Source organism: Exiguobacterium sp. E17S (genome assembly GCF_057772545.1).
Map to the genome: position 1 here is coordinate 800,327 of NZ_JBYLRU010000001.1, position 115,343 is coordinate 915,669.

Genomic DNA, 115,343 nt, shown 5'->3' on the forward strand with positions numbered 1-115,343 from the left:
CGCACTGGCTGGAATCGGTATTTACACGATGATTAAATTCAGACGAACAGGAGGGATGGATAAATGAAAAAGCAGGCAAAAAAGCATACGAATGACGTCATCTTAGAGTCCGCGACTTCCTTTATCACGTTCATCATCTTCCTGTTTGCTGTCTACTTGTTCTTTGCTGGACACTACACGCCAGGTGGCGGATTCATTGGTGGTCTCGTGACGGCTTCTGCTCTTGTTTTGATCCTACTTGCTTACGATATCAAGACATTGCGCCGGATTTTGCCATTCGACTACAAATGGATCACGGCTCTCGGTATGTTGATTGCCGTACTGACGGCGTCAGGAGCGCTTCTGTTCAACGTACCGTTCTTCACACATGCACATGATTATTTCAACCTGCCGTTGTTCGGCAAGACATCGCTTCACACCGCGATGCTGTTTGATCTTGGAGTGTATCTTGTCGTCGTCGGTGTGACGATGACGATTATTCAAACGATTGGGGAGAGTGATTAATATGGAAATCATCATGCGATCGCCGCAGGCATCCTGACGATGTGTGCCATTTATCTCATTCTTTCGAAAAGTATTCTTCGCATTATCATCGGAACAGGGTTGCTCAGCCACGCTGCCCATCTGCTTGTCATGACAATGGGTGGACTAAAACGAGGCGCGGCTCCGGTTTTAAAGGACGGCGTGACTTCCTATACGGATCCACTACCGCAAGCACTCGTCTTGACCGCCATCGTCATCAGCTTTGGTGTCACTGCCTTCTTCTTGGTACTCGCTTATCGTGCCTATCAAGAACTCGGAACCGATAATATCGAAGAAATGAAAGGAACCGATTCGAATGATTAACTTACCGTTATTACCAATCATCATCCCGTTGTTGACGGGTGTCATCTTGATGTTTTTCCCGCGACACCTCAAAGGACAACGAATCGTTTCCCTCTTTTCGACGATTTTGACTGTCTGTGCCTCCATCTATCTTGTGCTGACTGTCCGGTCGAACGGTATCTTAACAGTCACACTCGGTAGTTGGCCAGCACCTTTTGGTATCACGCTTGTCTCTGACATGCTATCCGCTTTACTCGTCACGACGACGAGCATTCTTGTTCTTTGTATCATCTGGTATGCCATTGTCTACTTGAGCGTTTCCTATCAACGGTACTACTATTTCATTGCCGTTCAATTCCTGCTCGTTGGTGTCAATGGTGCCTTTACGACAGGTGATATCTTTAACATGTTCGTCTTCTTCGAAGTTTTCCTGATTTCGTCTTATGTCTTGATCGTTCTCGGCGGGAAACCGGCACAGTTACGAGAATCGCTGAAGTATCTTTTGATTAACGTCATCTCGTCCGCATTATTCGTCATGACGGTTGCCTTCTTGTACGGTATCATCGGATCGCTCAGCATGGCGGATATCAGTCAAAAGATTTCAGAAGTCGGACAACCGGCAATCCTAAACGTCATCGCCTTGTTATTCTTGATCGTCTTCGGATTAAAAGGTGCAATCTTCCCGCTTTACTTCTGGTTACCTGGTTCTTATCAAGTACCACCGACGCCTATTCTTGCTCTGTTCGGTGCCTTGCTGACGAAGGTCGGAGTCTACGGGATTTTACGGACGTATAGTTTGTTCTTCTCAAATGAGATTGGAACGATTCATCAAATCTTAAGTATCCTTGCGCTCAGTACGATCGTCATCGGGGTGATCGGTGCGCTCGCGACACGAGATGCGAAGCAAATCATCATCTACAACATCATCGTCGCAGTCGGAGTCATCTTGTACGGGGTTTCCCTCATGACACCGCAAGCGCTAGAAGGTGCGATTTTCTATCTTCTTCATGATATGTTGATTAAAGCCGCTTTATTCCTACTCGTAGGAATCATGGTCGGAATTGCCGGCTCGAGTAAGCTGAAAGATATGGGCGGGATGATCAAAGCCTATCCTGTATTAGGTTGGACGTTCTTCATCGCGGCGTTATCACTTGCCGGGATTCCACCGCTCAGCGGATTCATTGGGAAATTCCTGATTGTTCGTGGTGGTATTGAAGCCGGTGAGTTGATTGGACCAATCATCGTTCTACTATCCAGTCTACTCGTCTTGTATTCGGTCTTTCAATTGTTCATGCGTGCCTTTTGGGGAACACCGAAGACCTATTCTGGTGATAAACAAGCGCTTGTTCCAAAGCTGCTCGTTCCTACGATTGCCTTAGTTGCGCTCAGCGTTCTCTATGGAGTAGGTGCTGAGGCGATGCGTCCACTGATTCAACAAGCCGTCGAACCGTTGACGAATCCAACGCTCTATATCGATGCCGTACTAAAAGGAGGTCGTTAATTCATGGCATTTCAAGTCTTGCTCAACTTATTTCTTGCATTCTTGTGGATGTTTCTCTCAAACAATTTCTCGGCCTCCGGTTTCGTCATCGGTTACGCGCTAGGGCTGATTGCGATGTTCGCTTTCCGTCGCGGCTTCAAAGGTCGCTTTTATCTCGGACCTGTCGTCGCACTCGTCCTATTGTTTTTCCGCTTTCTCTACGAGCTTGTCGTCGCGAACATCGATGTCTTGAAAATCATTTTAAAGCCGAAGTTAGATATTCAACCTGGTATTTTCGCCTATGAGACCGAACTCGATCAACCGTGGCAAATCACGTTGCTGTCAATGCTGATCACGCTGACACCGGGAACGCTTGTCGTTGATATCTCGGATGATAATAAGACACTCTACATTCATGCACTCCACATGCCAGAGGTCGATGAAGCGGTCGCTTCGATACGTGATAGTTTTGAGAAAGCCATTCTGGAGGTGAGTCGGTGATGTTCGATATTTTAATCTATATCGCACTCGGGGGTGTCTTTCTCTCGATGCTTGGTCTGTTTTACCGGGTCATCAAAGGACCAAGTGTTGCGGATCGTGTCATCGCGCTTGATTCAATTGGTATCAGCTTGATTTCAATCGTTGGACTTGTCTCGATCATCTTACGGACGAGCGACTACCTCGAAGTCATCCTGTTGATTGGTATACTCGCCTTCATCGGTACAGTTGCCTTTTCAAAATATATCGAGAAAGGAGAGATCATCGAACGTGATCGCAACCAATGAATTGATCGTCGCGGTCTTCGCCTTGCTCGGTATGGGATTTAGTCTCGTCACCGCGCTTGGTCTGATCCGCTTACCGGATGTCTATACGCGTGCTCACGCTGCATCTAAAAGCGCGACATTAGGTGTCATGTCGATTTTAATCGGCGTCATCATCTATTTCGTCACTGAAGATGGATTCTTCTCCTCTCGTGTCGTTCTCGGCATCCTGTTCGTGCTCATCACAGCACCGATTGGAGGACATCTGATCGCTCGTGCTGCATATTACAGCAATGTTCCGTTGTGGAAATCGTCTGTTCGTGACGACTTGTCCCAGAATAAAGAACATGTGGAACCAAAGAAACGCCAAGATGACGTATAAGTATCGATATGACAAAACCCTCGCTTCCATTCACGGAAACGAGGGTTTTTTGATTAGGAACGCTGTAAAGATGAGGCAGCAAACAAGAGCGCCAACTCATCACGATTATTTAACAATTCTTCTAATGTATGCTGTTCCAGTTCCCGGATAAAAGCTCGAAGCGCTCGTCCGAGCACACCTTTTAGACGGCATCCTGGTTCGATGACACAATGACCGTTGCTTCCAAAACACTCGACGATATCCATCGGTTCCATTTCCCGAACGACTTTCCCGATGTTGATGTCTTTTGGATCACGAATCAAACGGAGTCCGCCTGACCGACCTCTTGTTGATTCGACATAGCCAAGTTTCGCTAATTGTTGTGTCACCTTCATTAAATGGTTGGATGAGATGCCATAATGATTTGCAATCTGCGGCATTGGTGTGATGACATCCCGGTGCACCCCGAGGTACATCAACACACGTAATCCATAATCCGTATACTGTGTAATTCTCACGATCCTCACTCCATTCCTTCCCAAAACTGCACTGTTATCGTACCATGAAATACGAAACTGACTACATTGTTTTGTCTCATGGTTCGAAATTCTGATAAACCTCTATAGGGTTTACGTATGGAATGAAATATTGGATTTAAAATACGAGTTTTAAAAACAAAAAAACTATTTCTTCTTTCCTGTTCAGAAGAGAAATAGTGCTATTTCCTTTTTACCTTATTTTTTGTACAGTCCTTTCACGACATCATGAAAACGGTCGGCATAGTTCGTAAAGACTCCCGTGACACCATAGTCAAGCATACGAACCATATCCGCTTTTTCATTCACTGTGTACGGGTGAAGTAACAAATCATGCGCCCGAATGGCTGCGACGTTCTCACGTGTCAATGCTTTGAAGGAAGGACCGACACCGACCGCATACTGGCGGATTGCTGTTAATCGATCATCCGTCAATGCCTTGACTTCATTTGCTTCCATCAACTGAACCAAGGGAACGTTCGGGTCGATGGCTCTGACTTTTTGAAGACTCGCTTCACTAAACGACTGAATCAAGACTTGTCCTGATTTGACCTTGTTACTCGACAATCCGTTCTGCTTTAGTACGTCGAGCAATTTCTGTTCCATTCCCGGGTACACTTCCGGTGATTTCGTCTCGATGTAGTAATTCGCATGCTTCCCATACTTACTCAAGACTTCTTGAAGCGTCGGAACTTTCAAACCGACATACGATTTTTTCGCAAGGGTCGGGTTCGCTTCATTGAACCAGCTACCGGCATCAAGTTTCTTGATTTCAGCAAGCGTTTTATCTTTGACGGCACCCGTTCCGTTCGTCGTCCGATCAACCGTTTCATCGTGCATCGCAATCAATTGACCGTCTTTCGTCATCTGTAAATCAATTTCGATGTAATCTGCTTTGAATGTCTTATGTCCCATTTCATAAGCTGGCATCGTATGCTCTGGCGCGTATCCTGAAGCTCCGCGGTGGGCAACATTGATGATTCGATTTGGATCGAGTAACGATTTTCCTTTTGAATGTGCGCTGACATCTTCTGTCGGAAAACCTGTGCTTAATACGGCTCCTGCTACCATCGTCAACCCAATTTGTTTCAACATAATCAATTCCCCCTTGAAATATTCTTACAACACTTATCCTAAATCGTATGTATGAAGCTGATATAGAGATGATGTAAATGTCGTTTCGTGATTTGATGACAAAATGATATCAACAAAAAAAAAGACCCGCATCTAAAACGGGTCTTTTTATGATTACGCTTCGAAAATCAATGACTCTGGATCTTCAAGGAGATCTTTAATGTGCTTCAAGAACGTAACGGCTTCTTTTCCATCAACGATTCGGTGATCATAAGAGAGTGCGACATACATCATCGGACGGTTTTCCATGCGCTCAGCATCAATCGCTACAGGACGCAAGTTGATTGCGTGCATTCCGAGAATCGCGACTTGTGGACCGTTTAAGATCGGTGTCGACATGAGTGAACCGAACGTACCACCATTCGTGATCGTGAACGTACCACCCGTCAAATCAGATAGACCGAGTTTATTATCACGCGCCTTAACCGCTAGTTGAATGATGTCTTTTTCAATCTCAGCGAAGTTCTTCTTATCCGCATCACGAACGACCGGAACGACGAGACCGTCTGGTGCTGAAACGGCAATACCGATATCATAGAATTTTTTGAGGACGATTTCATCGCCTTGAATCTCAGCATTCAAATATGGCATCTTTTTAAGTGCTGCGACTGCTGCTTTCGTAAAGAATGACATGAAGCCGAGCTTGACTTCGTTTTCCTTCACGAATTTCTCTTGGCGACGTTTACGCAGTGCCATGACCGCTGACATATCGATCTCATTGAATGTCGTCAACATTGCTGCTGTTTGTTGAACTTCAACGAGTCGGTTCGCGATTGTCTTACGACGGCGTGACATCTTGATTCGCTCTTCCGGTTTCCCAGGAGCGGCTGCTGGTGCTGGTGCCGGTGTAGCAGGTTTCGTAGGAGCCGGTTTTGCTTGCTCACGTGGTGCTACTTCAAACGTCGCGACGTCTTGCACGCGAATCCGACCGAGCGGATCTTGCGTTGCCACTTGTGCTAAATCAATTCCTTTTTCACGAGCCAGTTTACGGGCAGCAGGTGAAGCAATCGGACGATCCGCAACAGATGTACTTTCAGTCGCTGCTGCAGCCACCGGTTGTTCCGCTTTTTCTTCTGCTTTAGGTGTCTCTTTTGGAGTTTCTTGTACTGGTTCTGCCGCAGCCGGTTTTGGAGCCTCGCCACCAGCAGAGATGACAGCAATCGTTTCCCCGACGCGGACTGTATCTCCTTCAGCAACCATCACCTCCGTCAACGTACCAGCTTCATCTGACGGTACTTCGATGTTGACCTTATCTGTCTCGAGCTCAACGATGGCTTCCCCTTTTTCCACGTGATCACCTGGTTGTTTTAACCAAGACGCCACCGTTCCTTCTGTAATTGATTCGGCAAGTTCTGGTACTTTGATTTCCATCGTATTCTCCCCCTATGACTCGATTCTATCTTAAGTTATGATGTGTGATTTGATACGTGTGATGGTGCTGTTGGAGTAGAAGCAGTCGCTGTGAGTGCATCATTGATGATACGTGCCTGCTCTACTTTATGACCTGACGGGTCACCTTCTGCTGTACTGGAACGACGACGACGACCGATGTAACGGACGGTTTGGATACCATTCGGTGCGACTGTCTCAAGTCGAGGTTCCATGAAGGACCACGCCCCCATGTTTTTCGGTTCTTCTTGCACCCAGAACATCTCTTCGACGGATTCATAGCGCGCGATGACTTCTTTTAAGGCTTTTGCCGGGAATGGATACAACTCCTCGACCCGGACGATTTGTAGCCAATCGAGATTCTCATCTGATTTCGAAACGGCTTCAGCTAGGTCGATTGCCATCTTACCAGAACAGAACACAAGACGTTTGACACGATCTGGCGCTTCTCCGAGCCCTGACTGTTCGATGACACGTTGGAAACTACCTTCCGTCAACTCAGAGACATCCGATGTTGCAAGCGGATGACGCAAGAGACTCTTCGGCGTCATGACGACGAGCGGTCGGACTTCCTCTTTTCCGAGAATCGCTGCTTGTCGGCGCAATAAATGGAAGTACTGGGCAGCACTCGATACGTTCGCGACCGTCCAGTTTTTCTCACCCGATAACGTCAAGAAGCGTTCTAAACGACCACTCGAGTGTTCTGGTCCTTGCCCTTCATAACCATGCGGAAGCAACATGACGAGACCTGATGTTTGTCCCCATTTCGCTCGGCTAGCTGAGATGAACTGGTCGAAGATGACTTGACCTGAGTTCGCAAAGTCCCCATATTGCGCTTCCCATAATACGAGCGTTTCCGGAGCGAAGACGTTATAACCGTATTCAAAACCAAGTACACCTGCTTCAGACAACGGACTGTTGTAGACCGAGAATGATGCAGTTGCCGTTGATAAGGCATGGAGTGGCGAGAAGCCTTCTCCTGTTTTCACATCATGAAGATTAATGTTCCGTTGTGCGAACGTTCCTCGTTCAGAATCTTGACCGCTCAAGCGGATTGGTGTTCCATCTGAGAGAATCGAAGCAAACGCCAATGTTTCGGCATGTCCCCAGTCAATTCCGTTCTTTGTCGAGAACGCATCCGTCCGGCGCTTCAGGACCTTCTCAAGTTTATGGAACACTTGGAAGCCATCCGGCCACTGTAACAATTCTTCGTTGTACGCCGTCAATGTTTCAATCGAGACCCCTGTCTCAATCGTCGGAACGCCTTTAAAGACGACGTCCGGCATGACCCCACCATACTCTTTCTCCGCGTTCGGTACTTTTTCACGAGCCGCTTTCATTTGATCATTGATCGACGTTTCAATCGATTGAATTTCGTCAGCTGTCGCATCCCCGTTCGCGACAAGCGTTTTCCCGTACAAGACACGAATTGGATCATGTTTATGAATCAAATCGTATAAGACCGGGTTCGTATTCATCGGTTCATCCATTTCGTTATGACCAAAACGACGATATCCGATTAAATCAATCATGACATCCTTCTTAAACGTTGCCCGGTACTCGCTCGCGAGCAACGCGACTGCGAGACAGCTTTCCGGCTCATCCGCGTTGACGTGGAAGACTGGGATCTCGTAACCCTTAGCCAGATCACTTGAGTAGCGCGTCGAACGGGAGTCCGTCGGCTCCGTCGTGAAGCCGATCGTGTTGTTCGCGATGATGTGAATCGTTCCGCCTGTGTTATATCCTTTGAGATTCGCTAAATTCAATGTTTCAGCCACGATTCCTTGACCTGGGAACGCAGCATCACCGTGTATCAGGATTGCAGCAGCAGCCGCTTGCTCTTGGCGTGGTGCACCTTTTTGTGAGCGATCATCTTGTGCCGCACGTGTGAAGCCTTCGACGACTGGGTCAACGAACTCAAGATGCGACGGATTGTTCGCAAGCGTCATCCGCACGTTACGTGTCTCTTGCTCGAGTTTTCGGTTTAAACCGAGGTGATACTTCACGTCGCCCGTCCAACCGTACGTGATCCCGATCGATCCTTCAGATGGTACGAGGTCGTGGTTCGGTGCATGCTGGAACTCAGCAAAGATCATTTCATATGGCTTCCCAAGTACGTGCGCCAAAACGTTCAACCGTCCACGGTGTGCCATTCCGATATTGATCGTCTCCGACCCATTCGAGATGAGGTGTCCGACGATCGTGTCGAGCAATGGCACCATCGCGTCAAGTCCTTCAATCGAGAAGCGTTTTTGACCAACATATGTTTTGTGCAAGTATTTTTCGAAGAGGTCCGTTTCAGCTAAGCGTTTGAACAACTGTTTCTTTTGTTCAGCGTCTAGCGTCGCCGTCAAAGCACCTTGCTCGATTTTCTGTCGGAGCCATTTCTTTTCATCGAGATCGTCGACATGCTGGAACTCAACTGCGGCTGCTCCCGTGTACTGCGCTTTTAAATGTTCGATGCCTTCAAACGCGTCCTGTACACCAGTTGGTGGTTCAGGACAGACGAGTGAGACTGGCATTTTTCGAAGATCTGCCTCTGTCAATCCGTACTGACTCAATTCGAATAATCCTGTTTCTCGCGGATGGTCCTTCAGCGGATAGATATCCGCCGCAAGATGTCCTTTTGCACGAATTTGTTCCGCTAAACGATTCGCCGCAAGATATTTTTCGAAATCTCCTGTCTCGACTTGCATCGGTACGACTGGTTCCGTCACGGGTGCACCATGCTCTTCGAAATAAGCACGTGTCTCCTCATCAACGGATGTCTTGTCTTCTAAAAAACGCTCGTACAATTCAATGATGTAGCCAAGGTTTGGTCCATAGAATGCTTGTTGATCTTGCTCGTGGCCTGCCATGTACGGTTCCCCCCGTTTCTATATTTCTCCCCACACATCCAGTGGATACTCGATGTGTTTCCAGCCCTCTACCTGTTAGCGCTTTCAAAAGGAATTGCATGAATAAAACGCTGAACGTCATGAGAAGGAATGATCGTGTCATTCTTCCATGAAAGTGCCTTCGTTACTATATTACTACTCTTTTCCTGTGTGTGCATTTCGAATTCCCAAATTCTCACGCTTAAATGTATAAGTTTTTCTTATGAGCGCTTAGCCAGTTATTTATGATTCGTCAAAAAACCGGCGTATCCGCATTTAGATACGCCGGTTCCATCATAAGACTTTACTAAGGAACGATTGCGTCCGTTCGTGTTGTGGAGAATCAAACAATGCTTGTGGTACGTTCTCTTCGACGATATAGCCACCATCCATGAATAAGACGCGATCTCCGACCTCACGAGCAAATCCCATCTCATGGGTCACGACGACCATCGTCATGCCTTCAAGGGCAAGTTGTTTCATGACGGCAAGCACGTCACCGACCATTTCCGGGTCGAGCGCTGACGTCGGCTCATCGAATAACATGATTTTCGGATTCATTGCAAGCGCGCGGGCAATCGCGACCCGCTGTTTTTGCCCCCCAGATAATTCGCCTGGATAATTATCGGCTTTTTCCCGTAATCCGACTTTATCGAGGAGTTCAAGTGCCCGCTGTTTCGCCTGTTCTTTATCCACTTTGCGTACTTTGATCGGTGCAAGCGTGACGTTTTCTAGCACGGTCTTGTGCGGGAAGAGATTAAAATGTTGAAAGACCATCCCGACTTCTTCCCGGACCTTGTTGATATCGACTTTTGGACTCGTGATGTCGAAATCATCGACGATGACGGTACCACCTGTAATCTCTTCCAATCGATTCAAACAGCGTAGAAACGTACTTTTCCCAGATCCCGACGGACCGATGACACAAACGACTTCTTTTTCGGCAATCGAGACGTTGATGTCTTTTAAGACTTCATTCGAACCAAATGATTTCTTTAGATTCTTTACTTCAATGATACTCATCGTAATGTAAACCTCCGTTCCAAGAACTTCGCCACTAAGGACAAGAGATAAATGATGACGAAGTACATCAATCCGACGACGGACCAGACGATGAATGGTTCAAACGTCGTTGACTGCTGCACTTGACCTTGTTGCGTCAAGTCAGCGATGCCGATAATCGACAACAACGAGGTATCTTTTAAGCTGATGATCGATTGGTTCGTAATCGTTGGTAACATCCGACGAAATGCTTGCGGTAGGATGATCTGTACCATCGTTTGACGCCCTGTCATCCCGAGTGAACGTGCAGCTTCTGTTTGTCCTTTATCAATCGACTGGATACCAGCTCGAATGATTTCCGCAAAATAAGCACCGGCATTGATTGCGACCGTCAGTATCCCTGCATACATCCGGTCCATCGATAACCATTCGAGCGAATTGAGTCCAAAGTAGATGAAGAATAACTGAACGATGAACGGCGTTCCGCGAATGACATCGATGTAGACGATCGCGATCCCGTTTAAGATTTTTAATGGTGATAATCGCATCAATGCGACGACTAAGCCAATCAGAAAGCCGACGATGACCGCGATGATGAAAATATACAATGTGACTTGAAGCCCTTCCAAGAAAAATGGAAATGCGGTTTTGACCACTTCCATTGGCTATCCCACTCCCTTATCGCCTTGCGACTTATTTCAGATACGTGTCAACGATTTTATCGTATTCACCGTTTTCTTTCAGATTCGCAAGTCCTTTGTTGATTTTCTTCATCAGATCCTCGTTCTCACCTTTTAAGACAGCGATTCCGTAGTTGTCCCCGTTGAGACGATCTCCGACAAGTTTTAATCCAAGGTTTTGTTGTTTGTTTGCATATGAGATGACAGGATAATCTTCGATCAAGGCTGCTGCGTTACCGTTCTTCACTTCTTGGAACATCGCTGGGCTGTCATTGAACTGTGTGACCGTGAAGCCAAGCTTATCTGCGTTGTCCGTTGCATATTTCGCACCCGTCGTTCCCTTTTTGACGGCTACTTTTTTCCCCTTTAAATCGTTGACGGATTTAATACCATTCTCATCTTCTTTGACGACTAGAATAAGACCAGCTTTGAAGTATGGATCCGAGAATGTGACGACTTTCTTCCGTTCTGGCGTAATACTCATACCGGCAATGGCAACGTCCAATTGGTTTGCTTGAAGTGCCGGAATGATACCGCTAAAGTCCATAGCTTCAAATTGAATCTTGAAGTTCTGATCCTTCGCGATTGCTTTCATGAGATCGATGTCGATTCCTTTGTACGTATCCCCGTCTTTATATTCGAATGGTGGATACGTGACGTCAATGCCGACCTTGTACGTCTTTCCTTCTGACGACTCTTCATCTTTCGAACCGATACTACATGCACCAAGCACGAGAACACAGCTCATCAAGAGCGCTAACAAGATACTCCCTTTTTTCATGTTTGTTTCCCCTCTCCTATGTGTTAAAGATTGTCTACTTCACTTAGTACTTTCCCTGAAGAGTACCCTCTTTAAAACGTATTTTACCAGAAAAATTCTAAAAAGATAAACATTTCTGAATTTTTATTCGTTGAAATCGTTTTCTATTCAGCAACAAAAAAGGAGGCAATCCCTTACTGGGATTGCCTCCTTCAATCATTTATGCCGCCGAGAGGACTTGAACCTCCACGGTGTTGCCACCACTAGATTCTGAGTCTAGCGCGTCTACCAGTTCCGCCACGACGACGTTGATTTATGATATTAATATAGCGGGTAACGAACTGAGTTGTCAATCATTTCGCAAGATGTTACGTACGAACTTCTCGACGACATCATCATACAATGCTGGATCCTCAAAATAGGCCATCGCGTGAGCGGCATTTGGAATGACGACGAGCTCTTTTTCCGTCGGACAAGCTTCATATAGCTCATACACCATGTCTGTCGGTACGAATGTATCCTCCCCACCATGGATGAACAAAATCGGTACTTGTGCCTTTTTGACCTGTTTCAGCGCAGATGCTTCACGGAACGTATAACCTGCCTTTAGCTTCGTCAATACACTCGTCATCCCTAAGAACGGGAAGTGTGGTAGTCGGTACATCCGCTTCATCTGGTACGCAAGGACAGCATTGACGGACGTATAGGCACAATCAGAAATGATTCCTTTGATTTGTGGTGGGAGTTGTTCGCCACTCGTCATCAATACGGTCGCCCCTCCCATCGATACGCCATGCAGGAATAGTTTCGCCTCCTGTCCGATCCGTTCAATCAGATAGTTCGACCAACTGAGACAATCTTCCCGGTCATGCCATCCGAATCCGATATAGTGACCGTCACTCATCCCGTGACCACGATTATCGGGCATCATGACATGGAAACCGGCCTGATGGTACAGATAGGCGAATCCGGCTAAATCCGTTCCGACGCCTCCGTACCCGTGCACGAGAATGACGATCCGATCTGACGGAACAGGTGACGGAAGGAAATGCCCGCGTAACGTTAAGCCGTCTTTCGCTTCAATCTCGATCCGCTCAAGCGGTTGCTCCTTGATCCACGTCTGACCAGGTTGCATCAATCGGACCATCTCGTCACTCAAATCTCGATTATTCGATAAGAATGGCTTTGGATTCGTAGCGATTGCCATCTCATAAAAATAATAACTCGCTGCTACTAATCCGGATCCAATGACTCCGATTCCAATTTTTGTTCTGCGCCGCATCTGCCCCACTCCTTCTTTCCGTTATAGCTCGATCTTCAGTTGAGCAGCATGGTCATCCTCTTCATCCTGCAAGACTTGTTGACGTAATCGTTGTTCTTGTTGCTGACGCCGGTAGGCAAACTCTTGAATGAGCTCTGTACCCGTGAATCCATCTTCTACGAGTTCGCTCAATAAATCCGTTTCTGTCTCGACGACCTCCCCCGGACGTCGCATGACGAGAACATCTCCGACTTGTGCAATCAGCAATTCATCTTCTAGACGAAGTGCATCGTAAAATGGTTCCGGTAACGTCATCCGACGGGTCTCCGGGTTGATATGGACGCGTTTATAAACGCCTAATGCTTGAAACTTACGACGTGCCATTGCGTGCTCTCCTTTTTAGTTGAACGTCAGATCGATTCGTGAATCTTTTCCTTGAATACGAACCGTACCCGTCGCTCCATTGATTAACGTCAACTGTGGCGGCTGATGACCGATGTCAAGATCGTATAAGACTGGTAAGCCCGTCTCATCCGCTAGATATTGATACACGTCTAGCCATGTCAGGTCTTCTGTAATCCTTGCAGACGTGCGCCCGAATAAAAAGCCAGCCGCATGGTCGAACCACCCAGCATACGCCATTTGTCGTAACGTCCGGTGCACCTCTGCAGAATTCGCTTCAGACACCTCGAAGTACCAGAGGATCGGTTCTCCGTTGATCTCTTCACGCTGGAAACGCTGCACATCTCCATACGGTGTGCCAATCAGATGGCGAATCGTCTCCAGACACCCACCAAGTAACCGTCCAGTCACTTCTGTTCGCTCATCAAGTGCTTTCCATTCCGTCGCTTCCGTTAGCTGAAATAACGAACCCGTTGGACGTTCTTCATCAGTCCACTCGGATTGATAACGATCGGAAGCCCATTGTGTGACGGTTCCTCCAGTTGGCGTCGCGAGCACCCGTCGCCAGGCACTTGTCGTCTCGTCCCATTCTTCACTCCGAAGCTCAACGAAAGTCGGACCATGTGCTGTCGCGATTCCCGTCTGAAGCGTCAGACTGAGCAATAACGTACTGATATCGGAATAGCCAAGCAACCATTTTGTTTGGTAAGTAGCTAGCGTCAACTCGGGTAAAAGATCAATGGCGCGTTCCCCGCCAAATGGCGGGATGACGGCATCAATCGTCTCATCCGTCATCATGTGATTCAATTCTTCGGCGCGTTGTTTGACCGGTGCACTCTCAGCAAGTTGATGCGACCAAATCGTTTCGCCTAAACGGACGTTCATTTGCCGTGCTTGTACCTGTTCAACTGCTTGTTCGACCCATTCCTGTTGCTGTTCACGTAATCCGGAGGAGGGCGCCGTCACTCCGATCGTTTGACCTGTCCAACCTAAAAATGGATATTTCATGGTGACCCCCTATAATGTCATAGTGTGAAACTATCTTCTCGTCAAAATATGAGTTCATTATACCGTTCTTATGCCGCATTACCAACTTTTATCCTGTTCGAACGTTGTGATACGAACAAAAAACACGATTCCGTACAAGCGACCTGAATGAACAAGTCGCATCGACGAAACCGTGTTTGATTCCTTTATTAGCTTGATGCTGATAGTTCAGCGTATTCCTCTTGCGTGAACGCACGGGAGCGTGTCAAAAAACGTTTCCCTTCGACACCTTCAAGAGAGAACATTCCGCCTCGACCATCCACGACATCAATGATGAGTTGCGTATGTTTCCAGTACTCATATTGATCTTCATGAATATAAAACGGACAACCACCGATCTCTCCCAGTTTTTTATCCTGATCTCCAAGGAATAGATCACCCTGCGCAAAACACATCGGGGAACTGCCATCGCAACAACCACCAGATTGATGAAACATCAACGGACCGTGTTTTTCTCTCAACTGGTCGATTAACTCTAGACAAGCTGCTGTCGCCTGAACACGTTCCACCATTTGCATCCACGTCCTTTCCGACTTAGAAGAAACCGAGTTTATTCGGGTTGTAGCTAACGAGTAGGTTTTTCGTCCGTTGGTAATGGTTGAGCATCATCTTATGGTTTTCACGTCCGATACCTGACATTTTGTAACCACCAAACGCCGCATGAGCTGGGTATTGGTGGTAACAGTTCGTCCAAACGCGCCCTGCTTCGATCGCCCGACCAAACCGGTAAGCACGATTCATATCGCGCGTCCAGACGCCGGCTCCAAGACCGTACAACGTATCATTCGCAATTTCGAGAGCTTCTTCTTCCGTCTTGAATGTCGTGACCGACAAGACCGGTCCGAAAATTTCTTCTTGGAAGATTCGCATCTTATTGTGTCCCTTAAAGATCGTCGGTTGGATGTAATACCCTTCTGCGAGATCGCCTTCGAGCATGTTGCGCTCTCCACCGATGAGACATTCTGCGCCTTCTGACTTACCGATTTCAAGATATGAAAGAATTTTCTCCATCTGCTCGTTCGAAGCTTGAGCACCCATCATGACGTCCGAATCAAGGGGATTTCCGATCTTGATGGCTTTGACGCGCTCAAGAACACGTTCCATGAACGGTTCGTAAATCGATTCTTGAATCAAGGCACGCGACGGACACGTACAGACTTCCCCTTGATTCAACGCGAACATCAGTAATCCTTCGATTGCTTTATCGAAGAAAGCATCGTCTGCCTGCATGATATCCTCAAAGAAGATATTCGGTGATTTCCCACCGAGTTCGAGTGTGACTGGAATCAAATTTTGTGATGCGTACTGCATGATCAAACGTCCTGTCGTCGTCTCACCCGTAAAGGCGATTTTGGCTATCCGTTTGCTCGACGCGAGCGGTTTCCCTGCTTCAAGACCAAAACCGTTGACGATGTTAAGAACACCCGGTGGGAGTAAATCCTCAATGAGCTCAACGAGTACCATGATGCTCGCTGGTGTTTGTTCTGCTGGTTTTAAGACGACGCAGTTCCCTGCCGCGAGTGCTGGCGCTAGTTTCCAGACAGCCATCAGGAGTGGGAAGTTCCATGGAATGATTTGACCAACGACGCCAAGTGGCTCATGGAAGTGATACGCGACCGTATCTTGATCGAGTTCGCCGACCGAACCTTCTTGGGCACGGATGACGCCGGCGAAATAACGGAAGTGATCGATTGCGAGCGGTAGATCGGCGTTGAGTGTCTCACGGACCGCTTTCCCGTTCTCAAGTGTCTCTGCATAAGCGAGCATCTCAAGGTTTTCTTCCATCCGATTCGCGATTTTATTTAAAATGTTTGAGCGTTCCGTTACAGACGTTTTCCCCCATGCTTCTTTTGCCGCGTGTGCTGCGTCAAGAGCCAGTTCGATATCTTCCTTACCGGAACGAGCGACTTGGCACAATACTTTACCAGTGACAGGTGTGACATTATCAAAATATTCTCCCCCGACAGGTGCCGTCCACTTTCCGTTGATGTAATTTTCATACCGTTCCTTGTACTGTACTTTTGACCCTTGCTTGTTCGGAATGTCATAAATCATGCATTATTTCCTCCCTCAACTAAAATGGTCAAGCAGTGAGACGGATGCTTGTATGCGCTTACATTTTAATATAGGCTAAAACAGCCCCCTCGATACCATCGTACCAAAATTATATGAAAAGTCAAAAAATTCCGGTAACTATTTATGATTTTTTTCGAGAAAAAACATCTCCATTTTCGGGAGATGTTTTGCCGGTCAAGACCGTGTCGGGTCAATTCCGTCTTCTTGGTCAGACGGTGTATCGGAACTACCGAAATCACTTACTTTCGAGAATCCATCCGTATCACCGTCGATGTCTTTCCCGCGGGCTGTGACAGATGGATCCAGTACGTCTTCTTCGCTTGGTCGCGAATTCGGGTCGTTCTCGTTTTGTTCTGCTTCTTCTTTTGCATGCTCGATGCATAATAACGTTTCCGGAATGATATCAAGACGTTCAATCTCAATCTCTTTTCCACAGACCTTACAAATGCCATACGTTCCGTCCTCGATCGCTTTTAGGGCACGGTCCACATCCGAGAGCATATCCTCTTGCATGTCCGTGATTGCTTGATCGCGTTCCCGCAAGAACAATTCATCGCCGGAATCGGCAGGATGATTATCGTAACTCGACAATTCACCTTCATCGTAGTCGGTATCGCGTTGTTCGATGTTTGATGTCGTCTTTTCTTTTTCCTTTAATAACCGTTGCTTGAATTCTTCCGTCTGTTGTTTAGATAACATGATTGTTCGACTCCCCTTCGTTAGAACCTCTGTTAAGAATGTAGCCTATTCGAAGAAGAGTTAAACCATCACGAACACTTATAAGACCGAATTGATCCATGAAGATCACAGATGACCGTCATGCATTCATTCCCATCGTTAAAACAAATCTGATGTGATCGTCCGTTCTTGGATGTCGTGATGTCATCAATCCACAGTTGCGAAGCATCTGCCGAAGACAGCATCGCAATTTTGTCACGAATCAAGAATAAATCAAACGGTAACAGATTCAAGGATTGAATCGTCAAACCATGTTTACGGAAGAGTGGATCAAGCTGATATTGCGAAAGACTATACAAACACTTCTCGGCCCCACCAATCAACAACTGAATCGAATGGGAGGGCTCATGACTATCGATGCGCTCCTTGTGCAGGATGATTCGTCCTCGAACACCAGACTCATTGAAAATTCGTTGCGTATCCTCTTGTGAAAGGCGTGGTCCACCTTCCTTCACCTTTAAGACGATGTGGGCGAATTCAGCAAAATCAGGTTTCCCGATTTCAAGAGCCGGGATATGACGGACTTCTTCGCGTTCAATGATTTCAATCAAGTCACGCTCAACTTGGACACTGACCGTATCTGTCGAAAAGACACGGACGTCGATCACGAATTGATCAAGTACCGCATTTACTTCGATCGTGTACGTCAAATCAAGGTTTTTTTCTTGTTCAACCAATAGTCGATTCAAGATGAGTTGATGCAATAAATGGACTGGCGTACGCGAAGAAAATTGACTCGAATAAATCAAATGTTTTGGTCCGGTTCCTTTTGTAGTTTTTGGTCGTGCTCCGTTTAATCTATATACGTTCACTTTATAATTCAACATATGATCACCTTCTCTTACCTGAAAAATCGGAATAGAGATGTTCCGTTCATATAGCGTACAATGTATTTTAATCGCTAAATATTCGTTTTCGAATATTCCAAATTTAATATACAAATTGTAATCAAATTGTGATAGAAGAATTTCAAAAACTGATCATTTCGATGACGACACGTCGCATTTAATTCGATATACAAAAACACCTTTCACATCCCGTGAAAGGTGTTGAGAACACTTATTCTTAAGCAATCGAATTGACTTGGTGTTGCATCGCTTCATAATGTTCGATGATTCGAGATCCAAGTGGATCCGTTGCCGATAATTGTAAATACGCGTTTAGCGCATCTTCGATTCCATGTTTCGTAATATATGCATTTAATTCCGAAGATTCTGAATCATTTGGATCGAAATAGGTTAGAGCTGCTGCGATCCCACGCGCTAATCCATCTGCTTCGATGCCACGCTCCATCAATTCCTTTGCTGGTTTGACGAGTCGGTCACTTGGACTCAGTTTACGAATCGGTGAACGAGCGACACGTATGATTTCATCATGAATCCGCGGGTTTTCAAAGCGTTTCATATTCTTTTGGATATACGCACTATGATCGACCGGATTAAAGCCGTACTTTTCAAGTAATAGCCATCCTGTTTCGTAAAGTGCTGTCTGGACACCACGACGGATGCGTGGATCCGTTAGACTTTCAGCGATCGTCTCTTTATGGAATAGTGCTCCGAGATAAGAAGCGATCGCATGTCCCGTGTTGACGGTGAACAGCTTCCGCTCGATGAACGGTTCGATGTTCTCGACATAGGTGACACCTTCGATCCGTGGATAGGCTTCCGGTAGTCCAGTCGTCTCAATCACCCATTCAAAGAATTCTTCCACTTCGACGTACAACGGGTCTTCGTGATGTTGAAGCGGTACGATCCGGTCAACCGCTGCATTCGGGAAATACCAGTTTTCCGCTACGGGGTGATGTTTCGCTACCTCTGCTTGCAAGTGTTTTGACCCACCAATCATGTTCTCACACGCAATGACGTAGACAGGTGTCTTTTGATCACGTTGACGTAACCCTTCCGCGATCAAAGGAGCGACTTTCGACAACAAGCTCGGTCCGACAGCTGTTGTAATCACATCTGCATCGCGAATCGCTGCAATGACCTGATCCGGTTCAGACAAGCTGTTGAGCGCTGTCACGCCGTCGACCCGTTCACGTCCTCCTTGTTCAGAGGCATAACCGACTTCATAGGTATGACGTGCTTTTAATGCATCGACGACCGTCGTATTGACATCGACGAAACAGACTTCGTAACCCGTCTTGACGAGTTGTAAGCCGATGAACCCACGTCCGATGTTACCGGCACCAAAATGAATGGCTTTCATGCTTACACCTCCGCTGTCAATAAGGCGATGATTTCTTCTTTTGATGTCGCTGCCACGATACGCTCGACGTTCTCCTCATCGGAGCAAATGACCGCGATATTCGAGAGCAACTCGAGATGTTCGTCCCCGACGCCAGCGATACCGATGACGAGTCGTGCTTGTTCCGTTCCGAACGTTACGCCTTGCGGTACTTGTAGAATCGATAGTCCTGTTTTCTTGACTTGTGATTTAGCCGACTCTGTTCCGTGGGGAATTGCGACATGATTACCGATATAGACCGTTGATAAAGCGTGACGCTCTTGCATTGAATCGATATAACCCGCTTCGACATATCCATGATCGACGAGGAGTTGACCGGCAGCCGTAATGGCTGCCGTCTCGTCTGCGAATTGTTGGTCCAGTAATACAAGTTCCGGTGAAAGGTTCATTGTCGTTGTCATGTTTATTCCTCCTTGAATATCTCTATCTTTATTTTTAAGAAATCTTATTTCTTGCTGTTTCGATCTCATGAACGAGTTGATCATAATATCCGGCATTTAAGAAATTATCGACTGATCGGTGTTCTGCCGTTGGTACCTGTTCCTTCGCCCGCTCCGTCAAATCACGATGCGTGATGATCAGTTCGGCGTTTGGCGGCAATTGACTGATCGACGTATTCGTTACCTTGATCGGTAAGCCCGCTTTATTGATCTTATTGCGAAGGACGGATGCTCCCATCGCACTCGATCCCATACCAGCGTCACAAGCGAAGATGATATGTTCGACTTCCGCAAGTGGTTTGGCATCAGCTGAAACGAGTGTCGAGGCAATCGATTGTTTTCCTTTCATCGCACTGACGTTCGCGCTTGCTTCTTCAAGGGATGTCTCTTTTGCTTTGCTTGTCTTCAGCAGAACAGTTGAGACAACGAAGGTCACAGATGCTGAAACAAGAACACCGGCGATCAATCCGACGTAAGAACCGCGGGATGCCATTGCAAGAACCGCAATGATACTACCTGGTGAAGCAGGTGCAACTAAACCGACATCAAATAGGACGAATGTGAGGATCCCACTCATACCACCTGCGATCATCGCAAGCAATAAGACCGGCTTCATCAAGACATAAGGGAAGTAAATTTCGTGAATCCCACCGATGAACTGAATGAACGCAGCACCCGGTGCTGTTTTCTTTGCTGCGCCAGAACCGAAGAACGAGTAAGCGAGTAACAATCCGAGACCCGGACCGGGGTTAGCTTCGAGTAAGAACAGAACTGATTTGCCCGCCTCGTTTACTTGATCGAGACCAAGTGGACTTAAGATGCCGTGGTTGATGGCGTTGTTCAAGAATAAAATTTTCGCTGGTTCAATGAACAAACTCGCTAATGGTAGCAAGTGTGCACTGACGATCGCACCAACTGCTGCAGCCATGATGTCGTCAAGACCTGTCATGAGTGGTCCGAATACTTTGAATCCACCGAGCATCAACAACCCACCGATGATTCCGACCGAGAAATTGTTGACGAGCATTTCGAGACCTGGTTTGATTTTTCCTTCGATTAACTGATCGAACTTTTTGATGACGTATCCGCCAAGTGGTCCCATGATCATGGCACCGAGGAACATCGGAATCTCTGTTCCGACGATGACCCCCATCGTCGCGAGCGTCCCGACGACGCCTCCTCTGACGTCATGCATTAATTTCCCGCCTGTGTATCCGATCAGCAACGGTAAGAGATAGGTGATTGTCGGACCGACGAGTTCACCGAGTTCCTTATTTGGTGCCCATCCAGTTGGGATGAACAGTGCCGTGATGATCCCCCAGGCGATGAATGCACCGATGTTCGGCATGACCATACCGCTTAAAAAGCTTCCGAACCGTTGAACTTGTACACGGATGCCCCGTGCTCCATTTTGAGCTGTCGCCATTGCGTTAGCCTCCATTTCGTGTATGAGTTGATAAGATGATTGCTTTGCTATGACCTTATTGTAAGAGTACTGCAAGCGCTTACTCAATCTTTCCTAGTTCAGTCTTTGTCCAAGAAGTTGGACAGACTGAAAAGAAGCCTGCTTGACGTGAAAAAATCCCTGTCACTTCAGGAATGGAGTGACAGGGATTTTTCAAGTGTGACCTAAGAATTGATCAATGACCGTTCGAAACGTTCGATTCAAAAGCAGACGAATCGTCTGTTCCTCCCCGAACTCGAATTGATCCATTTGTTCGGGACTCTCGATGATCGCAGCACTGATCGAACTGAGTAATTCAAGCAGTTCGTTCGAGGTCTCTTCCGGTGCGACCAAGACGAGGAGCCGTTCGACGGATTGTAACTGTTGATCCATTCCGAGCAAGTCGATCGGTTTAGGCAATTCAAAGATGAGGAATCCCCCTCGTTGAATCGTCGCATCGCGTCCGTGAAACAGCGCAAGCCGCGTTCCCGGAATACCAAGACCTGACATCTCATGACGACGTAGCAATTGTCCAGAGAGCGAAACAGCTGACTTCGCTAATCCTTGCTCGACCATGCGTGTACTGATTTCAAACAAGAGCGATTCAATCCCATCGTCTACACGCTCTAACCGTTCCATTCGGAATCCGTCCGATACTTGAATGGACGATGCAACGAGCCGATGCAATTGTTCAAGATCGAGCCATTCCGTTTTCGTCTTTCGCGGTGCCGGTTGAAAGGATTTAGGCAAGGCGAGAATTAATTTCCGGATCCGTTCGACCTCATCCTGAGGAAGCAACGGGTTGACGAGAAGATGTGGTGGGCGAATATCAGGCAACGGCACAGTCGACAAAACGAAGTCGTACGAGTCGATTGGTAACCGTTCGATGCCAAACAGGGACGAGTTATCGATGTGCTCGAGTTCAGCGAATTCTTGTCGTAACCGGTTCATCAATAACTTCGAAGAACCGAGTCCAGCAGAGCAAACGACGAGAACACGATATGGTAGTTTAGGTGTCGGTTTACTCAGGACAGCTCCGAAATGCATGACCCAAAATGCTAAATCTACGTCTTCAAATGTCGCATCGGTGAAGATAGACAGCGCTGCTTGTTTGACCGCATCGAACAAGCGCGGATATTCCCGTTCGATTTGTTTGATGACATAGGACGGATTGACGCTATTTTGACGGGTGTACGATTGAATATGCGAGACGAGTCCGCGTTCTAGTGCATGATCCTTCGTAAAGTTCGTTCCATATAGTAAGGAGACATGCTCAATCAATCGTTTTACACGAAGGCGCGTGACGAGTTCTTCCGTATCTCCTGCGTCCGATTGAAAGAAAGCACGCAATTCTTCTGATAACCATTGGCGTTCGGCAATCGACAACGTGTCAGGTAATCGCTCTTCGACGCGTTCCACCCATTTGAGGATTTCGACCGGATACGCTTTTAACTCGTAACGCATCGGAAACTGATCTTTGCGTAACGCTTGTAAAGCTAAGCTGAGTGTCGCACGCATGATTTGTCGGTCATTGAGACGCCCTTCTTTCGTCAATGGCGCTATGACCGCGTACGCTTGATTGATCATCTCAAGCCAGGATGTTCGACTCATGCGTAACAGATGAGGTAATTGCCCGGCGTCGCCTTGTAACAAGCGATAGAAAGCAAGAACATCCCATTGCGTAAAGATCAATGAAATCAGTAAACGGCGTTTGTTGATTTCTTCGCCGATGACTTCGGCACCAATCCCTTTTTTGCGCTTGATTTCAAGGTCATATTGTAGAAACCACTCATCAATCCGCTCTAAATCCTGGCTAACCGTGCTCGGAGCCACATACATCGCATGGGCAATTGCCTGTAATTTGACCATCCCTTCTTCTTGTAGTAGCCGATACGCTAACTCGACTTGGCGATCTTCAGCGTTCGGTAATTGTTTATGTGACAACAAGAGTTGGTCCCGTAATGCATGTTTGGCTTCGTCCGTTCCCTCAATTAAGAGACCTCTGCCGCGAACATATGTCAAACGCAAATCATGATCTTCTAAAGACTGGGCAAGACGATCGCGTTCACGTTGAATCGTTCGTTCCGATGTCTCGAGCGTTTCCGCAATCTCTTGTATTTGAACAGGTTCCTCGCGTGATAAGAGGAAAAATAAGATATCATGTTCCCGTGGTGTAAATTCAGTCATGCAGCCTCACTCTTTTCTGCCAAGATTCGAGGATGACGTCATATGCAGTCGGATCAAGAATCCGCTCGACGGCATGAACAGTACAATGCGCTTTCCATACGTGTCGATGGACGAGTTGTGCCTCTCCAACGATAAAAGATGCCTGATTAGGAAGGTCTACGATTCGACATGTCTTGACGTCCGTCGAAATCCCGCACTCAAGTAAGCGCTTTCTTAAAATCGTAGCTCCCATGACACTACTTGCCATTCCACTCTCGCATACGAAATAGATGATTTCTGAATTCATCTGTCATACCTCCTCTTCATTTTATAAGAATAGCAGAAATATTTTCGGTGTTTCACCTTGAAACAAAATCAATAGTTATTTTTGAACTGGCAGCTTTCTTTGCCAAACACAAAAAAGCCTGGATTTCTGATGATGCCAGAAATCCAGGCTATGTGATTTAGCCTGTTTGTTGCATTGCTTTTAAATATTGTCCGACGGCTTCCGCTACTTCACGACCTTCGCGAATCGCCCAGACGATCAATGATTGACCCCGTCTTGCGTCACCTGCGGCAAATACGCCTGGCCGGTTCGTCGCGTAACGCGTCGTCTTGATTTTCCCTCGTTCCGAGGCGACCGCTAAATGTTCGAGTACATTCTCTTCGACACCACTGAATCCGATGGCGATCCAGACTTGATCGACCGGGAAGTAACGATCGCTCCCTTCGATCTCCTCAAAGATCACTGCTCCCGATTCATTTTTTGTTTTCGTTGTCTGAATCGTCCAGACACCCGTGACTTGACCCGATTCACTTGTTGTGAATCGCTTGATCGCGATCAAGTATTCACGAGGATCCCGACCGAATTGTTGAAACGCTTCTGCGTACCCATAATCGATGGAGTAGAGTGACGGTGTATCCGGCCACATGTTTCCTGTTGCACGCGTCGTACCCGGTTGTTCATGTTTACCGAATTGGACGACGGAGCGACAACGTTGACGGAGTGCTGTTGCCACACAGTCCGCTCCGGTGTCGCCTCCACCGATGACGAGAATATCTTTATCTTTTGCGTCATGATCAGCAGACAACGGTTCTTGCGAGAGCACGTGACGTGTCACCCCTGTCAAATAATCCATCGCATAACCGACTCCACGCGTTGGCGCGTCCATCAATTTGCGTGGTTCCGTCGCGCCGACACATAAGATGACGGCGTCATACTCCGCTTCAAGTGTCTCGAGAGTGATATCTGCGCCGATTGTGACGTTCGTCCGGAAGTGGATTCCTTCCGCTTCAAGCAAATCAACACGGCGCTGTACGACCTCTTTATCGAGTTTCATGGCTGGTATACCGTACGTGAGTAATCCGCCAATCCGATCTTCCCGCTCGTAGACCGTCACTTGGTGACCGGCTTGATTCAGCTGATCGGCAGCCGCAAGACCGGCAGGACCAGATCCAACGATGGCAATCGAACGTGTCGATCGTATTGCTGGAATTCGGGGCACGACCCATCCATTTTCAAAGCCGATGTCGATGATCGTCCGTTCGATATCTTTGATTGCGACCGCAGGTTCATGAATCGACAACGTACACGACCCTTCACATGGCGCCGGGCAGACGCGACCCGTGAATTCCGGGAAATTGTTCGTCTCAAGAAGGCGATCGAGTGCCTCTTGAAAACGTCCTTCTTCTACGAGCAAGTTCCATTCTGGAATCAAGTTATAGACTGGACAACCAATCTTCACTTGATCAAACACTTCCCCTACATGGCAAAACGGGGTGCCACAATCCATACATCGACTGGCTTGTTGACTCGCTTCTGCTTCCGTCAAAGCCGTCTTATATTCCTTAAAATCACCCACTCGTTCGCTTGGATGTCGTTCCGTTCCACCCGAACGAGCAACTGTCATGAATTGATCGCGTCGTTTCATCGTACCCCTCCTGTTCTGCGCCCTAGATGTGTCTCAAATGCGAGCAACATCGCTTCTTCGGTGTTGTGTCCTTGTTTTGCGAAATCAGCCATCAACGTCGTCACTTTCTCATACGTCGAAGGAATGACGCGGATGAACGAATGAATGACATGATCCCAGTTCGCTAGAATCGCATCTCCCTGCTCACTTCCGGTCCGTGCGACGTGACGTTCGATGAACGTCTTCAGTCGCGCAATCTCTTCAACATGCGTGACGGGTCCCGTCGAAACGAGTTCGCGGTTGACACGTTGTAAAAATTGTTCAGGATGACGCGGCAAGACATATGCGACACCACCTGACATACCGGCAGCAAAGTTTTTTCCGACATCGCCAAGGATGACGACGGATCCACCGGTCATATACTCGAGTCCATGGTTGCCGATTCCTTCGACGACGGCGACGGCTCCACTGTTTCGAACCGCAAATCGCTCACCTGCCTGACCGTTGACATAAAGCTCTCCACTGGTCGCCCCGTAAAGTGCGACATTACCGATGATCGACTGATCGGACGAGACGAACGAAATCGAACGTGGAGGATGAACGGCGATGATTCCTCCAGACAATCCTTTCCCGACGTAATCATTCGCTTCTCCCGTGACATCAAGCGTTACGCCGCGTGGTAAATACGCACCTAAACTTTGTCCGGCAGATCCATTCAGTTCGAGTTTCAATCGATCCGTTGGCAGACCGAGAGCCCCAAACCGTCTTGTCAGCATGGCACCGGTCTGTGTTCCGATCGCACGGTCTGTATTTTGAATCGTTAAACGTAGTGTCTGAGGCTGACTGAAGTCTGCCGCCTCCAAATACGGCGAGATTTCACGCGCGTCAAAGGAACGCTCGACATGATGCTGTTGTTGTTCAGCCGGACCGTGTGTCACATGGACGAGAAGACGCGAAAAATCAAGACTCTTCGCTTTCCAATGTGTCCGTTGTCGTTCTGACGGTTCGAGTAGGTCTGTCCGCCCTACGAGATCTTGTAGTCGGCTTACACCGAGCTTCGCTAAATGTTCTCGTACTTCCTCAGCGATGAACGTCATGAAATGGACGACGTCATCGGCAGATCCCGTGAATTTCTTACGGAGCTCTGGATCTTGCGTCGCGACACCAACAGGACACGTATCGAGATGACACGCACGCATCATGATACATCCGACGGCGATGAGCGGAGCTGTCGCAAACCCATACTCATTCGCTCCGAGCATTGCGGCGAGGATGACGTCGCGACCAGTCAATAGCTTTCCGTCGGTTTCAAGGACGACACGCTCGCGCAACCCGTTTAATGTCAACGTTTGGTGCGTCTCAGCAAGACCAAGTTCCCATGGCAGTCCGGCATGTTGAATACTCGTCTTCGGCGAGGCACCCGTGCCGCCGTCATGACCACTGATGACAATGACGTCCGCAAGCCCCTTCGCAACTCCAGCCGCGATCGTTCCAACGCCACCTTTTGCGACAAGTTTGACGCTAATCCGGGCTTGATCGTTGGCACGTTTTAAGTCATGAATTAACTGGGCCAAATCTTCAATCGAATAGATATCGTGATGTGGTGGTGGGGAAATCAATCCAACACCCGGTGTCGATGCACGCACCCGTGCGATCCACGGATAGACTTTTTCACCAGGCAATTGACCACCTTCTCCGGGCTTCGCACCTTGTGCCACCTTGATTTGTAATTCGTCCGCGTGAACGAGGTAATGACTTGTCACCCCAAAACGACCAGAGGCGATCTGCTTGATTCGGCTCATCCGGAAGTCACCATTTTCATCCCGTTCGTATCGTTCCTCCTCTTCACCGCCTTCACCACTGTTACTCTTTCCGCCTAAGCGGTTCATCGCGATCGCAAGCGTCTCGTGCGCTTCTTTTGATAACGAGCCGTATGACATCGCACCCGTCTTGAAGTATTTGACGATTTCGCTGACAGGCTCAACTTCTTCAATTGGGATCGCCGTCGTCTCCTTGAACGTCAACAGATGTCGTAGCACCGTTGCCGGTTCCTCCTGAATGCGTTGAGCGTACTTTTGATAAAGCCGGTAATCATTCGTACGGCATGCGTGTTGCAACAAATGAATCGTTGCTGGGTTAAAGGCATGATGTTCTCCCGCTTGACGGTACCGAAAGACACTGCCGGATTCTAAATAAATCCGTTCATCTGCAACCTGTTGTGCTCGTCGGACTTCTTCTTCCATCAGTTCAAGCGTCATCCCGCTCAATTGAGAGACCGTACCAGTGAAATGCTGGTCAATGACGGAGCGATCGATTCCGACTGCTTCAAAGATTTGCGCACCACGGTAGCTGAAGACCGTCGAAATGCCCATCTTCGACATGACTTTGACGACGCCTTCCGTGACTGCTTTTTGGTAACGTTTGTCGACATCCGTAAACCGATCTCCTACTGCTTCTTCAAGCGTCGCATATGCCAGGTACGGATAAATCGCATCCGCACCGTATCCGAGCAACGTCGCGACATGGTGGACTTCACGAATCTCTCCCCCTTCAACGATCAAGCTGAGATTTGTACGTAATCCCTTACGGATCAGCGCATGATGAATCGCACTCGTCACTAAGAGGATGGGCATCGGCAATGTGCCGGGGCGTACGAGACGATCCGATAATGTCAATAATTCATATCCGTTTCGTGCAGCGGTCACAGCCTCATCAACGATCATGTCGAGCGCTTCTGCAAGCGAGTCGGTGAACGTCGTCGATATCGTTTTTTGCTTGAGCCCACTTTGTTTAAGCGCATGGGCTTCGTCTGGTCGCAGAATCGGTGTCTCTAAGCGAACACGACGACAGTTCGCGCGGTTCGGCGTCAGCAGCTCCCCTTGTCGACCAAGCCAAGTCAGCGTCGAGGTGACGATCTCTTCGCGTAACGCGTCAATTGGTGGATTCGTGACTTGTGCGAACAGCTGTTTAAAATAACGGAACAAGGATTGAGGGCGTTCACTTAAGACCGCTAGCGGTATATCCGTCCCCATCGCGCCTAACGGATCCTTTTGTTCTTCGACGAGCGGGATCAAGTATTGATCGATATCTTCACGCGTGTATCCAAAATGCCGTTGTTTCGTTCCCAGTTCAACGAGTGTTTCCTTGAAGTCGTTACTTGAGAGGGAAACGACTTCTTGAGCGAGCCACTCCGCGTAGGGGTGCCGTGTCGCGAGTTCCCGTTTGATCTCTTCGTCTGCAATCAACTGACCGGACGCAAAGTCGAGTAAAAGCAGCTCACCCGGTGCTAATCGTTTTTTGTACAGAATGTCTTGTTCACGAAGAGGGAGTACACCTGCTTCTGACGACAACATGAAGTGACCGTCGCGCAACAATACATATCGCGCTGGGCGTAAACCGTTTCGGTCAAGCGTCGCACCAATCTGCTTCCCGTTCGTAAAGACGATTGCAGACGGACCATCCCATGGTTCCATCATGCTACTGTGGTACTCATAATACGCGCGCTTCGCTGGTCTGATCTCAGCATGTTCGAATGGTTCCGGTACGAGCATCAGTGCTGTCTCAGCGAGTGAGAGTCCGGACAGATGAAGAAACTCAAACGCATTATCAAGCATCGACGAGTCGCTACCTGTCTCATCTAGAATCGGTAACACTTCCTCTGCCCGATTACCATATGTCGTCTCAGCAAGTCGACGTTCTCGACCGCGCATCGCCCGAATATTTCCTTGCAACGTATTGATTTCGCCATTATGAATCAAATAACGGTTCGGATGGGCACGTTTCCAACTCGGAAACGTATTCGTACTAAAACGCGAATGCACGATACCAAATCCTGATTGATAACGCTCGTCTCGTAAGTCATCGAAGTACGCGCGCAATTGATCCGTCGTCACGAGTCCTTTGTAAACGATTGTTTCACTCGAGCTACTCAGGACGTATTGTTCAAGACCGAGTTGCTCCGATTCACGTTCAAATGCGCGACGAATCAAAAAGAGTGTTCGTTCAAATGTCAATCCTTCCATCGCCTGTGCACCAATGAAACATTGACGAATGACTGGCTCCGTGCGGCGGGCACCCGACCCAAGCACTTCGGACTGAACAGGTACGGTACGCCATCCTAAGACGTCTTGTCCTTCCGTCAAGATGATTGATTCTAGCGTTCGTTCGAGTCGCATCCGTTCCCGTTCCTCACGTGGTAAGAACATCATGAAAACGCCATAATCCCCTTTTTTAGGGAAGGAAATATGACGAACCGTTTCACGAAACAAACGATCTGGTAATTGCGTTAAAATACCCGCCCCGTCTCCCGTCTTCGCATCGCTTCCTTGTCCACCACGATGTTCCATTTGACAAAGCATGGCCAATGCATGTTCAACGATTTCATGACTCGCTCGTCCTGTTTGATGTGCGTAAACCCCGATCCCGCACGCATCATGTTCCATACGAGGGTCGTATAATCCCTGCTGTTCAGGGTATTGATGAAATGTCATAGTAGCACTCTCCTTGCCTTCTTAATTTTCTGTATATTCAGTTAAATTATACTTTACACTCTTTTATGTTTATTCGCTACTATGCATAATCACCATTTTGTCTAACCTTTGAAGTTAGAATTACCATATATCAACATTGATAACGCTTACATAAACTTGGATATTCATTCAATATTTTTTTGGTTGAATTCTACACTTTGTGCGCGTATTACTTTGCCCGAACATATGATTCCGTGGTATTTTTAACTATGAAAAGAGTTATTGATCTTTGAAATAAAGAGAGGAATAATACGATGAAAAAAACAATGCAATTTACGGGTCTCTTGATCGCAGGAAGCTCGATCTTATTAAGCGCATGTGGTCAGCAAGAGGAGAAGGCAACCGCATATGACAAGATTCAAAAAGAAGGAACGATCGTCGTCGCGACGGCTGGTACACTTTTTCCGACATCTTATCATGAAGAGAAAAACAATAAGTTGACTGGATTTGATGTCGAAGTCGTCAAAGAAGTAGCAAAACGTCTTGATTTGAAAGTGAAATTCAAAGAGATGTCATTCGACGGTATGTTGACAAGCGTCAATACGGGTCAAGTTGATCTTGCCGCTAACGACATTACGATCACCGATGATCGTAAAGAAAAATTCGCGTTCTCAAAACCATATAAATATACGTATGGTACGGCAATCGTCCGTAAAAGTGATTTGTCAGGCATCAAGTCTCTTGAAGACTTGAAAGGGAAAAAAGCTGCCGGAGAAGCTACAACGACGTATATGCAAATTGCTAAAAAATATGGTGCAAAAGAAGTCACGTACGATAACGCGACGAACGATCAATATCTTCGAGATGTCTCAAATGGTCGCACAGACGTCATCTTGAATGATTATTACTTGCAAACACTTGCTGTCGATTTCTTCAAGGACTTCGATATTACGATTCATCCTGATATCGCTTATAATCCAAGTCAAGTTGGTTTAATCATGGATTTAGATAACAAGGAACTTCAATCCAACATTAACGAACAACTCGATAAAATGAAGGAAGACGGCACGTTAAAGGAAATTTCGAAGCAATTCTATGCCGGAAAAGATGTTTCCCAAATGCCTGACGTCAAAACGACGATCGTCGATGTGAATTAACGATGTCTTCGATTGATTGGCGGTCCGTCTTCAATCCAGAATTGGCGGTCGAATCGTTTCCTTATATTTTGAGTGGACTGGGGCAGACGCTATGGATTTCCTTGCTCAGTATGGCCATTGGTCTCGGAATCGGGTTAATCCTTGCCCTTTGCCGTCTGTCTCACCTTCGACTTTTACGCATCGGAGCTAGCGCTTATATCTCGTTTATGCGTGGTGTTCCGATTCTCGTGTTGCTGTTCATGTTGTATTTCGGACTGCCGGTCATCAATATTCAACTTGACGCGTTAACAGCAGCAATCACCGGTTTTAGTTTGAATAGTGCTGCGTACATGGCAGAGATCATTCGTTCTTCCTTATTATCGATTGATCGTGGGCAAGAAGAGGCGGCAGCGTCACTCGGTTTATCCAGGTATCGGACGTTTGTTGGAATCATTTTGCCACAAGCGATCCGGATTGCCATCCCACCACTCTCAAACGTCTTGCTTGATCTGGTCAAAGCTTCATCGCTTGCTGCCATGATTACAGTTCCTGAGATTTTTCAAAAAGCAAAAATCGTCGGTGGGCGCGAATTCGATTATATGACCGTTTATTTTGTTGTTGCGTTCATCTACTGGGGAATCTGTTCTTGTATCGCAGTCATTCAAGAGGTTCTCGAACGTCGTTTTGCGCGGTATCTGTGATTCATTTATATACAGTTATACAAACAGGCGATGGACATGGTCCATCGCCTGTTTACTTTCTTTTTTTGATATACCATGTCGTCAGCCTTCTCGATACATCGTTAAAAAGTGTTCTAATTGTCTTGGTTGTAACGGGCGATGGAAGAGATATCCTTGCAACGTATGACATCCCAATCGCTCGAGCAATGCCGCCTCTTCTTCTAATTCAATCCCTTCAGCTACGATTGTCATATCTAATCGCTTCCCTAACTGAATGATCGTCTCGATCATCGCTCGTTTCTTCTCTGAATGAATGGCTTCTTGAACGATTTCTTTTGGAATCTTCAATTGATCGAACGGTAACTCCACTAATGATTGCATCGATGAAAAGCCCGTTCCGAAGTCATCGAGTGCAATCCGGATCCCGTATAAATGAAGTGCGTTTAATGTCTCGATGATTTGCTCTGTTCCTTCAATGAAGATGTGTTCTGTCATCTCGATTTCGAGTAATGACGGAGGGAAGCCAGACTGTTTTAAAATCCCCAATACGCGATCCATAAAATCGGGTTGACGTAATTCCCACGGTGAGACATTCACGGAAATCGTTAACGGCTCCTTCCCCTCTTCCAACCATGCTTTTCCTTGGAAACAAGCTTGACGCATGACCCAAACGCCTAATGTCTCAATGAAACGTGTCCGCTCCGCAAGTGGAATGAACTCATTTGGCGGAACGAAACCATATTCCGGATGATTCCAACGAATCAATGCTTCGACTCCTGTAATTTGACGCGTTTTTGCATTGACCTGAGGTTGAAATAAAATAAAAAAGTCGCGATCCAGCTCTGCATCGTATAAGTCGCGTGTTAATTGAAGCGCCCGTTTTCGTTCATTTTGTGTCGCTAAATCTGTAATGGCATACGTATTTTTCCGATTGGATTTAGCTGTGAATAAGGCAATCTCCGCATCATTAATGACATGGTCCGTCGTTTCGTCATTTACATAGGAAACACCGATACTTGCAGTGACGTTAATCTGTTTAAAGTCAATTTGAACGCGCTCTGATACACTCGATAAAATATCGTCACAAAGAGTTCGTGCATCATAATGGTTTGGAGCATGCAGTAAAAAGGCACTTCCACTCGCTTTTGCAATCGTACAATCTGGAAAGCGATTCATTAACCGACGACCAATGATGTGCAAAGTGCGGTCACCTGTCCGGTAACCAAAAGCATCATTGACGGTTTTAAAATCATCCAGATCAACAAGACAAATCATGTCGCCTTCTCGCTTTTTCTTATCCACTTCAATGACAAAAGAAGAACGGTTCGACAACCCTGTCACGGGATCCGTAAATGCTTGTTCTTGTAAACGTGCTAAGTAGTCAATATTACGTTCAAGACGGGTGACGTATTGATTATGGATCAATAAACTGATGATCGTCGCAATTAAGATAAGTCCAATTCGTGCGATATGATCAGATGCAAACATCGTAACGTTTTCTATTGAAGGGGTTTGATACCAGATATAGAGTAAGGAGATCGTCGTGATGCTCGTTGCGTATAACAACATCGTCCGGTTAATAACAACGAGAGACGCTAAAATAAAAAGTAGTGCGCATGCCCAAACGGACTGAACACCTCGATCAATGAATGGATAATAAATATAAGGAATCAATAAAAAAATACTCGACATCATATGTGGCTTCAATCGATCCGACAATGTACTTTTACCGATGAAATATTGCACGATTCCAGCACTTGCAATGACGATTGCTCGTACCCAATCGTCTCCATCTAAACCGGAGCGACTGAATATATTCGCCACGATGTATAAAACGGCACCACAACTCGTCAACACAAAAATGATCATCCCGAACAACTGATAATTTGCTCGAATTTCTCGATGATATTGCAGACTATTGGAAGAACGTCGCTGTGTATTCACCGCCATCCCCTCTTTCTAGTTCCTGTCGTTTATTTTCCTTATCAGAACCAAAATAAAACCTGAATTTTCTAAAAATAATAAAATATTGGGAAGTCATGATTTTAAGTAGAATGGGAATAGAGAGGTATAGAAAGGAGTAATGATTATGTCACATTTACTATTCATCGAAGCGAACGATAGCACACATCAAAAAAAAGGCATTAGCTCTGAATTGAACGATGCCTTTTTGAACGCGTATCGTGAAACACATCCGGATGATACAGTTACGGTTTTAAATTTATTTGAAGAACGTCTTCCCTTCTTCGATTTGAAACTGGCGAGCGCGGCAGGTCGCCTCTTTAAAGGCGAGGAATTAACTGGAGAGGATGCGACACATGCACAGCGACTTCAGGAGTATTTAAACGGTTTCTTAGATGCCGATAAGGTCGTCTTCTCATTTCCGATGTGGAACTTGACGGTTCCGGCACCGCTGCACAATTATATGGATTATCTTGCTCAAGCTGGTCAAACATTTCGTTATACGGCCGAAGGTTCGATTGGACTTGTTGAAGACAAACAAGTCCTGTTGATTCATTCACGTGGTGGTGATTATTCGACGAAAGAGAAAGCATCGAGTGAGCACGCTGTTCGCTACATGCTCGATTTATTAGCATTCTTTGGCATTGAAGATGTATCGACTGTCATTCTCGAAGGACATCAGCAATACCCGGAACGTGCCTCTGAATTAATCGAACAAGCACTGCAAGAGTGCCGACAATTCGGTCGTAAGTTTTAAATGGTGAAGAGAACGTACTCTGCATGTTCTTCCAGAAGTATTTTTTCGTGAAGTGGCATATCAAATGCTCGAAAGACAGAATAGGCCATCGTAAAATCACGTTGGATAGCTGAAAGATCGCCATTTAGTTGTTGAGTGAAATATCCTCGCTGATAATAAAAGTGACCTAAGAAATGACCATCTTCTATTTGAAGACTCTCTTGAATACCTTGTTCGGTGATTTTTAGACCGGCAAGGTATTTTTTTTGCATTAATAGTTGTTGTCCATAATTATATAAAATCTTGATTCGAACCTTTTTCAATTCGATGGATGGATAATTCGATTGAATCAATGTCTGGAAGATCCCCTCCGCTAAATCGAAGTTCCCGTGTTTAACATACAAATTTGCTATCGCCATCTGAATTCTTACATACAGAGTAGCTGATTCAAACCAAAGGTGTTCTTTTTTGAGTAATCGTCCGAGCGATTGAATGGCTTTTAGATAGTGAAGTTGACCACTTTTTTCCTGAACGATGACTTGATAATATGCTACTAAATCACGAACTTCCTCAAAATCAACCGTTGAAAGAACATGTTCAATCATCTTTAAAGCATCAACGTATTGATTAGTCCGCAATAGTTCTGCTAATTGCTCGTCATACGTTTGAAAAACATCACTTCGTAAATGATCTTGAAACAACATCGACAATGGTACCTTTAATCGTTTTGCGACTTGTTGTAGCAAATCGATGGTGGGTGAATTTTTACCATTTTCGATTTTACTGATTTCAGCTTGGCTACAAATGCCCTCACACAATTCTGCTTGTGTAATCTTTTTTTCTTTTCGAAGCCGCTTGATTTCATAACCAATCGAGACGGGTAAGTGATCCATTATATCATCCTTTCTTTCACTTCCATCCTCACATTTGAAAGTGGAGAAATTGTTTTTTACCTTTTAAGACTAACGCGGCATGATTCTCATTGCCGAAGGCAGTAAAAAGTGAATAGGCATGAGTAAACGCATCATGGATATCACACTTTGGATAATTCAATTCTTCATAGAAACATCCTCTTTGATAAAAGAAATGTCCTAACATCGCTGTATCTTTTCGTTCGACGGATAAACAAATTCCTTGTTCAGTAACCTGTAATCCTGTTTTAAAGTCATTTTGAAAATACAACTGTTGCGCATGATTATACATGATTTTACACTGTAATTTTTTAAGTGCATATGTCGAATAATCATACGATAATAATCCTTCATAGATTTTTCGCGCATATGGATATTGACCGTTCAAGTAATAATAGTTCGCAACCGACATTCGAATACGTAAATAAAGAACAGGATACTCTATTTCCATTTGGTGTTCATCCGATAAGCGAAGCAATTGGGAGATACATGTCCGGTAATCAATATCTTTTTTATCTTCGCGAGCGACCCATTCAAAATAATGAATCAATAATTGAACGGAAGGAGGAAGACTAGGTGGTAAACGTTTCATAAATTCTAGCATTTCATCATAACGACGTTGCCTAGAAAAGTCCGACAGTTGTACGTCATAGTCATGAAATAGCTTTACTTCATTTGAATCGATGAAGATTTGTTCCATTGAAATATGTAGCTTTTGAGACAAACGTTGAACAAGATCGATTGTTGGCATTATTTTTCCATTTTCAATCTTACTTAACTCCGCTTGACTACATACATCCTTTGCCAATTCTTTTTGTGTTAAATTTGTCTCGATTCGTAGTTGTTTTATCTGTTTACCAAATGACTCGATACGCAACCTTTCCTCCTCCTTTCTTGTATTTTTTAGTCATGATCTTAGTCCAGTACATATTGTAAATAAGAACCTTTCGTTTTTAGAACAATAGTAGCGTAATGTTTCATCTGAAAAGCAGAGAATAATTCATACGCCATCGTATAATCATATTTCATCTGTATGACGTCCGTATCCATCCGTTCATGAAACTCACCACGTTGATAATACAAGTGTGCTAAGTAGGAAATCTGTTTCAATTGTCGACTGAGCAGTATGCCTTCCTCGATGATACGAAGACCCTTTTGAGGCTGATCCATTTTATATAATAATTTTGCATAGTTATAAAGAATCTTTAGTCGTTCACTCTTTAGACCGCTGATTTCTGTAGTAATGCGTAATACTTCATCATATATTTTTTCTGCTTGTTGGTACTGTCCGCATTCCGCATATAAAATGGATAATGCCATCTTGATTCGAAAGTAAAGCACCGGATCTTTCACCCATAAATCCTCTTGGTCCATCCATCGCGTAAATAAAACGGAGGTCGTTCGATAATCAACTTGTTTTTTTCGATATGCAATCACAATTTCATAGTAGGTCATTAATCGTCTTATTTCATCAGAAGATTCACTTACTGAGATTTTTTTCATTTCATGAAAACATTCATCGAAAGCATTCTCGCGTAGTAAGGTACTGAGTTTTTGATCAAGGATATTTACCTGCTCCAATTGATGTTCAGAATTGCTCTTTAATAATTCTGATATAGGAACACGAAGTACTGTTGCGAGTTGTTGTAATAATTCCACAGTCGGCATCGTCTTCCCGTTCTCGATCTTACTAATTTCAGCTTGACTACAAATCCCTGCACTCAGTTCTTTTTGCGATAACCCCTTCAATTGTCGAAAAAATTTGAGTTTCTTATCAATAGAATGTTCGTCCTTCATCTAATCACCTCTTTGAAATAAACGAGTTGCACTTTTCATGAAAAACCTCCTTGTTTACCAAGAAGGTCACGTATCCTTTTTATTAATTCTCAAAAGTGAACAACATATACGACTCCTTCATGCGAAGAATCATTTTCTTTCGAACGTCGTGCTCAAATGCATGAAATAGTGCATAGGCGACTGAATATTGTTTTTGGAGTGACTTCTCATCCTCACCTAAGTATTCATCATAGTGAGCGAGTTGATAATAAAAATGACCGAATAGAAATGTATGATTATGCATCAAGCATAACTCATATCCTTTTTTTGCGATGACGATACTTTCCTCAGACTTCCCTTGGTACTCAAGGATCTGACAATGATTGAAGTAAATTTTCAATAGCGCATTCAGATGGGTATTGGACTGAAGAACTTCGATTTCATTTTCTAATTCCTGATACACGGATTCCGTTAAATGAAATAAATCCTGCTCTGAATACATATTCGCAATTGCCATTTTGATTCGAATGTACAATTGAATGGACTGAGACCAGACTTCTTTTTCGATCAACAAGTTGCTGAGTAGGCTTGCTGCTGCCCGAAAATCGATTCGATTTTGCTTTAATTCAATGATCGTCTTGATGTAGCTTTTTAAAATGTCGATTTCGACGATGCTATCCTTTTCTTGCTGGTGAATTCGCTCTAACGCCTCTTTGTATTTCTCTTCTCGAAGCAAATCGGATAAGAATCGATCTAGTTGAAAGAACTTTTCCTCATCGGTATGTTCTTGAAACAACAAAGAGATGGGAACTTGCAACCTTACAGCAAGTTGTTGTAATAAATCAACAGTCGGAGAATTTAACCCGTTTTCAATTTTACTAATTTCAGCTTGACTACATAAATCAACACATAGTTCTTTTTGAGTCATTTGCTTTTCGATACGAAATTGTTTGATTTTTGTACCAATCGATGAAGTTAAAGTATTCATCTCCATCGTTTATTCACTCACTTTCATTAATCGGAAATAAGAGGTGTTCAGAAAAATAGGTTTCAAGGATTTTTAGATAAGAGTGACTCTGAGTAGCAATGAAAAAAGAATAAGCGGTCGTATACGCTTCCTTTGTTTCTGATTCAGATCCTTTTAACGCCTCTAATAAAATTCCTTTTTGAAAATAAAACTGTCCAAGATACGTTAAATCCTGCAATTGTTTTGTCTCTTCGATGACCTTTTCAACTTCCTGCAGCCCTTCTTCGAATCGTTCAAACTCTACTAAATTACGTATGAAATTATACATGATCTTCATTCGAATTTTTTTATATTCTCTTGTTTGATAAGGTAAGTCTAATAGTTCCTTATAAATTTGATGGGCACGACTATATTCTTCGTGGTTCGTATACAGAACAGCAATCACCATCTGAATTCGTGTATAAAGAAGAAAGGATTTGTCTTTGACCTGTTCCTGTCTGACAACTTGTAATAAAGAGGCGATACATGTCCGAAAATCAATATTTCCTCTTTCATAGTCTAGTAATTCTTGGTGGTAGCGAATTAAAATTTGAGTTTCAACCGCATTATTGACGTTCTCATATTTTGCTAAGTCTTTTGCCATATCTGAATACGTTTTTTCACGCAAATGCCGAATCATTCGTTGGTCTATCTCATTTAACTTTTGTGAGACGATCTCATCTTCAAAAAACAATGAAATCGGGATGCGTAGTCTTCGACAAATCTGCTGTAACAAATCAATCGTTGGAGAATTTCGACCATTTTCGATTTTACTGATTTCAGCCTGACTACAAATTCCTTCACAAAGTGCTTTTTGTGTCATTCCTTGTTTTTTTCGTTCTTGTTTGATTTTATCACCAACAGAATGAATGACTGGATGCATAGAGGTCACTCCTCAAATCAAAAATATCGAACTCATGAAAAAAGTCTTCCGTTTCAAGTATATATCACTTGAGACGGAAGACGTGTCTATGCTTCCGGCGAGAATCGAACTCGCACTGCAGCATTACCATTGCTGAGGTCTGCCATTAACCTACGGAAGCTTGCAAAACCTGATTCTAGTATAACTTATAAAAAAAGACAAAACAAGAAGTCGATGCTTTTCAGATCAACTTCTTGTCACTAATTTACAATGTAGTTTTCGTTAGCGAGTTATCATAGACGACTAAAACTGAATAATGTTCATCCGCTTTAGACGCAACGAATGTTGAAAATTTTAATGTAATGATGGCGTTCGATCCGACCCCATTATTTTCAAAAAATTCATTTAGTCTCTGCTCTAACTCCTCAGGCGATCGCCCGACGACTACTTTAGAATGCAACATGATCATCACTCCGTTTCGTTATGGTAGGTTCGAGTTTAGTAATTACCTGATCGTATAAATGTTAAACCTTTATTTTTTTCGACTTGCCCCACACTCTCTCTATCCGCTATGGTGAAATGGAGTCATTCAACTATTGAAGAACAGGAGTGAAGTCTGATGGAACAAATCAATTTTGATGAAACGATCGAGAAACGAAATACAGGATCCGTCAAGTGGGACGGGCTCCCTTCGCTATATGGATCAGATGAGCTAATTCCGATGTGGGTCGCCGACATGGACGTTCGTCCACCACACCATTTGACAGAACGATTGACTAGACGTGCTGCTACAGGTCATTTCGGTTACTCGATGTTTGAAGACGAAGCAAAACGAGCGATTCAACAATGGTTTCAAAAGCGATATGACGTCACAATCACTACTGATTCCATTCTCTACTCGAGCGGTGTCGTTCCAGGACTTGCGCATACCGTCCTCGCATTGACTGAACCGAGTGATGAAATCATCATCCAGACACCGGTCTATCCTCCATTTCATCAAATCATTCAGTCTAATCAACGACAACTCATTGAAAATCCGCTTCTTTTAGACGGTGAGACGTATCAGACAGACTTTCCACTTCTCGAACGGCAAATGCGAACAGCACGTATGATGATTCTCTGTAGCCCGCATAATCCAAGTGGTAAGGTCTATCCGAGAGAAGAATTACAACAAATCGTCGAACTCGCGAAGCAACATGATGTTTATCTTGTATCCGATGAGATTCATGCGGACCTCGTCTATACAGGTTCCGTTCACACCCCTATTCTCGGTTTGGATTATGAAAAACTCATTTTAGTGAGTGCACCATCCAAAACGTTCAATATTCCGGGGCTATATGCGTCTTATTTGATCGTACCTGACATCTCGATTCGTCAACAGATCGAGCGTATCCAGCAACGTCATTTCGTTCACCCGAATGCATTAGCTTCGACTGCGATTACAACAGCATATGGTGATGTTGCGAGTGAGCAATGGCTGTCACAATTACTTATGTATTTAGAAGGCAATCGTGACCACGCCATCCGTCGGATTCGCCAAGAGATGCCAAAATTAGACGTCGTCATTCCAGAAGCAACTTTCCTGTTGTGGATCGACTTCAAAGCACTAGAACTAGATAGTAAAACACGATCAGATTGGCTCGTCAAGGAGGCAAAAATCGCTCTAACGCATGGTTCTTCGTTCGGATCTGGTGGCGAAACGTTTGAACGTTTAAACATCGGTTGTCCTCGTGCACAATTAGATCAGGCACTAGACCGTTTAAGCGCCGCATACCAACAGTTTTGGACCAATTAACGTGACATAAATGATCCTAATTTATTAGGGTCATTTATGTTTTATTTCATTATTCTGAATATTTGGATTAGTAGAACTTCAACAGGGACTAAAACCGTCCCAACCCCTTAAGGCACTAGGCGTGGCGGCACTTTTTATGAAAATGAAGTGACTTGCAAAGTCGTTTTATCCCCTGTAAGGTGGGGAACATATCATTTGGCGAACAAGTCAATACATGCTTGATCGCTGAAAAAACTATTGCATTTGGAGGATTTAACTTTATGACGCAAGAATGGATTTCGATCATCCTGTATCTTGTTCTCATGTTGGCAATCGGTTATTTTGCCTACAAGCGAACGACGAATACAGAAGATTACATGTTAGGCGGACGCGATCTCGGTCCAGGTGTCACAGCACTCTCTGCTGGTGCATCGGATATGAGTGGATGGATGCTCATGGGACTTCCCGGCGCCATGTATGCAACAGGTGTATCAGCCCTTTGGCTCGCACTCGGTTTATTGATTGGATGTTACGTAAACTACATCGTACTCGCACCACGTTTCCGTCTCTATACAGAAATGGCAAACGAATCAATTACGATCCCTGATTTCTTAGAGAATCGTTTTGAAGACAAATCACGCGTGCTTCGTACCGTATCAGCACTCGTTATCATCATCTTCTTTACGTTCTACACATCAGCCGGAATCGTATCTGGCGGAAAATTGTTCGTCAGCTCATTTGGATTTGATTACCACTATGGTATGCTCTTGACGATTGCGGTCGTAATCGCCTACACACTTTTCGGCGGTTTTCTCGCAGTTAGTTGGACCGATTTCGTCCAGGGCTGTATCATGTTCATCGCACTCGTTCTTGTACCGATCGTCGCATTGACAGACGTCGGCGGAGTCGATGGTGCATACAACTACGCTGAAAAATTAGACCCTTCGTTGTTTGATCCACTTAAAGGAACAACAGTTCTTGGAATCATCGGATTCCTTGCTTGGGGACTTGGTTACTTCGGTCAACCCCATATCATCGTCCGCTTTATGGCGATTCGTTCTGTTAAAGATTTAAAAAGTGCCCGTCGTATCGGGATCGGCTGGATGTTCGTCTCAATCATCGGTGCCATGATGACAGGACTTGTCGGAATTGCTTATTTTGAAGGACAAGGCAATGGACTCGGTGACCCGGAAACAGTCTTCATCCGTTTCTCGGATGTACTATTCCACCCGTATATCACAGGATTCCTAATGGCTGCGATTCTTGCAGCAATCATGTCGACGATTTCATCACAATTGCTCGTTACTTCGAGTGCGTTGACAGAAGACTTTTATAAAACGTTCTTGAAAAAAGACGCATCGGATAAAGAACTCGTCCTGACAGGTCGAATCGCCGTTCTTGTCGTTGCCGTCATCGCAAGTATTCTCGCGTGGAACCCATCAGCGACGATTCTTGCACTTGTCGGTTATGCATGGGCTGGATTCGGTTCTGCCTTTGGTCCGATCATCTTGCTTTCTCTCTACTGGAAACGGATGACGAAACAAGGCGCACTAGCTGGTATTATCTCAGGTGCCTTGACTGTCATCATCTGGGTTCAACTTGGACTTAGTACGACGCTTTATGAAATGGTACCTGGATTCTTCACAAGCTTGATCTTTACGGTCGTTGTCAGCTTGATGACGAAACAACCGGTCAATGCCGTTCAGGAAACGTTTGAAGAGATGGAAGACGAATTAAAAGACGCAGTTCAATAATCAGCGAATAGCAAGTAAGACCTCTGCCGTATGATTGGCAGAGGTCTTTTTTTGATCTACAGTTCAATCACGCCATAATGCAACTTCGACGTCTTCCGCTTTGTTCGTTCGAACCCAAACCGTCCAAACAAGGGACTCTCATAATGTGCTTTTAACACGATGCGCTGACGTGCCACACGCTTCGCCTCCACCATCGCTTCCTCGGATAAGGCTTCATAGTTCGCAAGCGTTCGTAAAGCATCGAGATGTGTCGATTCTTCGACAGTCTGTTCGAACATGGGATCAAAGTAGATGACATCAAAGGAATTATCCGGACATTCTTTCAAATAAGCGAGATGGTGTTTGACTTTCACTTCAATTCGTCGCATCGCTTGATTGATCGGTTCGTAGGATTCTTCCCACCGTTTTAATCCGTTCTTGACGACAAACGCTGTCTCAACGCGGCTTTCTAAGCCGGTGATCCGCCCCCGCTCTCCGATGGCATGACTCATGACGATGGCATCTGCTCCAAGACCAAGTGTGCAGTCAAGCACACGCATCCCTTCCGATAAGCGTCCGATCGCAACGAGAGGATCGCCTCCTCCTGCATCAATTTGTTTGATGCGAAACACCGCACTCGAAGGATGGAAAAAGAACGATATCGCCTCGCCTAGTGGATATAAATCAAGCCGTTGTTTATCGACGACAAGCACCGGTAATCCTGTCTCCTGTTGCAAGTGTTCTATGCTTTTTTTCTGACGCACGACGTAGATAAAATGTATCGTTTCATCCGCTAACAACTGTTTCACACGATGATGCACATCGTCAGTCGGACGAAGACATGTCGTCAGTCCAATGGTTGGTTTCATAATGTGTTCCTCCATAAAAAAATAAGCTAGCCGGAGCTAGCTCATTTCTTTTTCTTCAATAATCCTTCGATATCTTCAATCAATGCTTTTTTCGAAATCAGGTCTTCTTGCTTTTCCTGTTCGACTTTTGCATCGACCGTCGTCCGCTTCATGAGTGCCTGAAGCGTCTCATCGATGCTTGACTTCAAATGATCGCGGTCTTCTTTATTAAGGGAAAGATCATGTTGAACTTCATCCCCTTGTTCATCTAATTGGCGTAAGCGTTCCGTCAATTGTTTCGCTTCACGATTCAAGTCCGAATACAATCGTTCGATTTGCTCTAGACGCAATTTGATTCCGTCACGTTCTGTGAACACGTTTTCCAGCCCCTTCCAGTATGCAGTTGTCTACATCATTACTTTACCATATTCCGAGGTAATTAAAACAATCACAAGATGATTACAGAATGACTTTTTTTAGATTTCTTCCTGCGAATCGATTCCAGTTAATTTTTGCAATTGCACGGAGGGTATCGCTATAATGTAAACGAAGCATCAATTGGGATGAGGGAGGATTTTGTGATGGAATTGAGACGTCGAACATTACGTCATGTCGATCAAGCTGAGTACGATCATTTCTTGAAGTATGGCGAGCAAGCATATGGACTGACTCCGCAAGAAATCAAAGGGTATGACCATGAGCTTGGAGAAGAGCGGGCTTTTGATTCCGTCGAGCACAGTTATCCTGAAGATTATTACTTTGATATCGTTGAAGCGGATACGATCGTGGGGCGGGTTCTGCTCTTAAAAATGGGTCACTACTTCCAACTCGACTTCATGGTGTTTGATCCCTATACGCGTCGGGGTCTAGCTACTCAAGCAGTTGCTGAAGCATTGACGTATTCTGGGGTACTAGATCGTCACGAAGTACGTGCGCGTGTCCTTGAACAATCACCGCACGCTTCGTTTGCAAAACGCATTTTAGAAGCGAATGATTTTACATCGACAGAGAACTATTACGTCAAAGGAAGACGTCGTCGGTACTCTCTGCAACGAATGGGCTAAAGAACGTCCGAAAGACCATGGAACTCATGGTCTTTTTTTATGCCCTTATCGCTTCATCACCTTTGACAGTTGATCGATTTCAGCGTACAATTTTCATCTGTATGAACAGAAAGGAGTACATCTCATGAACGAATGGTTATGGATCCCTTCCATTTTCTTAACGATGGGATTATTGATTTTCAGTTATTATTTATTTGGTAAGACAGGATTGTTGATGTGGATTGCCATCGCAACAATCATTGCAAACATCCAAGTTACACAAACCGTTGATATTTTCGGTTTCGTCTTTACGTTAGGGAACGTCGTATATGGCAGTTGTTATCTAGCGACAGATATCCTTAATGAAAAATACGGAAAACAGGTCGCTCGTAAAGGCGTCTATATGGGGTTCTTCTCCCTCATCACGACGACCGTTCTCATGCAGTTCAGTCTCTTATATACACCACTTGCTGATAAGGCTGCACTCGAAACATCCGATTCCTTGCATTTATTGTTCGGACTCTTACCATGGATTGCTGTCGGTAGTCTTGCCGCTTATCTTGTCTCGCAACTATTCGATGTCTTTATCTATTCAAAGATCCGTCAGAAGACAGGCGAACGGAAGCTTTGGTTACGGACGACAGGGTCAACTGTATTAAGTCAATTGCTTGATACATTGACGTTTTGTGCGATCGCCTTCCACGATATGCCCTTCTCCATCTGGTGGCAAATCTTCATTACGACGTATCTCGCAAAATTCGTTGTCGCTTGGTTCGCGACACCATTCATGTATTTAGCAAAACGTATCCATCCGACGAAACAATCGACAGACGCTGCCGCATGACCTAAAAAAAACTAGAAGACTTGACGAAATTGTCGGATAATGGGATTGGAGGTGCCTACATGAAAATCAAACGCAATGAACCGTTTCGATATACGCTGAAGACTCCTATAATTGGTGAATTTTACTTGCTCAAAGATGAACAGCGTACACCGAAAGGGTTGATGAAGATTCATAATATCTCACCGAACGGACTAGCAATCAGCACAGAACTAAAACTTCCACTCCTCAAATCAATGAAAATCGTCGTTGAATTCTCATTGATTGAAGGACAAGTGCCACTATGCATCGAAGGGTTTTTATTGCATGAGAAGCCTTCCGGTCCTGGGCGGTTGTACGGTATCCATCTCAATTCGACAACAACTGATCGTGAAAAAATCATTTCACAAGTGAAACAGATCGCGAAATCAGAACGATCCCTTCTTAATGATTAAAATGGCATTGCCCCTACATATGTAAGGGCAATGCCATTTTTTATCGAAACAATTTATGCGTCAAACGTACGGAAGACGACGGCTTCATAAGGTCGAAGCGTGAGTTCATCGGTAACAACGGACCCATCATAGTTTCCTATGACCCGGTCTGACGTATCATGCGTAGACGGAATATTCACATCATGATCCGCAAACGAACAGTAGACATACCAGGTCTCCCCTTCAAGCGTTCGTGAGTAGGCGTATACTTTTGGATGATCTTCGAGTAAGAGTTCATAGCGACCATAGACGACGAGCTCATGGTCATGTCGTAGACGAATCAACTGTTGATAGTAATAAAAGATGGATTGCTCATCTGCAAGCGCCTGTTCGACGTTGATTTCTGGATAGTTCGGATTGACCTTCAACCATGGTGTTCCCGTTGAGAAACCAGCGTTCTCCGACGCATTCCACTGCATCGGTGTCCGCGCATTGTCACGTCCTTTGACATGGATGGAACGTAGTAGTTCAGCCGGTGATGCCCCTTGTTCCGTACGTTCTTTCCACATGTTCCGAATTTCGATATCTTCATAGTCCGCGATGTCTTCAAAAGCGACGTTCGTCATCCCGATTTCCTCGCCTTGATAGATATATGGTGTCCCTTTTAACAAATGCAATAATGTAGCAAGCATTTTAGCTGACTCGACGCGGTACGTCGTGTCATTTCCGAATCGACTAACGACGCGTGGTTGATCGTGGTTATTCCAATAGAGCGAGTTCCAACCCGTCTCATGTAAGGCCGTCTGCCATTTGGTGAAGTTTTGCTTGAGTTTGAGTAAATCGAACGGAATGACGTCCCATTTCCCATTCGGACCTGAATCGAGATCCATATGTTCGAACGTAAAGACCATGTTGACCTCTTTACGTGCCGGATCCGTGTAAAGAATGGCATCATCCGTCGTCGCTCCTGGCATCTCACCGACTGTCAGGACATCGTATTTACCGAAGGAAGCTTCGTTCATCTCGTGTAGAAACTCATGGACACGTGGTCCATTGATATAATGTTCTCCACCATCTCCATACAGTGCTCCTGGATGGACCGTCGCATCTGGTAAGCCGGGTGTCTTCGAAATCAAGTTGATGACGTCCATTCGGAAACCATCAATCCCTCGATCCAACCAACGACGAATCATCCCGTACACATCGTGACGCATCTGCTCATTTTCCCAGTTCAAGTCAGGTTGCTTCTTCGAGAATAAGTGTAAGTAATACTCATTCGTTGTTTCATCATATTCCCAGGCAGGTCCAGAGAAAATCGATCCCCAGTTGTTTGGTAGCGAACCGTCTGGATTTGCTGGGCGCCACATATAATAATCCCGATATGGATTGTCCTTGCTTTGACGCGATTCCGCGAACCACTGATGTTCATCTGACGAATGATTGATGACGAGATCCATGACGATTTTGATATCTCGTGCATGTGCCTCATCTAGAAGACGATCAAAATCTTCCATCGTTCCAAATTCCTTCATGATGGCTTCATAATCACGGATGTCATAGCCATTATCGTCGTTTGGTGAATCATAGACAGGACTCAGCCAGATGACGTCGATACCAAGCGTCTTCAAATAATCCAACTTCTCGATGATTCCGTTCAAATCACCGATTCCATCCCCATTCGAATCATTATAACTACGTGGGTAAATTTGATAAACGACACTATCATGCCACCATTTACGTTCCATCCTCAACACTCTCCTCTTTTATGTACGTACCGTGCTACATATTGAGCAAACGATTGCACCAATTTGTAAAAGCGCTTTCAATTCTCACAACGTCATCTTAACATGTCCATGAGAGGGGCTCAAGCAAGAACCTTAACATATTTGATATCATGAAATATGAAATACAGGTGTTTACTACATCCAAGATGATGGGAAAGAAAGGTATGAGAAAGGAGTGTGGACAAATGTATCGTCGATATTTGCTCTTCCTTGTCTGGGCGATTGCTATTGTCTTCATCTTATTATTTGGAAATAATCGTGTCTTTCCAGAAGGTTTCTTGATTTCGTTTTTACGTTTCGACCAAAGTCAATTTGATACATCCGCGTTAAGTTTATTTGCCTTACTCGGTATTTATCCGTTCGCATTCTTTTTACTATTTCTAGATGAGAAACGATTCATGCGACCCGGACCGCTCGTCGCAAGTATTGGATCGTTCTTCTTAGGCGCCTTCGTGTTGATGCCTTATGTCGCCCTCGCTATTCCAAGGAAAACGTTTCTTCCTTTTCGTCGTCGCGGGTGGATTCCGACCGTCGTCGCCTTACTTAGCGTCGTGACGACATTATTGCTTTGGATTGCTCTTGCTCGATCTGACTGGAGTATATTCCGCATCTACTTTGAGACCAATCAATTCGTTCGAACGATGACTGTCGATTTGTTATTATTCTACATTCTGCAAGTCTATTTGCTCCGGCGCATTCGTCTTCGGAATGCACAGACATTAGAGTGGCAAGACGTGATTCCTCTCTTTGGTTTATTCCGTTATCTATTCGCAAGACATTTACCTTCATCCTCAAAATCTTAATTTATGGTACAATGAAATTTGGATTTTTTGAAAAGGAGCTGTCATCCGATGGAACAATATCATGCACTTTGCGAACACATTTTGGAACACGGAACAAAAAAGGAAGACCGGACGGGAACGGGAACACTCAGCGTGTTTGGTCACCAAATGCGCTTCTCCCTTCAAGATGGTTTTCCTCTCATTACGACGAAAAAGTTACATATGAAGTCGATCATCCATGAGTTGATTTGGTTCATCTCGGGTGATACGAATATTCGTTATCTACAGGAAAATGGTGTGCGGATTTGGAACGAATGGGCCGATGAGAACGGAGATCTAGGTCCTGTTTACGGGGCACAATGGCGCTCTTTTCCACGTCCAGATGGCACGACGGTCGATCAGCTGGCACAAGTCATTGAACAGATCAAAACGAATCCGGATTCTCGTCGTTTGATCGTCAGTGCTTGGAATCCTGGACAAGTCGATGAGATGGCTTTACCGCCCTGTCATCTCTTGTTCCAATTTTATGTCGCTGACGGAAAACTATCATGCCAATTGTATCAACGTTCAGCTGATGTTTTCTTAGGCGTACCATTCAATATTGCATCTTATGCGTTACTGACACATATGATTGCTCATGTGTGTGGACTTGAAGTCGGAGACTTCGTTCATACGCTCGGTGACGCTCATATCTATTCAAATCATATTGAACAAGTCAATCTTCAGTTGACGCGTACTCCGAAAAAATTACCGACGCTGCGCTTCGCTCGAACAGTCGATCGTATCGAAGACTTCCGCTTCGAAGACATCATTATTGAAGGCTATGATCCTGATCCGCACATTAAAGGTGTGGTAGCCGTATGATCACACATATCGTAGCGTATACGAAAAATCATGTCATTGGTCGTGACAATGCGATGCCTTGGCATCTTCCAGCTGATTTGGCTCACTTCAAGCGTACGACGATTGGCAAACCGATCATCATGGGACGAAAGACGTTCGAATCCATCGGACGACCGTTGCCCGGTCGAGAGAACATCGTCATTACGCGCGATCAGACGTTTGCAGCCGAAGGTGTAACGGTATGGCATGATCTATCTGCTTTACAACCATACGTCGATTCAGAAGAAGAAGTCTTTTTGATTGGTGGTGGAGAGTTGTTTGCTCAAACGCTTCCTCTTGCTCGCCGCCTGTATGTCACTGAAATTGATACGGTTCTTTCTGGAGATGTACATTATCCCGAAATCCCATCTTCATTTCAGATTACTTCCGAAACACATTATGATGCGGTCGAGGGAAACGATTATCCGTTTATCATTCGTCGATATGATCAGTAACTAAAAAACAGCCACATTGCTCCGTATGACGGACAAATGTGGCTGTTTTTTTTAAGGAATTTGCATGATCCATTCAGCAATCCATTCCTCCATATCAGAATCGAACTGTGAGGTCATGATATAGTCTGTCGCACCGCATGATAGCGCATTGGCTAAACGATCGTCTTCTTGATTTGTCACGATCAAAGCATCAATGATCGATTCCCGTTGTTGTCTCCACTCCTCTAATCGTACAAAGTTCTCGCTTGCTAACTGATCGAGTGAAAGAATCGCCAATTGTATTGGCGACGTCCGTTGATCGTCTAGCGAAATCACCTCAATATGGTATTTCGGATGATCCGGCATATCAAGCGTATGTACCTGTTTAAGGAATCCTTGCTCGACACGGATATAGACCGGTATTTTTTCGATCGATATCGCTGTTGAATAGGACACCACTTGATTACGGCCGTTACGTTTCGCTTGATACAGTGCTTCATCTGCCTCTGCTGTTGCTTGCGCCAGGGATGTGTGGAGATCAAAAGCAAAAGACAGACCAATCGAAACTGTTACTTTTAATCCATTCGCAAAAATATGGCGCTCGACACGCTCGCGAATTTTATTCATACTCGCAACTGCTTGCGGTACTGTTTCTGCAGAAAACAATAAGATGAATTCCTCACCACCGAAACGAATGAATTCATCATCGAGACGAGCGGCTTGTTGAACGACGGTAGCTAGTTCGGAGAGGACCAAATCCCCCGTTGGATGTCCATGTAAATCATTGATCCGCTTAAAATGATCGATATCAAAAATCGCTAACCCAAATGTCCGCTGTTCACGTTCGAGACGTGCTACGCGACGATCATAGGCACTTTGGAGGTATTTCCGGTTATAAGCTCCCGTCAGTTCATCGACTAAGATCGTCGAAGATACGACCCTTAATTTTCGTAATAGTCTCGCTAGACGAACATGTCGTTCTTCATTCGTCACTGTCTCATCCCAGTAGTCATCAGCTCCCATCTCATAGCTGACTTGACGAATGTCAGACCGGTTCGGACCTACGATGATGACGGGAACGAATGCTGACTCCATTTGTTTGATCAGTTTTTGAGTCAATTCTAAGGATTCCGCGATAGATGCATGGTCGATGATGACAGCATCCATAGCAATATCATGTGATATCGACAACGTGTCTTCCACCGAACTGAAGAATCGTGACATATAGCGCTCCTGTTCGAGCGATTTCTTCCATTTGATATTCTCAAGAAAACGTCTTGTCACAGTGACGACCAATTCTTTTCGAATCCGATTGGCGCGTGAGCGTTCAGACAACTGATCGACGATTGGCCGCAGTAATTCTTTAACGATCGGCTGAGTGATGACCGCATTCATTTGTTCCCACGTCGCTTTTTCCCGACTCACTTGATCGGCAAGTCCTTTAAACAGTTCCTCTCTCCCGAGCCCTTCAAGCCAGCTTGCTAATGCGAGTAATTCTGTCCGTGGCACGGTCGGCATCCGAAGTAACGTCTCCACCATGATGATCGTCTGTTGCAGTTGTTTTTCTATCCGTTTTCGACTCCGTTCCATCCAATCCCCTCTCTTTCCATACATCCGAAGAACCGTCCTCGGATAAAGAGAAAGCGAGGGAATTCCCCCGCTTTTTCATCTCACGCTTTTAAGTTCGGACGGACCATATCTGCTGGTACGATCCATTGATCATATTGTTCTTCTGTTAGTAGACCAGTCGCAAGTGCTGCTTCTTTTAAGGTTGACCCGGATTGATGCGCTGCCTTTGCAATTTTCGCCGCATTCTCATATCCAATGTGCGGGTTGAGTGCAGTGACAAGCATCAACGAACGTTCGACGTTCTCAGCGATGACGGATTGTTCTGGTTCGATTCCGATCGCACAGTGGTCATTGAACGAATGCAAGGCGTCTGTCAGTAAGCGAACGGATTGTATGAAGTTATACATGATGACCGGCTTGAAGACGTTTAGTTCGAAGTTTCCTTGACTTGCAGCAAAACCAATCGTCGCATCGTTTCCAAGGACTTGTGCAGCGACCATCGTCAACGCTTCACTTTGAGTCGGATTGACTTTCCCAGGCATGATTGAGCTTCCCGGCTCATTTTCTGGAATCGTGATTTCGCCGATCCCTGCTCGTGGACCTGATGCGAGCCAGCGAACGTCGTTTGCGATCTTCATCGCGTCCATCGCTAACGCTTTGACCGCACCATGCGTAAAGACGAGTTGATCGTGGCTTGTTAGGGCGTGGAATTTGTTTTCCGCACTCGTGAATTCATATCCCGTTTCTTCACTCATCTTTTGCGCAGCCAAATCACCGAAGTCCGGATGTGCGTTGATGCCCGTTCCAACAGCCGTACCGCCGATTGCTAATTCCGTTAACGGATCAAGCGTCCGTTCGATCATTTGCTTCGAAAGTGCAAGCATCCGGACCCAACCGCTGATTTCTTGACCGAGTGTGATGGGTGTAGCATCTTGCAAGTGTGTCCGTCCGATCTTGACGATATCCGCAAACGCGTTAGCTTTTTCGTCAAGTGTCGCATGCAAAGCATCGATTGCTGGGAATAGTGATTCCAACAAGACTGTCTTCGCCGCTAAATGCATCGCTGTTGGATATGTATCATTTGAACTTTGTGATTTGTTGACGTCATCATTCGGATGAATCGTCGTCTCACTGCCTTGTTCTTTCAACTTGCGTGTCGCGACCCGAGCGACCACTTCGTTGACGTTCATATTTGACTGTGTACCTGAACCCGTTTGCCAAACGACAAGCGGAAACTCATCATCGAATTTCCCCGCGATGATCTCGTCACATACTTCAGCGATGACACCCGCTTTTTCTGCCTCAAGCACGCCTAAGTCGCGGTTCGCAAGCGCCGCTCCTTTTTTCAGGACTGCAAAGGCACGAATGACTTCAATCGGCATTTTTTCCGTTCCGATCTTAAAGTTTTCTAGACTACGTTGTGTTTGTGCGCCCCATTCCTGCGCTTCTGGTACACGAATTTCCCCCATCGTGTCACGTTCTACACGGTATTCCATAAACAAATTCCCCCTTTTGATTATTTCTCTTTTAGTTTAACGCAAAAGTAGACAGAATGGGAATGAGAGAGACAGTTTTGGGGAATAGTTTATTATCGAAAAAGGAGTGAAGATTTCATGTGGTTGATTAACTTAACGATTGTACTGCTTTTGATTCTAGCAAACGGTATTTTTGCGATGACTGAACTCGCTTTGCTTTCCTCAAAACGGTCGAAATTAGAGAAAGCAGCGAATGATGGCAAAAAGTCAGCCCATGTTGCGTTAGAGTTACTCGATCGACCAACCGATCTGTTATCGACTGTTCAAGTTGGCATCACGTTAATCGGCATCGTCAACGGTGCTTTTGGAGGCGCCGCTCTCTCAGGACCGGTCATCAAGTGGCTTGCTCAATTCGCATGGCTCGCTCCTTATGCCAGTACGATCGGCTATATTCTCGTCGTAACGATCATCACCTATATTTCACTCGTCATCGGTGAACTCGTTCCTAAGCGTGTCGCCCTTGTCAGTCCAGAACGGGTCACGATGTGGCTTGCCCCACCGATGCGCTTTTTCTCAATCATTCTTCGACCATTCATTTGGGTTCTAAGTAAGTCGACGAGTTCCATCTTCCGTTTGATTGGTCTGGATCGCCTGCAAACAGAAGATGAGACGGAAGACGAAGTTCGGCAATTACTGATTCGTGGTACGCAAGAAGGAACCTTTAATCGGTCTGAAGCGGAGCAAGTCTCTCGTGTGTTTGATTTTCATGATTTGTACGCGTACGAACTGATGGAGCCGCGTACCGTTACCGAATGGATTGACTTAGCGGATGACTCCGATACGATCTTACAAGAGCTCCGGCAAGCGCGACATCGAAACTTACCGGTTGGTCATGGTGACTTGGATCACTTCGTCGGTTTCATCGATGCGAAAGAGGTGCTATCAACGGAACGACCTGTTCAAGAACTTGAACGGCTGATTCAATCACCGCTGATCGTTCCCCGTCAATTAAAAGCAACCGTCTTGCTTGAACGGATGCGCAAAGAGACGGTATCAATCGCATTTGTTCTCGATGAATACGGTGGTTTCCTCGGCATGATCACCTTATTCGACATCCTCGAAGCATTCGTTGGCGAAATTTCAAGCGTTGAGGAAGAACCGGAACTCGTCATGCGAAAGGATGGCTCCTTCCTAGCGGATGGTCTATTGCACATCGATGATTTAAAGCGGACGCTCGGTTATACAGAAGACTTACCCGGTGAACAGTTGAACGCCTATCATACGGTTGCTGGTTTGATTCTATATACGTTAGGTGATGTCCCCTCTCGTGGGAGTACTGTCGAAATTGGACCGTACCGGTTTGAAGTCGTTGATTTAGACGGACGACGCGTCGACCAAATTCTGATTGAGCGAATCGAACATGAACAAACACCCCTACCGTGAGGATAGGGGTGTTTGTCGTCAATCATGCTTCGTATAATCGTAACGCCTCTCGTGCGACACGATCTGCTTTGTTCTCCGACCGTGGAATCCACTTCACGAAAGCGAGTGGTAAGAGTTGATAACGCGCAAAGGCAGGATCAAAAATCGTCTGCGTTCGTTTGTTCTTGACGAATTCGCGTTCGACTGCGAGTGCAACGGCTTCTGAATCCGTCCGAAACGAAATGACGCTCTCGCCTTGTGCAATCAGTTCGTGCGCCCACTCGACGGCTGTCGCAAAAGCAATAAATTCTGCTTCATGATTATTGATCGCTTGAATTTGATACATTTTTTCCGTGACTTCGCCCTCGGAATTTTTACTAAACAGCCCAACCGCCGCTTCATCATTTGAAGGACGGACCGTACCGTCAAAATAAAGTTCAACCATGTTCAATTGCCGCCTCGATTCCTTTTCGTATCGCTTGTTCATCCAGCCCTTTCCCAATGAAGACGAGCGTCGTCTTTGGTTGTTCGCTAAATGGTTCTCTGATTGCTGTGCCATAAATCATGCCAGTACCTTGTAAAATAACCTTTCGATCCGTATCTGCAAAATGAATGATTCCTTTATAGCGATAGAGATCTTCCGCATACGCTTCTAACACCTCACGTAGGACCATTCCAAATCGATTTCGGTTCAAGGGTCGTTCCTCGACAATCGTCAATGCCGTGAAATCCTCAACCGATTGATGAATCTGATCCGTTTGTTGACTGAGTCGTACTTGCTCTTCTTTTGGAAAATGGAACGTTTCAAACAGTCGGTCCGATTCAAGTTGAGCCTGTTCCGTTTCAATGATAGCTGCAGAAGGATTTCGTTCGCGAAGTAAAGCGGACAACGTTTCGCGCTTTGACTCGTCAATCAAATCCATTTTATTCAAAATCAGGACGTCAGCAAAGCCGATTTGTTTCACATTTTCTTGGAACGTCAGTTGACGTTCCAAGTGATACGCATCGATGACCGTAACGACACTTGAAATCTGATAGGACTGTTCAACAGCCGGCTCAAAGTAGAATGTCTGTAGAATCGGTCCTGGATCAGCAACGCCTGTCGTCTCAATCAATAATCGATCAAACGATAACTCCCCATCTCGACGGCGTTTTGCGATCCGTAGCAACGCATCCCGTAAATCACCGCGAATCGAACAACAAATGCAACCATTCGTCAATTCGATCATCTCTTCGTCACTTCGTTCAATCAATGCTTCATCAATATGAACAGAACCTACTTCATTGACGAGCAAGGCAAACTTTTCTGTCGGTTGAGAAACGAGATGATTGAGTAGCGTAGTTTTACCGGCACCTAAAAAACCAGTAATGACGGTCGTACGTATTTTGTCTTGCATGATTTCACTCCTTAGCGTCCTTGTTGCTGACGCCATTTTTCTTTTCGTGCATCGAGTAGATCAATCGCATGAAGATACCAAGCATCTGTCGTTTGCGGCGTAACACTTGATCCCCACTCGCGTTTACCATGGTGTGATAATACCATATGCATGAGACGGTGATAAACAGCACGAGGTAATCGGATATCTTCTTCTCGAAGTGTTTGTTCGAGAACAAAACAACCATACGGCATATGACCCATCAATACACCGTCCGGATCAAGCGCAATACCCGCCAGTTCTTCCTCTTCTTCTGTTACGTGCAACAGTCTTGAAAAACGATCTGTCGATGCACCCGCATGCGTATACTCCCATAGCTTTCCGATGTCGTGCAATAAAATACCGAGCAACAACTCATTCGGATTCGGTCGTTGATCTAACAGAGCAATCCCTTTTGCCGCTTGATAGAGGGCATCAAAACTGTCATCCCAAGAAAATTGACGTATCTCTCGTTCAGCTGCTTGGAAGAGTTCATTTTTATGATCGGCTTCTGCTTCTTGAATACATTTGAGTAGCGTCAAGTATGGTTGTTCACTATCACAAATTCCTCGACCAATCGTCATCATACAAGCAGTATGTTTCAGCAACCCACCGATATAGGCATGGTGATGAAACAGCGCAGCCGGTCGTGTTGAAAAATCCGCCCAGTACTGTCGCAGAATCGAGAGCGCGATTTCTTGGTAAGGAGAATCAAGTTGACCGACTAGTCCAAGCAACTGATCACGATACGTTTCAAGCGATTCATCTGCTGGTAATTGTGGTAGGAACTGCGTCGGTGAGGCGTCATGAATCGGAGTGACGCGCTGAACGGTCAATGACTTGTTTCCGGATTGCGGCGGATATTCCTCTACCTTTGCCTCGACCCGAACGATCCGTGTTTCGAGATATGGACGAAGTGCTTCTTCTGCCGTTCCTTGATTGATCCACTGTTTCCCCTTACAAGATCCAGCGGGCGAATTGAACGTGAACTGCAGCCACTCTCGTCCGGTTTGACCTGTGCGGATTTCACCCGAGGCAACGAGTAACACTTCTTCGATTCGTTCACCCGAAACAAGCGTCTCTATCGAAAGTCCAATCGGTTGATTCGATTGATGGATGGAAAAAGTATCATTTCCATAAGAAGGCATCGTCACTTCCGGAAGTGCTTTGAATAATTGAATCACGTCATCTCACTCCTTTTTCTTCACTCATATCATAGCAGACACGATTTCATCACGACTACTAGTAAACAGATATTGTAAGCGTTTTCTAAATGAACTATGATGAAACTGGAAGTCCATTTTATGCTTAAGGAGGAGAAACGATGATTCGACCACTTACTCAACTATACAGTGAAGCTGTTGGCACACTCGATCAATGGACGGTATCCGAAATCGTGACCCGCGATCAAATTCGGCAAGCTGTCCAGTTGTACGATCCATATCAAATGCATACGTCGTATGCTTTGGAACATTTGTTGATTCATGAATTGCGTGAGGCTTGTCATTATGTCCAAGAACAAGGGCTAACGTTGGCTGATGCGCAAACAGAGCTTCTCATCCTCTCTGCTTTCCAAAGTGATGCCGGCTATCAAGCAGAGGAAATTCAAGATATGTCTCCCACTGCAATCAAACGGCACTTATCTTCGCTAGACGCCGCCTTCAACCGACTATTACATCAACTATTCTTACATCAATCGCAACCAGACATCCTCTGTCAGCGATTCATGACGATCCTTTCAGGTGCGGTCGCCACAAAATGTGCAATCCGTGCTAAACGCCTCAAGGAAGCGACACTTGTTCATCCATAAAAAAAATCCTGACTCATGTGAGTCAGGATTTTTCATTCAACGACCTGGCATTCCAGCTCCTTGATTGGTTTTGTATGAAAATGCGGCGTTCCGCTTCGTCATATTCTATAGTCATCATGCCAAACTATTCAAGGTCTGTCAATTCTTTTCTAAAAAAAGTGGACCGATTTTCGATTGAAAATCAGTCCGAATGGAAGAGTGAATAATTACCATGGCAATGCTTGATTTCATCATACAATGCAATGGAAGCGTTTACAACCCTTTTTCGTTAAATTTTTTCAAGAAAATATTCGTTTGCGAGTGGCAAGTGGATGACTTCGATTCCACTTTGTCGCATGAGATTCAATCCGTCCCCATATTCATAACCTGTCGAATAAACGACACGATCGATTTTAGAAGCGATGAGCGCTAAACTACACGCATGACACGGACTATGTGTTACATAAGCTGTTGCATGACGAGCGCTCGTCGAATCGGCTGCTAGCTTACCGAGCGCGTTGATTTCAGCATGAATCTCGTGTTGCTTTGACCATTCATGGTGTTCTTCCTGATTTTCGCACCGATAAAAGAGAATCCCGTTTCGTTCAACCAATTCTTCAACAATCGGGTGGTCAGGTCGTGATGTATAGAGAATACCATTTTGCTTTAAGTAAATTTCGTTGCAATTCACATGCTGACTAGGTGTTCCGTTTATTCCAATTGAAATCGGCTTTTCATCCTTGACGATGACACAGGCAACGGATTTTGAGGCACATTTTGAATGACGGTCTGCCATCATCCGTGCGAATAATAACCATGTCGTATCCCATTTCAACTGCTTCTCTTCATTATTCATTCAAACTCTCCTTTCATGAAGGAAAGGAACACGAAATGTCGTGTTCCTTAGTATGGTCGATTCGGTAATTCTCTGCTTTTTGAGGCGACTTCGATGACTTTTTGTTTCAATTCATTCTCCATTCGCTCTAGTTCATGCTCTGCGTCGCGGCGCTTTTGTTTTCCTTCTTGTTGGATGCGTAATGTCTCATCCAGTGTCTCGATCAAGTTTTGGTGCGCCACTTTTAACGATTCAACGGATACGATGCCTTTTTCGTTTTCTTCCGCAATTTCAATTGACGATTCCTTCAGCAACTTCGAATTTTGCTCAAGTAACTGGTTCGTCGTATTGGTGACATCCTTCTGCATTTCAAGCGCTGCTTTTTGACGCGACAGACTCAAAGATAGGACAACTTGGTTCTTCCAAAGTGGAATCGTATTGACGACTGCTGATTCAATTTTTTCCGCTAGAATTTGGTTATTTTGTTGAATGACACGAATTTGCGGTGCCATCTGCAAGCTAATCGTTCGGGATAATTTTAAATCATGGATTTTCTTTTCAAAACGATCCGTCAATTGAATCAAGTCATTCAATTCCTGTAGCTTTGTTTGATCCCGCGATACCTCGACTTCCGTTCGTAGCGGTTCGATTTCATGTTGACGAACGTGAGCGATTTTCGTCTCGCCAGCCGCAATATAAACGTTTAATTCTTCAAAATAACGCTTGTTCTTTTGATACATTTGATCGAGTAACGTGATGTCCTTCATCAATCCAAATTTTGATCGATCAAGATTGTGTACGACTTCTTCGAGATAAGCGCTCATTTTCTCGTATTGTAAGAAATACGTTTCCGCTTTTTTCTTCGCCCGACCGATGACCGGCACGTTCGACCAGAAGCTCTTTTTTTCTTGAAGTGTATCTGGATCCATTTGGCGGACACGCTGCATTAAGTCACTCAGCAATTTCCCTGCTTCCCCGCCGTCCTTCATCTTCACTTCACTTAAGACTTGATCAGAGAATTGGGATAGTTCACGCTGGACGGGCGCCCCGAATTGCATGACGGCATCCGTTTTTTGTAGATCGATCACCTGCAGTAGACGTTCAATCTTTTGTCGTTGTTCTGCCGGAACATCCGAAGGAATCATTTCTTCGACAGGGCGAGCCGGCATTTTAGGCGGTGTCTCCGCTACGTTTAAGTCGACCGACGGATCAGAAATCGTCGGTTGATCTTGCTCATCAGGCCATTGTTGCCATGTATCTTTATCAGAATGGGTCATGTCGGTAACTCTCCTCCTGTTTTCGTTGTTCAGTCTCTTGCGTCAACACCTTTTCAATCGTCAAGAGTTCCCGTTCTAAATCAACGGTATCCCCTTCAAGCAACAAGGTTTGTTGTTGCTTTAATTTTTGTCCGATCATTTTCAAGTTCGAAATCAATTGATTTTTCGTATCCAATTGAACTTGAGCGCCACGGCGTTCCAAATCGGCATATTTTTCTGAAATCGACAATAAGGAATCCAGATAGAACGTAAAGAAGTCCCGAACTTTTTTGACGTCGCGTGGACTTTCATATAACTCCTCGAACAAGACATGTGCTTCCCGTGAGACGATCCGCATCTCACTTCTGATTTCACCATCTCGAATCGAGGGAACGATTTGATCGTACGTCTGGATTTTAGTGAATCCTTCTTCGATCGTCCGTTGCAATACTTGAAGTTCTAAATCATCCGTCTCTTCAAATCGGCGTGTCGCCCGTTCCGGTTTTAAAATGACACTTCCGACGAACTCATCTTCGTCATCAAGTAGTAATTTCTTTTTCACATTTTTCCGCTTGATTTCGGTCGATTTCCGTTCTGTCCGATATCGTCGACCTGGTTTTGTTCGATAACCGCTCCAAATGAACCACAAACCAAGAGCGATGAAGATTCCCGAGAAGTTGAACGTATCGGCCAATTGTAGAAATACGAACATCATACCGATGGAACCAAATATCCACCATGAAGACTTCATGTCATCCCCTCTTCCTTCGTACTGATTCTTCTATCAGGTTTACGTGTCTTTATTTTAACATTACGTAACGTCTAACAAAAAGTTTCCCGTTTTTCCGAAATGTTACGCCTCGTGTATTTATATTTCAACATACTTTTAAAAATATCGCATCAGACCGAAGAATGAACTATCCGTTCTTTCTTTCGCATGATTCTTTTGACAACAAATAAGGTAGTCGACAATTTTGTCGACTACCCTAAAAAAGTGATCAATTATCCGAATAATGGCCATACAAGAATGATCAAAATCGCGATCGGACTCAAGTAACAAACACTCACACGCCACACAGGTACGATTTTTTTCATGAATGGACTCGTCACGAGTTCCTGTTCGACAAGAGTACGATCGAGCTTGTACCCAGCAAAAATCGAAATCAGTAAAGCACCAATCGGCATTAAAATATTCGAGACAAGGAAATCAACGCTGTCAAAGAACGTTTTCCCCATGAATTGAGCATCACTCAACATCCCGAACGAGAGTGCGGACGGAATTCCGACGATCGCAATCGCAAGTGTCGCAAGCCATGTCGTCCGCTTTTTATCACGCGATGTCGCATTTTCCTTACGATCCGTTAATGAAGCAACAACGACCTCAAGCATAGCGATCGATGAAGTGATCGATGCGAAAGCAAATAGAAGGAAGAACAGTGTCAAGAACAACGAGCCAAACTGGATCTGACTGAAAACAGTCGGCAATACGATGAAAAGCAATGCCGGTCCTTCTGCAGGGTCAAGACCTGAAGCAAAAACAGCTGGGAAAATCGCGAATCCAGCTAATAATGAGACCGCGACATTCATCGCGACGATCCATGCGGCGGAACGATTAATCTCGCCACGTTCCTTCATGTAGGAAGCATACGTCAGCATCGCCGATACACCGAGCGATAAGGAGAAGAACGCTTGGCCAAGCGCACTCAGGACAGAAGTTCGGTTGAGGACCGAAAAATCAGGCTGTATGAAGAATTTAACACCTTCCATTGCACCATCAAGTGTCAATGATCGAACGACAAGGATGATGAAGCACACGAATAATAATGGCATCATGATTTTACTCATTTTTTCAATACCGGATTGAACACCACGTAAGACGATCCAACATGTCAAAGCGAGGAAAATCAATTGCCCTGAAATGACATATAACGGTGAGGCGGAAATCGTTCCGAACAATTCACCAAGCGCACCACTGTCCATCGTCGTCAGGCGACCTGTGAAACCAAGAATGGTATAAATCAAGACCCATCCTCCGATGACGCTGTAGAAAGAGAGCAACAAGAAACAGGCGATGACACCAAGTACACCAATGAATGTGAACTTCTTATGTCCAAGTGCCGAGAACGCTTGAAGTGCTGTTTTTCCACTCGCACGACCGATTAAAAACTCGGCAATTAAAACGGGCAGTCCAAGTAATAAGGTAAACACTAGGAACAAGAGTAAAAACGCGCCTCCTCCGTTCGTTCCAGTCGTGTACGGGAATTTCCAGATGGCCCCCAGACCAATGGCGGATCCCGCTGCTGCTAAAATAAATCCAACTTTTGAAGCCCATGCGTTTCCTTTCATGGTGCTCCACCTCCTTTTCAAAATACTTTTTCATTGTACAGAAAGAATCATTGAAAGTCATCCTTTATCAAATATTTTCTTTAAAGCGTCAAAGCATAACCGCATATATGTACTGAAAGATAAAAAGAAGGCCGTTTTTTATGACGACCTTCTTTTCATTCATTACTTTATATTATTGTGTGCCTCCATACATGCGCAGATACTCCGGCAATACTTTAACTGTAACCGGCGTATGGATGGCTTTCTCACCATCTGTATCGATGACTTTTGCGTCTTTTGTTTTCAACTGAAACCCACTCGTCAAGATATGTGTAAAGGAAGGATCATTGGCAAGACCAATTTTTTGAAGGATCACATCTCGAATGGTTGTCAAGTTTACTTCATCGACGATCACTAAATCAAGTTTGCCGTCATTATAGGCTCCATCTGATAAGTTCGTCTCGATTCCACCGAGCGATTCTCCGTTTGCTGCAAGAATGAGAACCGCTTCGCCGGTCATGTGACGGCCTTCATCTAAAATCAGTTCATATTCGAAGGGTTGTGCTTCTAGACTTGAGCGAATCGTCGATAGATAATACCCCATCTTCCCGAGGCGTGCTTTTTCTTCTGTATCGATGCCAATCGATGCCTCTGCGACAAGACCGACACCAAGGAAATTCAAGAAATAACTATTTTCGACTTGTCCGAGATCGACCTGAACAACGTGTTGCATCGCGATCGCTTCTGCAGCAAGCCGAGGAGCCATCGGTAAGCCAAGCGTTCGAGCGAAGTCGTTACAAGTCCCTCCAGGAATGATACCGAGTATCGGGCGATCATCCAGTTTTGCGACCCCGTTGATTGTCTCGAACACCGTTCCATCTCCACCGATGACGACGACCGCATCAAATGCGGACGAATCTTCCGCAAATTGCATCGCATCTCCAGCTTGCTTTGTATTCTTGATGACGATTTCATCGAATAATGTACTTAATGGTTCGATGACTTCTCCAAGTAACCCGGTGCCGTTCGTCCCAGCTGTCGGGTTACTGATCAGTAAAAGTTTCATTGAATGACGCCTTCCTTCTTCAGGTAATCACGAGCGACCTCATTCGCCGTCTTTCCGCCGTATGCGACAGCTTCATTCATTTTTGACATCTCTTCATCTGAAATTTTACCTGACAATTGCTCAAGTGCTTGTTTTACTTCTGGATACTCCTCGATCGTCTCTTGTCGCAGAAGAGGAGCTCCTTCATATGGAGGGAATAGTTGCTGATCGTCTTTTAAGACGACCATGTCGTATTTCGCAATCTCCGGATCTGTCGAGTAAGCATCAATGACATCGATCTCACCTGACTCAATTGCTTTATAGCGCAATTTTGGTTCCATCGTGACGACTTTCTGGAAATTAACATCATATTTATCTTGAATCCCTTTATACCCATCCTGTCGGTCCTTAAATTCTAATGTGAATCCAGCTGTCAACTGATTCGCGACCTGTTTTAAATCAGAGATCGTCTTCAAATCGTAACGGTCTGCTAATTTCTTTGGAACAGCTACAGCATAGGTATTGTTATAGTTCATCGGTGGTAGCAAGGCTAAATCTTGTTTTTCAAGACCGGCTTTTGCCTGTTCATACACTTCTTTTGCATCATTCGACTTCGGTTTTTCATTCGTCAAACTAGCGAGCACCGTTCCTGTAAACTCTGGATACGCATCAATATCACCTGATTCGAGTGCCTTATAGACGAAGGTCGTCTTCCCGAAGTTCGGTTTGACTTGTACCGTCAAATCCGTTTCATCTTCAATGACAATCTTATACATGTTCATTAAAATTTCCGGTTCTACACCTAGTTTTCCAGCGACGACGAGATCTGGTCGTTCACTACGACCGAAGGCAAAAGGTGCGACGACGATCGCAACCATTAAGACAACTGCCGTTACGAGACGTGCTGTTTGTCGTTTACGAGTCGCTACTTCCGTTTGACGTAATAAGCCATCAAATAAAAGCGCGAGCAGTGCTGCCGGAATCGCACCGAGCAATAATAGATAGTTATCGTTACGGTCAATCCCGAGGAGAATGATCGAGCCTAATCCTCCAGCACCAATCAAGGCAGCAATCGTCGCTGTACCAATGATCAGTACCATCGCGGTCCGAATCCCGGCCATCATGACAGGTAAAGCTAGTGGGAGCTCGACTTTCCAAAGGCTCTGCATCGGAGTCATCCCACATGCACGTGCCGCTTCCTTAATTGAAGGATCGACTTCAGCAAGCCCTGTATAAGTGTTTCGAACGATCGGTAATAAAGAATACAAGACAAGTGCAATGATCGACGGTACTGTACCAATCCCGACAAGTGGTATCATCAAACCGAGTAATGCGAGTGATGGAATCGTTTGGATGACTGAGGTCACACCAATCGACCACTCACTCAGACGTTTGTTACGTGATAAGTAAATCCCAAGCGGAATAGCGATTACACAGGCAATGAGCAAGGAGATAACAGATAATTGGATATGTTCGATCAACGCTTGAAGCAATTCAGTCTTCCGGTCTTGATACGTTTCGATCAATCCATTCATTCGACACTCCCCCTGACTTGACGCATGAATTCTTGAACGAACGGATCGTTACTTGCTAATACCTCTTCCTTTGTACCGATGAAAGCAATCTCTCCAGCGTTCATCAGACAGATACGACTGCCTAGTTTCAACGCTTCGTTCATATCGTGCGTGACGAACAAAATTGTTTTACCAAGCTCTTCGTTTAGATGCAACAAATCATTTTGTAGTTGTTCACGTGAAATGGGATCAAGCGCAGAAAATGGTTCGTCCATCAAGATGACGTCTTGTTCTGCTGCGAGTGCCCGCATAACCCCAACACGTTGTTGTTGTCCACCAGAGAGTTCACTTGGATATTTTTTCTTAAGTGAGGTATTTAACCCAGTCAACCGAAATAATTCATCGACCCGTTGTACTACTTTCTCCTTATTCCACTTCAATAACTCAGGCACGACGCTGACGTTCTCCTCAATCGTCATATGTGGAAAGAGGGCAATCTGTTGTAAGACATAGCCAATTCGCCGACGGAGTTCATGTTCATTGATCGACATGATCGGTTCACCATCGATCCAAATTTGTCCTTCCGTATGATCAATCAATCGATTGACCATTTTCATCGTCGTTGTTTTACCGCACCCTGAAGGGCCAATCAAACAAAAAATCTCGCCTTGTTCAACCGTAAAATTCACGTGTTGCACTGCCTTTGTTCCGTCTGCATACGTTTTGCCGACATCCTTGAATTCAATCACGAACCATCCCTCGTTTCCCGGTTTATTATCTTTGTAAAATTCCCCTTTCTTAGACATTCTAAAACCTATTCCGTTCACTCTTTCCCCTGTTTTCTAAATCCAACATCGAACAGATCGTTATTATATTCTTCATCAAAACAAAAAAGACGATGGAAACTATCCATCGCCTAACCATATACGTCTCTTATTCGAACGTCACCGTGACTTGACGGCGACCCCATTCTAAAGCTTCTTGTTTTGAACCGACAAGAAGATCCATGATTTTCCCGCGAATCGCACCACCTGTATCAAGCGCAATCGCATCGCCGAAACCTTCTACATGTACCTTAGTTCCAAGCGGTACGACCGATGGATCGACAGCAACGATGCGACGTCCTTCGTATGTAATCGTATTCGTGACGTCATAACCCGATGCCGTTAAGGCACGACCATTATACAAACGGCTTCCATTGTTTTCTGGATTCGTCGTATATGCTGTCGTCTCAAATGTTTCCGTACGTTTTGTGGAACGGTCAGCGTTTGCTTGTGTTCGACTTTGTTTCTTTACCTGTTGTGCTTCCTTTTTGGCTTCTTGTGCTGCTTTTGCTTTTTGCTCTGCTTTTGCTTTTTGCTTAGCCAAGGCTTTTAGACGCGCTTGTTTTTTCGCCTCTGCTTGTTCACGCTTTTCTTGAGCAGCTTGACGTTTCATCTCTAATGGATTTTGTACGATCGTCTTCTCCGTACCGATCCCGATTTGTGCTGCCGATGCTTCATGATGCGGCAAAAGAATAAATATGAATCCCGTTAAACAAAGGGATAAAAGGAATGATGTTCGTTTCATGTTGATGCCAACCTTTCTCGCCGTTTTACGACCCGCACAACGTATCATGGTGACAAATAGTTTGAAAAGCGAACACTATAAATTGAAATATATCTGTCAAAAAGTAACGAAATGGTTACACGCTTACAAAAAACGCTCTCAATCGTTGTGTATCAACGTTTTTATATTTTGTAACCGTTCTGTTACGAATTAGTCTTTGTTACTCTTTTGTAATAAATGTATCTTTTCGATGTTTTCAGTCATTTTGTCCAATTCTTCAAAAATTAAAAGAATGTATGATTTCATTATTATTCAGTTCACTGGATGAACATAAAAAAGCACACCAATTATATGGTGTGCTTTCATACATTATTTTGTTTTACGTTCTAACAATTCAATCTCTGACTTTAATAAGACTTGTTTTTCGAACTCTAAGCCGAGTGCCTCAAAGTTTTTCGTGTGGGATACATCACCAACGACCGTATTCGTCAATACAGCCGTTACTTCTGCTACCCAGCCTTCTTTCGTTTTTACCATATCGCCAACGATATAATCGAATAACTCTTCTGTTTCTTCCATTTGACTCATCTCCTGACACGTTCAATTACAGTTAATCATATAAAATAACGACCGAAAAAGCTAGTCACGCGTCAATTGAGCTAAGAACTGGCGCAAGATTTTAGCAGTTAGTCCCCAAATCAGATAGTCCCCGTGCTCATAAAAATGCTCCGTGACTGTATACGTACGATCCAGGTATGCTTCTCGATTCGCCATTCGTTCGGTCGGCACTTCCTTACCAGGGCGAATCCGCCACTCCATATCTCCTTTAATCGGCTTCGAAGTCATTAATTCCGTTAATGACACGAGAAACACATGATCGACTTCGGCCGGAGAAGGATTAAAGTCTGTCGCATGGAGAATGCCAAGATACGGGTAAATGATCGACCGGTTCGGTGTCACGAGTGGTTCTAGCGTTCCAATCACTTCAATCTCAGAAGCACTGACATTTAATTCTTCGACTGTTTCACGGATAGCCGCTGCTTTCGGTAATTCACCGCCATCGATCCGACCACCCGGAAAAGCGATTTCACCTGGTTGCGAACGTAATGTCTTGGCTCGTACTTGAAATAACAAATAGACTTCGCCATCCTGCTCAACTAACGGAACGAGTACGGCTGCCGCATGACGAGGTAAACGTTCTTCAGAATCTACGTAATGCTTTCGGATATCGGCTAAGTTCACCTGTTTCATCGCCCTTCTTGTGCAACGTGTTGGTACGCCTCTTCCAGATGGCGCATACGGACGATGAGATCCGCATTCTTAGCAATCCGGTCCGATAAAATCGATCCTGCTACCGTCTTGTAATAGGCGTTTAAGGCATGTCGTTTCGTCAGATGTGCCTCGTTCTGACGGATGTATTCCTTAAAATTCGCAATCAATCGTTCTGTCGTAAAAAGTTGTTCGTTCACAAGTTTCATCCTTTCACACGTCAAGCGTGTCATCAATAGTTTAATGGTAACGAGTTTTGGCTAAGATGTAAATTAAGGGGGGTTATCCGTGAATAAAAAATTAGATGTCCTCATTATCGGTGCCGGACCAACCGGTTTAACACTCGCACTCGCACTCTCGCGCTATGGATTATCCTTTCGCATCGTCGAACGTGCAAGCGGACCATCCGTCGTCTCAAAAGCGATTGGGATTCAAGCGCGTTCTCTGGAGTTGTTCGCAAGGCTTGGTGTTGCAGAAGACTTGATGGAGAATGCGATTAAAATCAATCAAGGAAACCTCTATGTCAATGGCGCATGGCAGGCAAAACTTGATTTTACGGATTTGAACACACCCTTTCCGTTCGTCACGCTGTTACCTCAAAGTGAGACGGAACGGATTCTTGAAGCACGACTCGCCACATATGGACACGTAGTCGAGCGCGAAACAGAATTAACAGGGTTTGCTCAATTTCCAACGTTCGTTACTGCATCCTTACAACATAAAGGAGAAACAGAGACGGTCGATGCTTCCTTCATTATCGGAGCAGATGGCGCGAACAGCTTCGTCCGTCGAGAGCTCGGACTCCCATTCAGTGGAAAGTCGTTCAAAGAATCGTGGGCACTGGCTGACATCGAGGTCGACTGGCCGCTCTCTTCTGAGGAGGTTCATATCTTCTTCTCTGATCATGGCGTCATCGAGTCTTTCCCACTTCAGTCGAACTTGTTCCGGATTACCGGCAATCTAACGAGCGGACCTGTTCCGACCGACCATAAAGCGATTGACGATTTTTTACAAAATCGAGCCAAAGTACCGTTTGAGCTCAAAAAAGTCCATTGGTATTCCATGTTTCGCGTCCATAACCGGATTATCGAGAAATTCGGACACCACCGGATTTATTTGATCGGGGATGCAGCACACATCAATTCACCCGTCGGTGGTCAAGGAATGAATACCGGAATTGCTGATGCGATGAACCTCGCTTGGAAACTATGGTGTGTCCATCAGTTTAAGGCGAGTTTTCCGTTACTTGATTCTTATAGCGTCGAACGTCGAGAAGCGGCACAAGGGATCTTACGATCAACCAATCTTGCGACGGAACTTTTGCAAATCAATATTCCTTTTTTATTGCCCTTGCAGGAAAAAGTCATTCGAAATAGTCTCAAGATCGCACCCTTACATCATTTCGTGACGAACCGAATTGCACAGCTTAACAGCCACTACCCAGCGAGTTCGACCTTCGTCACACAAGGACACTTTAGTCCATTGACACCAAAACCAGGTGAACCGATGCCTTACAGTGAAGTCGTTCACCCGCGGACGAAAAAGAACGAACTATTGTTACGTCGTGCCGATCGGAATTTCTTATTACTACTGTTCTTACCAAAAAATGCAACCGATGATCTTCTTGAGCCATTCAAGGAACTCGCCTATACCTATCCCGATCTATTTGAGACAGTACCGATCCATCAATCCCTTAAAGAGGATGGTGTCGTCGATCAAGGCGGTGAACTGGCACGACGCTTTGGCATCAAGCAATCCGGATTATATTTAATTCGCCCTGACGGTTATATCGCGTATCGCCAACAAGGTTTGAAAAGTAAATCGTTCGCCCGCTATGTTGAACGTTTACTTTATGCGCGTTAACTCGGTATGATAGTAAATGAGGTGAAGGCAAAGATGGATATACAGCTAGTTCGAACGGTTTTAATCATTCTTTTAGTCATTGCATTTCTCGTCATCGTCAGCAGACGAACGAAGGAAAACCTTCGATGGTCACTAATCGGGGAAGCATTTGGTGAAAAAGGAGAAGATTTATTAAAGGACGCTGCGCGACTCGAAGCAGCTGACTTAGAGATTCGAGTCGAACGCGGCGTCAAAACTTCGTTTTTATTCCGACGTTTCAGTAAAGACTTGGATGATCGCGTAGCGGTGTATGTCTTGAAAGAAGACTTGGATCAAGCTGAAGACATTCTTGCGTCTCGACCAAGACGATGAATTCAAACGAAAAGGCAGTGAAGCGAGCGCTTCACTGCCTTTGTTCATTCCTGTTGCTGCGCGAGATAAAACGCAACTTGTTTTCGTTCTTGCTCTTGAACAGGGGAGGATTTCTTTGAGACGATGAACGCCCGCACATCTTTAAAGCTGTGCCCCGTCGGGAATTTAATTCGTTCCGTCCGCATCTGTGGTGCATTCGGAAAAAGTGTAATGCCATGAATCGGAATGATGATCCCTTGTTTTTTTAGCGTTTTTCGAACCGCTTGAACGATTTGTTTCGACTGATGGATGGGATGAGGTGCAAACACTTTTCTTCCATGCTCAGAATCCATGACATGACAAGATTCCTCCGTCATCCATTCTACGACCGCATCGTTTTGTAACACGAGGAACAATCCTTTTGGTCCGATCAGCGCAAAAGGAATGACAATCGTGTCAGAAAGACGAATCCGATCAAACAACATCCAATCAAAACGACAAACATGACGGATTTCATTACAGAGTGCATCCGTCTCACTCGTCGTCGTACTCACTTGTTTACTTGCAAAAAAACGACGGCGCGGTGGTTCAGGAACAGAAGCAGTCATGACTTGTAACATGGTTCATCATCCTTTGTAGTATGTATTATTAGTTATCTTAACACCGTTTTCGTTCAGAAGACGATTCTTTCAAAAAGAAGGAAATAAAAAAGACACTTCTGATCTGACAGAAATGTCTTTTTTGATGCGTCAATCTTGGTGCGGACGTCCGAAAACGGCCTTCTCTAGATTCGAAATACGACGTAACATATCATAGTTCGATGAACTTGATACTTGTGGTTCCGCTTGTTCGACGCGGCGTTCTTCACGTCTTACCGGTTGTGCTGGTGCTTGTTTTAACGCCTCGTTCTCTTTCTTGAGACGTTCGATCTCACGTTCGAATCCTTCATAATCTTTAATGATTTGATCCAAGTATCCATCGACATCTTCGATGACATAGCCACGGAGGCCGGTTTTGAATTCCTTTTTGTAAATATCGTCCGCTGTCAACAATGGCTTATACATCCTATTCACTCCCACTGATCATTGTATTGTAATTCTTGTTCGAGCCAAGATAAATCATCTTGTGTAATTAAAAACAACTGATAATCGGATTGTTCCATTTCTATTCTAGCACGCTCTACTAAAAATTTCGCCGATCCTCCATGTTCTTCATCAAATACCGACAATAATCCTTGGCTTTTTTGAATCATGAACTCGGTTTTATTCCGTAACTGCGATGGATCCGTATACGGTTTCTGACTGATTGCTTCGACGAAGTCCGCTTGTTCAAGAATGGAAAGGTACTGCGCTTGAACGGGCTCTTTCCAGCGTGCTTCCTGTTCCAAGAACGGCAAAAGAATACCGAGACGAATATGAGGATACTCTTCCTTTAACTCAAGTACGACCTCGCATGCCCAGATTTCGCAACCCGGTGAGGCATTCGTGATAAACCACTCTGTGCCTCGATCCTCAATTAAGCGAATCATCCGCTCTCGATAGGCTGCCTTTAAGACCCGGATACCAGGGTGTTTTTGATCAAAGATACCTAGTTCATTGGGTTTGTATCCTGTGATAGCGACAACTTTCACGCGTCACACTTCCTTTTCAACCGACGTCCTCGATGATCCAGCTCTGCCAAGATTCGTTCTTTTTTAGTAATCAACCAATGATGTCGCTCGACGTGTTGTCGTGCTCGTTCCGTATAATCATAAGCAAGCACTGGATCTTTTGCAATGTGCTCTGCCCACTTCGCAAGCTCAACATACCCTAAATAACTGTCGCTCTTCAAGAAACAATCTCGAGCTTGTTCATGGTTCTTCATTTTTTTATGCAAATATCCTTGGCGCAACCATCCTTCTGCTGATAGTTCTTTGACTTGTTGAAAATGAGCGTGTGATCCTTCATGAATTCCGAGATCTGCCAGCCAAATCGCGATGTTTTCTTGAATTGGGGAAGGCGCCTCCGCTCGATGTGTGACGAGTCGGTTGCACGCATCATACAGTCCGACAAGCGTCAGACAATCATCCAGATGATGTTGCAAGACCCCTGTCATGATATCCGGATGCTGGTGTTCGACGTACTGGAAGTAATGCATCGGTGCCAAAAATCCAGGTAGATCCCCTTCCCGTTCAAATCCGATTCGCTCTTCCATCGCAGTCAATCGATAGGAATCATACATTCCTTTAAAGATTCGCCGCGCAACATGAAGTAAATCGAGATGGCCGACTTTCGGCAAACGAGGAACACGTTCCCGAACGAAGACATGACGTGTCTTGATTTGCGGCCAATCAAAGCTTTTCCCGTTATAGGTCACAAAGCGGACATCATCTCCGATATCGTGCAGGAAGTGATGGTAAAAGGCAGCTTCAAAGTGCGGATGCGGTAAGAAATATTGTCGCATCAGCAATCCGCCCTGCTCAAAGCGCGCGAACCCGAGTAAAAAGATCGTCGTTCCGGTTCCTCGTAATCCTGTCGTCTCTGTATCAAAGAAAATGACCTGCTCGAGCGGGACATCTAACGCAAGCGGCGGATGCGGCAATTGTAAGGACTCATACACTTCAGCAAAGCTTCGGTCTCCATGTCGATCTGTTAATGCATATCGCTTGTCGATCCTGACAATCCACTCTTCTTCGAACGTCAAGATATCGGCCCCACGATCAATCCAGGCTTGCTGTTCGTCAGTCCATCCGATTGGTGTCTTCAGCGTCTCCACTTCAGGAGCGGAAGACACTTGATCCTCCGTTGCGGCGTCTGATGTAGATTTCAGCATACGTCTAAGACGATTTTTCATGATAATTCCTTCTCCATTTCTGCTAACAACTGAATCGTTCGTTCTTTCTCGTCTGCTACGCCAACCATACCGATACAAGCAGGGCAACCGTCCTGACAAGGGCATGTGACGATCGAATCACGGGCGGCACGCAACATGACACCGCGTTGCTTATAAATCGACTCCGCGAGACCGACACCTCCAGGGTAACGATCATATAGATAAACAGTTGGCTGTTGCGTGTGTGTCGCCTTGACTTGCGGCACGACGAAGACATCACTGGCATCACACATCAAATAAAGCGGTGCGACACGTCTGAGACTATTCGCGACCCCTTCTAACACTTGTTCGAGCTCTGTCGAAGAGCGTGCGTGATCGGGTAACGTGAACCAGACACCTGTTGTATGAATTTCTCGTTCCGGTAAGTGAATCGGACCAGACCCGATGTTCTCATGCGTACCGAACTTAATCTTCTTAAACATCGTTGCCATTCCGCGGACGCTGACATCGCCGCGCGCAACACTATATTCTCCCTCTGTATACTGTTCATCTTCTTCGAGCACGGAAAGGTCGACTGAAAAATTAGCATCCGTATAATAATCAACGTCCACGGCACGGACGAACGCTTTTTTCTCTTCAAAATCCAAATGCTCAACTTGGTATTGATCGGCTCCGTGAAGATAAATGGCCTCGTCATGTAACAACGTCATCGCACTAAACGTATCCATTTCACCGATGACTCGATTCGGTACCTCGGTCTGATCGACGATGATGACGTTCTCTTGATCACTCGACCGAAGCGATATTCCATGAGCCGGAAACGCATCGTTCATCCAATAAAAGCGATCGCCACGTTCGTTCAGGACACGCTCTTCGACTAAGTATTCGAGGATATCTTCCGTCTCGAGCGTTCCAAATGATTCTCCTTTCGTAAAAGGCAGTTCAAACGCTGCACATTTGACGTGATCGACGGCAATGATCAGATTATCTGGATCAAGTCGGGCTGCTTCCGGGGATTGATTCAAGAATAACTCTGGTCGTTCTGCGACATATTGATCGAGCATACCGGAAGAAGCGACGAGAATGATTAGTGCATCATCTTGACGGCGTCCCGCACGCCCTGCCTGTTGCCAGAGCGAAGCAATCGTTCCCGGATAACCATTCATGATACAGACTTGCAGTTGCCCGATGTCGACACCAAGTTCGAGAGCATTCGTCGAGACGATACCGGTGATCTCTCCTTGACGTAACCGTCGTTCGATATCCCGTCGCTCACTCGGCAAATAACCGCCCCGGTACCCTTCAATCGATCGCGGACCAAGCTCATGCGGATAGATGCTTCGTAGATACGTCAGCAAGACTTCAACGCGAACGCGTGACCGTGCAAAGACGATCGTTTGGAACTTTTTTTTTGATGAAGCGCATCGCCAGTTGTTTCGTCTCAAGCGTCGCTGAACGTCGAATGCCGAGTTGTGCGTTGACGATGGGTGGTTGATAGACGAGAAAATGTTTACGTCCTGTTGGCGCACCGTTATCATCAATCAAACCGACTGTTTTTTCTGTCAGACGTTCTGCTAGTTCCTGCGGATTGGCGATCGTTGCACTCGTCATGATGAAGACGGGATCACTACCATAATACCGACAAATCCGTCGCAGGCGACGAATGACATTGGCGACATGGCTACCAAACACACCACGATAGGTGTGTAATTCATCAATGACGATATACTTCAAGTTCTCGAACAGTTCGATCCATTTCGTATGGTGTGGTAGGATGCCGGAATGTAGCATATCCGGATTCGTGATGACGATATTACCAGCTTTTCGTACTTTTGTTCGAATCGTCGGTGACGTATCTCCATCATAGGTAAAACATCGGATCGGCGCCTCTAATTGATCGATCAGTTCAAGTAATTCACTATTTTGATCCTGTGCGAGGGCCTTTGTCGGATAGAGATATAATGCCCGCGCGTTCGGATGCTCGAGCAGGTGCGATAAGACCGGTAAGTTAAAACAATAGGTCTTTCCGGAGGCAGTCGGTGTGACGATGACCGTCGACTCTCCCGCTTGTACACGTTCAAATGCTAACCCTTGGTGACTGTACAATTGTGTGATCCCACGTGTGCGAAGAGCTTGTCGTAAACGCTCCGGTAGTCGTTCTGGAAAATCGACATACCACCCAGCTGTCGCTTCCATCGTTTTCATATACGTAATCCGCTCCATGAACGAGCGGTCCTGTTTCAATTCTTCGAGAAATGCAACGAGCGTTTGTTTCGCTTGCATGCCTTCACTTCCTTCCACTTCTCATTATACAAAAAAAGAGGCAAGACCAAAGAACGAACTACTCGTCTTTGGTCTTGTCTTTCTTTAAAAGTCGTGCTTATGGTGTTGTAGAATTCGTAGCGTCGTTTCCACGACCATTATTTCCATTATTATTCGAATTGTTTCGTTCCGTCGAACCATTCGAATTGTTTTGCGCGTTTGCTCCATCATTCGAATTCGGTGCATCTGTTGCTGGTTCGTCCGTCGTTGGTTCATCCGTCGTCGGCTCGTCCGTTGCCGGCTCGTCCGTTGTCGGTTCGTCCGTTGTCGGTTCATCCGTTGCAGGTTCATCCGTCGTTGGTTCATCCGTCGTCGGTTCATCCGTTGTCGGTTCGTCCGTCGATGGTTCATCCGTTGTCGGTTCATCTGTCGATGGTTCGTCCGTCGCCGGTTCATCCGTCGATGGTTCATCCGTCGTCGGTTCTTCTGCTTCAGGATCGGTAACGGTTACCGTCGTCGAGACCGGACCAGATTCCTCTCCAGACGCTTTCGCTACGACTTGGAACGTTGACCGTCCTGGTTTCAAACCATTGATGGCAATTCGATTCGTCGTGCTCGTACCAATCGTTGATGTTTCACCGTCAGCATCTGTCATCGTCACTTCAAACGATACATCGTCATACCCATTGGCACGAAGCGCAGCGTCATTATAGTTCCATGTCAGTTCACCGCTCTTTGTGTCTTCATCGTAAGATGCTTGTAATCCAGTCGGAGCGGGTACTGTCTTTTTTTCAACGACAGGTTCCTTCGTCCCTTTCACGTACAATTCGTTTCCGATACTGAGGACAGAACTAGGTTGTTCAAATGGTGCTGGCGTACGATCACGTGTCTTCGTGATGAAGTCTTTCCAGATTTGCTGTGCCATCGTACTGTTGTACGGACCGCTAAGTCCGGCTCCATTGTTGTTTCCAGATTTCGTTGTCCCAGTCCAGACACTGATTGAGACATCCGATGTATATCCTGCGAACCAGACATCTTTATAGGCATTCGTCGTTCCTGTCTTACCGGCTGCATCAAATGACAATCCAGCACTCGGGAACGTACCACCTGGTTTTAAGACGTCACGCAGCATGTCCGTCAACATATACGCTGTATAGTCTTCCATTGCCTTTTTCGATTTGATTGGTGATTTGATTTTCGATCCATCACTATACTCAATCGATTTGATGACGTGTGGCTTGATATAATCGCCACCATTACCAAGTGTGGCGTACGCTCCTGCCATCTGTGTCGTATTGAAACCGTGTTTCATCCCACCAATCGCATACGCAGGCGAAATCGACTCATCGTCTTTCATCTTTAAGCCAGATTTTTCAGCGAACGCCTCGACTGAATCACCGCCGATTTCTTGATACGTTTGGATGGCCGGTGTGTTTGCCGAGATTTTTAACCAGTGGCGGATCGTATTCGTGCCACGGTATCCATCATAATAGTTTCCAATCTCTTTTCCGTTGACTTCTGTTGGTTTATCCGTCAATTGTTTTGCAGTCGACCACTTATCATTTTCGATCGCTGGTCCGTAAGCGAAGAATGGTTTTGCGGACGATCCCGGTTGATGCGGCTCATTCGCAAAGTTTCGTCGCGCTGTGCCTTTACCTGGATTTTTACCATCAACGACCGCAAGGATTTCTCCGGTTTGCGTGTTGACCGCTGTCGCAGCTGTTTCCGCATATTCCGGTAACTGAACGATTTGGTCTTTCTTGATCGCTTCATTCATATAGTCGTGCATCGGTTTATCGATCGAAGTATAGATCTTCAACCCTTGACCGTAGATGTCTTTTCCTTCTAAACCAAAATCATCTTCTAACTCTTTTGATACCATATCGAAGATGACGCTGTCGTATGATTCATCCTTCGTCGACTTTGGCGCCGGGTTGATTAATTTTGAGATCGGTTGTTTGACTGCCTTGTCTCGTTGCGCTTGTGAGATGACGCCTGTCGTCAACATCGCATCAAGAACTTGTGTCTGGCGCCATTTCGTCAGTTTTGGATCTCCTTTAATTGGATCGTATGCAGTCGGACGTTGTGGCAGTCCTGCGAGCATCGCGGCTTCCGCATAATTCAACTTATCTACTGATTTGTTGAAGTAAGCTTTTGAAGCCGTCTGAATCCCAAACGAGTTTTGACCATAGTAGTTTTTGTTCAAGTACATCTCTAAAATTTGATCTTTTGTATAGTCCTGCTCTAACCGGATTGCGAGCCATTGTTCTTGGACTTTCCGTGTGACCGTTTTATCGAAGCTAAGGAATGATTGTTTGACGACCTGTTGTGTGATCGTCGACGCTCCTTCCGATCCGAAACCATCCGTCACGTTCGCGATGATGGCTCCGCCCAGACGACGGAAATCGATTCCGTTGTGCTGATAGAAACGACGGTCCTCGATCGAGATGAATGCGTCTTTAACGACTTCCGGTACTTCATCGATTGACACGTATTCTCGACTCGTTCCGCCTTTCGTAATTTCTTCCTTATTGCTCGCATAGATTTTCAATGGCAGAGCATCTCGAAGTTCTGTCTCATCGAGCTCAGGTGCCGTAGCAATCGCATAAGCGGCAAATCCGCCTCCGACTAACATCATGACGATGAATAATCCGGTAGCGATCAGCAATAATTTTTTCCAAAGTGGACCTTTCCCACCGGAACCTCCACCTGACTTTTTCTTTTGGGGACGTTTCGTCCGTTTCATCTTTTTCTCAGATGACTTCGTCTCTTCACGACGTGCGACACGACTTCTTTCCATATGCTATCCTTCTCCTTCAATCAAAAAGTGTCTGAATTGAAATATAGTTCGTCCACTGCCTTTAAATAATCGATGGCAGGGTACGCGCCAGTCTCGACTTTGATACCGTCTCGTTCAATGACCGTCAGCGGAATTGATTTTCGTCCGCTTTCTAGTTGATCCCACCAGGGGAACACGTGCTCGACTGAAAGCACATATTGCACATTATACAGACTGAAACGAATGATGACAAAACAAATTCCTCCATGTTCGACACATTGGCGCATGTGTGCGATTTGATGGGGGTGAAAATTTTTTATCGGGAAGGATGTTTTATTCGTCGTCTCCTTCGCTTCGAAATCAATATATTTTCCGCGATAAACACCGTTATAGTCCGTCGTCGACGGTTGCTTGAAATAAGCTTCCTTGACGACCGCTGCCGATCGTTTCGGATAATCGACTTGGACAATTTGTAACGGAGTGGGTTTCTTGTGAATGATTGCCCGATTATGGGTCAGGTAAAACGTATTACTTTCATTCAATAATTTTTCGAGCGTCATCCCTCGATTCGAAAAGGTGGAATCGGTTGATCGCGCCTTCTTGATTCGGGTTCCATGCGACTCGAGTGGCTTTTGAAATTTTTTCCCATTCGGGTAATTCAAAACGATTCCCCTCCTATCGCGTTTATTGTACCATGATATGTGATTGTACCGTATCGGCCGAGAGGAGTAGTTAAAAACCAATGACAATTGAACCGTTATTACAAGAGATTGAACGTATTTATCAAGAAGGACGTGCCGGAACCGAATATGACTTCAATCGAGACGTTGTACCGTTCGTTGAACGAGCGGATCAACTGATTGCACAGTGGCAAACGAATGCCCAAGATAGTCCTTACTTACGACCTAGCATGGTCGAAAGCGCCGTTGATCAACTGAAGCAAATTTCCGTCCAAGCATTTCAGCCGAAAACGAGTCTGAAGCGCTTCAATGAAACGATTAAATCCGTTCGTTATATCGATCGCTTAATGAATGGTGAAGAATAACGATTTAAAAACAGGAATTATCTTCCTTAAGTCGAACACCTAATCATACGAGGGAATGTTTCTACGGTTTCACTTATCAGGCTATGGCTTTTCAGCCGCCTAGCGTGTAAAGTGGCATCAAGAGCATTTCTTTCGAAAAGACTGTGTAATTATTGTGCAATTGGAGGAGATTCATTTGAACAAACGGGTACAATTGAACGTCAAAGGCGTTGACGTCAAAGGATTTCCTAAGAATTCGACCCCTGCCCCGAAGAAATACATCATGTTCGTCGACGAAACTGGGACACCGAAGGGTAATACACAATTCAATTTAACGGGTGTCTTGATGGAATATAAATATGCCATCGATTCGGACGAGACCGGTGAACCAAGTCCGCTTCGTCAACGTTTGATGGATTTTAAGGCAAAAGTTTTTGAAGATCCACATATTCCTCTTCATTTGAAGGAGATTTTAAAAGCTGAGCATCCGTATGGTAAAGAAGATGGCATCACGATCGATATGTTACGTCATTTCTGGATCGCCTTGCCGGAATTTTTAGTTGATATCGATTGTACGATCGTCAGCGTCGAAGTCGATAAACAGAAGCTACAAGACTTCTTCTCGACACCAAAGGATCCATATGTCGTTGCCTTTGCTCATCTGATGAAGTCGTTTTATTCCTTCCTTGATGAGACAGAAGCAACGAGTGCGCGTGTCGTTCTTGAAAGCCGTGATGATTATCAAAACTTGCTCATTCAAAAGGCGTTCTTCGATATCTTCAATTCGGGAACGGTCCATCTCGACGTCGAAAAAAGCCGTCAAAAAATCAAAGGCTTCATCTTTGCTGAAAAAGACAGCGACCTCTACCAATCTGGTCTTGAGATTGCCGACTTGGTCTGCTTACCTTTATCTCGCGTCCGTCGTGGTGTCATCGAGGTAAAACCACGGTTTGTCCATTATGGGGACGAAAACCGGATTTTTAAAGCCATCAAAGATAAGATTTACATTCGACGCGATAGTCCGGACCAAGATTTCCGAAACTGGGGATTCAAAAAAGTACCGATCACGAAAAAGCGTCGTGAATGGTCCGATACTCCTTGGAATGGGTAATGACTCAAAAATTAGTCTCTACAAAGATAAGGGTGGCAGAATGATCTGTCACCCTTATCTAATAAAAAAGAATGACTCGTCTTTTCACGCTCTTTCCTCAGGTCTTGTTTGTCTCTGACAGCGCAAATGCGCTTTTTCCTGTAGGAGTTGCGTGTGACGAGTCATTCTTTTTTTGAGTCTGTCCCTTTTTAGGGTGTAGCAATTCCTTTTGTTCGTTTTTTCCCTTCTCGACACATGTCGAGTAACGGGCACGCTTCACAGTTCGGACGTTGTGCCTTGCAGTGATAACGTCCAAAGAAGATGAATTGATGATGGAGCTTTGACCAACGCTCCCGTTTGAAACGACGCATCAGTGTTGCTTCGACCTGCGTGACATTATCCTTCCAGCGACAGATCCCGAGGCGTTTCGAGACACGTTCGACATGTGTATCGACCGCAAAGGCCGGTACATCAAAGGCGACAGACAAGACGACGTTCGCCGTCTTGCGTCCTACGCCAGGTAAGGCTTCGAGCCCGGCGCGTTCCGTCGGGACTTCTCCGTCGTGTTGCGCAAGGAGCTGTGCCGCAAGCGCCTTGATGTTTTTGGCTTTATTCCGGTACAATCCAAGTCGTTTGATTTTGTCCTCGATTTTCTCGACGGGTGCCGCAGCAAGCGACGCAGGATCCGGATACGCTGCGAACAACCCAGGCGTCACCTGATTGACAAGTACGTCGGTCGCTTGTGCACTGAGTGCAACCGCTACGACCAGTTCAAACGGGTTGCGATGAATCAACTCACAAAATGCATCTGGAAACATCTCTTCTAACGTTGCTTCAATCCGATCGATTTCTGCCTTTCGTAACATTTCCTTAACCTCCCCGCCCTGCGAGATCCTCAAGCGTCTTGATTCCTTCACGTTCCCACGTCCGTAAAATTTGATTGATATAGGTCATTTTGCGGACATTATGATAGACCGCTTCTCGAAGTGCGGCAAGTACTAGCTCTTCCGAAATGTTCTCGATCGTCAACCACTGAATGATCTGCTCCATCTGAAACGGTGACATCATCCCGAGTTCACGCTCGAATTGTTGGAAGACGGACGGATTGATCGTATCAAAGTTCGGTGCTTCCTGTTCCGGTGGTGCCATCAGCTTTTCGTAAAGCGGAACAAGCGAATAACGTTCAGACCCGTTGACGTTCTCCATTGCCAGTAATCCTTTTTGTAATAAACCGAGTGTCGTCTCGATCGTTTCAGTCTCGGATAGTCCAAGTCGATTACTTAACTCTTCCGGTGACGGCATCTCCATGCCCTCTGCCCGGCAAGCAAACAATTGACCAATTAACGTGAACTCGACAAAACTGATGCCTAACCGTTTTGCCTCGGTGAACAATCGTTTCGGTAAGACGACCGTCCCTTCCTCGAATAATTGCACTAAATTATGATTCATCGTATTTCCTCGATTCTCTAGTCTAAACAAGAAATCGACCCGTCGAGACGATGGGTCGATGTTTTTCCTTACTGCTTATGGATAGAGGCGGTTTAGCAAACGTGGGAACGGAATTGTTTCCCGAACGTGCTCGACACCTGTGATCCAAGCGACTGTCCGCTCTAAACCAAGACCGAAGCCACTGTGTGGAACAGAACCGTATTGGCGTGTTTCGAGATACCATTTATAAGCACCTGTCTCGTCAAGACCATGTTTCTTCATCTCAGCGAGGAGTTTTTCATGATCTTCTTCACGTTGTGAACCACCGACGATTTCCCCGTATCCTTCAGGGGCAATCAAATCATCACACAAGACGAAGTCTGGGTTTTCCGGATCTTCTTTCATGTAGAACGGTTTGATTGCTTTTGGCCAGTGCGTGATGAAGACAGGACGTGCGAAGCTGTTTGCGATTGCTGTCTCGTGTGGTGCACCAAAGTCATCGCCGAATTCGATATCGTCGAATCCTTGCTCCTTGAGCATGTCGATTGCTTCCGTGTACTTGACGCGCGGGAACGGTGCTTTAATGTTTTCAAGGACCGTCAAGTCACGTCCAAGCAACTCAAGTTCCGCACGACAATTTTTCAGTGCTGATTGCACAAGGTGCGAAACATAGTTTTCTTGGACTTCGAGGTTCATCTCGTGATCGTGGAATGCCATCTCAGGCTCCATCATCCAGAATTCGATCAAGTGACGACGTGTTTTTGATTTTTCAGCACGGAACGTTGGACCGAACGAGAAGACCTTTCCAAGTGCCATTGCTGCCGCTTCCATGTAAAGCTGACCCGATTGTGAAAGGTACGCATCTTCATCGAAATATTTCGTGTGGAACAATTCTGTTGTTCCTTCTGGTGCGCTACCTGTCAAGATTGGCGGATCCACTTTAATGAATCCTTCTTGGTTAAAGAATTCGTACGTTGCACGAATCAATTCGTTCCGAACGACCATGACCGCATGCTGACGCTTTGAACGCAACCAGAGGTGACGGTTATCCATCAAGAAGTCCGTTCCGTGTGCTTTTGGTGTGATCGGATAATCGATCGCTTCATGGATGACTTCGATTTTTGAAATTTCCATTTCATGACCGATCGCTGTCCGACCGCCATCTGATTTGATGACACCTGTCACCCAGAGTGATGATTCCTGCGTTAAGCCTTTTGCTTGCTTGAATAAGTCTTCGCCGACTGTTTCTTTGACGACGACACCCTGCATGAATCCAGAGCCATCCCGAAGTTGGAGGAAGGCGATTTTACCGCTTGAGCGTTTGTTTGCTAACCAACACCCGATCGTCACTTCTTCTCCTACATATTTGTTTACATCCCGAATCATTGCTTTCAACAGTCAACATCCTCTCTCTATTAAACGGCTGTATGTGCCGTGATGAATCCTTCAATCCGGTCGAGTGCCTCTAGGACACGTGCCGGATCCGTCGCGTAAGATAGGCGGACATAGTCCGGTGCACCAAATCCTGAACCTGGAATCAAGGCGACCTTCGCTTCAGATAAAACAGCTGTACACCAGTCATCGACATTATCGAATCCACACATCTCGGCAGCTTGCTTTGCATGTGGGAACAAGTAGAATGCCCCTTCTGGCTTCAGACACGTCAATCCTTTGATTTCAATGAGTCGTGCATAGATTTTCTCAAGTCGTTCCTCAAAGATGACACGCATCGCTTCGACCGGTGCATCGCCTTCTGCATACGCAGCAACCGATGCTGCTTGCGCAATCGATGTCGGGTTCGACGTCGAATGGCTCGCTAAGTTCGTCATCGCTGAAATGATCTCTTTCGGTCCGATTGCATACCCGATCCGCCAGCCTGTCATCGCATGGGACTTCGAGACACCATTGATGATGACCGTCCGTTCGCGCATCTCTGGCAAGGACGCGATCGAAATATGTGTCGCACCATTATAGAGCAACTTTTCATAAATCTCGTCACTGATGACGAGTAGATCGTGCTTGATCGCAACATCTGCTACCATCTCGAGCTCTTCTTTCGAATAGACCATTCCTGTCGGATTCGATGGTGAATTCAAGACGAGTGCTTTCGTTTTTGGGGTAATGTGTTGCTCGAGCAATTCCCGTGTCACTTTGAAGCGAGACGATTCGTCCGTTTCTAAAATGACCGGTACGCCGTCACTGAGTTTAATTTGCTCTGGATAACTGACCCAGTATGGTGCTGGGACGATGACTTCATCGCCTGGATCGAGAATCGCTTGGAACAACGTTGATAGTGCATGCTTTGCTCCTGAAGCGACCATGACTTCTGAGCGTTCGTATGGCATCCATAAGTCACGGCGTGTCTTTTCGATGATTGCATCCTTCAAGGCAACCGTTCCGCCAGACGGCGTATACTTCGTATCGCCCGCTTCTGCTGCCTCGAATGCTGCTTGGATGATGAATTCCGGTGTATTGAAGTCGGGCTCTCCCGCACCTAAACCGATGATGTCTTGACCTTCTTCACGTAGTGCCTTGGCTTTCGCTGTGATGGCTAGCGTCGTAGATGGTGTCAATTGTCGTACGCGTTTCGATAACATGTCGCCCACTCCCTTTACTTGATTCGTAATCGTTTGATGAAAGAACCTTCTTGATACGTGTAATACGAATAATCATAGCCTGTCGTCGTCTTTGAAACAATCTCGATGACGGCACGATCCTCAAAGCCGTACTTAGCAGACACGATGTCTCCTAGTTCCGGATGATCCGCGATGACCGTTTTGATGGCAATACCATCAGCAACTGGTCGTGTCTCAATCGTTCCTTTTTTCGGAACGAACGCCCGTACCGCCTGTCCATTCTGCTTCATCGTAAAAACGACATATTGACGTTTCCCGTTAAAGACAGATTCGAACCGGACGTCCGTCGGTTTGAGTTCTTTTTTCAGACGCGCCTCTGCTTGTTCGGCGACGCTCTGTTCCCGGTCTTTTGCCTCAGCGATCGTCACCTGATAAACGGCGGTGCCAAGTACAGTCAAAAGGATGAGTGCACTTAGCAGACCAAGCGTGATTTTCCACTTCATGTGCGGTAGATGGTAAAGACCATCTGCTCCTTGTCTTTTTCATCGAGAGCAAGACCGAACATTAAATCTTCCGTTTTCAGTGTCCGATTCAATAAGTCGACGATTTTATACGTATCGTCATGGCGGTTCACTTTGACGGTCGCAAGTGTTTCAATTTTTGAATCCATCTGTATGTCCTCCCTCATTTTTCTCTATCTATTATAATGCGATAGGGTTTATCTGAATAGACTTAATCGCCATCATTCAAGAACAATTCTAGTTCTGCCGTCAGTTCATCAAGTGGTTTTGATAAAACAGGTACTTTCGGCAGACTCGTGACGAACCGTTTTCCATAACGCGTCGTCTCAATCCGGCGATCAAGTACGAAGACGACACCTCGGTCGTTCGTCGTCCGGATCAAGCGACCAAAGCCTTGCTTAAAGCGAATGATCGCTTGCGGTAAGCTGTATTCGAAAAATGATGATTTCCCGAGTTTTTCGATCCGTTCCGAGCGTGCCTGGACGATCGGTTGATCCGGTGGCGCGAACGGTAGTCGGACGATGACGAGACAACTGAGATCATCTCCTGGGATATCGACCCCTTCCCAAAAGCTAGCCGTCCCGAACAAGATACAGGCGTCGAGTTGCTTGAACTGTTTCATCAGTCGTTGCCGTGAACCTTGCGTGACCCCTTGCGAGAGTAACGTAAACCGGTCAGGTAGTAACGGTTTCGTCGCTTCATGCGTCAGTCTTAGCAAGTCATTTGAGGTAAACAAGACGAGCATCCGTCCTTCCGTCACCTCTGCGATTTGTAAGATGGCTTCCGCAATCGTCTCTGCGAATTCCGGCAATGGTACATCCTGTAGGAGCGGGAGATCCGTCGGAATCATCAATCGCACGTTATCGGCATATCCGAACGGCGACGGAACGACGAAACGACGTGTCTCAAACGCATCGAGCCCTAAACGGTTCTCAATGAACTGGAACTTGTTCGAGACTGTCAGCGTCGCAGACGTCAGGATACACGTCCGTTTCGAAAAGACATCGCGTCGCAGTCGCTCTGAAATGTCGATTGGTTGTGTGTAGACCCGTGTTAGTTTCCGGTTCTTAACAGACGTCTCGATCCAAGATACCGTCTCATCGTGCGGGGCAAGCATCGTCTCGAAGATGGCGAGTTCCGCTTCTTCGATTTGTGACGTGATCGCTTTTAAATCCGCGACGAGTGAGCGTTCGCGATAACTCATCTGCTCCCGGTGTTCATGGAACAGTTTATGAATCGCCCGGATTGCTTGACGCAAACGCCGCAACACCAATTCAACCCGCTTGGCACTTTCCTGGACGGCACGCATCGAACGGTCGAGTCGCTTGAAGCGAATGCTGACCATTCCTTCCCGTCGTGCTTTGCGAGAAGCCAGTTCAAGCCCGTACGCTTGAATGATCATCAATAGACCGTCTGCTTCTTCGAGTAACGTCGTCAGTGCCTCATCGACTGTCTCACTATGGGCTTCGACCATCTCAGCGATGTCCCATTCTTCCGACAGATCGAGCAAGCGGTGTAATAATTTTTTATCGGACGAATACCCGAGTTGTCGGAACAGACGATCAAACGTATGTCCATCAAAGACAAGACCAAAATGATGGCTCGCGACTTCTTCGATTTGGTGTGCCTCGTCAAGAATCAACGGACTTCCTTTCGGCAAGACCCCTGCTTCGAACTGCAGGTCACTAAACAACAAGGCATGGTTCGTGACGATGATCGTCGCATCCTTTGCTTGGCGAATCGCATGTTGGAAGAAGTCCCGGCTGTACCACGGGTCAAATCGTCCGAGCTGCGATTGGCTATCAGACTGGATCAACTGTTTAATGCCGATATTGCCTTGCGCTGCACCGCCTGGTAAGCTGACTTCCTCTAAATCTCCCGTTTCCGTCTCCGTCAACCAGACGAGCAGAATCGCTTTTGCGAGCGTGAAGTTATAAGCATCCTCTTGATCATTCAAGAAAAATTCGAATTTCCGTAAATCAATATAGTTACTTCGTCCCTTAAGCAATGCAATCTGGACCGGCGCATCGAACAGTTGACGCAAGAGCGGTAAATCACGCGCGAACAGTTGCTCCTGCAATTGAATCGTGTGCGTACTGACGACGATCGGGACTTCATGTTCGAGCGCGTAATGCGCTGCCGGAACAAGATAACCGAGCGATTTCCCGGTTCCCGTTCCCGCTTCGACGAGTAACGGCGTTTCTTGATCGAGCGATTGATAGACATGACGCATCATCTCGAGCTGCCCACGTCGCTCTTCATATCCTTCGAATAAACGAGGGAACGTCACGGCATTCAATTCATCAACGAATGGTCCGAACGGTTCAAGAACGGGTGGATGTGCCAACCGCTCTGTCGTCTGGCGTTTTTTCAAAGCGATTTTTCGAAAACGATCAAACTGTGAATCCTCCTCGATGCCGACTAAACGAATCGCATGGTCGATTTCCTCTTCGATGGCACTGAACAGGCGTGGTGATAAACGTCTTAAGTGCTTCAATGTCTCAAGCGGCAACGTATGTAGTCGTTTGAGTAGTTCAAGCAACAATTCAGCCGTCGCCGAAGCGTCACTCCCTGCCCGGTGCGCTTCTTGATGGGCAAGGTGTAATGACTCTGACAGATGCGACAGCGCGTGGCTTTCTGCTGTCGGAAGTAAGATTCGTGCGAGTTCGACCGTATCGATGACAGGACCTGTGTACGGCAAGTATCCTTCCTCTTCTAACGCATCGTTTAAGAAGTTTAAATCGAACTGCACATTATGTGCGACGAAGACACCACCATCGAGCAATGATAAGACACGCGGTGCAATGACATCGAATGTCTCGGCCTCTTTGACATCCTCATCCGTGATGCCCGTCAACTGGGAAATGAACGGAGGAATCGGTTGGGTCGGACGCACGAAGGCAGACAATTGTTCTGTCAACTGTCCATCTTCAATGACCGCCATGCCGATCTCAATCATCTCATCGCCAGCCTTTATGGAATGACCTGTCGTTTCCAGGTCGACTACGACGTACTTTTTCTTCAACACTGATCCTCCACCTTTTATCCATCCTCTCCATGACCGGATGGCATTTCATTCTTCATCTTAACAAAAAAAGAGACCCGCTGACATGATCGGGTCTCTAAAATTTCATAAGATCGTGTGGGCGATTTCTTGAGACAACATTTGTTTGATGTCGTTCTGTTCATTTAGAACAGCCACTTTTGGAACATGTGTCGCGATTTCTTCCGTCGATAGTTGCGCGTACGCCATGATGATGACCTCATCTCCGACTTGGAAATGGCGAGCTGCCGCACCGTTCAAACAGATGACACCTGAACCACGAGCACCTTTAATCGCATACGTTTCAATCCGTGCACCGTTCTGATTGTTCGTCACTTGGACTTTTTCATTTTCAAGAATCCCGACAGCATCGAGTAAATCTTCATCGATCGTAATCGAACCAACATAGTGTAAGTTTGCCTCGGTGACCCGAGCTTTGTGTAGTTTAGCGTGCATGAATGTGCGTAACATCGTCATGCTCCTCTCGTATATAGTAAATTATCGATCAAGCGTGCCGATGCAAACTGCACGGCGACAGCTAAGAGAATCGTCGTCGTTTGTTCAGTGACGGGTCTTAGTGACGGGTAGTCGACGGCTTCGACGTAATCGATCGTCGTCCCTTCGAATTGAAGTGCTTCGCGCGTCCGCTCGAGAACCGTTTCAACAGGCACCCCTTGATCGAGTGCTTGTTTCGCTTGTTGCAACGCCTGCTGGATGCCCGGTGCTTGCGCCCGCTCTGTTTCCGATAGATAGACATTGCGTGACGATTTTGCTAGACCATCCGCTTCGCGGATGATCGGGCAACGGACGATCTCAACCGGAACAAAGTAATCAGCGACATACGCTTCAATCAATGCGAGCTGTTGTGCATCCTTTAAGCCGAAATATGCACGGGTTGGACGGACGACGTTCAATAGTTTGCTGACGACCGTCAACACACCATCAAAATGTCCTGGTCGTGATGCGCCGCATAAGACATCATCACCGGAGCGGACCGTAACACGGGCCATATCCAGCGGATACATCGTCTCGTTCGTCGGATAGAACAGATAATCGACCCCTTCTGCCTCCGCGATCTTCTGATCGCGTTCCGCGTCTCGTGGATAACGATCTAAATCTTCGTTTGGTCCGAATTGTGTCGGGTTGACGAAAATACTCAAGACAACGACATCGTTCTCTTGTCGTGCTTGTTTGAGCAAGGAGGCATGCCCTTCATGCAAGAATCCCATAGTCGGTACAAAACCGATTGAACCGGCTCCCGCTAAACGTTCGCGTAACGTCTGGACGTCCTGGATGATTTTCATTCTTTGGTCCCTCCATAAAGCGCACCAATCAGTTCTTCGTCCATCTGGAACGAGTGTGCTAGTTCAGGGAAGGCACCGGCTTTGACGTCTTTGACGTAAGCAGCGATTGCTTCCGTTCCTGAAGTATTCCAGTCCGTGTACGCTTTGACGAACTTCGGTAAACGACCGACACCATACGTCAAGATGTCATGATAGACAAGTACTTGACCGGCGACGTCTGCGCCAGCACCGATGCCGATGACCGGAATCGAGAGGAGCTCTTGAATGCGTTTCGCGAGCGGATGCGGTACACATTCGAGGACGAGCATCTTCGCTCCGGCACGCTCTGCTTCCAAACTGTCTGCAATCAGTTGTTCGGCTGCTTCTAATGATTTCCCTTGGACTTTGAATCCTTCAAGGACACCAACGGATTGTGGTGTTAATCCGAGATGCGCGACGCAAGGCATCCCAGCGTCCGTCAAACGACGAATCGTCTTTAAGATCTCCCCTGCCCCTTCCAGCTTCAAGGCATCTGCCTGCGATTCTTGGAAGATACGCGCCGCTGATTCAAGCGTGCGATCAAATGAACCATGATAACTTGCGAACGGCATATCGACGATCATGAACGTCTGTGGTGCGCCGCGGCGTACCGCGCGCGCATGATGAACCATGTCGTCGACCGTGACGGCAATCGTTGAATCATAGCCGAGGATGACGTTCCCGAGGGAATCGCCGACGAGCAACATATCGACTCCTGCTGCTTCCGATAGTTTTGCTGAAGGATAATCATACGCCGTCAACATGACGAGCTTCTCTCCAGCTTGTTGTTTTTTGAGTAATGGACCCATTGTGTGCATCGTGTTCTCTCCTTACGTGTGTAGGGAGGACAAAAGGAAAACGCCTTCTTCTCCAAAATAAATGCATGCGGAAAAGAAGGCGGAATAATTGAATATCGTCCTTCTGTCCCTGTCCGTTAAGATCAAGGCAGTTGAAACAGCTAAAACTGGCACCTGTCAATTCGGTATGGTTCCGGCAAGCGGATACCATCCGTGGTTTTATTATACATGACGGGAAAAGCTCTCTGCAAACCGTCTGATTCAAACCTTTATTCTTTTTCCCAGTAAATCAGCTCTGCCGAATGGAAACGGGTCTCCCCCGTTTCCGTCTCAATCCGAATCGTGCCCGTCTCGTCAATACCGAGCAATGTTCCGGAAGCGGTCATCTGACGTGTCCGTAGCGTCACTCGTTCATGCAAGCGATCTGCGAGTGTTTCCCACTCCGAGACGAAAGATCCGAATCCTAGCTCGAGCCACTGCGTGTATAGTCGTTCAAATCGATTCAAGAAAGTCGCGACGACCTCCGCACGTCGGAAAGTTCTTCCTGATTCTCGGACGAGCGAGGTAGCACGGTCCTCGATCCCTTCCGGAAACTGCTCGTGATGCACATTGATGCCGATGCCAATGATGACTGAACTGATCCGATCCGCCTCGGTCTGCATTTCCGTCAAGATGCCTGCCACCTTACGACCGTTGATCAAGATGTCGTTCGGCCATTTAATCGTAACTGGAACATCGAATGTCCGGAGAGACTGTGCAAGTGCAATACCTGCTACGAGCGTTAATTGACCTGCTTGGTGCATCGGTACATCTGGTCGGACGAGTAGACTCATCGCGATGCCCTCATTTTTCGCCTCATGCCACGTTCTCCCTAGCTGTCCGCGTCCATTCGTCTGGTGATCGCATACGACGAGTGTTCCTTCCTGCGCTTGCTGTTGCGCTTGCTCATGTGCAATCCGCTGCGTCGTGTCCAGTTCTTCGAAATGAAGGATGTGGCGACCAAGACGCGCTGTCGTTAACCATTGTTCAATCGCAATCGGCGTCAGCAAATCGCCTTCATCGACTAATTGATAGCCTTGTTTTTTATTCGAGATGATCTGGTATCCTTCTTCCTTCAAGGTTTGCATATGTTTCCAAATAGCGGTACGTGAAATATTTAACGTCTCTGCTAATTCCTGTCCGGAGTACCACGTCCGCTGACGAAGTGCGATCAAGATTTGTTCTCGGACTGAGTGCGCCATCGCTCTACCTCCTTCAATAATGTTACGCGGTCGTTTGGGCAAGCGCGGGTGACGACATTGTATTCCAAATGCAAAAGTGCTTCTTTGATCTGTTGTTTTTGAAGACTGAGGCGGATCATGTCTTTTCCGTCTACAGCGAGCTCTTTACGACTGCGGATCGGTAAGTCTGATCGCTCCGGATAATCCGTTCCTGTCATTTCCCGAAGGATCATCAGTTCTTCATCCGACAATTGATAACGATCCCAGTCTTGTAATGGTCGGTGTAACAGAGGTGTTAAACGCGTTGCAAGCTGCACTTGATGTTTCGATCGTTTCCAGCGCGTCAATTGATCTTTCGCAAGACCGGCATCGAGTACGAGTGTCCAGACGGCATCTTTTGAGACACCCCGAAACGACTGCTGCGCTAGCCCTTTGACGATTTCTGAAGTCATACCGGGGAGGTAGCGTTCGATTCCTGTCCGGAACATCGCCTGTAACGCCCGCTGTTTTCCAGGACCAAGTAAGAGTTTCTCGAACTCGATCGCGATCCGCTCAATCGCAACGGCCGCTAGATGCGGAGCGAGTTTAACGATTGCTTGTTCAGTTGGCTCGTCAAGCGAGAAATCCAGTTGGCTCATGAAGCGGAACGCCCGCATCATTCGAAGTGCATCTTCATTAAAACGTTCGGCTGGTTCGCCGACCGTCCGGATGATTCGCTCTTCGATGTCACGCGCTCCTCCGAACAGATCGACACGTCCTGATGGTCTGAGTGCCATCGCGTTGATCGTAAAGTCTCGCCGGGTCAAATCCTCTTCCAAACTAACACCAAGCGTCACCGCATCCGGTCGCCGGCGATCGCTGTACGTTGCTTCCGAGCGGAACGTCGTGATCTCGTACGGCACGTGGTTGAGAACGACCGTCACGGTTCCATGCTCGAGTCCTGTCGGAATGACGACAGGGAATAAGTCGATGATCTGTTCCGGTAACATCGAGCTCGCTAAATCATAGTCTCCTGGTGTCCGGTCGAGTAACATGTCGCGAACGGCGCCACCGACGATATAGGCTTCACCACCGGCCTCCTCGATCGTCTGAATGATATGATGTGCCCCTTCAAGCAAGTTCATGACGCGCACACACCCGTTCATAGACTTGTTCATAACGACGGACGATCTCATTCGAATCAAAACGACGACGCGTATCACGAATGCCCTCTTCTGCCATCCGTTCCCGTAACATCGGATCATCCGCGAGTTCACCGATTCGTGCCGCAGCCATTTTGACGTCGTAAGTCGGAACGATATATCCGGTTAATCCGTCCTGGATGACTTCCGGTAAGCCACCTGCTGTCGAGACGACACTCGGGACCCCAATTGCCATTGCCTCAAGGACGACGAGTCCGAACGCTTCTTTTTCAGACAACAGGACATGAATATCACTAATGGCGAGCAATTGCGCGACGTGTTCCTGTTTACCTGCAAAGATCACTTTATCGTAAATGCCGAGTTCCTTTGCGCGACGTCTCGTTTGTCCCATCTCTGGACCATCCCCGACGAGTAACAGACGCATCTTCCGGTCTTTCGCTGCAATGGCGAACGCTGCAAGCGTATCATCGATTCGTTTGACCGGTCGGAAGTTCGAGATATGAATGACGACGACTTCGTCCGCTTCGATGCCGTAATGCCGCTTCAAGCGTTCATCCCGCATCGGATAATAGACACTCTCATCAATCGAGTTCGCAATGACATCGATGTCATAGTGTGCGTTAAGCGTCGCATTCGTCTCAAGCGCTAGACTCTCGGAGACGGCCGTGACCGCGTCTGATCGTTCAATACCGTACCGAATTGCCGGTTGCATCTCTAAGTCTTGCCCGATGACCGTGATGTCCGTCCCGTGTAACGTCGTCACGACGGCGACGCCTTTTTTCTTTGCCATGTTTCGTCCGAGATCAGCACAGACCGCGTGCGGAACGGCGTAATGGGCATGGATGACATCAAGATCGAATAAATCAATGATTTCTGCGACTTTTGACGCCAACGTAATGTCGTATGGTGGATATTTAAAAACGGAATACTGGTTGACTTCAACCAAGTGGACCGTGATGTTTGGCCGATATTCCGTCAGGCGAAACGGCATGCTCGACGTAATGAAGTGGACGTCATGTCCACGGTCCGCTAATTTCATACCGAGTTCCGTCGCGACGACCCCACTCCCGCCGACGGATGGATAACAAAGAATCCCAATTGCTTTTTTCATGATAAAACCACACTCTCTTTATGACTTCTATTCGTCTCTATTCTAAGCAATATCAATCGGAATGACCATACTGATCACTTTTCGACTGATTTTCATAGGAAAAGCTAGTCTTTTTCCGACCGTGCCGTTACCCTAGAGAAAGAGTCTTGATTTGAAAGGAGCATACGGAAATGGCACCTCCATTCCAATTTCCGATTCGGATCCAGAACATTTTCTGGATTTTGGTCGGATCATTCATCTTTGCTTTTGGTATTTATCATTTTAACGTTCAAAATGAGTTAGCAGAAGGCGGTTTTACTGGGATTACCTTGATCTTAAAAGGACTGTTCGGATGGTCTCCATCGATCACGAACTTAGTATTGAATGTCCCACTTTTTTTCGTCAGTTATAAAATTCTTGGTCGGACGACCTTCGTCTACACGTTGATCGGTACATTCAGTTTTTCCTTCTGGTATGGATTGATTGCGAAGTATTCACCTCTCGTCATAGACCTGCGCGACGATATGGTGCTTGCTGCGCTTTTTGCGGGTGTATTCATCGGAGTTGGTCTTGGTATCATTTTCAACAACGGCGGTACGACAGGTGGCGTCGATATTATCGCGCGTTTGACGAAACGCTACTTCGGTTGGTCGATCGGTCGAACATTCTTGATCTTCGATTTCTTCGTCATCGTCGCATCCTTGACGTATCTCGATTACAAACAAGCAATGTATACGTTACTTGCCGTCTACGTCGGCGCTCGCGTCATCGATTGGATGCAAGAGGGCACTTATGCTGGTAAAGCAGCGATGATCATCAGTGATCACCGGACGGAAATCGCCGACGGCATTCATGCGACGATGAATCGTGGCACGACCCGTCTGATCGCGAAAGGCGGTTACTCTGGACGGGATCTCGAAGTACTGTACGTCGTCGTCGCTCGCAATGAAATCAATCGCTTGAAGACGCTCGTTAAAAGTGTCGACCAGCACGCCTTCATCACGTTGCATGACGTCTATGAAGTAACGGGAGAAGGTTTCACGTTCGACGAAAATCGGGTCCCAATCAAAGAAACGTAAAAAAACACGGATCGCTCAAACGAGCAATCCGTGTTTTTCGTTTTAGTCATCACTTGACGGGTTGAAGACGAGCAGTGCGAGACGAAGGAACTCGGCAACGGCAACGAGTGTTGCTGCCACGTACGTCCAAGCCGCTGCATTCAAGACACGACGTGAACCACGTTCTTCTTCGGCATCAATGATACCATGCTCCGTCAACTGCGCCATCGCTCGATTTGAGGCATCAAACTCGACCGGTAACGTGACGAGTTGGAAGATGACGGCACCAAGCATCAAGACGACACCAAGCATCGCAAGACCACTGAAACCAGCGAACAGACCGATCAATAACAGTGGAAACGATAAGTTCGATGTGATCGACGCGACAGGTGCGATCCGGTGACGGACACGCATCATGTTGTAATCCGTCGCATCTTGAATGACGTGACCAATTTCGTGCGCTGCGATCGAAACGGCTGAGACCGTCGAACCGTAATAGACGTCTTCCGACAAACGAACGACTTTGTTCGTCGGGTCATAATGGTCGGACATTGTTCCACCGATTGGCTCAAGACGGACGTTCGTGATGCCGTTCTGCTTCATGATGAAGTCTGCGACCTGCGCTCCCGTCACCCCACTCTGAATCGGAACATCTTGATATTTTTTATAGGTGCTCCGCACCCGCATCTGAGCCCAGATCGGGACGATGATGATGATCGCGAGATAGATCAAATAGTTTGCCACGAGACATCGTTCCTTTCTTTTTTTGATTATAGGTCTATTTTATGTTCAAGTGATCTTATTGTCAATTGAATCGCGCGCGACGAGCAGATATCCCATCAAAAGACATATTCCGGTCAACCAGAAGGAACCATATCCGATCCACTGGATATGCTCCGCAAGTGCCGGGTAACGCGGCCATTGTCCGAGGACGTAATCGACGACATCGTTGTGGATGACCCAGATGGCGACGAGGACGAGTTCCTTGACACGAAACGTCATCAGCGGACTGTATAATAACGCCTGGAACGCCATCGCTCCGTGCGATACCATCAACATCAGTGCCATTGCTGTTAAGAACGGATCCTCCGTTCCGAGTTGATTCAACATCAACGCATTCATGACGACTGCCCAGACACCATATTTAATCAGTGTCACGAACGCAAGCGCTTCAAACAAGCGAGAACGTCGTCCGAAAATCCAAAGAAAGACGATGATCGTAAAGAACAGGGATGCAGTCGGGCTATCCGGAATGAACGGATAGTAATACCACTTCGACGTTGCGAGTTGTGGTTCATACCAGTAGTAACCGTATAATGTGCCTGCTAAGTTGATCAACCCGACAATCCAGAGTACTGCTTTATGTCGGAGTAATGTCAAAATACCTTGCAATCGTTTCACCTCATCATCGACAAAAGCCGGAGGATTGCTCCCCCGGCTTTTGGCTTATTTATTGTTTTCGCCGCCTTCACCGTATGAAGCGATGAATTTCGCGAGTTCTTTATGATCGGCATCTGATCCTTTGAACTGACCAGCAGGCATCGAACCGATACCTTTGACTGCGATATCATAAATTTCTTTTTCTGTCTTTTTCGTACCAACGAGTGCCGGCGCTGCTGCGCCACCCTCGAGGTTCTTACCGTGACAGTTGACACATGACTGATTCGAATAAATTTCAAATCCTTTAGCCGATGTATCAATTTTTGGTCCTTCGTTCATCGTCAATTCACCTTGTTTATGGATTGTATCCCAGTGAGTCGTTTGAACAGATTCCCAAGTCAAGAAGACGATCGAGACGACTGCGAGGAGCATCATGCTGACTGCGATCGGACGTTTCGCAGGACGACGTTCAAGACCTTGGTCGAGCCATGGCGCGACGAGAAGTGCTGTGAACGCAAGACCTGGGAGGATGACCGTTCCCATCAAGATGTATGGACCTGCAGCGAATTGGTATTTCAAGAGCTGATAGAGGAATAGGAAGTACCAGTCCGGAAGTGGAATGTACGACGTATTCGTCGGATCGGCAATGTTTTGAAGTGGTGCTGCTTCTACGATTGTCAATGTCATGAAGCCGATCAAGAAGACCGCTCCAACCATCCATTCGCGAAGTAAGAAGTTTGGCCAGAACGCTTCCGTTCGACCTGGATATTCCGAGTAGTCTTTCGACTTGTTCGGCATCCGGTTGTTGATCGACACCCGTGAATCGGTGACGAATTTCATTCCTTTACCACGATGCATCGTGTTCTCCCCCTTTTTTGTTGTCTAGATGATAGTCGGTTTAAAGTGGTCCAGAGATCCCTTGTTTACGGATCATCATGAAGTGGGCCCCGAGCAAGACGAACAATGCTGCAGGAAGGAAGAAGACGTGAATCGCAAAGAATCGAGCGATTGTACTTGCGCCGACGATTTCTCCACCCGCAAGGAGGGTCTTCGCGATACCACCGATGACCGGAATACTTTCAGCAATCTGAATCGTAACTTTTGTCGCGAACAACGCTTTCATGTCCCAAGGCAATAGGTATCCTGTCAGACCGAGAGCTAAGACGACGAAGAACAAGAGCACTCCGACAACCCAGTTCAATTCACGTGGTTTCTTGTATGAACCAGTGAAGAAGACACGTAATGTATGTAGGAACAACATTACGATAACGACCGACGCACCCCAGTGGTGCATACCACGAACGATTTGTCCGTGTGCGACTTCATTTTGAAGATAGTAGACGGACGCGTGTGCGTTGATGATGTCCGGTACGTAATACATCGTCAAGAACATCCCCGAAAGAATCTGGATGACGATCGTAAAGAACGTCAATCCGCCAAAACAATAAACGAAAGCTGAAAAGTTATGTGCCGGGTTGACGTGCTCCGGTACTTCATGATCGGCGATATCTCGCCAAAGCGGCGTAATGTCAACGCGCTCATCGATCCAATCATAGATTTTTTGCATCATCGCTTACGCACCTCTTTCGACTGGTTTACCAAGGTAGAGGTAACCATCTTTCTGTTGCATTTCATACTCATCGAGTGGTTTCGTCGGAGGCGTACCAGGTACGTTCGTGCCATCCTTCGTATACCGTCCGAAGTGACATGGGCAATAGAATTGCTCCGGGTGCGTCGGATCTGCGCCGAAGCTGACTTGGCAACCTAAGTGTTTACAAATTGGTGAGAGGGCTAAAATTTCTCCCTTATCATCTTTGAACACCCAAGCAGACAATGTTTCTTCGAACTCATACCACGCATCTTGCGTTTGTTTCTTGAAGTCGACCCGTTTTGGTTCTGTCGTGATATCCGACAACTTCATTACTTTTACTTTATCGCCTGCTCCTGATTTCTTCAGGACTGGATCAACTGCGAAGTTGACCATCGGCATGACCATTGTCGCAGCCATGAAACCGCCGACGCCTGTCAATGTATACGTCAAGAACTGACGACGTGTTACGTTAGACCCGTTTTGAGCCATCTCGATCCCCCCTTGTGATGTACGCTGTGCCCCAAGACGACAGTACTTCACACAAATTTCTCACATGGTAATAGTATCTTAATAAAATCATTGCGTCAACCGCTTCATAGCGCGGTCCAACGGTTTCCTAACTGTTCGAGAACTTGTCCTACGAAATTCCCGACCATCTGACCTTGTTGGTCACGACTCATCGTCTCAAGAGCTAGACGTGGCACGTAGATAATCTCTTCGGCGGCAGTCTCCTTCCACCTTAAATCAGCAGTGATGAAGGTGATGAAACGGAATTGCCCGGAAGCAGCCGCTTGACGCCATCCTTCCAACTGTTCGATCGACGGTGCATCGATATAGGTCAGAGCAGGAACGAGCAACGCCCGTCCGGATAGCTGGCGTTCGACTTCGGACGCCACCGTCAATGTCATGTCTGCGCATTCCGCGTAAGCATGCATCGCCTCATCGAAACCGACCGGAAGCAAAGGCACGATCAGCGTATCGATGTACGCTTGCTCGCTTCGTGTCCGCTGTACGTCGGATGGTTTGAAACGCAAGTCATTTCCCCCTTTCTTCGTACTTACAATTCGTCACATTTAATGTATCATATCCGCATTTCCTCCTACTCTCTTAATGTGAACGTTTTATGAAATTCCACTCTATTTTTCTTCATATTTTGCACAAATCTTCACATACGAAAGGACCCTACTACCTCTGCTGGGCAATAGAGTCCTTCTGTTAAGGAAGTTGACTTCGAACGAGCCGTAACTGTTCGGAAAGAGAGTGGAATCGATGTTGATCGCGTGCATCCAGCGCTTCATCGATCAAGCGGACTAAACGTTCTTCTTCCTGCCGATTGACCGTGACCGCGATGAAATGTGTCGCTTCATCCGCTAAGCGCGGTTCAACAGCAACTTCTGGGCGAAACGGATTTTCTTCTAGTAAAGACAAATACTCGTCATCCATCATCATACCTTGGAAGTTCAACTCGATATAGATATCTTCCGAGGTCAGGCGGATGTCATGATACGCTTTTTCTGGATCTACGTCGTGACATCCCCTTTTTTGAAGAGAAACGGTTCTGCGTCGAATCCGTATGTCGTCATGATGATTGCCTTCGGAGCGAAGGTCGCATTTTGAACGAAGTGTACTTGCTCGAGTTTTGCCTCATTGCGCAGCCAATAATCGATGATCCATTTCGCTTCCCGTCGCTTTAACGTGTAATAGGTCAAGATGCGGCGTAAGAATCGCTGCTTTCTCTCTATCATCTCAATCCTACTCCCTTCTCCCGTGAAGTCATCCATCCATTCGTTCAACATAGTCGACGAGTTCGTTATCTTCTGGTGTCAACTTAGCAGCGCGGCGGAGAAGACGTTGTCCCTCTTCACGCCGTCCTTCCTCGACGAGTGCGAATCCATACTCTTTCAAGAAGAGCGCATCTTCCGTGAATGCACCTTCGACTATCGCATAATTCTCCATCGCTTGCGTGTATTCCTCTAAGGCATACAAAGCGCGTGCCCGGTACCATGTTAGAATCGGAGCCGTGACGTGTTCTTCGATGGCAGAGATCGTCTCGATCATCGCTTCGTGGTCCTCGTCTTCAGCAAGTAACGAAAGCAAACGTTCCGCTGCGACGATTGATTCCGGATTCAAGCCAAGTGCCTCACGCAACGCTTGGACGCTTCCAGCGCGATCGCCGAGTTTTAGAAGGAACAATGCTTCCATCGTCCGCAACTCATCATTGTAATCGTCGCGCTCCATTCCTTGTTTGATGACGTTCAGTGCTTCTTTTGTCAAACCAAGTTCGGCTTGGCTTTCCGCATATGGTACGTACGCCGACGTATAGTCCGGATCCTGTGCAATCAATTGCTGGAATGTCTCGACCGCTTTTTGATGTTGACCGACACGGTGAGCCGTCATCGCAAGACCAAACAGCGTATGCAGGTCGGAGCGTTCTGCGACAGCACGTTCGTACAGTGGAATCGCATCTTCAAATTGTCCTGTCATCGCGAGTGATTCCGCGTAAAGGGCATCGAGCGGCAATTCAGCACGTAACTCTGGTCGCTCCGCGATTTCGGCGAATAACGGTACCGCCTGATCAAACGCACCGAGCGTCATGTAGAGTTCGGCTAAACCGTATGCCAGTAACGGTTCGTCCGGTGCAAGGTTACGCGCTTCCTTCAGCTTCGCTAACGCTACTTCGTCAAGACCTTGCGACTGATAGAGGTCAGCGAGTAATACGAGAGAACGCGGACCATATTCCGTGTCCATTGTGTCGACCTGTTCGAGGACGGAGATCGCTTCTTCTTCGCGATCCAAATCGATATAACATTCTGCTAGTAACAAGGCTACTCCCGCGTTACCCGCATATTCGACGTAAAGCGGCGCCAAGAGATCGACCGCTCGGTCAGACAAACCGAGTTCGATATAGAGATCGGCAACGGCGAGGCGGTCCTCATCCGTTCCTGTCTTTTCGAGTTTTTCTAATGCTGCTAACGCTTCTGAGGTGTGACCATGTTCTAATTCTTCGATGATGCCATTCAATAGTTGTTCATTCAAGGCAAACGCCCCACTTTCTGTCATCCGCCTATTGCTTACTCAGATTGGTCGGATTGAAGTTTCTTTAAATCATCATAGAACGTTGGGTAGCTGACTTCAACTACTTCGCGTCCATGAACCATAATTTCTGGATTGATCGTCGCCGCGATCGTCAACATCATCGCGAGCCGGTGATCACCTGCACTGTCGACTTCCGCTGCTTGCAGAGGTGTCGGTCCTTCGATGATCATGCCGTCATCCGTTGCCTCGATGTTCGCTCCAAGACGCTGTAATGCCGTCACGACGGTCTCGATCCGATCCGTTTCCTTGACACGAAGCTCTTGTGCATCGCGAATGATTGTTCGTCCTTCCGCTTGCGTCGCAAGCAAAGCGAGTAACGGAATCTCATCAATCAAGGATGGAATCTGATCACCTTCGACCGTGATTGCTTGTAACGATGTCGTCTCGACGGTCACATCTGCCGTCTCCTCTCCACCGTCTTCTGAGCGATGATTGATTTCGACACTTGCACCCATCTGTCGTAACGTCTGTAAAAAACCAATCCGTGTCGGATTCATCAAGACGTGAGTCGTCGTAATGCGACTATCCTGCCCGATTGCTGCCGCCGTCCACCAAAACGCTGCTGACGATGGATCGCCTGGAATGTCGAGTGACGTTGCTTGTAAGCGTACAGGACCTTGAACACGAATATGCCGACCATCCTCGCGTTCATCGATCGCTACGTCAACGCCGAACTGCGGCAACATCCGTTCCGTATGGTCCCGTGACAGGATCGGCTCGATGACAGTCGTCTCACCCGTCGCATGCAGACCTGCGAGCAACACGGCACTTTTCACTTGTGCACTTGCGACTGGCAACGTATACGTCGTTCCGACAAGCGGCGTTCCTGTGATGTGAAGCGGCGCCGTCTCACCTGTGATGTTCGCTCCGAATAAGGCAAGCGGTTCCGTGATTCGTTTCATCGGACGTCTGCGCAAGGAAGCGTCTCCATCGAGCGCATATGTCGCTTGACCGCCTGCTAGGATACCGCTCAAGAGACGAATCGTCGTCCCCGAGTTTCCGCAATCGATCGTCGCTTCTTGGAACGTATCCGTTCCGGTGATCCGAATTTCCTCTGATGTTCGATCGATTTGTGCACCGAGCGCCTGCATCGCTTCTAGTGAAGCAAGACAATCGGCCCCTTCAAGTGCGTTTCTGACACGTGTCGTTCCCTCGGCGATTCCGCCGAACAGGAAAGCACGGTGCGTCATTGATTTATCACCAGGTACTTGTACTGTTCCTCTTAAGCCCATTCTAGACACCTCACTGTTTGATTGAATGCTTGACGCAATCGTTCTTCGCTGATCGCTTCTAAAATGAAGCGCCCTTCTTTTTCAAGGACGAATCGAATCGTTGCTTGGTGGTTCTTTTTGTCGCGACGCATCAGTTCAAGGTAGGTCTTGAACGATTGTCGATCCGGTAATTCCGTTCCAAGACGATGGAGCAATTGTCCGAGCTGCTTCGCCTGTTCGTCATTTCCTTCTAAGAACTTGACGAAGACGAGTCCGATCCCTACTGCCTCGCCATGCGCAAGACCAGGACTCGCATATTCAACGGCATGACCGAATGTATGTCCATAGTTCAAAAAGGCACGCATCCCTTGCTCCGTCTCATCTTGTTCGACGATATCCCGTTTCACATTAATCCCCCGTGCGAGCCAGTCTTCCAAATCGAGTCCTTTGACAGTATCCAGCGAAACATCGAGTAACGAGTCTGCAAATGATGGTCGCGAAAGGAACCCATGCTTGACTAACTCAAAGAAGCCACTTCGCCATTCCCGGTCTGGTAATGTCTGAAGGAGCGTTAAATCATACACGACACCACTTGGCTGATAAAATGCACCGACTAAGTTTTTACCGAGGGAGAGGTTGAGACCAACCTTTCCACCAACACTTGAATCGTGCGCTAACAGTGTCGTCGGAATTTGAATGAACGGGATGCCGCGCAAAAAGGTTGCCGCGACGAATCCCGCTAAATCACCAATCATTCCACCGCCAAACGCAAGGATCAGACTATGACGTGTCATCCCATACCGAACCCCTTCTTCGAGTAGAGCGCCATAAACGGCCAGCGACTTACTGTGCTCCCCAGGCGCAACGGTGCTGATGTGAACGTCGATCGACGGCGATACATCCGCTAACGCATCCTGCAATCGATCCATCTGCAAGTGATGTACCGTTTCATCCGTGATGACCCAGATGCGGTCCGCCTCGTTCAGCGCTGAAAGATGCGATAACCGGGCTAATGCCCCATTTCCGATAAGTACTTGATATGACGTGTTCAACCGGATATCAAATTCGATCAAAACGTCCGAACCTCCTCTTTATAAGCAGCGACGGCAGCCTGAAGACGATCGAGTGTCGATGTCCCGAACATTTCAAGGATAGCGACCGCAATCTCAAATGCGACGACAGCTTCTAGAACAACCGATGCGGCTGGAACGGCACAAGCATCACTTCGCTCGATTTGTGCCGTGAATGCTTCCTTCGTCTCGATATCGACTGATTGCAGTGGACGATAGAGCGTCGGAATCGGCTTCATCGCAATTTGGACGCGAATTGGCATGCCTGTCGACATCCCGCCTTCGATTCCGCCTAGATGGTTCGTCCGCCGATGATAGCCGGATGCATCATGAACGATTTCATCTTGGACGGTACTCCCCTTGCGACGACCAAGTTCATATCCGTCACCAAAACCGACTGATTTCATCGCATTGACGCTAATGACAGCTTGTGCAATCCGGCTGTCGAGCTTTAGATCGTTTTGGGTGAAGGACCCGACGCCTGGCATCATGCCTGTCACGACGACTTCGATTTCACCGCCAAGTGTATCCCCTTCTTTTTTGGCCGCATCAATTTCCTCCATCATCCGTTGTCCTGCTTGTTCGTCAGCACATCGAACGGGTGAAGCGTCAATCGTTTCCTGATGTTCGACGGGATCCTTCCACGGTGCATCGATGCCACCGATCGACCGTACGTGCGAGAACACTTCAATCCCGAGTTCATTCAGTAATTGTTTAGCGAAGGCGCCGACCGCGACACGTGCTGCCGTCTCACGAGCGGAAGAACGTTCTAGTACATCGCGTAAATCGCGATGACCGTACTTCAATCCACCAACGAGATCCGCATGTCCAGGACGTGGACGCGTCAACGTCCGCGGGCGCTCCAACTGTTCTTCGAGCGGTTCCGCTTGCATGACTTGTGTCCAGTGTGTATGATCCTTATTCTCGATGAACAAACTGATTGGTGATCCCGTCGTATATCCATGACGAATCCCGCCACGTGCATCAATTTGATCCTGTTCGATTTGCATGCGTCGTCCGCGTCCGTATCCGCCTTGGCGACGTGTCATTTCACGCTGGATGGCTTCGAAATCAATCGTGAGTCCTGCTGGCATCCCATCAATGATGACGGTCAACCCTTTTCCGTGTGATTCTCCTGCTGTCATGTAACGCATTCGCTTCATCCCTTCCTGTTTAACCGATTTTTTCGTAAAAGAAGCTCTGTTTCATCTTTAATCCAAACCGTTCGGGCTGGAAAATTTGTTCCGTTCCACCAACGAATAGGATTCCGCCTGGCTTTAAGGCCTCGACGAACGAACGATAGACGTGCGCTTTCGCTTCTTCTGTAAAATAAATCAGCACGTTGCGGCAGATGATTAAATCAAACCCTGTATCGTACCGGTCTCCTAACAGATTATGTTTACTGAAACGAACTAGTCGTTTGATTTCTGGAACGACTTCGAACGTTTGCTCTTGCTCGATGAAATATTTCTTTTTACGCGCTTCGACGACTTCATTTAATGCAGAAGCTCCATATCGACCAAGCTTGGCTTTTTCAAGAACGAGTTCATCCAAATCCGTTGCTTGAATCGTAAAGGCGGATGGATCGAGCCGTTCACTTAAAATCATCGCGAGAGAGTATGGTTCTTCTCCGGTCGAACAAGCTGCGCTCCACGTCCGGATTCGTCCATGTGCTCGCGACTCTAGGATCGGTAAGATATCTTGTTCCAATTGTTGCCAACGAATCGGATTACGGAAAAATTCACTGACATTGATCGTCATCCGGTCTAAAAACTCGTCGTATAACGATGTGTCCTTATCCATTGCCTGCATATAAGAAGCAAATGTACTATATCCTTTTTTGTCACGTAACGCCGTCAATCGCCGTTTCATCTGTGCTTCTTTATACTGACCGAGATCAATCCCTGATTTGGTCTTGAATCGTTGAATAAAAAGTTCATAATCTTCCAATTGGCACACCTCGCTCACTCTCGATATCGAATGGTCATTTCCATGACCGGTTCAACTTATTTTCTATAGTAGCATAAAGCTATAGGCATTCCAAAAAGCAATTAGACAATTGGGTCATTCCGTTTTACAAGAACACGACAAAAGGGATTCGATCAAATCGAATCCCTTCCCCGTTGTCTTTCTATTCATGTATTACGCGTTGACTGGTTGTCCTTGAAACCAGAGGGCAAGCTCACGCTCCGCACTCTCGACACTATCCGAACCATGGATGACGTTCTCACTCATCGTGTTCGCAAAATCACCACGAATCGTTCCAGGTGCTGCTTCAAGTGGTTTTGTTTTCCCAATCATCAAACGCGAGACGGCAACGACGTCTGTGCCTTCGACGCGAAGTGCAACGACAGGACCCGATGTGAGGAAAGTGACCAACTCTCCAAAGAACGGTTTCTCCGCATGCTCTTCGTAATGTGCTTTTGCTAGCTCTTCTGTGACGTTCATCATTTTCATTTCACGAATGATGAATCCTTTGCGTTCGATCCGTCCAATGATTTCCCCAATCAATCCACGTTCTACGCCATCCGGTTTGACCATCAAAAATGTCTGTTCCATCTCTAGTTCCCCCTATGAAATGCTTTTAGAAAAGCGCTTACATAGTAAGTTTACTGGCTTTTGAGAAGAACAGCAAGAAATTTTTGACAATCTTCATCCTTTTCGTTTTCCAACGTAGCGTGCGACTTCTTCAAGCGATCGTTTAGCAGAGGATTTAGGTAATGGTTCGAGACGTTTGATGGCACGATGGATATAATGATCGACTGTTTGTTGCGTTCGTTCAAGAGCTCCTGAAGTTTGAAGAAACGATAATAAGGGTGCGACTTCTTCATGTGTTGGCATACTCTCGATTTTTGAAAGACGTTCATAAAAGACAGCATCTTCTGCACCATAAAAGACAGGTAACGTTTTGTGTCCATGACGCAAATCTTCTGCTACGGGCTTACCAAGTTCTGTGCGATTCGCTGTGAAATCAAGCAAATCGTCAGCAATTTGAAAAGCAAGTCCGATATCTCGTCCAAACAACCGTAACGCTTTCGTATCGGCTGCAGAACAGTTCGCAACAATGGCACCCAGGTGACAACTCGCTTCGATAAGAATGGCTGTTTTTCGTTCAATCCGTTTGATGTAGCGTTTAATCGACTGTTCCCAATCATATTGGTCATAGATTTGTTCAATCTCACCTTCGCAAATTTCACGCATCGTATGGACCATCACTTGGACAAGTTCCGGCTTTCCGACTTCACCAATCAATCGAATCGCCTCTCCAAACAGATAGTTCCCGGAATACAGTGCTACTTCTTCATCAAAGTATTGCATGACGGTCGGTTTTCCACGTCGTAGTTCTGCGTCATCAATGACATCGTCATGAACAAGTGACGCCATATGCACAAGTTCAAGACTGGCTGCCACACGAATCAGCTCATCTCGATCTGCCTCCCCGAATTTAGAGGCTAACAATACGAACGCCGGTCGAATCCGTTTTCCACCAGCCTTCAACAGTTGCTTTCCAGCCGCATCGATCGTTGGTTCCTCAGAAGCGATATGATTGATCAGAAAACGATCGACTAAATTAACTTCCTTCGTGACATCACGGTATATGGAATGCAGTGACATCTCACCACTTCTTCCCAAGGTGCATCGCAGCAGCCCCACCCGCGAATGCCTTGACTTCCACTTGCATGAAGCCTGCCTGTTCGAAGAGTTGTTTCAGTTCGACGCGGTCGAGGAACACTTCCGTCGATTCTTGTAGCCAGTTGTATTGATCGTATGATTTCGCAAGCAATCGTCCGACTTGTGGCATGATTTTTCCGAAATACAATGAATATGCTTCGCGGAAAATCGGTGCCGTCGGTTGACTCGTCTCGAGACAGACGACCGTTCCACCTGGTTTTAAGACACGATGCATCTCTTTGATGACCTGTAGATAATCCGGTACGTTTCGTAGACCAAAGCCGATCGTCACATAATCGAACGAGTTATCACCGAACGGTAGATCCATCGCATTTCCGTGAATCAATTCGATATTTTTCATATCGAGCGCTTCTACCTTCTCCACGCCGACTCTTAGCATGTTTTCTGAAAAATCAAGTCCTTTGATGACACCTGTCGGACCGGCTGCTTTCGCTAGTTGAATCGTCCAGTCCGCTGTCCCACAACAAAGATCGAGACATTTAGCGCCCGGGAAAACTTGCATCCGGCGCATCGTCTCGCGTCTCCATAATTTATGCAATCGAAAGCTGATGACTGAATTCATTTGATCATAGTTCGTTGATATCGATTGAAACACTTCATATACTTTTTTTCTTTATCTTTTGCCTGCACACCGCTCACCCTTTCCAAGATCTCATGCTACCGCCATCTGCTCGAGATGCGATAACAGTAATTTCTGTGCGACCAGATCCAATTGTTCTGCCTGTTGTTGAATGATCTGTCGCCCCTGTCGTGTCAGCCATTCTCGTTTCGTGATTGCCGCGAGTCCTTGCATTAATCCGAACTCTGCTGTTAACCACAAGAGAACCCGTTCTTCCGTCGATGCATAATTCATTTCGTGAAGGGCACACTTTGCTTCGTTGACCCGTTGAATCGTCCGTCCGAGTGAAACGAGAATCTCTTTTGGTAACCCAGCTAGCTGTTCGAAAAAGTAGCTCGAGAATAAATCCCCTGCTAATACAAGCAACTGTCGCTCCTTCGAACCGCGTAGCGTTTCATTGACACGCTCATGCAGACGTAGCGCTACTTGTGCGAAATGAATCGCTTTGACGAGTGCTTCCGTATCCAGCGTGTCATGTTGAGCGACATCAATCAACCAACTGATCTGTTCACGATCGATGGAAGGGAAATCCACATGTCGAGCCAATCGTGTCGTTTGTTTAGTGGTGAGTGCAGTGATGATTTCATCCACGCGCAGCTCATGTTGTTCCATGCTTTTACCCCCCGATCTCCAGTGCCATCTCGTTGATGGACGTTCTTCTTTTTTAATATACCATAATCGGCGGGCTTTCACGCTTCTGAATGTCCACAAAAAAGCCGCCCGAGAAAATCTCGGGCGACTATGTAGCCGGATTACTTCACAGCATCTTTCAATGCTTTACCTGGTTTGAAGGCAGGTACTTTGCTTGCTGGAATCTCGATATCTTCTTTCGTACGTGGGTTGCGACCTTTACGGGCTGCACGCTCACGGACTTCGAAGTTACCAAATCCAATCAATTGGACTTTCTCTCCAGACTGAAGTGTCTCAGTGATCGATTCGAATGTTGATTCAACAACTTTCGTCACGTCTTTTTTTGTAAGACCTGATTTTTCGACGACTGCTTGAATGAGTTCAGTTTTGTTCATTACTTTCACCCCCTCCCAATCACTTCTTCGAGGGTAATCATACCCCATAAACGTTGCTATTACAACATTTTCGTGTAAATAACGTTCAATTTTCAGATTCTTCGCTCGATTCCTCTGAAAACACAGGTTCGCCTTTTTCGTTTATCGTGTAGCTTTGAGAATAGGCAGGAACAAAAGGTTGATCTTCATAGAGCAAATACCGAATATCTTGACCGACTTTCGGCTTTTTCTTCGCAGTTTGAACAGCTTTCTTCAACTCAGGTAAATAGTTGATGAAGAGGCGTCCTTGACCATCGACATAGATCGACAACTTTTCATCTGAGTACGGACTTGGGACAGTCGGTTCTTTTTTGATAAATAATTTTTTATAGTCAAGCGTAAACTGGTTTTTTCCGAACGATCCTTTAAACGGATACTTTTCGTTCTTCTTCCGATACGCATCAATCCGAACTTGAAGCTTCTGTAACTCTTCTGCAACAAGTAAATCCATCAACTTAACAGTCGGTTTCGTATCGACATCGACTAACAGGTAGATGAATGTTCCGCCACCTTCAAAACTGTTCGATGGTGGATCACTCATGTAACGCGGAATGAGCCGCCCTAATTCGATTTGATAACGCTCCATGAGCGGAGTATCTGCTTCCATCGTCTTGATTGGCAAAACACCCGTGTCTTTTTGATACGCATCGACAGCATCCTGTACGGTACGTAACTGTTGCGGATACGGTACGCGGTTCGACGGTTTCTGACTGTCTGGAAACAGACAACCCGATAACAACGTCACCGGAATGAGCATGAGGATCACGAACCACTTCTTCATGCGCTTGGTCCCGCCATGACGATGAACACCATGATGATCGACGCAACGATGAAACATACGAATGCCAAAGTCGATACGAGAACCTGCCATATCCCTTTCAACTTCGTCCGACTGACCGTGACCAGCAAGACACTGATCGCAAAGAGTCCAATGCCAGCGAACGAGATCCACATTTTTATTAATCCTGGACTCAAGGTTTCCACCCCACTCCGTTAATCTTTCGTCGTGAAGAGATGCTCGATCTCATTTTTCTGTGGTCGTTGCATCAACTTTTTGACTTCTTCTTCCGGTGTATGACCGTCAAAGAGAACATGGTAGAGGGCGGAAGTGATTGGGAGCTCACACTGCTTTGTCTCCGCTAAATCATACGCCGCTTGGGTCGCACGAACACCTTCGACGACCATTCCCATGTTTTCTAGCACCGTCTCTAATTTTTCACCGCGACCGATGGCATTCCCCGCACGCCAATTTCGACTATGAACCGATGTACAAGTAACGATCAAGTCACCCATTCCCGTCAATCCAGTGAACGTCATTGGGTTAGCTCCAAGCATCGTACCAAGACGAGCCATCTCGACCATTCCACGCGTAATCAACGCTGCTTTGGCATTGTCCCCGTAACCGAGACCATCCGTCATACCTGCGGCAAGCGCAATGATATTTTTGAGCGCCCCACCGAGTTCAGCTCCAATGATATCCGCATTCAGATAGACGCGGAAGTTTTCATTCGTAAACAGCTCCTGTACACGACCAGCCTCTTCTAAATCATCCGATGCGATGGTCACTGTCGTTGGTTTACGTAACGCGACCTCTTCGGCATGCGAAGGACCGGTCAAGACACAAACCGCTTTGCGTTTCGCAGGATCGACCTCTTCTTCGATTAATTCTGACAACCGAAGATGCGTCTTTGGCTCGATTCCTTTTGATGCATGAATCAAAACGACTGGTTCCGTCAACAATTCATTCAATTGTCGGGAAACCGAACGAATCGCAGAGGACGGTGTGACGATCAAGATATGCGTTGCGCCTTCGACCGCCACTTTAAGATCCGTCGTCGCCTTCAATGATTGTGGTAACATGACACCTGGCAAAAATTGCGCGTTTTCATGATGTTCATTGATGCGGTCGACATTTGTTTGTTCACGACCGTAAAGCATGACTTCCTGATCATTATCGGCTAAGACGAGCGAGAGCGCTGTTCCCCAGCTCCCCGCTCCGATGACAGCGATTTTGGTCATACTGACTCACCTCATTATTGTTTTTGACGAGCTAAAATCCGGATTGGTGTACCTGTAAAATCAAATGCTTCCCGAATCCGATTCTCAAGATATCGTTTATAAGAGAAGTGCAACAATTCTGGATCATTGACGAACAAGACGAACGTTGGCGGACGTGACGCGACTTGAGTCGCATAGTTGATCCGAAGACGAACTCCTTTATCCGTCGGCGCTGGGTTCATCGCGACAGCGTCAACGATGACATCGTTCAAGACGCTTGTCTGAATCCGTTGTGCATGGCTGTGCGCTGCTTGTTGAATGACCGGTAGCAACGTCTGCAAACGACGTTTTGTTTTCGCTGAGACGAAGACGATGGGTGCATAGTCAAGGAAACGGAATTCTTCCCGAATCTCTTCTTGCATCTTTTTCATCGTCTTATCATCTTTTTCGACAGCATCCCATTTATTGACGACAATGATGACCGCGCGACCTGCTTCGTGAGCATATCCCGCCACTTTTTTATCTTGCTCGATGATGCCTTCTTCGCCATCAAGCACGACACAGACGACATCTGCCCGTTCGATTGCTTTTTGAGCACGCATGACGCTGAAACGTTCTGTTGATTCATAGACTTTCCCGCGTTTTCGCATCCCGGCCGTATCGATGATGACGTATTCTTGCTCATCTCGCGTAAACGGTGTATCGATCGCATCGCGTGTCGTACCGGCGATGTTTGAGACGATGACACGTTCTTCACCGAGAATCGAGTTCGTCATACTTGATTTCCCGACGTTCGGGCGACCAATCAAGGCAAACTTGATCGTGCTTTCGTCATATTCTAATTCTTCTTTATCTGGTGCGAGTTCAAGGACACGGTCGAGTAAGTCACCTAGACCAAGACCATGTGTACCAGAAATCGGGAACAAGTCTCCGAATCCAAGGGAGTAAAATTCATACATTAAATCACGCATTTCAAAGTTATCGACTTTGTTGACAGCTACGACGACTGGTTTGTTCGAACGGAATAACATGTTCGCGACTTCCTCATCCGCTGCTGTGATTCCTTCGCGTCCGTTCACCATGAAAATGATGACATCCGCTTCATCAATGGCGAGCTCCGCCTGATGACGCATCATTTGAAGTAGGGGCTCATCCCCGACTTCGATTCCACCTGTATCAATCAAATGAAAATGACGATTCAGCCATTCTCCAGTTCCGTAAATACGGTCGCGGGTAACGCCTGGCTTGTCTTCTACGATTGAAACCCGATCTCCAATCACCCGGTTAAAAATCGTCGACTTTCCGATATTTGGGCGACCTACGATCGCCACGACTGGAATTGCCATCCCAACACCTTCTTTCTCTTCTCTCGCTTCATAGCCGTTCTATTGTATCAAATCAAACTGTCATATACCATAACAAACCGCATATAAAAAGCGGACACGCTTGTGTCCGCTTTGTGTCATTGCTTATTCTTTCTGATCAGAATCGTCCTCAGTCAAGTCAGCGACCGAGAATCCTTCTGATTGATTCGTATAATCCGAATAATCGTCAGCGGATGATTCTTCCTCTTCAAGGACACGTGTTGATAGCGAAATCTTATGCTCATCAAGACGTACTTCAAGTACCTTCGCCTCGATTTCCTGTCCTTCTTCGAGTACTTCTGAAGGTGAACCGATGTGACGGTTCGCGATTTGCGAAATGTGCAAAAGTCCTTCTACTTGCGGTGCAAGTTCGATGAAGGCTCCGAACTGGACGAGACGACGTACACGTCCTTTAACGATATCGCCAGCTTCGATCTTCCCTTCCATCTGTTGCCATGGACCAGGTTGTGTTTCCTTGATCGATAACTTGACCTTTTCTGTATCACGGTCGACACCAAGTACTTTGACTTCGACTTTTTGACCTTCCGTGACGATATCTGAAGGACGCTCGACACGGTGGTGTGCCATCTCAGAGATATGAACGAGACCGTCGACGCCACCGATATCAACGAAAGCACCAAAGTCCGTTAAACGTTGGACTGTACCTTCGAGGATTTGACCTACTTCTAAATTTTCAAGTGTCTCTTTTTTCTTCGCGTTCAATTCGCCTTCAACGACAGCTTTGTGCGAGAGAATGACACGGTTCTTTTCTTGATCGAGTTCAACGACCTTGACTTCGATCGAACGACCGATGTAATCCGAGAAATCCTCGACATAATGCCGTTCGACGAGTGACGCTGGAATGAATCCGCGGACACCGATATCAACGACGAGTCCACCTTTGACGATGTCCTTGACGACAACTTCAAAGATCTCACCTGATTTATACTTCTCTTCTACTTGCTCCCACGCTTTGAGCGCGTCGATTTCTCGTTTCGAGACGACGACCTCTTCATCCGTGATTTTCTTGACCTTCACTTGTAGTTCATCTCCGACGTTCAGCACGCCGCGAATATCATCGAGATGAAGACTCGATACTTCGCTGATCGGTAAGATGGCTTCTGTTTTATATCCGATATCAATGAGTGCTTGCTTGTCTTCAATTTTCACGACCATTCCGGTAACTACCTGGTCCCGATGAATTTCAAAATCAGGCATATCTTTCATTTCTTCGACCATTCCAAAACAACCTCCTCACGATGAGTACAAGAAACGCCTGACACGTGTCAATGCGTTTATCCTGCTTCTAACTTCTTACAATTCTGACTATTTGTCAAGGTATTAAGCGTGATTGAAGTAGACGGATTTGATTTCGTCCATGATTCGGTCAGAAATCGATTTCGCTGCGCCCCGTTGATCACGTAAATCCGAAATATCAACCGGTTTCCCGACCGCGACGTGCATCCGTTTGAACGGGCGGTATGATCCGATGATGGCAATCGGTAAAATCTGCGCATTCGATCGTAACGCAAAGAACCCGACTCCTGGTTGTGCTGCTGTAAATTCACCTGGCGCAGATCGCGTTCCTTCTGGGAAAATACCGACCGTCTCATCTGAATTCAATAGTTCAATCGTCCGTTTCAAGGCTTGACGATCTCCTTGACCGCGACCGACAGGGTATGTTCCTGCCGCAATCATTAATTGTTTTAAGGCAGGAACTTTGAACAGTTCTTCTTTTGCCATGTAACGCACCGCGCGGTTTGGCGGAATCGCACTGACGAGGAAGACCGGGTCCCAGTTCGAACTGTGATTGGCACAGACGAGTAAAGAACCGTCTTTTGGAATGTTCTCTTGTCCTGTCACTTTCAATCGGAAGACTGTTTTCGCAATGACCCAGACGACAAACCGGGCAATCCGGTAAATGGTATCTTGACGTTTCATTTTAGGACACCCTCTGCTAGCTCCATCAATCGGACGACGACTTCATCGATCGTCATCTCTGTCGTATCGAGATATAGTGCATCGTCAGCTTGGCGCAATGGCGAGACTTCACGTTCGCTGTCGCGCTTATCACGCAGTGCGATCTCTTCTTGAAGAATCGTGATGTCACTGTCTATCCCACGCGCGATATTTTCACGGTGTCTTCGAGCTGCACGCTCTTCGACAGTTGCCGTCAAAAAGACTTTTAATTCTGCATCCGGCAATACGACTGTGCCGATATCACGTCCATCCATGACGATTCCACCGCGTTCAGCTAATTTCCGCTGTGCCGTGACGAGTGCAACCCGGACTTCTTTTTGACGAGCGACGAACGAGACATTATTCGTGATTTCGATGGAACGAATCGCATCCGTTACTTCGCGATCACCAATAAAGACACGTTGCCCGTTTTCGCCTGGTGTTAAACGAATATCAAGCGATTTCATTAATTCTCCGAGCACTTCCCCATCGTTGAGATCAAGTGATTGTTCAAGTGCTGCCAGTGTGACGGCCCGGTACATGGCTCCTGTATCGATGTATACATAGTCAAGGCGCGCTGCCAATTGTTTTGCGATCGTACTTTTTCCAGCACCCGCTGGTCCATCTAAAGCGATTTGAATCTTTTTCATCATCCATCCAATCCTTCCATCTTCCCTATAATTACCGGGAATTCATTCTTCCGAACGTTATCATAGCAAAAAAATGCGGTCAGGTGAATGGATTCATGCCCCTTCTTGAACTTTTCATTTGCATTTGATAACAGTGACGCAATACAAGTTCGCGACTTCTGTCGGGAATCATCGTAAATTGGAATGCTAATTCATATCGTTCTTCACGCCGATCAATTCGAACGAGTTCAGCGATGACATCTAATGTACTCGATATGCCCTCACCTGTAGGCAAAATGAATGTCATTTCCACCTCTTCCTCTTTTTGAACCGGTAATTGATCCGACAAGATCATCATTCCTCCAGCCGATAGATCGAGCGTCACCGTCGTAAACGGCTCGAAATGCGTTTTATGAGGGTGTACAGCAACATCGAGTATTTGCGGTACTCGGACGAACTGACGTCGTTGGATGCGTTCGATTTGATCATCCTTCGGTCGTTTCAAAGCATATCGTTGACCGCGAAGTGGATCATTTTGTCGTTCAACAACAACCGTATCAAATCCAAATAATTTGCCTTTTTCCTTAAAGAAATAAAATGAAACTTCTTCTTGCTCTGACAAGATGAATGTTTTGAGTGTCGCGACCTCACTCGGTGCTTCAATCCAAATCAATCGATTCGTCACGGCCGTCACCTTTGTGCGACCTTGTCGATCCTCACTATTCGAAAGCATTACCAAATCCCCAATTTCCATCATACTATTTCGCTCCTACTCTCTATTCGATGCCATCTGAATGTTGTTTTTTCGTTTAAATCGCTGATTTAAACGATTGGCACCTCGTACTTGAAATAATCCAATCGTCCATAGGATGACCATGAAGACGATTGGCAAAAAAGATATACCACCATTTTCCAATATTAACAAATTAAATAAGATATGCGCAAATACCGGAAGCGCAATCGAGAGGGACAACCAGCGATAAGGATGAGGCGAGAATTTCGCCATGCCCATGAAGAATCCCATGATGACCGCAAACAAAGCATGACCAGATACTGGTAAGAGTGCCCGGAACAGCATATGTTCGACTGTTCCATTCACCATCAGATATAAAATATTCTCAAGCGTTGCGAACCCAAGTGAACAGGCTACCGCGTAGATGATCCCGTCGTAATAATCATTAAACCGTTGATGGATATAGACCGTATAAAAGACGACAAACCATTTGGCGAATTCTTCCGTGACAGCTGTTCGAATCAACTGTACCTCTTCACGCCCACCAAACTCTGTCTGGACGATATAGTCGATGAACATCAAGGGAAAGACAAGTAAAATACCGAAAATGAAACTTCGAAGAATATATCCGACTGGCTCCGATTCATGTTCGTGACGTAGATAAAAATAAGTTAGGAGTGCGATGCCTGGGGCAACTCCGGAGAAAACGATTTGAACCACGCTTCCTCTCCCCCTTTCTTCCTCATTTATAAGAATAAAGGTTTCTTGGAAAAAAGAAAACGTCCTCGTTGTTTCAAGAGGGAAAAAGGTTACAATATGGGAGAACGAATTGAATCCGCTATAGAAAGTAGGTGAAGGTCTTCTGTCTGTAGACAAGGACCCTTTAGCATGAAATCATTATTACTCATTCATACGGGTGGAACGATCGCCATGGCACAGGATCATTCTGGTCATGTCTTACCAAATGATATCAATCCACTCGACGCTTCACTCCCGCGAGCAACAGATATTGCCAATATTACGACGCGTCACTTCGCAAACTTACCTTCTCCGCATATGACACCTGACATCATGTTACGTCTAGCCCATTTCATCGAGAGTGAGCTCAAGAAGGAACATTACGACGGCGTCGTCATCACTCACGGAACGGACACACTGGAAGAGACGGCTTATTTCTTACATTTGACGCTTGGTGCACCTGTTCCGATCGTTTTGACAGGAGCCATGCGTTCTTCCAATGAGGTCGGATCCGATGGTGAGTTTAATCTGATTACGGCACTTCGTGTCGCTGTCAGTGAAGCTGCGCGCGGAAAAGGTGTCCTCGTCGTCTTCAACGGGGAAATCCATTCGGCATTCAACGTCACAAAAACGCATACGTCATCCGTCGATACATTCAAATCCGTTCATTTCGGAAATCTTGGTATGGTAACGAAGGATCATGTCTACTTATTCAATACACCACTCTTAAAACAAACACATATGGTGACTTCGCTCTCAAAACGGGTCGCCGT

General features: G+C 46.3%; 117 protein-coding genes, 2 tRNA genes and 2 pseudogenes (2 of these 121 running past the window's edge). 26 read left to right on the forward strand and 95 right to left on the reverse strand.

The features are described 5' to 3' along the window. The 7 genes in view from AC3B4V_RS04240 to mnhG are tightly spaced (at most 47 nt apart) and all read left to right on the forward strand, a layout consistent with a single transcriptional unit that may run on beyond the window. Positions 1-67, forward strand: partial view of a Na+/H+ antiporter subunit A gene (locus AC3B4V_RS04240; protein WP_488377877.1) — the 3' portion only. Its footprint begins 2,339 nt before the window's first position; only the last 67 of its 2,406 coding nucleotides appear in the window; its start codon lies beyond the left edge, outside the window; its stop codon occupies positions 65-67. Continuing rightward, complete coding sequence (locus AC3B4V_RS04245) at positions 64-504, forward strand: Na(+)/H(+) antiporter subunit B (protein WP_214854251.1); 441 nt, start codon at positions 64-66, stop codon at positions 502-504. The genes AC3B4V_RS04240 and AC3B4V_RS04245 overlap by 4 nt, the downstream gene beginning before the upstream one ends. Before the next feature lie 39 nt (positions 505-543). Beyond that, positions 544-846 carry a Na(+)/H(+) antiporter subunit C gene (locus tag AC3B4V_RS04250; protein WP_488377878.1) on the forward strand — a complete coding sequence of 101 codons (303 nt, stop codon included), beginning with the start codon at positions 544-546 and terminating at the stop codon, positions 844-846. After that, complete coding sequence (locus tag AC3B4V_RS04255; RefSeq protein ID WP_488377879.1) at positions 839-2,326, forward strand: Na+/H+ antiporter subunit D; 1,488 nt, start codon at positions 839-841, stop codon at positions 2,324-2,326. The genes AC3B4V_RS04250 and AC3B4V_RS04255 overlap by 8 nt, the downstream gene beginning before the upstream one ends. A gap of 3 nt (positions 2,327-2,329) precedes the next feature. Then, positions 2,330-2,806 (forward strand): Na+/H+ antiporter subunit E, encoded by a 477-nt coding sequence (locus tag AC3B4V_RS04260; RefSeq protein WP_023468542.1) that lies wholly within the window; start codon positions 2,330-2,332, stop codon positions 2,804-2,806. Between the two features lie 47 nt (positions 2,807-2,853). Beyond that, positions 2,854-3,090 carry a Na(+)/H(+) antiporter subunit F1 gene (locus AC3B4V_RS04265; protein ID WP_369792030.1) on the forward strand — a complete coding sequence of 79 codons (237 nt, stop codon included), beginning with the start codon at positions 2,854-2,856 and terminating at the stop codon, positions 3,088-3,090. Then, positions 3,074-3,448 carry a monovalent cation/H(+) antiporter subunit G gene (gene mnhG, locus AC3B4V_RS04270; protein ID WP_023468544.1) on the forward strand — a complete coding sequence of 125 codons (375 nt, stop codon included), beginning with the start codon at positions 3,074-3,076 and terminating at the stop codon, positions 3,446-3,448. The genes AC3B4V_RS04265 and mnhG overlap by 17 nt, the downstream gene beginning before the upstream one ends. Positions 3,449-3,501: 53 nt before the next feature. Here the strand turns inward: mnhG and AC3B4V_RS04275 are convergent, their stop codons facing one another. From AC3B4V_RS04275 to gltB, 22 genes are all read right to left on the reverse strand, one after another. Further along, on the reverse strand, positions 3,502-3,945 hold the full coding sequence (locus tag AC3B4V_RS04275) for an Rrf2 family transcriptional regulator (RefSeq protein WP_488377880.1): 444 nt from the start codon (positions 3,943-3,945) through the stop codon (positions 3,502-3,504). A 216-nt stretch (positions 3,946-4,161) separates the two neighbouring features. Further along, positions 4,162-5,058 (reverse strand): glycerophosphodiester phosphodiesterase, encoded by an 897-nt coding sequence (locus tag AC3B4V_RS04280; protein WP_488377881.1) that lies wholly within the window; start codon positions 5,056-5,058, stop codon positions 4,162-4,164. Positions 5,059-5,211: 153 nt separating this feature from the next. Next, positions 5,212-6,468 carry a 2-oxoglutarate dehydrogenase complex dihydrolipoyllysine-residue succinyltransferase gene (gene odhB, locus AC3B4V_RS04285; protein WP_488377882.1) on the reverse strand — a complete coding sequence of 419 codons (1,257 nt, stop codon included), beginning with the start codon at positions 6,466-6,468 and terminating at the stop codon, positions 5,212-5,214. Between the two features lie 35 nt (positions 6,469-6,503). Then, on the reverse strand, positions 6,504-9,344 hold the full coding sequence (locus tag AC3B4V_RS04290; RefSeq protein ID WP_488377883.1) for a 2-oxoglutarate dehydrogenase E1 component: 2,841 nt from the start codon (positions 9,342-9,344) through the stop codon (positions 6,504-6,506). Positions 9,345-9,656: 312 nt separating this feature from the next. After that, complete coding sequence (locus AC3B4V_RS04295) at positions 9,657-10,385, reverse strand: amino acid ABC transporter ATP-binding protein (protein WP_488377884.1); 729 nt, start codon at positions 10,383-10,385, stop codon at positions 9,657-9,659. After that, on the reverse strand, positions 10,382-11,026 hold the full coding sequence (locus tag AC3B4V_RS04300) for an amino acid ABC transporter permease (RefSeq protein ID WP_223040471.1): 645 nt from the start codon (positions 11,024-11,026) through the stop codon (positions 10,382-10,384). The genes AC3B4V_RS04295 and AC3B4V_RS04300 overlap by 4 nt, the downstream gene beginning before the upstream one ends. A 31-nt stretch (positions 11,027-11,057) precedes the next feature. Next, positions 11,058-11,825 (reverse strand): transporter substrate-binding domain-containing protein, encoded by a 768-nt coding sequence (locus AC3B4V_RS04305; protein WP_323678694.1) that lies wholly within the window; start codon positions 11,823-11,825, stop codon positions 11,058-11,060. A 202-nt stretch (positions 11,826-12,027) separates the two neighbouring features. Beyond that, positions 12,028-12,111: transfer RNA gene (locus tag AC3B4V_RS04310), tRNA-Leu, on the reverse strand. A gap of 42 nt (positions 12,112-12,153) precedes the next feature. Next, positions 12,154-13,086 (reverse strand): alpha/beta hydrolase, encoded by a 933-nt coding sequence (locus AC3B4V_RS04315; protein ID WP_488377885.1) that lies wholly within the window; start codon positions 13,084-13,086, stop codon positions 12,154-12,156. A 21-nt stretch (positions 13,087-13,107) separates the two neighbouring features. Continuing rightward, on the reverse strand, positions 13,108-13,449 hold the full coding sequence (locus tag AC3B4V_RS04320) for a hypothetical protein (protein ID WP_223040473.1): 342 nt from the start codon (positions 13,447-13,449) through the stop codon (positions 13,108-13,110). A gap of 15 nt (positions 13,450-13,464) precedes the next feature. Then, complete coding sequence (locus AC3B4V_RS04325; protein WP_488377886.1) at positions 13,465-14,475, reverse strand: S66 family peptidase; 1,011 nt, start codon at positions 14,473-14,475, stop codon at positions 13,465-13,467. A gap of 188 nt (positions 14,476-14,663) precedes the next feature. Further along, positions 14,664-15,026, reverse strand: coding sequence for a DUF779 domain-containing protein (locus AC3B4V_RS04330; protein ID WP_023468555.1), 363 nt, complete (start codon positions 15,024-15,026; stop codon positions 14,664-14,666). A gap of 22 nt (positions 15,027-15,048) precedes the next feature. After that, on the reverse strand, positions 15,049-16,569 hold the full coding sequence (adh, locus tag AC3B4V_RS04335) for an aldehyde dehydrogenase (RefSeq protein ID WP_023468556.1): 1,521 nt from the start codon (positions 16,567-16,569) through the stop codon (positions 15,049-15,051). 195 nt (positions 16,570-16,764) lie between these two features. Further along, the gene (locus AC3B4V_RS04340) at positions 16,765-17,289 is read right to left on the reverse strand and encodes a TraR/DksA C4-type zinc finger protein (protein ID WP_023468557.1); all 525 of its coding nucleotides are present in this window, start codon (positions 17,287-17,289) and stop codon (positions 16,765-16,767) included. Positions 17,290-17,357: 68 nt separating this feature from the next. Continuing rightward, on the reverse strand, positions 17,358-18,155 hold the full coding sequence (locus AC3B4V_RS04345; protein WP_488377887.1) for a hypothetical protein: 798 nt from the start codon (positions 18,153-18,155) through the stop codon (positions 17,358-17,360). Positions 18,156-18,393: 238 nt separating this feature from the next. After that, positions 18,394-19,536 (reverse strand): mannitol-1-phosphate 5-dehydrogenase, encoded by a 1,143-nt coding sequence (locus AC3B4V_RS04350; RefSeq protein ID WP_214859900.1) that lies wholly within the window; start codon positions 19,534-19,536, stop codon positions 18,394-18,396. A 2-nt stretch (positions 19,537-19,538) separates the two neighbouring features. Next, positions 19,539-19,976 carry a PTS mannitol transporter subunit IIA gene (locus tag AC3B4V_RS04355; protein WP_231884652.1) on the reverse strand — a complete coding sequence of 146 codons (438 nt, stop codon included), beginning with the start codon at positions 19,974-19,976 and terminating at the stop codon, positions 19,539-19,541. A 34-nt stretch (positions 19,977-20,010) separates the two neighbouring features. Further along, on the reverse strand, positions 20,011-21,441 hold the full coding sequence (locus AC3B4V_RS04360) for a PTS mannitol transporter subunit IIBC (protein WP_064299708.1): 1,431 nt from the start codon (positions 21,439-21,441) through the stop codon (positions 20,011-20,013). A 192-nt stretch (positions 21,442-21,633) separates the two neighbouring features. Then, on the reverse strand, positions 21,634-23,646 hold the full coding sequence (locus AC3B4V_RS04365; RefSeq protein WP_488377888.1) for a BglG family transcription antiterminator: 2,013 nt from the start codon (positions 23,644-23,646) through the stop codon (positions 21,634-21,636). Beyond that, positions 23,639-23,932, reverse strand: a complete 294-nt coding sequence (locus AC3B4V_RS04370) for a PTS sugar transporter subunit IIB (RefSeq protein ID WP_488377889.1) — start codon at positions 23,930-23,932, stop codon at positions 23,639-23,641. The genes AC3B4V_RS04365 and AC3B4V_RS04370 overlap by 8 nt, the downstream gene beginning before the upstream one ends. Positions 23,933-24,089: 157 nt before the next feature. Beyond that, the gene (locus AC3B4V_RS04375; RefSeq protein ID WP_488377890.1) at positions 24,090-25,556 is read right to left on the reverse strand and encodes a glutamate synthase subunit beta; all 1,467 of its coding nucleotides are present in this window, start codon (positions 25,554-25,556) and stop codon (positions 24,090-24,092) included. Then, complete coding sequence (gene gltB, locus AC3B4V_RS04380; protein WP_488377891.1) at positions 25,553-30,025, reverse strand: glutamate synthase large subunit; 4,473 nt, start codon at positions 30,023-30,025, stop codon at positions 25,553-25,555. The genes AC3B4V_RS04375 and gltB overlap by 4 nt, the downstream gene beginning before the upstream one ends. Positions 30,026-30,318: 293 nt before the next feature. Here gltB and AC3B4V_RS04385 point away from each other — a divergent pair, with 293 nt between their 5' ends. Further along, positions 30,319-31,161: a transporter substrate-binding domain-containing protein gene (locus AC3B4V_RS04385; RefSeq protein WP_350468547.1), complete on the forward strand. Its 843-nt coding sequence runs from the start codon at positions 30,319-30,321 to the stop codon at positions 31,159-31,161. 2 nt (positions 31,162-31,163) lie between these two features. After that, the gene (locus AC3B4V_RS04390) at positions 31,164-31,841 is read left to right on the forward strand and encodes an amino acid ABC transporter permease (protein WP_064299703.1); all 678 of its coding nucleotides are present in this window, start codon (positions 31,164-31,166) and stop codon (positions 31,839-31,841) included. Between the two features lie 81 nt (positions 31,842-31,922). On the opposite strand, the gene AC3B4V_RS04395 is transcribed toward AC3B4V_RS04390, so the two are convergent. Continuing rightward, complete coding sequence (locus AC3B4V_RS04395; protein ID WP_488377892.1) at positions 31,923-33,764, reverse strand: putative bifunctional diguanylate cyclase/phosphodiesterase; 1,842 nt, start codon at positions 33,762-33,764, stop codon at positions 31,923-31,925. Between the two features lie 145 nt (positions 33,765-33,909). Between AC3B4V_RS04395 and AC3B4V_RS04400 the strand changes: the two genes are divergently transcribed. Beyond that, positions 33,910-34,539: an FMN-dependent NADH-azoreductase gene (locus AC3B4V_RS04400; protein WP_488377893.1), complete on the forward strand. Its 630-nt coding sequence runs from the start codon at positions 33,910-33,912 to the stop codon at positions 34,537-34,539. On the opposite strand, the gene AC3B4V_RS04405 is transcribed toward AC3B4V_RS04400, so the two are convergent. From AC3B4V_RS04405 to AC3B4V_RS04430, 6 genes are all read right to left on the reverse strand, one after another. Further along, on the reverse strand, positions 34,536-35,411 hold the full coding sequence (locus tag AC3B4V_RS04405) for a helix-turn-helix domain-containing protein (protein WP_488377894.1): 876 nt from the start codon (positions 35,409-35,411) through the stop codon (positions 34,536-34,538). The two genes, AC3B4V_RS04400 and AC3B4V_RS04405, sit on opposite strands and share 4 nt — an antisense overlap. Before the next feature lie 28 nt (positions 35,412-35,439). Further along, a complete protein-coding gene (locus AC3B4V_RS04410) occupies positions 35,440-36,306 on the reverse strand; it encodes a helix-turn-helix domain-containing protein (protein WP_488377895.1) in 867 nt (288 codons plus the stop codon). Positions 36,307-36,344: 38 nt separating this feature from the next. Further along, positions 36,345-37,226, reverse strand: coding sequence for a helix-turn-helix domain-containing protein (locus tag AC3B4V_RS04415; protein WP_488377896.1), 882 nt, complete (start codon positions 37,224-37,226; stop codon positions 36,345-36,347). An 82-nt stretch (positions 37,227-37,308) separates the two neighbouring features. After that, on the reverse strand, positions 37,309-38,193 hold the full coding sequence (locus AC3B4V_RS04420) for a helix-turn-helix domain-containing protein (protein WP_488377897.1): 885 nt from the start codon (positions 38,191-38,193) through the stop codon (positions 37,309-37,311). A gap of 13 nt (positions 38,194-38,206) precedes the next feature. Further along, positions 38,207-39,094, reverse strand: coding sequence for a helix-turn-helix domain-containing protein (locus AC3B4V_RS04425; protein ID WP_347355205.1), 888 nt, complete (start codon positions 39,092-39,094; stop codon positions 38,207-38,209). An 89-nt stretch (positions 39,095-39,183) separates the two neighbouring features. Then, positions 39,184-39,254: transfer RNA gene (locus AC3B4V_RS04430), tRNA-Thr, on the reverse strand. A 438-nt stretch (positions 39,255-39,692) separates the two neighbouring features. Here AC3B4V_RS04430 and AC3B4V_RS04435 point away from each other — a divergent pair. Next, entirely contained in the window at positions 39,693-40,868 is a 1,176-nt protein-coding gene (locus AC3B4V_RS04435; RefSeq protein ID WP_488377898.1) for a MalY/PatB family protein, read from the forward strand. 260 nt (positions 40,869-41,128) lie between these two features. Further along, complete coding sequence (gene putP / locus AC3B4V_RS04440) at positions 41,129-42,601, forward strand: sodium/proline symporter PutP (RefSeq protein WP_488377899.1); 1,473 nt, start codon at positions 41,129-41,131, stop codon at positions 42,599-42,601. 56 nt (positions 42,602-42,657) lie between these two features. Here the strand turns inward: putP and AC3B4V_RS04445 are convergent, their stop codons facing one another. Together AC3B4V_RS04445 and AC3B4V_RS04450 are read right to left on the reverse strand one after the other, a co-directional pair. After that, positions 42,658-43,449: a class I SAM-dependent methyltransferase gene (locus AC3B4V_RS04445; protein WP_290719831.1), complete on the reverse strand. Its 792-nt coding sequence runs from the start codon at positions 43,447-43,449 to the stop codon at positions 42,658-42,660. 41 nt (positions 43,450-43,490) lie between these two features. Further along, positions 43,491-43,805: a hypothetical protein gene (locus AC3B4V_RS04450; RefSeq protein WP_023468579.1), complete on the reverse strand. Its 315-nt coding sequence runs from the start codon at positions 43,803-43,805 to the stop codon at positions 43,491-43,493. Between the two features lie 204 nt (positions 43,806-44,009). On the opposite strand from AC3B4V_RS04450, the gene AC3B4V_RS04455 reads away from it, so the two are divergent. The 3 genes from AC3B4V_RS04455 to AC3B4V_RS04465 all read left to right on the forward strand — a co-directional run bounded on the left by AC3B4V_RS04455 (position 44,010) and on the right by AC3B4V_RS04465 (position 45,746). Next, on the forward strand, positions 44,010-44,492 hold the full coding sequence (locus AC3B4V_RS04455; protein ID WP_064299696.1) for a GNAT family N-acetyltransferase: 483 nt from the start codon (positions 44,010-44,012) through the stop codon (positions 44,490-44,492). 124 nt (positions 44,493-44,616) lie between these two features. Beyond that, positions 44,617-45,315 carry a queuosine precursor transporter gene (locus tag AC3B4V_RS04460; protein WP_029341956.1) on the forward strand — a complete coding sequence of 233 codons (699 nt, stop codon included), beginning with the start codon at positions 44,617-44,619 and terminating at the stop codon, positions 45,313-45,315. Positions 45,316-45,374: 59 nt separating this feature from the next. Beyond that, on the forward strand, positions 45,375-45,746 hold the full coding sequence (locus AC3B4V_RS04465; RefSeq protein WP_214747276.1) for a PilZ domain-containing protein: 372 nt from the start codon (positions 45,375-45,377) through the stop codon (positions 45,744-45,746). A gap of 53 nt (positions 45,747-45,799) precedes the next feature. On the opposite strand, the gene AC3B4V_RS04470 is transcribed toward AC3B4V_RS04465, so the two are convergent. Continuing rightward, positions 45,800-47,470: a glycoside hydrolase family 13 protein gene (locus tag AC3B4V_RS04470; RefSeq protein ID WP_488377900.1), complete on the reverse strand. Its 1,671-nt coding sequence runs from the start codon at positions 47,468-47,470 to the stop codon at positions 45,800-45,802. Between the two features lie 224 nt (positions 47,471-47,694). On the opposite strand from AC3B4V_RS04470, the gene AC3B4V_RS04475 reads away from it, so the two are divergent. From AC3B4V_RS04475 to AC3B4V_RS04485, 3 genes are read left to right on the forward strand one after another with little or no spacing between them, the layout of a single operon-like run. Then, a complete protein-coding gene (locus AC3B4V_RS04475) occupies positions 47,695-48,312 on the forward strand; it encodes a hypothetical protein (protein ID WP_488377901.1) in 618 nt (205 codons plus the stop codon). Positions 48,313-48,360: 48 nt separating this feature from the next. Continuing rightward, positions 48,361-49,155 carry a thymidylate synthase gene (locus AC3B4V_RS04480; RefSeq protein ID WP_055968468.1) on the forward strand — a complete coding sequence of 265 codons (795 nt, stop codon included), beginning with the start codon at positions 48,361-48,363 and terminating at the stop codon, positions 49,153-49,155. After that, positions 49,152-49,628 (forward strand): dihydrofolate reductase, encoded by a 477-nt coding sequence (locus tag AC3B4V_RS04485; protein ID WP_064299692.1) that lies wholly within the window; start codon positions 49,152-49,154, stop codon positions 49,626-49,628. The genes AC3B4V_RS04480 and AC3B4V_RS04485 overlap by 4 nt, the downstream gene beginning before the upstream one ends. A 51-nt stretch (positions 49,629-49,679) precedes the next feature. Here the strand turns inward: AC3B4V_RS04485 and AC3B4V_RS04490 are convergent, their stop codons facing one another. Both AC3B4V_RS04490 and fumC read right to left on the reverse strand, forming a co-directional pair. Continuing rightward, on the reverse strand, positions 49,680-51,197 hold the full coding sequence (locus AC3B4V_RS04490; RefSeq protein ID WP_214859860.1) for a GGDEF domain-containing protein: 1,518 nt from the start codon (positions 51,195-51,197) through the stop codon (positions 49,680-49,682). Positions 51,198-51,277: 80 nt separating this feature from the next. Beyond that, positions 51,278-52,672, reverse strand: a complete 1,395-nt coding sequence (gene fumC, locus AC3B4V_RS04495) for a class II fumarate hydratase (RefSeq protein WP_488377902.1) — start codon at positions 52,670-52,672, stop codon at positions 51,278-51,280. 117 nt (positions 52,673-52,789) lie between these two features. Here fumC and AC3B4V_RS04500 point away from each other — a divergent pair, with 117 nt between their 5' ends. Next, positions 52,790-54,094 carry a hemolysin family protein gene (locus AC3B4V_RS04500; protein ID WP_488377903.1) on the forward strand — a complete coding sequence of 435 codons (1,305 nt, stop codon included), beginning with the start codon at positions 52,790-52,792 and terminating at the stop codon, positions 54,092-54,094. Positions 54,095-54,116: 22 nt separating this feature from the next. On the opposite strand, the gene AC3B4V_RS04505 is transcribed toward AC3B4V_RS04500, so the two are convergent. The 3 genes from AC3B4V_RS04505 to AC3B4V_RS04515 are packed head-to-tail and all read right to left on the reverse strand — an operon-like array spanning position 54,117 to position 56,672. After that, positions 54,117-54,518 carry a reverse transcriptase-like protein gene (locus AC3B4V_RS04505; protein WP_214857883.1) on the reverse strand — a complete coding sequence of 134 codons (402 nt, stop codon included), beginning with the start codon at positions 54,516-54,518 and terminating at the stop codon, positions 54,117-54,119. Continuing rightward, positions 54,511-55,470, reverse strand: a complete 960-nt coding sequence (locus tag AC3B4V_RS04510) for a CobW family GTP-binding protein (protein WP_023468590.1) — start codon at positions 55,468-55,470, stop codon at positions 54,511-54,513. Before AC3B4V_RS04510 ends, AC3B4V_RS04505 begins: the two co-directional genes overlap by 8 nt. An 11-nt stretch (positions 55,471-55,481) precedes the next feature. Beyond that, positions 55,482-56,672 carry an HD domain-containing protein gene (locus tag AC3B4V_RS04515; RefSeq protein WP_064299689.1) on the reverse strand — a complete coding sequence of 397 codons (1,191 nt, stop codon included), beginning with the start codon at positions 56,670-56,672 and terminating at the stop codon, positions 55,482-55,484. Between the two features lie 140 nt (positions 56,673-56,812). On the opposite strand from AC3B4V_RS04515, the gene AC3B4V_RS04520 reads away from it, so the two are divergent. Continuing rightward, positions 56,813-57,298, forward strand: coding sequence for a hypothetical protein (locus AC3B4V_RS04520; RefSeq protein WP_064299688.1), 486 nt, complete (start codon positions 56,813-56,815; stop codon positions 57,296-57,298). Positions 57,299-57,566: 268 nt separating this feature from the next. Here the strand turns inward: AC3B4V_RS04520 and AC3B4V_RS04525 are convergent, their stop codons facing one another. From AC3B4V_RS04525 to yvfG, 11 genes are all read right to left on the reverse strand, one after another. Next, entirely contained in the window at positions 57,567-58,133 is a 567-nt protein-coding gene (locus tag AC3B4V_RS04525; RefSeq protein ID WP_214859858.1) for a deoxycytidylate deaminase, read from the reverse strand. Positions 58,134-58,180: 47 nt separating this feature from the next. Continuing rightward, a complete protein-coding gene (locus AC3B4V_RS04530; RefSeq protein WP_023468594.1) occupies positions 58,181-59,389 on the reverse strand; it encodes a toxic anion resistance protein in 1,209 nt (402 codons plus the stop codon). Continuing rightward, positions 59,376-60,119, reverse strand: a complete 744-nt coding sequence (locus AC3B4V_RS04535; protein ID WP_050677413.1) for a 5-bromo-4-chloroindolyl phosphate hydrolysis family protein — start codon at positions 60,117-60,119, stop codon at positions 59,376-59,378. The genes AC3B4V_RS04530 and AC3B4V_RS04535 overlap by 14 nt, the downstream gene beginning before the upstream one ends. Before the next feature lie 251 nt (positions 60,120-60,370). Beyond that, on the reverse strand, positions 60,371-61,714 hold the full coding sequence (locus tag AC3B4V_RS04540) for a sodium-dependent transporter (RefSeq protein ID WP_488377904.1): 1,344 nt from the start codon (positions 61,712-61,714) through the stop codon (positions 60,371-60,373). 172 nt (positions 61,715-61,886) lie between these two features. Then, positions 61,887-62,759 carry a diacylglycerol/lipid kinase family protein gene (locus tag AC3B4V_RS04545; RefSeq protein WP_035396868.1) on the reverse strand — a complete coding sequence of 291 codons (873 nt, stop codon included), beginning with the start codon at positions 62,757-62,759 and terminating at the stop codon, positions 61,887-61,889. Next, on the reverse strand, positions 62,756-64,273 hold the full coding sequence (locus tag AC3B4V_RS04550) for an ABC transporter permease/substrate-binding protein (protein ID WP_064299686.1): 1,518 nt from the start codon (positions 64,271-64,273) through the stop codon (positions 62,756-62,758). Before AC3B4V_RS04550 ends, AC3B4V_RS04545 begins: the two co-directional genes overlap by 4 nt. Then, positions 64,270-65,001: an ABC transporter ATP-binding protein gene (locus AC3B4V_RS04555; protein ID WP_214857889.1), complete on the reverse strand. Its 732-nt coding sequence runs from the start codon at positions 64,999-65,001 to the stop codon at positions 64,270-64,272. The genes AC3B4V_RS04550 and AC3B4V_RS04555 overlap by 4 nt, the downstream gene beginning before the upstream one ends. Before the next feature lie 184 nt (positions 65,002-65,185). Next, complete coding sequence (locus AC3B4V_RS04560) at positions 65,186-65,821, reverse strand: 3D domain-containing protein (RefSeq protein WP_064299685.1); 636 nt, start codon at positions 65,819-65,821, stop codon at positions 65,186-65,188. A gap of 348 nt (positions 65,822-66,169) precedes the next feature. Further along, positions 66,170-66,379, reverse strand: coding sequence for a hypothetical protein (locus AC3B4V_RS04565; RefSeq protein ID WP_023468601.1), 210 nt, complete (start codon positions 66,377-66,379; stop codon positions 66,170-66,172). Between the two features lie 60 nt (positions 66,380-66,439). Further along, a complete protein-coding gene (locus AC3B4V_RS04570) occupies positions 66,440-67,051 on the reverse strand; it encodes an NUDIX hydrolase (protein ID WP_058704911.1) in 612 nt (203 codons plus the stop codon). Next, positions 67,048-67,269 (reverse strand): protein YvfG, encoded by a 222-nt coding sequence (gene yvfG / locus AC3B4V_RS04575; RefSeq protein ID WP_023468603.1) that lies wholly within the window; start codon positions 67,267-67,269, stop codon positions 67,048-67,050. Before yvfG ends, AC3B4V_RS04570 begins: the two co-directional genes overlap by 4 nt. Before the next feature lie 88 nt (positions 67,270-67,357). On the opposite strand from yvfG, the gene AC3B4V_RS04580 reads away from it, so the two are divergent. After that, positions 67,358-68,932 carry an FAD-dependent monooxygenase gene (locus tag AC3B4V_RS04580; protein ID WP_050677419.1) on the forward strand — a complete coding sequence of 525 codons (1,575 nt, stop codon included), beginning with the start codon at positions 67,358-67,360 and terminating at the stop codon, positions 68,930-68,932. Between the two features lie 33 nt (positions 68,933-68,965). Beyond that, complete coding sequence (locus AC3B4V_RS04585) at positions 68,966-69,283, forward strand: hypothetical protein (RefSeq protein ID WP_023468605.1); 318 nt, start codon at positions 68,966-68,968, stop codon at positions 69,281-69,283. 44 nt (positions 69,284-69,327) lie between these two features. Here the strand turns inward: AC3B4V_RS04585 and AC3B4V_RS04590 are convergent, their stop codons facing one another. The 7 genes and pseudogenes from AC3B4V_RS04590 to recU all read right to left on the reverse strand — a co-directional run bounded on the left by AC3B4V_RS04590 (position 69,328) and on the right by recU (position 77,782). After that, the gene (locus tag AC3B4V_RS04590) at positions 69,328-69,882 is read right to left on the reverse strand and encodes a nuclease-related domain-containing protein (RefSeq protein WP_488377905.1); all 555 of its coding nucleotides are present in this window, start codon (positions 69,880-69,882) and stop codon (positions 69,328-69,330) included. Between the two features lie 129 nt (positions 69,883-70,011). Continuing rightward, positions 70,012-70,326, reverse strand: a complete 315-nt coding sequence (gpsB, locus tag AC3B4V_RS04595) for a cell division regulator GpsB (protein WP_050677422.1) — start codon at positions 70,324-70,326, stop codon at positions 70,012-70,014. Positions 70,327-70,331: 5 nt separating this feature from the next. Next, complete coding sequence (locus AC3B4V_RS04600; protein WP_023468608.1) at positions 70,332-70,892, reverse strand: SLOG family protein; 561 nt, start codon at positions 70,890-70,892, stop codon at positions 70,332-70,334. Beyond that, a complete protein-coding gene (locus AC3B4V_RS04605; protein WP_251138101.1) occupies positions 70,889-72,073 on the reverse strand; it encodes a ribonuclease H-like domain-containing protein in 1,185 nt (394 codons plus the stop codon). The genes AC3B4V_RS04600 and AC3B4V_RS04605 overlap by 4 nt, the downstream gene beginning before the upstream one ends. Before the next feature lie 17 nt (positions 72,074-72,090). Beyond that, positions 72,091-74,356: pseudogene (locus AC3B4V_RS04610) on the reverse strand (DEAD/DEAH box helicase). Between the two features lie 97 nt (positions 74,357-74,453). After that, on the reverse strand, positions 74,454-77,135 hold the full coding sequence (locus AC3B4V_RS04615; protein WP_488377906.1) for a transglycosylase domain-containing protein: 2,682 nt from the start codon (positions 77,133-77,135) through the stop codon (positions 74,454-74,456). A gap of 20 nt (positions 77,136-77,155) precedes the next feature. Then, positions 77,156-77,782 (reverse strand): Holliday junction resolvase RecU, encoded by a 627-nt coding sequence (gene recU, locus AC3B4V_RS04620; protein WP_035396916.1) that lies wholly within the window; start codon positions 77,780-77,782, stop codon positions 77,156-77,158. A 74-nt stretch (positions 77,783-77,856) separates the two neighbouring features. On the opposite strand from recU, the gene AC3B4V_RS04625 reads away from it, so the two are divergent. Continuing rightward, positions 77,857-78,159: a DUF1798 family protein gene (locus AC3B4V_RS04625; RefSeq protein WP_023468613.1), complete on the forward strand. Its 303-nt coding sequence runs from the start codon at positions 77,857-77,859 to the stop codon at positions 78,157-78,159. Between the two features lie 175 nt (positions 78,160-78,334). Next, the gene (locus AC3B4V_RS04630; RefSeq protein WP_488377907.1) at positions 78,335-79,249 is read left to right on the forward strand and encodes a DUF3800 domain-containing protein; all 915 of its coding nucleotides are present in this window, start codon (positions 78,335-78,337) and stop codon (positions 79,247-79,249) included. A gap of 188 nt (positions 79,250-79,437) precedes the next feature. Here AC3B4V_RS04630 and nth read toward each other — a convergent pair whose 3' ends face one another. The 13 genes from nth to bshA form a co-directional block, all read right to left on the reverse strand. Continuing rightward, on the reverse strand, positions 79,438-80,094 hold the full coding sequence (gene nth, locus AC3B4V_RS04635) for an endonuclease III (RefSeq protein WP_149427574.1): 657 nt from the start codon (positions 80,092-80,094) through the stop codon (positions 79,438-79,440). Positions 80,095-80,098: 4 nt separating this feature from the next. After that, positions 80,099-80,677 carry a DnaD domain-containing protein gene (locus tag AC3B4V_RS04640; protein ID WP_023468616.1) on the reverse strand — a complete coding sequence of 193 codons (579 nt, stop codon included), beginning with the start codon at positions 80,675-80,677 and terminating at the stop codon, positions 80,099-80,101. A 75-nt stretch (positions 80,678-80,752) separates the two neighbouring features. Beyond that, on the reverse strand, positions 80,753-82,042 hold the full coding sequence (gene asnS, locus AC3B4V_RS04645; protein ID WP_174316766.1) for an asparagine--tRNA ligase: 1,290 nt from the start codon (positions 82,040-82,042) through the stop codon (positions 80,753-80,755). Between the two features lie 29 nt (positions 82,043-82,071). Continuing rightward, positions 82,072-83,253 carry a pyridoxal phosphate-dependent aminotransferase gene (locus tag AC3B4V_RS04650; RefSeq protein ID WP_058704903.1) on the reverse strand — a complete coding sequence of 394 codons (1,182 nt, stop codon included), beginning with the start codon at positions 83,251-83,253 and terminating at the stop codon, positions 82,072-82,074. Positions 83,254-83,267: 14 nt separating this feature from the next. Then, positions 83,268-83,735 carry a hypothetical protein gene (locus tag AC3B4V_RS04655; protein WP_023468619.1) on the reverse strand — a complete coding sequence of 156 codons (468 nt, stop codon included), beginning with the start codon at positions 83,733-83,735 and terminating at the stop codon, positions 83,268-83,270. Continuing rightward, positions 83,732-83,902, reverse strand: coding sequence for a YpmA family protein (locus tag AC3B4V_RS04660; protein WP_012370646.1), 171 nt, complete (start codon positions 83,900-83,902; stop codon positions 83,732-83,734). The genes AC3B4V_RS04655 and AC3B4V_RS04660 overlap by 4 nt, the downstream gene beginning before the upstream one ends. A 62-nt stretch (positions 83,903-83,964) precedes the next feature. After that, positions 83,965-86,778 carry an ATP-dependent DNA helicase DinG gene (gene dinG, locus AC3B4V_RS04665; protein WP_488377908.1) on the reverse strand — a complete coding sequence of 938 codons (2,814 nt, stop codon included), beginning with the start codon at positions 86,776-86,778 and terminating at the stop codon, positions 83,965-83,967. 105 nt (positions 86,779-86,883) lie between these two features. Continuing rightward, positions 86,884-87,267 (reverse strand): aspartate 1-decarboxylase, encoded by a 384-nt coding sequence (panD, locus tag AC3B4V_RS04670; RefSeq protein ID WP_029341994.1) that lies wholly within the window; start codon positions 87,265-87,267, stop codon positions 86,884-86,886. A gap of 2 nt (positions 87,268-87,269) precedes the next feature. Then, entirely contained in the window at positions 87,270-88,100 is an 831-nt protein-coding gene (gene panC, locus AC3B4V_RS04675; RefSeq protein WP_290719921.1) for a pantoate--beta-alanine ligase, read from the reverse strand. Beyond that, entirely contained in the window at positions 88,097-88,936 is an 840-nt protein-coding gene (panB, locus tag AC3B4V_RS04680; protein WP_050677432.1) for a 3-methyl-2-oxobutanoate hydroxymethyltransferase, read from the reverse strand. The genes panC and panB overlap by 4 nt, the downstream gene beginning before the upstream one ends. Before the next feature lie 248 nt (positions 88,937-89,184). Next, entirely contained in the window at positions 89,185-90,156 is a 972-nt protein-coding gene (locus tag AC3B4V_RS04685; protein ID WP_350468305.1) for a biotin--[acetyl-CoA-carboxylase] ligase, read from the reverse strand. After that, positions 90,126-91,259, reverse strand: coding sequence for a CCA tRNA nucleotidyltransferase (locus tag AC3B4V_RS04690; RefSeq protein ID WP_488377909.1), 1,134 nt, complete (start codon positions 91,257-91,259; stop codon positions 90,126-90,128). The genes AC3B4V_RS04685 and AC3B4V_RS04690 overlap by 31 nt, the downstream gene beginning before the upstream one ends. Further along, the gene (bshA, locus tag AC3B4V_RS04695; protein WP_050677434.1) at positions 91,246-92,388 is read right to left on the reverse strand and encodes an N-acetyl-alpha-D-glucosaminyl L-malate synthase BshA; all 1,143 of its coding nucleotides are present in this window, start codon (positions 92,386-92,388) and stop codon (positions 91,246-91,248) included. The genes AC3B4V_RS04690 and bshA overlap by 14 nt, the downstream gene beginning before the upstream one ends. A gap of 170 nt (positions 92,389-92,558) precedes the next feature. On the opposite strand from bshA, the gene AC3B4V_RS04700 reads away from it, so the two are divergent. Further along, positions 92,559-93,446: a YitT family protein gene (locus tag AC3B4V_RS04700; RefSeq protein WP_029342000.1), complete on the forward strand. Its 888-nt coding sequence runs from the start codon at positions 92,559-92,561 to the stop codon at positions 93,444-93,446. 42 nt (positions 93,447-93,488) lie between these two features. Here AC3B4V_RS04700 and AC3B4V_RS04705 read toward each other — a convergent pair whose 3' ends face one another. From AC3B4V_RS04705 to prsW, 27 genes and pseudogenes are all read right to left on the reverse strand, one after another. Then, positions 93,489-94,169, reverse strand: a complete 681-nt coding sequence (locus AC3B4V_RS04705; RefSeq protein ID WP_023468628.1) for a zinc metallopeptidase — start codon at positions 94,167-94,169, stop codon at positions 93,489-93,491. A 45-nt stretch (positions 94,170-94,214) separates the two neighbouring features. Beyond that, positions 94,215-94,817, reverse strand: coding sequence for a DUF1405 domain-containing protein (locus AC3B4V_RS04710; RefSeq protein ID WP_251138171.1), 603 nt, complete (start codon positions 94,815-94,817; stop codon positions 94,215-94,217). 54 nt (positions 94,818-94,871) lie between these two features. Beyond that, a complete protein-coding gene (locus AC3B4V_RS04715) occupies positions 94,872-95,663 on the reverse strand; it encodes a menaquinol-cytochrome c reductase cytochrome b/c subunit (protein WP_055968607.1) in 792 nt (263 codons plus the stop codon). 40 nt (positions 95,664-95,703) lie between these two features. Beyond that, positions 95,704-96,375 (reverse strand): menaquinol-cytochrome c reductase cytochrome b subunit, encoded by a 672-nt coding sequence (qcrB, locus tag AC3B4V_RS04720; protein WP_012370658.1) that lies wholly within the window; start codon positions 96,373-96,375, stop codon positions 95,704-95,706. A 3-nt stretch (positions 96,376-96,378) separates the two neighbouring features. Then, positions 96,379-96,885 (reverse strand): ubiquinol-cytochrome c reductase iron-sulfur subunit, encoded by a 507-nt coding sequence (locus tag AC3B4V_RS04725; protein ID WP_035396830.1) that lies wholly within the window; start codon positions 96,883-96,885, stop codon positions 96,379-96,381. A gap of 104 nt (positions 96,886-96,989) precedes the next feature. After that, on the reverse strand, positions 96,990-97,430 hold the full coding sequence (locus tag AC3B4V_RS04730; RefSeq protein WP_023468632.1) for a DUF2487 family protein: 441 nt from the start codon (positions 97,428-97,430) through the stop codon (positions 96,990-96,992). A 181-nt stretch (positions 97,431-97,611) separates the two neighbouring features. Then, on the reverse strand, positions 97,612-97,824 hold the full coding sequence (locus AC3B4V_RS04735) for an IDEAL domain-containing protein (RefSeq protein WP_488377910.1): 213 nt from the start codon (positions 97,822-97,824) through the stop codon (positions 97,612-97,614). Positions 97,825-97,916: 92 nt separating this feature from the next. Further along, positions 97,917-98,141 carry a YpiB family protein gene (locus tag AC3B4V_RS04740; protein ID WP_488377911.1) on the reverse strand — a complete coding sequence of 75 codons (225 nt, stop codon included), beginning with the start codon at positions 98,139-98,141 and terminating at the stop codon, positions 97,917-97,919. Positions 98,142-98,169: 28 nt separating this feature from the next. After that, positions 98,170-99,456: a tetratricopeptide repeat protein gene (locus tag AC3B4V_RS04745; protein WP_488377912.1), complete on the reverse strand. Its 1,287-nt coding sequence runs from the start codon at positions 99,454-99,456 to the stop codon at positions 98,170-98,172. An 11-nt stretch (positions 99,457-99,467) separates the two neighbouring features. Next, complete coding sequence (gene aroA / locus AC3B4V_RS04750; RefSeq protein ID WP_488377913.1) at positions 99,468-100,724, reverse strand: 3-phosphoshikimate 1-carboxyvinyltransferase; 1,257 nt, start codon at positions 100,722-100,724, stop codon at positions 99,468-99,470. Beyond that, the gene (gene aroB / locus AC3B4V_RS04755; RefSeq protein ID WP_488377914.1) at positions 100,715-101,776 is read right to left on the reverse strand and encodes a 3-dehydroquinate synthase; all 1,062 of its coding nucleotides are present in this window, start codon (positions 101,774-101,776) and stop codon (positions 100,715-100,717) included. The genes aroA and aroB overlap by 10 nt, the downstream gene beginning before the upstream one ends. Further along, complete coding sequence (gene aroC / locus AC3B4V_RS04760) at positions 101,773-102,927, reverse strand: chorismate synthase (RefSeq protein ID WP_035396818.1); 1,155 nt, start codon at positions 102,925-102,927, stop codon at positions 101,773-101,775. The genes aroB and aroC overlap by 4 nt, the downstream gene beginning before the upstream one ends. Before the next feature lie 19 nt (positions 102,928-102,946). Further along, positions 102,947-103,723, reverse strand: a complete 777-nt coding sequence (locus AC3B4V_RS04765; RefSeq protein ID WP_023468638.1) for a CheR family methyltransferase — start codon at positions 103,721-103,723, stop codon at positions 102,947-102,949. Positions 103,724-103,915: 192 nt separating this feature from the next. After that, complete coding sequence (gene ndk, locus AC3B4V_RS04770) at positions 103,916-104,332, reverse strand: nucleoside-diphosphate kinase (protein ID WP_058704890.1); 417 nt, start codon at positions 104,330-104,332, stop codon at positions 103,916-103,918. A 93-nt stretch (positions 104,333-104,425) separates the two neighbouring features. Then, on the reverse strand, positions 104,426-105,388 hold the full coding sequence (locus tag AC3B4V_RS04775; protein WP_195864810.1) for a polyprenyl synthetase family protein: 963 nt from the start codon (positions 105,386-105,388) through the stop codon (positions 104,426-104,428). 1 nt (position 105,389) lies between these two features. Then, positions 105,390-106,076: pseudogene (locus tag AC3B4V_RS04780) on the reverse strand (demethylmenaquinone methyltransferase); the annotation flags it as partial. Between the two features lie 42 nt (positions 106,077-106,118). Then, entirely contained in the window at positions 106,119-106,697 is a 579-nt protein-coding gene (locus tag AC3B4V_RS04785) for a heptaprenyl diphosphate synthase component 1 (protein ID WP_023468642.1), read from the reverse strand. Between the two features lie 140 nt (positions 106,698-106,837). Further along, positions 106,838-107,110, reverse strand: a complete 273-nt coding sequence (locus AC3B4V_RS04790; RefSeq protein WP_012370671.1) for an HU family DNA-binding protein — start codon at positions 107,108-107,110, stop codon at positions 106,838-106,840. An 85-nt stretch (positions 107,111-107,195) separates the two neighbouring features. Then, a complete protein-coding gene (locus AC3B4V_RS04795; RefSeq protein WP_244290148.1) occupies positions 107,196-107,906 on the reverse strand; it encodes a hypothetical protein in 711 nt (236 codons plus the stop codon). Between the two features lie 20 nt (positions 107,907-107,926). After that, the gene (locus AC3B4V_RS04800; protein WP_034786022.1) at positions 107,927-108,103 is read right to left on the reverse strand and encodes a DUF2768 domain-containing protein; all 177 of its coding nucleotides are present in this window, start codon (positions 108,101-108,103) and stop codon (positions 107,927-107,929) included. Between the two features lie 39 nt (positions 108,104-108,142). Further along, complete coding sequence (locus tag AC3B4V_RS04805) at positions 108,143-109,168, reverse strand: NAD(P)H-dependent glycerol-3-phosphate dehydrogenase (RefSeq protein ID WP_050677441.1); 1,026 nt, start codon at positions 109,166-109,168, stop codon at positions 108,143-108,145. 14 nt (positions 109,169-109,182) lie between these two features. Next, a complete protein-coding gene (gene der / locus AC3B4V_RS04810) occupies positions 109,183-110,493 on the reverse strand; it encodes a ribosome biogenesis GTPase Der (protein ID WP_029342014.1) in 1,311 nt (436 codons plus the stop codon). Between the two features lie 123 nt (positions 110,494-110,616). Next, positions 110,617-111,750, reverse strand: coding sequence for a 30S ribosomal protein S1 (gene rpsA, locus AC3B4V_RS04815; RefSeq protein ID WP_023468647.1), 1,134 nt, complete (start codon positions 111,748-111,750; stop codon positions 110,617-110,619). Positions 111,751-111,852: 102 nt separating this feature from the next. Further along, positions 111,853-112,452, reverse strand: coding sequence for a lysophospholipid acyltransferase family protein (locus tag AC3B4V_RS04820; RefSeq protein ID WP_214859824.1), 600 nt, complete (start codon positions 112,450-112,452; stop codon positions 111,853-111,855). Further along, complete coding sequence (gene cmk / locus AC3B4V_RS04825) at positions 112,449-113,123, reverse strand: (d)CMP kinase (RefSeq protein ID WP_488377915.1); 675 nt, start codon at positions 113,121-113,123, stop codon at positions 112,449-112,451. The genes AC3B4V_RS04820 and cmk overlap by 4 nt, the downstream gene beginning before the upstream one ends. Positions 113,124-113,199: 76 nt before the next feature. After that, on the reverse strand, positions 113,200-113,856 hold the full coding sequence (locus tag AC3B4V_RS04830) for a flagellar brake protein (protein WP_214859820.1): 657 nt from the start codon (positions 113,854-113,856) through the stop codon (positions 113,200-113,202). Positions 113,857-113,868: 12 nt separating this feature from the next. Then, positions 113,869-114,552: a glutamic-type intramembrane protease PrsW gene (gene prsW, locus AC3B4V_RS04835; protein ID WP_488377916.1), complete on the reverse strand. Its 684-nt coding sequence runs from the start codon at positions 114,550-114,552 to the stop codon at positions 113,869-113,871. Between the two features lie 168 nt (positions 114,553-114,720). Here prsW and AC3B4V_RS04840 point away from each other — a divergent pair, with 168 nt between their 5' ends. After that, on the forward strand, positions 114,721-115,343 hold the 5' portion of the coding sequence (locus tag AC3B4V_RS04840) for an asparaginase (RefSeq protein WP_195864806.1). 346 nt of this gene lie beyond the right edge of the window; 623 of the gene's 969 nt are visible here — the first part of the coding sequence; the start codon lies at positions 114,721-114,723; the stop codon falls past the right edge of the window.

Excerpts from the sequence above, each read along its gene's own strand:
- AC3B4V_RS04545 (WP_035396868.1), bottom strand. The coding sequence starts at position 62,759 with ATGAAACTTTTACTGATCAGTAACCCGACAGCTGGGACGAACGGCACC.
- AC3B4V_RS04280 (WP_488377881.1), bottom strand. The coding sequence starts at position 5,058 with ATGTTGAAACAAATTGGGTTGACGATGGTAGCAGGAGCCGTATTAAGC.
- odhB (WP_488377882.1), bottom strand. The coding sequence starts at position 6,468 with ATGGAAATCAAAGTACCAGAACTTGCCGAATCAATTACAGAAGGAACG.
- AC3B4V_RS04690 (WP_488377909.1), bottom strand. The coding sequence starts at position 91,259 with ATGAACTTGCTTGAAGGGGCACATCATATCATTCAGACGATCGAGGAG.
- bshA (WP_050677434.1), bottom strand. The coding sequence starts at position 92,388 with ATGAAAAAAGCAATTGGGATTCTTTGTTATCCATCCGTCGGCGGGAGT.
- AC3B4V_RS04255 (WP_488377879.1), top strand. The coding sequence starts at position 839 with ATGATTAACTTACCGTTATTACCAATCATCATCCCGTTGTTGACGGGT.
- AC3B4V_RS04640 (WP_023468616.1), bottom strand. The coding sequence starts at position 80,677 with ATGAATCATAATTTAGTGCAATTATTCGAGGAAGGGACGGTCGTCTTA.
- AC3B4V_RS04820 (WP_214859824.1), bottom strand. The coding sequence starts at position 112,452 with ATGAAACGTCAAGATACCATTTACCGGATTGCCCGGTTTGTCGTCTGG.
- AC3B4V_RS04295 (WP_488377884.1), bottom strand. The coding sequence starts at position 10,385 with ATGAGTATCATTGAAGTAAAGAATCTAAAGAAATCATTTGGTTCGAAT.
- AC3B4V_RS04260 (WP_023468542.1), top strand. The coding sequence starts at position 2,330 with ATGGCATTTCAAGTCTTGCTCAACTTATTTCTTGCATTCTTGTGGATG.
- AC3B4V_RS04315 (WP_488377885.1), bottom strand. The coding sequence starts at position 13,086 with ATGCGGCGCAGAACAAAAATTGGAATCGGAGTCATTGGATCCGGATTA.
- AC3B4V_RS04560 (WP_064299685.1), bottom strand. The coding sequence starts at position 65,821 with ATGAAACGAACATCATTCCTTTTATCCCTTTGTTTAACGGGATTCATA.
- AC3B4V_RS04375 (WP_488377890.1), bottom strand. The coding sequence starts at position 25,556 with ATGAAACGACGCGATCAATTCATGACAGTTGCTCGTTCGGGTGGAACG.
- AC3B4V_RS04535 (WP_050677413.1), bottom strand. The coding sequence starts at position 60,119 with ATGAAGTCTTCATGGTGGATATTTGGTTCCATCGGTATGATGTTCGTA.
- ndk (WP_058704890.1), bottom strand. The coding sequence starts at position 104,332 with ATGGAACAGACATTTTTGATGGTCAAACCGGATGGCGTAGAACGTGGA.
- gpsB (WP_050677422.1), bottom strand. The coding sequence starts at position 70,326 with ATGTATAAGCCATTGTTGACAGCGGACGATATTTACAAAAAGGAATTC.
- AC3B4V_RS04830 (WP_214859820.1), bottom strand. The coding sequence starts at position 113,856 with ATGATGGAAATTGGGGATTTGGTAATGCTTTCGAATAGTGAGGATCGA.
- AC3B4V_RS04510 (WP_023468590.1), bottom strand. The coding sequence starts at position 55,470 with ATGCAAGACAAAATACGTACGACCGTCATTACTGGTTTTTTAGGTGCC.
- adh (WP_023468556.1), bottom strand. The coding sequence starts at position 16,569 with ATGATTTATGACATTCCGAACAAGCAAGGGTCAAAAGTACAGTACAAG.
- AC3B4V_RS04775 (WP_195864810.1), bottom strand. The coding sequence starts at position 105,388 with ATGTCACTGCATTCCATATACCGTGATGTCACGAAGGAAGTTAATTTA.
- AC3B4V_RS04585 (WP_023468605.1), top strand. The coding sequence starts at position 68,966 with ATGGATATACAGCTAGTTCGAACGGTTTTAATCATTCTTTTAGTCATT.
- AC3B4V_RS04305 (WP_323678694.1), bottom strand. The coding sequence starts at position 11,825 with ATGAAAAAAGGGAGTATCTTGTTAGCGCTCTTGATGAGCTGTGTTCTC.
- AC3B4V_RS04525 (WP_214859858.1), bottom strand. The coding sequence starts at position 58,133 with ATGAATAATGAAGAGAAGCAGTTGAAATGGGATACGACATGGTTATTA.
- aroC (WP_035396818.1), bottom strand. The coding sequence starts at position 102,927 with ATGCGTTACATGACAGCAGGAGAATCACACGGAAAAGGGTTGACCGTC.
- AC3B4V_RS04660 (WP_012370646.1), bottom strand. The coding sequence starts at position 83,902 with ATGGATTCAAAAATTGAAACACTTGCGACCGTCAAAGTGAACCGCCAT.
- AC3B4V_RS04265 (WP_369792030.1), top strand. The coding sequence starts at position 2,854 with ATGCTTGGTCTGTTTTACCGGGTCATCAAAGGACCAAGTGTTGCGGAT.
- AC3B4V_RS04505 (WP_214857883.1), bottom strand. The coding sequence starts at position 54,518 with ATGGTTGAACTTTATTTTGACGGTACGGTCCGTCCTTCAAATGATGAA.
- AC3B4V_RS04290 (WP_488377883.1), bottom strand. The coding sequence starts at position 9,344 with ATGGCAGGCCACGAGCAAGATCAACAAGCATTCTATGGACCAAACCTT.
- panB (WP_050677432.1), bottom strand. The coding sequence starts at position 88,936 with ATGCACACAATGGGTCCATTACTCAAAAAACAACAAGCTGGAGAGAAG.
- AC3B4V_RS04330 (WP_023468555.1), bottom strand. The coding sequence starts at position 15,026 with ATGGTGGAACGTGTTCAGGCGACAGCAGCTTGTCTAGAGTTAATCGAC.
- AC3B4V_RS04500 (WP_488377903.1), top strand. The coding sequence starts at position 52,790 with ATGTGGTTGATTAACTTAACGATTGTACTGCTTTTGATTCTAGCAAAC.
- AC3B4V_RS04790 (WP_012370671.1), bottom strand. The coding sequence starts at position 107,110 with ATGAACAAAACTGAACTCATTCAAGCAGTCGTCGAAAAATCAGGTCTT.
- AC3B4V_RS04370 (WP_488377889.1), bottom strand. The coding sequence starts at position 23,932 with ATGAATTCAGAAATCATCTATTTCGTATGCGAGAGTGGAATGGCAAGT.
- asnS (WP_174316766.1), bottom strand. The coding sequence starts at position 82,042 with ATGATTCGGGATGTAAACAAATATGTAGGAGAAGAAGTGACGATCGGG.
- AC3B4V_RS04355 (WP_231884652.1), bottom strand. The coding sequence starts at position 19,976 with ATGACAACGACAATGAACCTTTCACCGGAACTTGTATTACTGGACCAA.
- AC3B4V_RS04390 (WP_064299703.1), top strand. The coding sequence starts at position 31,164 with ATGTCTTCGATTGATTGGCGGTCCGTCTTCAATCCAGAATTGGCGGTC.
- AC3B4V_RS04455 (WP_064299696.1), top strand. The coding sequence starts at position 44,010 with ATGGAATTGAGACGTCGAACATTACGTCATGTCGATCAAGCTGAGTAC.
- AC3B4V_RS04490 (WP_214859860.1), bottom strand. The coding sequence starts at position 51,197 with ATGGAACGGAGTCGAAAACGGATAGAAAAACAACTGCAACAGACGATC.
- rpsA (WP_023468647.1), bottom strand. The coding sequence starts at position 111,750 with ATGGTCGAAGAAATGAAAGATATGCCTGATTTTGAAATTCATCGGGAC.
- AC3B4V_RS04785 (WP_023468642.1), bottom strand. The coding sequence starts at position 106,697 with ATGGAACAACATGAGCTGCGCGTGGATGAAATCATCACTGCACTCACC.
- AC3B4V_RS04325 (WP_488377886.1), bottom strand. The coding sequence starts at position 14,475 with ATGAAATATCCATTTTTAGGTTGGACAGGTCAAACGATCGGAGTGACG.
- AC3B4V_RS04800 (WP_034786022.1), bottom strand. The coding sequence starts at position 108,103 with ATGTGGATCTCGTTCGCTGGCATTGGACTCTTTGCGATCAGTGTCTTG.
- AC3B4V_RS04245 (WP_214854251.1), top strand. The coding sequence starts at position 64 with ATGAAAAAGCAGGCAAAAAAGCATACGAATGACGTCATCTTAGAGTCC.
- AC3B4V_RS04485 (WP_064299692.1), top strand. The coding sequence starts at position 49,152 with ATGATCACACATATCGTAGCGTATACGAAAAATCATGTCATTGGTCGT.
- AC3B4V_RS04250 (WP_488377878.1), top strand. The coding sequence starts at position 544 with ATGTGTGCCATTTATCTCATTCTTTCGAAAAGTATTCTTCGCATTATC.
- AC3B4V_RS04350 (WP_214859900.1), bottom strand. The coding sequence starts at position 19,536 with ATGAAAGCCATTCATTTTGGTGCCGGTAACATCGGACGTGGGTTCATC.
- AC3B4V_RS04795 (WP_244290148.1), bottom strand. The coding sequence starts at position 107,906 with ATGCTCATTCCGGTGACGTTGTTATCGGGTTGTCTGTTTCCAGACAGT.
- AC3B4V_RS04520 (WP_064299688.1), top strand. The coding sequence starts at position 56,813 with ATGATTCGACCACTTACTCAACTATACAGTGAAGCTGTTGGCACACTC.
- AC3B4V_RS04300 (WP_223040471.1), bottom strand. The coding sequence starts at position 11,026 with ATGGAAGTGGTCAAAACCGCATTTCCATTTTTCTTGGAAGGGCTTCAA.
- AC3B4V_RS04740 (WP_488377911.1), bottom strand. The coding sequence starts at position 98,141 with ATGATAGAGAGAAAGCAGCGATTCTTACGCCGCATCTTGACCTATTAC.
- AC3B4V_RS04435 (WP_488377898.1), top strand. The coding sequence starts at position 39,693 with ATGGAACAAATCAATTTTGATGAAACGATCGAGAAACGAAATACAGGA.
- AC3B4V_RS04460 (WP_029341956.1), top strand. The coding sequence starts at position 44,617 with ATGAACGAATGGTTATGGATCCCTTCCATTTTCTTAACGATGGGATTA.
- qcrB (WP_012370658.1), bottom strand. The coding sequence starts at position 96,375 with ATGATGCAAAAAATCTATGATTGGATCGATGAGCGCGTTGACATTACG.
- fumC (WP_488377902.1), bottom strand. The coding sequence starts at position 52,672 with ATGGAATACCGTGTAGAACGTGACACGATGGGGGAAATTCGTGTACCA.
- der (WP_029342014.1), bottom strand. The coding sequence starts at position 110,493 with ATGGCAATTCCAGTCGTGGCGATCGTAGGTCGCCCAAATATCGGAAAG.
- AC3B4V_RS04700 (WP_029342000.1), top strand. The coding sequence starts at position 92,559 with ATGGCACCTCCATTCCAATTTCCGATTCGGATCCAGAACATTTTCTGG.
- AC3B4V_RS04480 (WP_055968468.1), top strand. The coding sequence starts at position 48,361 with ATGGAACAATATCATGCACTTTGCGAACACATTTTGGAACACGGAACA.
- AC3B4V_RS04725 (WP_035396830.1), bottom strand. The coding sequence starts at position 96,885 with ATGGCTCAAAACGGGTCTAACGTAACACGTCGTCAGTTCTTGACGTAT.
- cmk (WP_488377915.1), bottom strand. The coding sequence starts at position 113,123 with ATGATGAAAAAGATTCAAATCGCTTTAGATGGACCAGCGGGTGCTGGA.
- AC3B4V_RS04465 (WP_214747276.1), top strand. The coding sequence starts at position 45,375 with ATGAAAATCAAACGCAATGAACCGTTTCGATATACGCTGAAGACTCCT.
- AC3B4V_RS04320 (WP_223040473.1), bottom strand. The coding sequence starts at position 13,449 with ATGGCACGTCGTAAGTTTCAAGCATTAGGCGTTTATAAACGCGTCCAT.
- nth (WP_149427574.1), bottom strand. The coding sequence starts at position 80,094 with ATGTTACGAAAGGCAGAAATCGATCGGATTGAAGCAACGTTAGAAGAG.
- AC3B4V_RS04655 (WP_023468619.1), bottom strand. The coding sequence starts at position 83,735 with ATGAAGTGGAAAATCACGCTTGGTCTGCTAAGTGCACTCATCCTTTTG.
- AC3B4V_RS04550 (WP_064299686.1), bottom strand. The coding sequence starts at position 64,273 with ATGAATGGATTGATCGAAACGTATCAAGACCGGAAGACTGAATTGCTT.
- gltB (WP_488377891.1), bottom strand. The coding sequence starts at position 30,025 with ATGACATTTCATCAATACCCTGAACAGCAGGGATTATACGACCCTCGT.
- AC3B4V_RS04605 (WP_251138101.1), bottom strand. The coding sequence starts at position 72,073 with ATGCTGAAATCTACATCAGACGCCGCAACGGAGGATCAAGTGTCTTCC.
- AC3B4V_RS04445 (WP_290719831.1), bottom strand. The coding sequence starts at position 43,449 with ATGAAACCAACCATTGGACTGACGACATGTCTTCGTCCGACTGACGAT.
- AC3B4V_RS04345 (WP_488377887.1), bottom strand. The coding sequence starts at position 18,155 with ATGTTGAATTATAAAGTGAACGTATATAGATTAAACGGAGCACGACCA.
- putP (WP_488377899.1), top strand. The coding sequence starts at position 41,129 with ATGACGCAAGAATGGATTTCGATCATCCTGTATCTTGTTCTCATGTTG.
- AC3B4V_RS04650 (WP_058704903.1), bottom strand. The coding sequence starts at position 83,253 with ATGTTATCGAAACGCGTACGACAATTGACACCATCTACGACGCTAGCC.
- AC3B4V_RS04425 (WP_347355205.1), bottom strand. The coding sequence starts at position 39,094 with ATGCATCCAGTCATTCATTCTGTTGGTGATAAAATCAAACAAGAACGA.
- AC3B4V_RS04540 (WP_488377904.1), bottom strand. The coding sequence starts at position 61,714 with ATGAAAGGAAACGCATGGGCTTCAAAAGTTGGATTTATTTTAGCAGCA.
- aroA (WP_488377913.1), bottom strand. The coding sequence starts at position 100,724 with ATGGGCTTAAGAGGAACAGTACAAGTACCTGGTGATAAATCAATGACG.
- panD (WP_029341994.1), bottom strand. The coding sequence starts at position 87,267 with ATGTTACGCACATTCATGCACGCTAAACTACACAAAGCTCGGGTCACC.
- AC3B4V_RS04470 (WP_488377900.1), bottom strand. The coding sequence starts at position 47,470 with ATGGAACGTAAATGGTGGCATGATAGTGTCGTTTATCAAATTTACCCA.
- panC (WP_290719921.1), bottom strand. The coding sequence starts at position 88,100 with ATGAAAATCATCCAGGACGTCCAGACGTTACGCGAACGTTTAGCGGGA.
- AC3B4V_RS04420 (WP_488377897.1), bottom strand. The coding sequence starts at position 38,193 with ATGAATACTTTAACTTCATCGATTGGTACAAAAATCAAACAATTTCGT.
- AC3B4V_RS04385 (WP_350468547.1), top strand. The coding sequence starts at position 30,319 with ATGAAAAAAACAATGCAATTTACGGGTCTCTTGATCGCAGGAAGCTCG.
- AC3B4V_RS04360 (WP_064299708.1), bottom strand. The coding sequence starts at position 21,441 with ATGGCGACAGCTCAAAATGGAGCACGGGGCATCCGTGTACAAGTTCAA.
- AC3B4V_RS04415 (WP_488377896.1), bottom strand. The coding sequence starts at position 37,226 with ATGAAGGACGAACATTCTATTGATAAGAAACTCAAATTTTTTCGACAA.
- AC3B4V_RS04365 (WP_488377888.1), bottom strand. The coding sequence starts at position 23,646 with ATGACTGAATTTACACCACGGGAACATGATATCTTATTTTTCCTCTTA.
- AC3B4V_RS04405 (WP_488377894.1), bottom strand. The coding sequence starts at position 35,411 with ATGGATCACTTACCCGTCTCGATTGGTTATGAAATCAAGCGGCTTCGA.
- AC3B4V_RS04400 (WP_488377893.1), top strand. The coding sequence starts at position 33,910 with ATGTCACATTTACTATTCATCGAAGCGAACGATAGCACACATCAAAAA.
- AC3B4V_RS04565 (WP_023468601.1), bottom strand. The coding sequence starts at position 66,379 with ATGGAAGAAACAGAAGAGTTATTCGATTATATCGTTGGCGATATGGTA.
- AC3B4V_RS04340 (WP_023468557.1), bottom strand. The coding sequence starts at position 17,289 with ATGTTATCTAAACAACAGACGGAAGAATTCAAGCAACGGTTATTAAAG.
- AC3B4V_RS04475 (WP_488377901.1), top strand. The coding sequence starts at position 47,695 with ATGTATCGTCGATATTTGCTCTTCCTTGTCTGGGCGATTGCTATTGTC.
- AC3B4V_RS04745 (WP_488377912.1), bottom strand. The coding sequence starts at position 99,456 with ATGACAGAAAGTGGGGCGTTTGCCTTGAATGAACAACTATTGAATGGC.
- AC3B4V_RS04615 (WP_488377906.1), bottom strand. The coding sequence starts at position 77,135 with ATGGAAAGAAGTCGTGTCGCACGTCGTGAAGAGACGAAGTCATCTGAG.
- AC3B4V_RS04805 (WP_050677441.1), bottom strand. The coding sequence starts at position 109,168 with ATGACCAAAATCGCTGTCATCGGAGCGGGGAGCTGGGGAACAGCGCTC.
- AC3B4V_RS04625 (WP_023468613.1), top strand. The coding sequence starts at position 77,857 with ATGACAATTGAACCGTTATTACAAGAGATTGAACGTATTTATCAAGAA.
- AC3B4V_RS04570 (WP_058704911.1), bottom strand. The coding sequence starts at position 67,051 with ATGAAACAGGTGAACTTAGCCGATATCCGAAAGCATTACGTAGATTCT.
- AC3B4V_RS04715 (WP_055968607.1), bottom strand. The coding sequence starts at position 95,663 with ATGCATCGTGGTAAAGGAATGAAATTCGTCACCGATTCACGGGTGTCG.
- AC3B4V_RS04590 (WP_488377905.1), bottom strand. The coding sequence starts at position 69,882 with ATGTTACAAGTCATGACTGCTTCTGTTCCTGAACCACCGCGCCGTCGT.
- AC3B4V_RS04530 (WP_023468594.1), bottom strand. The coding sequence starts at position 59,389 with ATGACCCATTCTGATAAAGATACATGGCAACAATGGCCTGATGAGCAA.
- AC3B4V_RS04685 (WP_350468305.1), bottom strand. The coding sequence starts at position 90,156 with ATGGCGCACTCAGTCCGAGAACAAATCTTGATCGCACTTCGTCAGCGG.